The sequence below is a fragment of the Vallitalea sediminicola genome, from assembly GCF_054408565.1.
The window spans coordinates 57,672-173,014 of record NZ_BTPT01000009.1; the positions used below are offsets into that span (position 1 = coordinate 57,672).

The 115,343-nt window shown below is 30.8% G+C and carries 94 protein-coding genes, 1 tRNA gene, 2 pseudogenes, 1 riboswitch and 1 other annotated feature (2 of these 99 cut by a window edge); of the genes and pseudogenes, 10 read left to right on the forward strand and 87 right to left on the reverse strand.

Annotated features, from left to right (window positions below):
- The 9 genes from recO to ACX6CF_RS03930 all read right to left on the reverse strand — a co-directional run.
- Positions 1 to 476, reverse strand: the 5' portion of a protein-coding gene (gene recO, locus ACX6CF_RS03890; protein WP_458783990.1) for a DNA repair protein RecO. Its footprint begins 265 nt before the window's first position; only the first 476 of its 741 coding nucleotides appear in the window; the start codon lies at positions 474 to 476; the stop codon falls past the left edge of the window.
- A gap of 232 nt (positions 477 to 708) precedes the next feature.
- Positions 709 to 2,082 (reverse strand): ABC transporter permease, encoded by a 1,374-nt coding sequence (locus ACX6CF_RS03895; protein WP_458783991.1) that lies wholly within the window; start codon positions 2,080 to 2,082, stop codon positions 709 to 711.
- A complete protein-coding gene (locus tag ACX6CF_RS03900; RefSeq protein ID WP_458783992.1) occupies positions 2,072 to 4,510 on the reverse strand; it encodes a COG1361 S-layer family protein in 2,439 nt (812 codons plus the stop codon). Before ACX6CF_RS03900 ends, ACX6CF_RS03895 begins: the two co-directional genes overlap by 11 nt.
- A 2-nt stretch (positions 4,511 to 4,512) precedes the next feature.
- Positions 4,513 to 5,241 carry an ABC transporter ATP-binding protein gene (locus tag ACX6CF_RS03905; protein ID WP_458783993.1) on the reverse strand — a complete coding sequence of 243 codons (729 nt, stop codon included), beginning with the start codon at positions 5,239 to 5,241 and terminating at the stop codon, positions 4,513 to 4,515.
- Positions 5,242 to 5,396: 155 nt separating this feature from the next.
- Positions 5,397 to 6,731, reverse strand: coding sequence for a HAMP domain-containing sensor histidine kinase (locus ACX6CF_RS03910; protein WP_458783994.1), 1,335 nt, complete (start codon positions 6,729 to 6,731; stop codon positions 5,397 to 5,399).
- Positions 6,721 to 7,413 carry a response regulator transcription factor gene (locus tag ACX6CF_RS03915; protein WP_458783995.1) on the reverse strand — a complete coding sequence of 231 codons (693 nt, stop codon included), beginning with the start codon at positions 7,411 to 7,413 and terminating at the stop codon, positions 6,721 to 6,723. The genes ACX6CF_RS03910 and ACX6CF_RS03915 overlap by 11 nt, the downstream gene beginning before the upstream one ends.
- 192 nt (positions 7,414 to 7,605) lie before the next feature.
- A complete protein-coding gene (locus tag ACX6CF_RS03920) occupies positions 7,606 to 8,106 on the reverse strand; it encodes a gamma carbonic anhydrase family protein (RefSeq protein ID WP_458783996.1) in 501 nt (166 codons plus the stop codon).
- 45 nt (positions 8,107 to 8,151) lie between these two features.
- Positions 8,152 to 10,137 (reverse strand): methyl-accepting chemotaxis protein, encoded by a 1,986-nt coding sequence (locus ACX6CF_RS03925; protein ID WP_458783997.1) that lies wholly within the window; start codon positions 10,135 to 10,137, stop codon positions 8,152 to 8,154.
- Between the two features lie 366 nt (positions 10,138 to 10,503).
- A complete protein-coding gene (locus ACX6CF_RS03930) occupies positions 10,504 to 12,504 on the reverse strand; it encodes a methyl-accepting chemotaxis protein (RefSeq protein ID WP_458783998.1) in 2,001 nt (666 codons plus the stop codon).
- 238 nt (positions 12,505 to 12,742) lie between these two features.
- On the opposite strand from ACX6CF_RS03930, the gene ACX6CF_RS03935 reads away from it, so the two are divergent.
- Positions 12,743 to 13,324 (forward strand): flavin reductase family protein, encoded by a 582-nt coding sequence (locus ACX6CF_RS03935; RefSeq protein WP_458783999.1) that lies wholly within the window; start codon positions 12,743 to 12,745, stop codon positions 13,322 to 13,324.
- 153 nt (positions 13,325 to 13,477) lie between these two features.
- Here the strand turns inward: ACX6CF_RS03935 and ACX6CF_RS03940 are convergent, their stop codons facing one another.
- From ACX6CF_RS03940 to ACX6CF_RS03990, 11 genes are all read right to left on the reverse strand, one after another.
- Positions 13,478 to 14,563: a tail fiber domain-containing protein gene (locus ACX6CF_RS03940; RefSeq protein ID WP_458784000.1), complete on the reverse strand. Its 1,086-nt coding sequence runs from the start codon at positions 14,561 to 14,563 to the stop codon at positions 13,478 to 13,480.
- 298 nt (positions 14,564 to 14,861) lie between these two features.
- Positions 14,862 to 15,353 carry a cupin domain-containing protein gene (locus tag ACX6CF_RS03945; RefSeq protein ID WP_458784001.1) on the reverse strand — a complete coding sequence of 164 codons (492 nt, stop codon included), beginning with the start codon at positions 15,351 to 15,353 and terminating at the stop codon, positions 14,862 to 14,864.
- Between the two features lie 29 nt (positions 15,354 to 15,382).
- On the reverse strand, positions 15,383 to 17,425 hold the full coding sequence (locus ACX6CF_RS03950) for a DUF5050 domain-containing protein (protein WP_458784002.1): 2,043 nt from the start codon (positions 17,423 to 17,425) through the stop codon (positions 15,383 to 15,385).
- A gap of 197 nt (positions 17,426 to 17,622) precedes the next feature.
- On the reverse strand, positions 17,623 to 18,651 hold the full coding sequence (locus tag ACX6CF_RS03955) for a PfkB family carbohydrate kinase (protein ID WP_458784003.1): 1,029 nt from the start codon (positions 18,649 to 18,651) through the stop codon (positions 17,623 to 17,625).
- Positions 18,652 to 18,679: 28 nt separating this feature from the next.
- On the reverse strand, positions 18,680 to 19,333 hold the full coding sequence (locus ACX6CF_RS03960) for a bifunctional 4-hydroxy-2-oxoglutarate aldolase/2-dehydro-3-deoxy-phosphogluconate aldolase (protein WP_458784004.1): 654 nt from the start codon (positions 19,331 to 19,333) through the stop codon (positions 18,680 to 18,682).
- A gap of 100 nt (positions 19,334 to 19,433) precedes the next feature.
- Positions 19,434 to 20,840, reverse strand: coding sequence for a glucuronate isomerase (uxaC, locus tag ACX6CF_RS03965; RefSeq protein ID WP_458784005.1), 1,407 nt, complete (start codon positions 20,838 to 20,840; stop codon positions 19,434 to 19,436).
- Between the two features lie 63 nt (positions 20,841 to 20,903).
- Positions 20,904 to 21,914 carry a LacI family DNA-binding transcriptional regulator gene (locus ACX6CF_RS03970; RefSeq protein ID WP_458784006.1) on the reverse strand — a complete coding sequence of 337 codons (1,011 nt, stop codon included), beginning with the start codon at positions 21,912 to 21,914 and terminating at the stop codon, positions 20,904 to 20,906.
- Positions 21,915 to 22,111: 197 nt separating this feature from the next.
- Positions 22,112 to 22,270, reverse strand: a complete 159-nt coding sequence (locus ACX6CF_RS03975; protein WP_458784007.1) for a YqzL family protein — start codon at positions 22,268 to 22,270, stop codon at positions 22,112 to 22,114.
- 211 nt (positions 22,271 to 22,481) lie between these two features.
- A complete protein-coding gene (gene era / locus ACX6CF_RS03980; RefSeq protein ID WP_458784095.1) occupies positions 22,482 to 23,390 on the reverse strand; it encodes a GTPase Era in 909 nt (302 codons plus the stop codon).
- Between the two features lie 69 nt (positions 23,391 to 23,459).
- Positions 23,460 to 26,387 carry an insulinase family protein gene (locus tag ACX6CF_RS03985; RefSeq protein WP_458784008.1) on the reverse strand — a complete coding sequence of 976 codons (2,928 nt, stop codon included), beginning with the start codon at positions 26,385 to 26,387 and terminating at the stop codon, positions 23,460 to 23,462.
- Between the two features lie 47 nt (positions 26,388 to 26,434).
- Complete coding sequence (locus ACX6CF_RS03990) at positions 26,435 to 26,929, reverse strand: GAF domain-containing protein (protein WP_458784009.1); 495 nt, start codon at positions 26,927 to 26,929, stop codon at positions 26,435 to 26,437.
- Between the two features lie 299 nt (positions 26,930 to 27,228).
- On the opposite strand from ACX6CF_RS03990, the gene ACX6CF_RS03995 reads away from it, so the two are divergent.
- The 3 genes from ACX6CF_RS03995 to ACX6CF_RS04005 are packed head-to-tail and all read left to right on the forward strand — an operon-like array spanning position 27,229 to position 29,803.
- Entirely contained in the window at positions 27,229 to 28,206 is a 978-nt protein-coding gene (locus ACX6CF_RS03995) for an ABC transporter ATP-binding protein (protein WP_458784010.1), read from the forward strand.
- Entirely contained in the window at positions 28,203 to 29,006 is an 804-nt protein-coding gene (locus tag ACX6CF_RS04000) for an ABC transporter permease (RefSeq protein WP_458784011.1), read from the forward strand. Before ACX6CF_RS03995 ends, ACX6CF_RS04000 begins: the two co-directional genes overlap by 4 nt.
- Before the next feature lie 14 nt (positions 29,007 to 29,020).
- Positions 29,021 to 29,803 carry an ABC transporter permease gene (locus ACX6CF_RS04005; protein ID WP_458784012.1) on the forward strand — a complete coding sequence of 261 codons (783 nt, stop codon included), beginning with the start codon at positions 29,021 to 29,023 and terminating at the stop codon, positions 29,801 to 29,803.
- Positions 29,804 to 29,910: 107 nt separating this feature from the next.
- Here ACX6CF_RS04005 and ACX6CF_RS04010 read toward each other — a convergent pair whose 3' ends face one another.
- From ACX6CF_RS04010 to ACX6CF_RS04115, 22 genes and pseudogenes are all read right to left on the reverse strand, one after another.
- Positions 29,911 to 30,111: a cold-shock protein gene (locus ACX6CF_RS04010; RefSeq protein WP_458784013.1), complete on the reverse strand. Its 201-nt coding sequence runs from the start codon at positions 30,109 to 30,111 to the stop codon at positions 29,911 to 29,913.
- Between the two features lie 93 nt (positions 30,112 to 30,204).
- On the reverse strand, positions 30,205 to 30,492 hold the full coding sequence (locus ACX6CF_RS04015) for a hypothetical protein (protein WP_458784014.1): 288 nt from the start codon (positions 30,490 to 30,492) through the stop codon (positions 30,205 to 30,207).
- A 119-nt stretch (positions 30,493 to 30,611) separates the two neighbouring features.
- A complete protein-coding gene (locus ACX6CF_RS04020; RefSeq protein ID WP_458784015.1) occupies positions 30,612 to 30,779 on the reverse strand; it encodes a hypothetical protein in 168 nt (55 codons plus the stop codon).
- A gap of 166 nt (positions 30,780 to 30,945) precedes the next feature.
- Positions 30,946 to 31,110 (reverse strand): ribbon-helix-helix domain-containing protein, encoded by a 165-nt coding sequence (locus tag ACX6CF_RS04025; RefSeq protein WP_458784016.1) that lies wholly within the window; start codon positions 31,108 to 31,110, stop codon positions 30,946 to 30,948.
- 155 nt (positions 31,111 to 31,265) lie between these two features.
- Complete coding sequence (gene purH / locus ACX6CF_RS04030; RefSeq protein WP_458784017.1) at positions 31,266 to 32,819, reverse strand: bifunctional phosphoribosylaminoimidazolecarboxamide formyltransferase/IMP cyclohydrolase; 1,554 nt, start codon at positions 32,817 to 32,819, stop codon at positions 31,266 to 31,268.
- 44 nt (positions 32,820 to 32,863) lie between these two features.
- Positions 32,864 to 35,086 carry a formate C-acetyltransferase gene (gene pflB, locus ACX6CF_RS04035; RefSeq protein ID WP_458784018.1) on the reverse strand — a complete coding sequence of 741 codons (2,223 nt, stop codon included), beginning with the start codon at positions 35,084 to 35,086 and terminating at the stop codon, positions 32,864 to 32,866.
- Positions 35,087 to 35,153: 67 nt separating this feature from the next.
- Positions 35,154 to 35,235: riboswitch (ZMP/ZTP riboswitch) on the reverse strand.
- An 8-nt stretch (positions 35,236 to 35,243) separates the two neighbouring features.
- Positions 35,244 to 36,584 (reverse strand): NCS2 family permease, encoded by a 1,341-nt coding sequence (locus ACX6CF_RS04040; protein ID WP_458784019.1) that lies wholly within the window; start codon positions 36,582 to 36,584, stop codon positions 35,244 to 35,246.
- Between the two features lie 692 nt (positions 36,585 to 37,276).
- Positions 37,277 to 38,293: a hypothetical protein gene (locus tag ACX6CF_RS04045; protein ID WP_458784020.1), complete on the reverse strand. Its 1,017-nt coding sequence runs from the start codon at positions 38,291 to 38,293 to the stop codon at positions 37,277 to 37,279.
- Positions 38,286 to 39,437: an AAA family ATPase gene (locus ACX6CF_RS04050; RefSeq protein ID WP_458784021.1), complete on the reverse strand. Its 1,152-nt coding sequence runs from the start codon at positions 39,435 to 39,437 to the stop codon at positions 38,286 to 38,288. The genes ACX6CF_RS04045 and ACX6CF_RS04050 overlap by 8 nt, the downstream gene beginning before the upstream one ends.
- Positions 39,438 to 40,113: 676 nt before the next feature.
- A complete protein-coding gene (locus ACX6CF_RS04055) occupies positions 40,114 to 40,398 on the reverse strand; it encodes a DUF1016 N-terminal domain-containing protein (RefSeq protein ID WP_458784096.1) in 285 nt (94 codons plus the stop codon).
- 295 nt (positions 40,399 to 40,693) lie between these two features.
- Entirely contained in the window at positions 40,694 to 41,314 is a 621-nt protein-coding gene (locus ACX6CF_RS04060; protein WP_458784022.1) for a TetR/AcrR family transcriptional regulator, read from the reverse strand.
- Between the two features lie 99 nt (positions 41,315 to 41,413).
- Complete coding sequence (locus ACX6CF_RS04065; protein WP_458784023.1) at positions 41,414 to 42,010, reverse strand: hypothetical protein; 597 nt, start codon at positions 42,008 to 42,010, stop codon at positions 41,414 to 41,416.
- Positions 42,011 to 42,531: 521 nt separating this feature from the next.
- A complete protein-coding gene (locus ACX6CF_RS04070) occupies positions 42,532 to 43,062 on the reverse strand; it encodes a hypothetical protein (protein WP_458784024.1) in 531 nt (176 codons plus the stop codon).
- Positions 43,063 to 43,159: 97 nt separating this feature from the next.
- A complete protein-coding gene (locus tag ACX6CF_RS04075; protein WP_458784025.1) occupies positions 43,160 to 44,350 on the reverse strand; it encodes a DNA-processing protein DprA in 1,191 nt (396 codons plus the stop codon).
- Between the two features lie 33 nt (positions 44,351 to 44,383).
- Complete coding sequence (locus ACX6CF_RS04080) at positions 44,384 to 46,462, reverse strand: RecQ family ATP-dependent DNA helicase (protein ID WP_458784026.1); 2,079 nt, start codon at positions 46,460 to 46,462, stop codon at positions 44,384 to 44,386.
- An 18-nt stretch (positions 46,463 to 46,480) separates the two neighbouring features.
- Positions 46,481 to 46,676 (reverse strand): annotated as a pseudogene (locus ACX6CF_RS04085) (YdbC family protein).
- A gap of 30 nt (positions 46,677 to 46,706) precedes the next feature.
- Positions 46,707 to 47,414: a M48 family metallopeptidase gene (locus tag ACX6CF_RS04090; RefSeq protein ID WP_458784027.1), complete on the reverse strand. Its 708-nt coding sequence runs from the start codon at positions 47,412 to 47,414 to the stop codon at positions 46,707 to 46,709.
- 18 nt (positions 47,415 to 47,432) lie between these two features.
- Positions 47,433 to 50,648, reverse strand: coding sequence for a type I restriction endonuclease subunit R (locus ACX6CF_RS04095; RefSeq protein WP_458784028.1), 3,216 nt, complete (start codon positions 50,646 to 50,648; stop codon positions 47,433 to 47,435).
- A gap of 12 nt (positions 50,649 to 50,660) precedes the next feature.
- On the reverse strand, positions 50,661 to 51,761 hold the full coding sequence (locus ACX6CF_RS04100) for a hypothetical protein (protein ID WP_458784029.1): 1,101 nt from the start codon (positions 51,759 to 51,761) through the stop codon (positions 50,661 to 50,663).
- Positions 51,754 to 52,923, reverse strand: a complete 1,170-nt coding sequence (locus ACX6CF_RS04105) for a restriction endonuclease subunit S (protein ID WP_458784030.1) — start codon at positions 52,921 to 52,923, stop codon at positions 51,754 to 51,756. The genes ACX6CF_RS04100 and ACX6CF_RS04105 overlap by 8 nt, the downstream gene beginning before the upstream one ends.
- Before the next feature lie 8 nt (positions 52,924 to 52,931).
- Positions 52,932 to 54,443, reverse strand: coding sequence for a type I restriction-modification system subunit M (locus ACX6CF_RS04110; RefSeq protein ID WP_458784031.1), 1,512 nt, complete (start codon positions 54,441 to 54,443; stop codon positions 52,932 to 52,934).
- Positions 54,444 to 54,456: 13 nt separating this feature from the next.
- Positions 54,457 to 54,654 carry a DNA-binding protein gene (locus ACX6CF_RS04115; protein WP_458784032.1) on the reverse strand — a complete coding sequence of 66 codons (198 nt, stop codon included), beginning with the start codon at positions 54,652 to 54,654 and terminating at the stop codon, positions 54,457 to 54,459.
- A gap of 418 nt (positions 54,655 to 55,072) precedes the next feature.
- Here ACX6CF_RS04115 and ACX6CF_RS04120 point away from each other — a divergent pair, with 418 nt between their 5' ends.
- Positions 55,073 to 55,501: a hypothetical protein gene (locus ACX6CF_RS04120; RefSeq protein ID WP_458784033.1), complete on the forward strand. Its 429-nt coding sequence runs from the start codon at positions 55,073 to 55,075 to the stop codon at positions 55,499 to 55,501.
- Between the two features lie 85 nt (positions 55,502 to 55,586).
- Here the strand turns inward: ACX6CF_RS04120 and tnpA are convergent.
- Positions 55,587 to 56,007 (reverse strand): annotated as a pseudogene (tnpA, locus tag ACX6CF_RS04125) (IS200/IS605 family transposase).
- A gap of 123 nt (positions 56,008 to 56,130) precedes the next feature.
- On the opposite strand from tnpA, the gene ACX6CF_RS04130 reads away from it, so the two are divergent.
- Positions 56,131 to 56,595 carry a tyrosine-type recombinase/integrase gene (locus tag ACX6CF_RS04130; protein WP_458784034.1) on the forward strand — a complete coding sequence of 155 codons (465 nt, stop codon included), beginning with the start codon at positions 56,131 to 56,133 and terminating at the stop codon, positions 56,593 to 56,595.
- A 22-nt stretch (positions 56,596 to 56,617) separates the two neighbouring features.
- On the forward strand, positions 56,618 to 57,031 hold the full coding sequence (locus ACX6CF_RS04135; protein WP_458784097.1) for a tyrosine-type recombinase/integrase: 414 nt from the start codon (positions 56,618 to 56,620) through the stop codon (positions 57,029 to 57,031).
- Between the two features lie 99 nt (positions 57,032 to 57,130).
- Here ACX6CF_RS04135 and guaA read toward each other — a convergent pair whose 3' ends face one another.
- The 4 genes from guaA to ACX6CF_RS04155 all read right to left on the reverse strand — a co-directional run bounded on the left by guaA (position 57,131) and on the right by ACX6CF_RS04155 (position 62,161).
- Positions 57,131 to 58,666 carry a glutamine-hydrolyzing GMP synthase gene (guaA, locus tag ACX6CF_RS04140; RefSeq protein WP_458784035.1) on the reverse strand — a complete coding sequence of 512 codons (1,536 nt, stop codon included), beginning with the start codon at positions 58,664 to 58,666 and terminating at the stop codon, positions 57,131 to 57,133.
- Positions 58,667 to 59,034: 368 nt separating this feature from the next.
- Positions 59,035 to 59,850, reverse strand: coding sequence for a carbohydrate ABC transporter permease (locus ACX6CF_RS04145; protein WP_458784036.1), 816 nt, complete (start codon positions 59,848 to 59,850; stop codon positions 59,035 to 59,037).
- Positions 59,850 to 60,713, reverse strand: coding sequence for a carbohydrate ABC transporter permease (locus ACX6CF_RS04150; RefSeq protein WP_458784037.1), 864 nt, complete (start codon positions 60,711 to 60,713; stop codon positions 59,850 to 59,852). The genes ACX6CF_RS04145 and ACX6CF_RS04150 overlap by 1 nt, the downstream gene beginning before the upstream one ends.
- A 134-nt stretch (positions 60,714 to 60,847) precedes the next feature.
- Positions 60,848 to 62,161: an ABC transporter substrate-binding protein gene (locus ACX6CF_RS04155; protein WP_458784038.1), complete on the reverse strand. Its 1,314-nt coding sequence runs from the start codon at positions 62,159 to 62,161 to the stop codon at positions 60,848 to 60,850.
- Between the two features lie 349 nt (positions 62,162 to 62,510).
- Between ACX6CF_RS04155 and ACX6CF_RS04160 the strand changes: the two genes are divergently transcribed.
- Positions 62,511 to 63,509: a LacI family DNA-binding transcriptional regulator gene (locus ACX6CF_RS04160; RefSeq protein WP_458784039.1), complete on the forward strand. Its 999-nt coding sequence runs from the start codon at positions 62,511 to 62,513 to the stop codon at positions 63,507 to 63,509.
- Positions 63,510 to 63,647: 138 nt separating this feature from the next.
- Here the strand turns inward: ACX6CF_RS04160 and ACX6CF_RS04165 are convergent, their stop codons facing one another.
- From ACX6CF_RS04165 to ACX6CF_RS04230, 14 genes are all read right to left on the reverse strand, one after another.
- The gene (locus tag ACX6CF_RS04165) at positions 63,648 to 65,942 is read right to left on the reverse strand and encodes a family 65 glycosyl hydrolase domain-containing protein (RefSeq protein WP_458784040.1); all 2,295 of its coding nucleotides are present in this window, start codon (positions 65,940 to 65,942) and stop codon (positions 63,648 to 63,650) included.
- Positions 65,943 to 66,117: 175 nt separating this feature from the next.
- Entirely contained in the window at positions 66,118 to 67,866 is a 1,749-nt protein-coding gene (gene pnpS / locus ACX6CF_RS04170; RefSeq protein ID WP_458784041.1) for a two-component system histidine kinase PnpS, read from the reverse strand.
- Between the two features lie 24 nt (positions 67,867 to 67,890).
- Entirely contained in the window at positions 67,891 to 68,592 is a 702-nt protein-coding gene (locus ACX6CF_RS04175) for a response regulator (protein ID WP_458784042.1), read from the reverse strand.
- Positions 68,593 to 68,661: 69 nt separating this feature from the next.
- Positions 68,662 to 69,309 (reverse strand): phosphate signaling complex protein PhoU, encoded by a 648-nt coding sequence (phoU, locus tag ACX6CF_RS04180; protein ID WP_458784043.1) that lies wholly within the window; start codon positions 69,307 to 69,309, stop codon positions 68,662 to 68,664.
- A gap of 30 nt (positions 69,310 to 69,339) precedes the next feature.
- Positions 69,340 to 70,098 (reverse strand): phosphate ABC transporter ATP-binding protein PstB, encoded by a 759-nt coding sequence (gene pstB, locus ACX6CF_RS04185; protein ID WP_458784044.1) that lies wholly within the window; start codon positions 70,096 to 70,098, stop codon positions 69,340 to 69,342.
- 14 nt (positions 70,099 to 70,112) lie between these two features.
- Entirely contained in the window at positions 70,113 to 71,228 is a 1,116-nt protein-coding gene (pstA, locus tag ACX6CF_RS04190; RefSeq protein ID WP_458784045.1) for a phosphate ABC transporter permease PstA, read from the reverse strand.
- Entirely contained in the window at positions 71,228 to 72,199 is a 972-nt protein-coding gene (gene pstC, locus ACX6CF_RS04195) for a phosphate ABC transporter permease subunit PstC (protein ID WP_458784046.1), read from the reverse strand. Before pstC ends, pstA begins: the two co-directional genes overlap by 1 nt.
- Positions 72,200 to 72,309: 110 nt before the next feature.
- Positions 72,310 to 73,245, reverse strand: a complete 936-nt coding sequence (locus tag ACX6CF_RS04200) for a phosphate ABC transporter substrate-binding protein (RefSeq protein WP_458784047.1) — start codon at positions 73,243 to 73,245, stop codon at positions 72,310 to 72,312.
- A 226-nt stretch (positions 73,246 to 73,471) separates the two neighbouring features.
- A complete protein-coding gene (locus tag ACX6CF_RS04205; RefSeq protein WP_458784048.1) occupies positions 73,472 to 75,121 on the reverse strand; it encodes an S-layer homology domain-containing protein in 1,650 nt (549 codons plus the stop codon).
- A 119-nt stretch (positions 75,122 to 75,240) separates the two neighbouring features.
- On the reverse strand, positions 75,241 to 76,692 hold the full coding sequence (guaB, locus tag ACX6CF_RS04210) for an IMP dehydrogenase (RefSeq protein ID WP_458784049.1): 1,452 nt from the start codon (positions 76,690 to 76,692) through the stop codon (positions 75,241 to 75,243).
- 252 nt (positions 76,693 to 76,944) lie between these two features.
- Positions 76,945 to 77,454: a DUF6106 family protein gene (locus ACX6CF_RS04215; RefSeq protein WP_458784050.1), complete on the reverse strand. Its 510-nt coding sequence runs from the start codon at positions 77,452 to 77,454 to the stop codon at positions 76,945 to 76,947.
- A 231-nt stretch (positions 77,455 to 77,685) separates the two neighbouring features.
- Entirely contained in the window at positions 77,686 to 79,314 is a 1,629-nt protein-coding gene (groL, locus tag ACX6CF_RS04220; RefSeq protein WP_458784051.1) for a chaperonin GroEL, read from the reverse strand.
- Between the two features lie 47 nt (positions 79,315 to 79,361).
- Entirely contained in the window at positions 79,362 to 79,646 is a 285-nt protein-coding gene (gene groES / locus ACX6CF_RS04225; RefSeq protein WP_458784052.1) for a co-chaperone GroES, read from the reverse strand.
- A 327-nt stretch (positions 79,647 to 79,973) separates the two neighbouring features.
- Entirely contained in the window at positions 79,974 to 80,852 is an 879-nt protein-coding gene (locus ACX6CF_RS04230; protein WP_458784053.1) for a DNA-3-methyladenine glycosylase family protein, read from the reverse strand.
- A 153-nt stretch (positions 80,853 to 81,005) separates the two neighbouring features.
- Here ACX6CF_RS04230 and ACX6CF_RS04235 point away from each other — a divergent pair, with 153 nt between their 5' ends.
- Positions 81,006 to 81,731: a DUF6062 family protein gene (locus ACX6CF_RS04235; RefSeq protein WP_458784054.1), complete on the forward strand. Its 726-nt coding sequence runs from the start codon at positions 81,006 to 81,008 to the stop codon at positions 81,729 to 81,731.
- 91 nt (positions 81,732 to 81,822) lie between these two features.
- On the opposite strand, the gene ACX6CF_RS04240 is transcribed toward ACX6CF_RS04235, so the two are convergent.
- The 4 genes from ACX6CF_RS04240 to ACX6CF_RS04255 form a co-directional block, all read right to left on the reverse strand.
- Entirely contained in the window at positions 81,823 to 82,692 is an 870-nt protein-coding gene (locus ACX6CF_RS04240) for a DUF2225 domain-containing protein (RefSeq protein ID WP_458784055.1), read from the reverse strand.
- 465 nt (positions 82,693 to 83,157) lie between these two features.
- Positions 83,158 to 84,288 (reverse strand): DHHW family protein, encoded by a 1,131-nt coding sequence (locus ACX6CF_RS04245; protein ID WP_458784056.1) that lies wholly within the window; start codon positions 84,286 to 84,288, stop codon positions 83,158 to 83,160.
- Positions 84,289 to 84,311: 23 nt separating this feature from the next.
- Positions 84,312 to 85,724 (reverse strand): MBOAT family O-acyltransferase, encoded by a 1,413-nt coding sequence (locus tag ACX6CF_RS04250; RefSeq protein WP_458784057.1) that lies wholly within the window; start codon positions 85,722 to 85,724, stop codon positions 84,312 to 84,314.
- A gap of 101 nt (positions 85,725 to 85,825) precedes the next feature.
- Positions 85,826 to 86,434, reverse strand: coding sequence for a DUF4358 domain-containing protein (locus ACX6CF_RS04255; RefSeq protein WP_458784058.1), 609 nt, complete (start codon positions 86,432 to 86,434; stop codon positions 85,826 to 85,828).
- A gap of 247 nt (positions 86,435 to 86,681) precedes the next feature.
- On the opposite strand from ACX6CF_RS04255, the gene ACX6CF_RS04260 reads away from it, so the two are divergent.
- On the forward strand, positions 86,682 to 87,662 hold the full coding sequence (locus tag ACX6CF_RS04260) for a stalk domain-containing protein (protein WP_458784059.1): 981 nt from the start codon (positions 86,682 to 86,684) through the stop codon (positions 87,660 to 87,662).
- A gap of 134 nt (positions 87,663 to 87,796) precedes the next feature.
- Here ACX6CF_RS04260 and ACX6CF_RS04265 read toward each other — a convergent pair.
- From ACX6CF_RS04265 to ACX6CF_RS04370, 22 genes are all read right to left on the reverse strand, one after another.
- Positions 87,797 to 87,870, reverse strand: a tRNA-Thr gene (locus ACX6CF_RS04265).
- A 45-nt stretch (positions 87,871 to 87,915) separates the two neighbouring features.
- The gene (gene sigH, locus ACX6CF_RS04270) at positions 87,916 to 88,557 is read right to left on the reverse strand and encodes an RNA polymerase sporulation sigma factor SigH (protein WP_458784060.1); all 642 of its coding nucleotides are present in this window, start codon (positions 88,555 to 88,557) and stop codon (positions 87,916 to 87,918) included.
- A gap of 17 nt (positions 88,558 to 88,574) precedes the next feature.
- Positions 88,575 to 89,087, reverse strand: a complete 513-nt coding sequence (locus tag ACX6CF_RS04275) for an NYN domain-containing protein (RefSeq protein WP_458784061.1) — start codon at positions 89,085 to 89,087, stop codon at positions 88,575 to 88,577.
- Positions 89,088 to 89,436: 349 nt separating this feature from the next.
- A complete protein-coding gene (gene rlmB, locus ACX6CF_RS04280; RefSeq protein WP_458784062.1) occupies positions 89,437 to 90,180 on the reverse strand; it encodes a 23S rRNA (guanosine(2251)-2'-O)-methyltransferase RlmB in 744 nt (247 codons plus the stop codon).
- Between the two features lie 16 nt (positions 90,181 to 90,196).
- Complete coding sequence (locus ACX6CF_RS04285) at positions 90,197 to 91,798, reverse strand: putative polysaccharide biosynthesis protein (RefSeq protein WP_458784063.1); 1,602 nt, start codon at positions 91,796 to 91,798, stop codon at positions 90,197 to 90,199.
- On the reverse strand, positions 91,795 to 92,211 hold the full coding sequence (locus ACX6CF_RS04290) for a Mini-ribonuclease 3 (RefSeq protein WP_458784064.1): 417 nt from the start codon (positions 92,209 to 92,211) through the stop codon (positions 91,795 to 91,797). The genes ACX6CF_RS04285 and ACX6CF_RS04290 overlap by 4 nt, the downstream gene beginning before the upstream one ends.
- 30 nt (positions 92,212 to 92,241) lie before the next feature.
- On the reverse strand, positions 92,242 to 93,645 hold the full coding sequence (gene cysS, locus ACX6CF_RS04295; protein ID WP_458784065.1) for a cysteine--tRNA ligase: 1,404 nt from the start codon (positions 93,643 to 93,645) through the stop codon (positions 92,242 to 92,244).
- Positions 93,646 to 93,680: 35 nt separating this feature from the next.
- Entirely contained in the window at positions 93,681 to 94,367 is a 687-nt protein-coding gene (gene epsC, locus ACX6CF_RS04300; protein ID WP_458784066.1) for a serine O-acetyltransferase EpsC, read from the reverse strand.
- Between the two features lie 125 nt (positions 94,368 to 94,492).
- Positions 94,493 to 94,711 (reverse strand) — a binding site (T-box leader).
- Positions 94,712 to 94,886: 175 nt separating this feature from the next.
- On the reverse strand, positions 94,887 to 95,627 hold the full coding sequence (locus ACX6CF_RS04305) for an IclR family transcriptional regulator domain-containing protein (protein WP_458784067.1): 741 nt from the start codon (positions 95,625 to 95,627) through the stop codon (positions 94,887 to 94,889).
- A 118-nt stretch (positions 95,628 to 95,745) separates the two neighbouring features.
- Entirely contained in the window at positions 95,746 to 97,101 is a 1,356-nt protein-coding gene (locus ACX6CF_RS04310; RefSeq protein ID WP_458784068.1) for a sulfatase-like hydrolase/transferase, read from the reverse strand.
- Positions 97,102 to 97,267: 166 nt separating this feature from the next.
- Positions 97,268 to 99,508 (reverse strand): acetate--CoA ligase family protein, encoded by a 2,241-nt coding sequence (locus tag ACX6CF_RS04315; RefSeq protein WP_458784069.1) that lies wholly within the window; start codon positions 99,506 to 99,508, stop codon positions 97,268 to 97,270.
- A gap of 389 nt (positions 99,509 to 99,897) precedes the next feature.
- Complete coding sequence (locus ACX6CF_RS04320) at positions 99,898 to 100,326, reverse strand: DUF134 domain-containing protein (RefSeq protein WP_458784070.1); 429 nt, start codon at positions 100,324 to 100,326, stop codon at positions 99,898 to 99,900.
- A 5-nt stretch (positions 100,327 to 100,331) separates the two neighbouring features.
- Positions 100,332 to 101,141 (reverse strand): Mrp/NBP35 family ATP-binding protein, encoded by an 810-nt coding sequence (locus tag ACX6CF_RS04325; protein WP_458784071.1) that lies wholly within the window; start codon positions 101,139 to 101,141, stop codon positions 100,332 to 100,334.
- A gap of 198 nt (positions 101,142 to 101,339) precedes the next feature.
- Complete coding sequence (locus ACX6CF_RS04330) at positions 101,340 to 101,987, reverse strand: TetR/AcrR family transcriptional regulator (RefSeq protein ID WP_458784072.1); 648 nt, start codon at positions 101,985 to 101,987, stop codon at positions 101,340 to 101,342.
- A 27-nt stretch (positions 101,988 to 102,014) separates the two neighbouring features.
- Positions 102,015 to 105,128 (reverse strand): beta-galactosidase, LacZ type, encoded by a 3,114-nt coding sequence (gene lacZ, locus ACX6CF_RS04335; RefSeq protein WP_458784073.1) that lies wholly within the window; start codon positions 105,126 to 105,128, stop codon positions 102,015 to 102,017.
- Between the two features lie 379 nt (positions 105,129 to 105,507).
- Positions 105,508 to 108,564, reverse strand: a complete 3,057-nt coding sequence (locus ACX6CF_RS04340; protein WP_458784074.1) for an immune inhibitor A domain-containing protein — start codon at positions 108,562 to 108,564, stop codon at positions 105,508 to 105,510.
- Positions 108,565 to 109,141: 577 nt separating this feature from the next.
- On the reverse strand, positions 109,142 to 109,618 hold the full coding sequence (gene ispF, locus ACX6CF_RS04345; RefSeq protein ID WP_458784075.1) for a 2-C-methyl-D-erythritol 2,4-cyclodiphosphate synthase: 477 nt from the start codon (positions 109,616 to 109,618) through the stop codon (positions 109,142 to 109,144).
- Between the two features lie 18 nt (positions 109,619 to 109,636).
- Positions 109,637 to 111,607 (reverse strand): fructose-1,6-bisphosphatase, encoded by a 1,971-nt coding sequence (locus ACX6CF_RS04350; protein WP_458784076.1) that lies wholly within the window; start codon positions 111,605 to 111,607, stop codon positions 109,637 to 109,639.
- A gap of 258 nt (positions 111,608 to 111,865) precedes the next feature.
- Positions 111,866 to 112,234 carry a DUF1667 domain-containing protein gene (locus ACX6CF_RS04355; protein WP_458784077.1) on the reverse strand — a complete coding sequence of 123 codons (369 nt, stop codon included), beginning with the start codon at positions 112,232 to 112,234 and terminating at the stop codon, positions 111,866 to 111,868.
- A gap of 29 nt (positions 112,235 to 112,263) precedes the next feature.
- The gene (locus tag ACX6CF_RS04360) at positions 112,264 to 113,529 is read right to left on the reverse strand and encodes an NAD(P)/FAD-dependent oxidoreductase (protein WP_458784078.1); all 1,266 of its coding nucleotides are present in this window, start codon (positions 113,527 to 113,529) and stop codon (positions 112,264 to 112,266) included.
- Positions 113,530 to 113,605: 76 nt separating this feature from the next.
- The gene (locus ACX6CF_RS04365) at positions 113,606 to 115,039 is read right to left on the reverse strand and encodes an FAD-dependent oxidoreductase (RefSeq protein WP_458784079.1); all 1,434 of its coding nucleotides are present in this window, start codon (positions 115,037 to 115,039) and stop codon (positions 113,606 to 113,608) included.
- Positions 115,040 to 115,255: 216 nt separating this feature from the next.
- A protein-coding gene (locus tag ACX6CF_RS04370; protein ID WP_458784080.1) for a glycerol-3-phosphate responsive antiterminator crosses the window boundary here: on the reverse strand, positions 115,256 to 115,343 show its end. Its footprint extends 476 nt past the window's final position; 88 of the gene's 564 nt are visible here — the last part of the coding sequence; the start codon falls outside the window, past its right edge; its stop codon occupies positions 115,256 to 115,258.

The following is a 115,343-nucleotide window of genomic DNA, read 5'->3' on the forward strand; positions in this document are numbered from 1 at the left end:
CCACAGTTTACACAGCTTATTACATTAGGTGTATAGCCTATATAGCTCATAGCTTTTAATTCAAATATTCTTACTGTCAAATCATAATCACTGACTTTTTTTACTAATACTTGTAAAGTCTTTAACATAAGTTTCATCAAGTAATTATTGGGCACATTTTCTTGGGTTATGTACTCACAAAACTCTAACACATATAATCCATATGCTAATTTATCGATGTCGCTTCTTATATTATGAAAAGACTCTATCAACTGAACTTGCTTGATTGTATATGCTGATGACTTACCTTTGTATAATATGTATTCACCATAAGAAAACAGTTGAGAACCTGCAAGAAACATACTATTCATTTTTCTTGCACCCCTTGCAAAAGCAGTAATTTTTCCTTTCTCTTTTGTGATCATTACAATACGTTTATCATTCTCTCCTATAGGCATTTCACTAATAACAATACCTTTTGTCTTTATCTCAGCCATATTAGAACTCCTACAAAACATCCTGTTTTTTCTTTATTATTATAACAAACAAGCTATATTAAGCAATATCTATTTAATAAAGAGTTTGAATGAATATGAATATATTATAATATATTTACCATGATGTTACAACTGTGACACCTATCTAAATCTATTTTTTTCTGTTTATAGAGGATTATTAAATAGTAACTAAAAGGATATCCCCATGCTTGAGATACCCCTTATATTATAACTATTCTGTTTTTATTGCTTCAAGAGCACTTAATTTCATTGCTTTACGAGCAGGTAGATAGCCCGATACTAACCCAATAAAAGCAGTAAATGCTAGAGCTAACAATGAAAGCCAAACAGGTATGATAGAGATAGCTGTCTTGGTTGCTTCTGTACTCGTTTCTTCCATAAATGATCCAGCTCCTCCTGCAATTACATTTACAATGGATGAAATACCCAAACTAAGTATTACACCTAATATACCTCCTAGTAGTCCAATAGAAGCTGATTCAAATAAAAACAATCTTTTTATGTCACGTATGGAAGAACCTATAACTTTCATGACACCAATTTCTTTTCTTCGTTCATAGATTGCCATAACCATAGTATTGGTGATACCTATGGCAGCAACCAATAAAGAGATTCCGCCAATGCCTCCAAAAACCAGATTAATGATTTGTGTCATTTTCTTAGTTTCTCTTAACATATCTGCATCACTATCAGCTCTAAAACCATATTTTTGTATCTCTTTCTGTACTGCTTCTAAATTCTTTCTGTCAGGAACGTGTACCATCACCTCAGTATACCCATTCTTACTAGGTTTCTTACCTCCATACTCACTATAACTTGTCATCTTATCGTACTTATCTCTCAGATTTTTTAGTTGATTCAATTCCATATACATAGATGCTGATTTTTGATAATTAGTAGTAGCTAATATACCTACTGGTTTAATTAAAATTGGTTTAATAGTGTTTTCGTCATCATCTGCATTATCTGAACCAAATGACATATAGATTCTATTGACAAGAGGATTGAATTTTGGTTCTTTCATCTTCCCAGTTTCTTCATCATACATCTCTTCGTAAGGATCATAATAACTTTTAGTGGCATTGGCCTTAGCAAATCCATATAGAGTCATTTTTCCAAATAACACACCTGCGCTATCATCTTTTGTAAGGACATTACCTTTTTTCATCTTTCCTAGCCCATATTTCTCCATGAATTCTAGAGTCATCCCTTTGATTGTTGTTTGGGCTGTCAATCTTTTTGATGTTGTCATAGTAACACTATAATTAATAACTGGTGAAACTGCATCAACACCTTCTATATTATTCAAATATTTAATATCCTTATCTGTAATACTAGTCTTCTTCTTTTTTGTACTAATAGTATTGGTTTTATTTTTATTGGGTGGAGAAACAGTAATAATATTCATATCACCCATTTGATTAAAGGATTCATCCATTTGTTTTTGCATACCAATACCGATAGAAATCATTACTACTATTGAAATAGTCCCTATGATAATACCTAATGTAGTCAAAAATGTTCTAAGTTTTCTGCGGAATAAATTTTTTAGCCCCATGGATATTAAATCAATGCTATTCATCATCTTTCATTTCCTTTTTCTTTTTTATCACTCTTAATATAACTATAAGAACGATAAGTCCGACACTTATTCCACCAACTATCATTATAATATTCATATTACTTTTAGGGGCATTGATTTCATCTATGTTTATAGGTTCTCCATTTTCATCTATAAATTCGCCTTCTTCTACCATTGATTCTGCTGTAGCCATAGTATGTATTTCTTTCTTCACTTCTTCTGTTTTTCCATCTGGTTTTGTATAAGAAAATATAAGATTACCTTTTATTTCTCCCTCTTTGGTAGGCCATAATTCGATATCATGATAAGTTGTTTTACCTGATTGAAGATTTCCTAAGTACCCTTTACTGTTTTTTGAACCAAAGCCTTCAATGGCAACAGTAAAATTATCAAGGGTAGTTTTACCAGTATTACTTATCTCCAAAGATATAGTATGCGGTTGATTCACTGACATAGCTTCAGGTACATTGATATCACTTGTTATGAAACTTGAAGATTGAATGACAGGTACGCTCACTAGTTCAGTAGCCTTGTATTGATTAGCCTTATCATCCTCATATTCTAGATTAACCTTTATTGTATGAGTTTTTGCTGCTGCATATGGTATGGTATACAAAGTCAATTGTTTGTTGACTGATTGCTTAGGTGATATTTCATCGATAAAAAAGGTATTACTGCTGTTAACTGGTGCAAACACACTACCTGATTTATCATTACTATTATTATTACTACTGGTACTGGTATTTTCTTCTGCTGTTAAATATACCTTTACATTTTGCACTTTCTTATTCTTGTGTGTATTATTGAAAGAAATATTTAGCTTGAAATTTTCTCCTGCCTTCACAATAGTAGGTTCTGTAGCATAACTGTCTATGATGATATTGGGCTTACTATTAGTGGTCTTGTCATTTTCTTTAACATAAACACCTACATATTGATTAATAGTTGTCAGGGCTTCATTATTACTCCCTTTTACTTCAATATTTATTAAATGGTTCTTAGTCTTTGCCTCTGATGTTGGTTGAAATTCAAACATAAGTTTTTTGGTCGTTCCACCTTTTAGTAAATCTAATACTTGCACACTTTGAGAAACCGGTACGATACCTTCATTTGGCTTTACAGTTACTGTAAGATCTTTTGTATCAACATCACTGGTATTAACTAGATCAAAGTATACTTTAAACTTATTAGTTCCAGTTATAGTACCAGAAGGTGCCTTGATATTCTCTATTGAAATATTAGACTTCTTTTGTTCTACCTTTAGATAAATCTCCTTTTCTACCGTTTGTTCATTATTAAGTTTATCTTGGTATTTTAGCTTTACCTTGATAGGATAGCTTCCTTTAGTCATTTTATCTGCTGCGTATAGATTAAATGTCACCTTTTTACCTGGGCTATCTGGAGGTAGTATATTAATCTTATTGCTATTAACACCATTTGCTATAGTGAAACCTTCTCCGGATAAACCTTGTAATGAAACCTCTATATCTTTTACACTTGATAATCCTGCATTATTATTTACTAGAAAACTTAACTGTGCTTCTGAACCAGAATATATAATTTCAGGTACAGTTTCAATTTTATTGATTTCTAGATTAACGTCTGGAAAGCCTTTTTTTACCTTAATGTATATGTCCTGTGTCTTTTCCTTAGGATCACCATATAGGTTATAATATGTATACTTCAATTGCCCTGTATAAGTTTTAGCTTTCGAGTCATTTAATATTGTCAATGAATACTCCAGATTTGTTTTTTCTTTTGCCTTTAACTGTTTAATTTTATGGATCATACTCATTTTATTAGTCTCATATAAAAAACCTGCCTCTTTGGATGGAATAAATTCAACAGTAATATCCTTAGCTGTATGACTGCTGATATTTTGTAATTCCAAAGATAGATTCAAAACAGAACCTGCTCTAGCAGTTGGTATGTCTTGATTAGTCACTTGTAATTCAGGATTATATTTTTTTGTATTGGTTGTAGTATTTTCATTAGAATTGGTACTGGCTTTCACCATATCGATAGTAATCTTATTGACAGATCTTTTAGAATCTCCGCCATCTACATAATTGAATATCAATTCAATGACATTATTCGTGCCAGAACATTTTAATGGAAGTGTTATCGTTTCTTTACCACCAGCATTCAGATTAGCTGGATTGATAGATATAACTGACCCTTTATCCTTTAATATGAAACTTCCTGGATTAATACCTAAAGTAGGCGTTCCAGTTATAGTTCCTGAACCTATCTTTTTCAAATTAACTGTTAATGTGAATTCTGTTCCTTCATAAATGGTGCTTTTACTTACAGTATAAGAGTCCACTATAATATCATTTGTTTCTGTTGTAGTTGCAGACACTTTTATCACTACTACATTGATAACCATAACTAGAGCACATAGATAAATTAATACTTTTGTTTTCTTCATAATTAAGCCTCCTGTTTATAATTTATTCCTTTTAAGATGTCATCCTTTGTTTCATCAATTCTTTCAATGAGACCATCCCGTACATGAATTACTCTGTCAGCATATATCGCTGTTTCTGTATCATGAGTTACCATAATCAATGTCTGATTGTTCTCATTCGCCATATTAGTAATGAGTTCCATTACTTCCATAGTTGTTTTTGTATCAAGATTTCCTGTTGCCTCATCTGCGAATACAATCTCTGGTGTTCCAACAAACGCTCTTGCAATACTTACACGTTGCTGTTGTCCTCCACTCATTTGAGAAGGTTTATGATGGAGTCTATCTCCTAATCCAACAGCCTCCAACATATATTTAGCCTCTTTTTCCCTTTTTCTTTTAGATATACCCCCAAAAATCATGGGCATAGCCACATTTTCAAGTGCTGTCAGATTGGGTAATAAGTTATATGATTGAAAAACGAATCCTACATGCTTCTGACGAAACTTGGTGACTTGCTTTTCATTCATTTTTTCAATGGACTGTCCTTTAATGATAATCTGTCCTTTAGTAGGTTTTTCAAGTCCAGCCATCATATTCAGTAACGTTGATTTCCCTGATCCAGATGTTCCTAGAATACAACAACATTCTCCTTTTTTAATGTCAAGACTTATGTCTTTTAATGCTTCAACTTTTTCATTTCCCATTCTATATATTTTTTTCAATTCTTTTATTTTAATAATATCGCTCATATATTCCTCCATTCTTATGATTATTATTTTTAATAGGTTAATGTTACCAATATGTTAAACCATATAACTTTCTATAAAATGATTTTTTTCTTAATTTTTTCTTAATATCTTTTATAACAAAAAAAGCAGTCCATATGACTGCTCTTAGAAAAATACTACAATATGATTTTTATGGTAAATCTGTCTTGGTCAATAACTGCATCAATCTCACCCTTATGCATTGTTATGATTTCTTTACATATTGCTAAACCTATTCCTCCACTTTCCAGAGTTCTATCCGAAGTGAAAAATCTATTGAAGACATCACTTTCAGATAGATTCACCCCTTCTTTTATACCGTTGGATAACTGTATATAATATTTATCCTCTATCCACCTAGCTGTTAACTCAACTTTTTTGTCCTTATCTGCATACTTCAATAAATTCTTGAATAAGTTTTCAATGACTCGGTTGAATTTGTCTATATCGATAGCTATATCTTTATCACTCTCTTCAATATGGAAATATATCTCCATGTTATGTTCTTCTAATAAGGTTTCCCACTCATAGATAGATTGTCTAATATATGTAGCTATGTTAATATTGACTAAGTTAAGTTTCATTTGACCATTTGCCAGCATAACATATTCAAATAGCTGTTCAATCAAGTTAGATAGTGCTGTCGATTTATTTAAACATATGTCCAGATATTTTTGTTTTACATATTCATTCTTTTCATAGTCGTCCTTTAATAAAGTCAAATAACCTGTAATAGAGGTCAATGGAGTTCTTAGATCGTGAGATATATTAGCTATCAATTCATTCTTTGATTGCTCTATGAATTTTTCCTTTTCAATTCTTTTCTTGAGGGCACTACTCATTTGATTAATATGTCTCGCTACATATGTAATCTCATCGTTTCCTTTTATAGAAACTTGATGGTTCAAGTCGCCACCCTCCAATATATCTAAACTATTAGCAACATTTATTAGATATTTTTGTTTTCTTCCTATAAAAAAACTAAGTACCATAATAAAAATGATAATAAAGATTATAGGTATAATTATAGATATTATATTAAAAAAGTCATCCAGTGATTTTAGGTTTCCATTTAGAACAAAAATATTATTATCCGTCTTAACATATTGGGTAAATAGAATTGGCCAAGCATTATCGCTATATTCTTGATCCAAGAAAACCCAGATATCATTTTTATCAAATACTTCTGTATACAGATTATATTTAGGATATTTTTCTAATTCTGCATACAACTCATTTATACTTTTTTCATCTATATTATTATCGATAATATATTTCTCCAGTTCATCAAAAACAATACTCAGTTCATTTCTAGCTTTATCATATTTATTATTGAATGTATTATTTATATATGTATCCTGTAATTCCATAATAATTACTACGCCAAAAGTTGCAATAATAATACTTATAATCAGGGCTATAATAAATTCTACCTTCAACCGATAACGCCTAGGTCTATTTTTATTTTTCAATTTTGTAACCCACTCCCCATACTGTTTTGATATATTCGTTTTGCTCGGTATTTATAATTTTATTTCTTAACTTCTTAATATGTACCATAACCGTATTAGCTGAAACATCTATGTAAGCTTCATTCCATACACTTTCATATATACGTTCAATACTAAAAACTTGTCCTTTATGCTTCGCAAGAAGTAATAAAATATCAAATTCCGTCTTCGTTAAATAAATCTCTTTGTTTTCACGAATAACATTATGAGACTCTATATCAATAATTAAATCTTTTACATATATCTTTTTATAGCCTTTATCTTCATAAGCATCTGCACCTAAAATTCTATATCTTCTCAATACAGCTTTTATTTTTGCAATTAGAACAGGTGGTGTAAAAGGTTTTTTTATGTAATCATCTGCTCCTGCTGATAGACCGAATATCATATCAGAATCCTGTGTTTTTGCAGTAAGAAAAACAATTGGTACACTACTTTTTTTTCTAATTTCAGTACATGCCATTATACCATTCATAATGGGCATCATCACATCCAGAATAATAAGCCCCACACTAGAATCAACAGCTTCAACAGCTTCTTTTCCATTATTAACTGTTACAACTTCGTAACCTTCATTCTCCAAACATACTTTTATTAATTCTCGTATTTCTAATTCATCATCAGCAACTATAATCTTTTCCATGTGTCGACCTCCCAATTTTATACTTAAACAAATTATAACTCATAACAATTTATGTAACCATCAAAAATATTATATTTCATACACCTTATTTTATAATGATTAATACCTTATTTTTTTCTTAATATTATACCAAGTCATCAATGAATAAAGCAAGAGGAACTATTGCTGATATGTAATAGTTCCTCTTGCTTATTATTGATTTTTATATTCATTTGCAGTTTCAACATAATGTTCAGCTGATTTTTTTAGTTTGATTTTTTCTTCTTCAGTAAGTTTTCTGCTGACCTTTGCTGGTGAACCTAATATGAGCACACCAGGTGGAAATATCTTATTACCTGTAACTAGACTTCCTGCTCCAACTATAGAATATTCACTTATAACGGCACCATCTAATATAATACTGCCCATCCCTATAAGTGTGTAGTCACTTATTTTACAGCCATGTATAATACAATTATGACCTATAGTAACATAATCACCAATCTCTGTACTAGTATCTTGTGATACATGTACTGTACTATTGTCTTGTACATTAGAACATTTACCTACAGTTATTTTGTTTATATCTCCTCTGAGTACAGTATTAAACCATATACTTGCATTTTCTTTAACCTTGACCTGTCCTATAACATCAGCACTTGGAGCAATATAAGCACTTTTATCAATTTCTGGTTTATATCCTTTATATGTCATATTTTCAGCACCTCATATATTATTTAATTTTTAACATCAACAACATTATAATTTGAATTGAGATGTGGTTTCATCCAATCCATTTGCTAAATTAGATAATCTTTCACTGGTAGTTGCTATTAATTCCAATGATGCAGATTGTTCTTGGGTTGATGCAGCAACTTCTTCAGTACTAGCTGCATTTTCCTCTGCAATGGTAGATAAATTACCTATAACGTCCAATATACTAGATTTTTTTATTTGAAGTTCTTCTCCTAATAAATTCAGCTTATCAATACTTCTACTAGATTCATTGATTGCATGAGAAATATCTGTATATTTACTTTCTGTTACTTTGACACTTGCAACCTGTTGTTCCACAATATTAGAGACTTCTTTTATCTTAACAACAGCATTTTGAGCATTATTGATTAATTCATTAACTATATTATCGATCTCTTTAGTTGAATGAGTAGATTGTTCCGCAAGTTTTCTAATTTCATCAGCAACTACTGCAAATCCTTTTCCTGCCTCTCCTGCTCTAGCCGCCTCTATAGCTGCATTTAGAGCTAATAAATTAGTCTGTTCTGCGATAGCTGCAATCATTGTACTTGCTTTGCTGATTTTTTGTGTGCTTTTATTTGTATCAGCAATAACACCAAAAATATCTTTTGCAGATTTACCACTTTCTTCAGTCTTATTAATCAACTCATCTATTTCAATTAAACCTGATTTGATTAATTCATCTACTTTGTCTGAATTATCATTCAGTTCCTCCATAACATTTTTTTCGTCTTCAATCAAATTCCCCAACTGATATATTGACTCTGAACCTACTTCTGTATTATGAGCTTGATCAGAAGCACTTTTTGCAATTTCTCCTACAGTTGCAGCTACATTATTAGCCGCATTAGAACATTGTCCAGTAATATCTGTCATAGAAAGTGATGAATCTCTTACCTCTTTAGATGCATCAGTAATTTTTTTGATTAGTTCTACAAAATTGTCTTGCATCTTTGATAAAGCATTAGATATTATTCCTATCTCATCTCTTCTTTTAAAATACTTGCTAATGCTATCATCATTTTTACTTAAGTCATATTGTGATAACTTATTTAATACTATAGCTAATTTTCTTAGAGGTTTAGCAATCATTGCTCCCAATATATAGACTATTATTAAAGTTATTAATAGAGTTATGAGTATAGTTTTGAAACTAGTAGATTTCATCTTATCTAGTTCACTTAATACTTCATTTACTGGTGCCACAACCCCTAGTGACCAATTGGTATTTGATATTGGAGCATATCCCATGATATTATTAGCATTATCGAAACTATATTTTCCACTTCCACTTTGTCCTTCTATCATATTATTGACTATCTTATTGTATTTATTAGAGTTCTTGGATTCTTCTAATAGATTGACATTGTCAACAACTCTTTCAATACTTTTATCTGCCACTAATTGACCTTTTTTATTAACTATGAACGCATATCCACTTTCTCCAATAGTTATATCGGAGATCATATCAATAAATGTATTAATATCTCTAACTCCAATTAGAACTCCAACTACTCCTCCACCTCTCCAAATTGGAGTAGCATATGTTACAATTAAGGAATCTTCACTTACAATAACATCTGAAATTATAGTTTCTCCATCTAAAGCTTTTTTAAAATATTCTCTTTGGGATATATCATAATCTTTGTTATCATTAGAATAAGCTTGTCCATCAATATTAGAAATCAACATCCTAGAATATCCATATTTTCTTATTTCATTATTAAGTGATATAACTTTTTCCCTCTTAGTTACATAATTATCAACTATTTTTTCTTTGGATGCAACAGATTTAAGCACTTCTTTTTCAATATTAATTCTTTCAGAAATTACTTGAGATGACTTTTCAGATATAACAACTAGATTATCTTCTGTCTTATTTAATAATACTCTGCTTCCATATGTGTATGATATTATTGATACTCCAACACATGATATTAATACAATAACTGATATTGCTAAAATCAACTTAGTTTTTATACTCTTCACTGCTGTATCCTCCCCATTTATTATGTGCTAATTCTAACTCGTTCACCAAAAAATGTCAAATTGTACAATCCAAATAATTTGTAAGTAATGTTTTTTTCTTTTTTTATTAAAGATAAAACAAGTTTTTTCTTTAATAAAAACAAGTTGATTATTACACTAATTACTTAAATACAAACATACTTAAAATAAACCTAAATATTATCATTATTTAATTAATGTTGTATAATACTTAACACCTAATGCAATGGAAATATCATCAATAGAATTATCATATGAAGTAACATAGAATTTTAGATTACAATAAAAAAAGGTTATCTCATAATACATATTTAAATTTATGTATCATGAAGATAACCAATTAATATTTTATAGATGGAATTTAGATGCTTCTTGATTTAATTCTGTTGCCAATTCCGCTAGACTTTCACTAGTACTTGCAATTTGTTGTAATGATGCAGATTGTTCTTCAGTTGATGCTGCTGCCTCTTCAGTACTAGCTGCATTTTCTTCAGCTATTGCTGATAGATTCTGAATAACATCTAATATATGCTCTTTTTTCTTCTGTAATTCTACACCTATACCATTTAATTTTTCTATACTATCATCTGTACTAGTGATAGCATCCACGATTTGCTTGTACTTACCTTCTGTTACATCAACACTACTTATTTGATGATTAACAATATTATATACTTCTTCCATTCTTTTAACTGCCTGACCAGCATTAGTTATTAATTCGTTTACTACCAAATCAATTTCTTTAGTAGATTCAGTAGATTGTTCAGCCAAAGTTCTAATTTCATCTGCTACAACTGCGAATCCTTTACCTGCTTCACCTGCTCTTGCAGCTTCTATAGCAGCATTAAGTGCTAATAGATTCGTCTGTTCAGCAATAGATGCTATCATAGTACTTGCTTTTGAAATCTTTTTAGAACTTTCATTGGTCTTTTTTATCACTTCAAAGATTTCTATTGTTGCTTCCTTGCTAAGATCAGTTTTTTCTTTTAGTTCATTTATTTCAACAAGTCCTTCATCTGCTAATTGTATAACCTTATCTGAATTAGTACTTACTTCCTCCATACATTCATGCTCTTTTTCTATAAGATTGCCTAATTCATATACTGTCTCAGAGCCTGTTTCAGTATCTTTTGCTTGGTCCGTAGCTCCTTTAGCAATTTCTCCTATAGTAGTAGCAACTTCCTCAGCAGCTTGTGCAGATTGCTGTGTTGTCAAGCTCATATTAGACGATGATTCTGTTATACTATTAACAGTTTCTGTTATTTTTTTAATTAAGCTTACAAAATTATTCTGCATAACAGAGATAGAATTAAAAATAAATCCGATTTCATCTTTTCTCTTTTTGTGCTTAAGTATTTTGTTGTCATTGTTTTCTCTTAAATCAAATTGAGCCAGAATATTTATATTCTTAGATAGATCTACAAGAGGTCTAGTTATGAATACTCCCACTAGATATATAAAGAATAATGATATTATTAGTATTACTCCTGATAATATTAATGTACTACTTCTTAATCCATCTAATTCTGATAAAACTTCGTCCAAAGGAGCTGTTATTCCTATTGACCAGTTAGTATTATTAATTGGTGAATATCCAATCATATGCTCTGAACCATCATATGTATATGAACCACTACCTATTTCTTTTGCAATCATCTTATTTAGTAGTACTTTTAATTTTTCAGCCTTCTTATCGTTCTCGACTTCTTTTAGCAAATTGACATTATTAACTCTGTTAATGTCTTTGTCTGCGACAATCATACCTTGGTCATTTACTACATATGCATACCCTGATTCTCCAACTGTTATATCTTTTATTACATCACTAAAAGATATAGCTTCTTTTATTGCTATTAATACTCCTGTTATGTCACCATTAGATTTTATTGGAGTAGCATATACAACAATTAGTGAATCATCCTCTGCACTAATTAACATTTCTGAGATAGTAGACTGTCCACTTATAGCTCTAACAAAATAATCTCTATGACTTAAATTATATGTTTTACCCCCTGTGGAAATAGCTTCTCCCTTTTTATCAATCAAATCCATTACTTGATAACCATTTCTATTAACTTCATCCCTCAAAGCATTTAACTTATCTTCTGTAGTATTATCTGGATCTGTTATTCTGGTTCTACCAGCAATGACTTCTAATTTACCTAACTCTTTATTAATTCTTTCTTCTATTACTTGTGATGATTTTTCAGCAATAGTTATAAGATTATGTTCTACAGAATCTATTAACGCCTGCTTACTAAAGTTATAGGAGATCAACCCTAACCCACTACATGAAATCACAATTATTACACACAAAATTAAGATCAATTTTGACTTGATACTCTTCATAATAAATCAGCCCCCTTCTAGTAAATATAATTAATATTACACTTATTTGTAAAATTTGTCAATCATTTCTATTTACATAATCCATATATAACAATTATATAATATAGTTGTTTAAGCTAATAACTATATATAATTCATTATTAGTATTTGATTTTTTTTAATATATATATATAATATTAATAAGTAGTTTATTTTCAAAACTTATATTTCGACAAAATAATGGAAGGAGAGAATAAAAATGGCAAAAATAAATTGGAAACCCGGTAATATGATATATCCTTTACCGGCTGTATTAGTCACTTGTGGAAATAATATTGACAATTATAATGTAATTACCATTGCATGGACTGGAACGATCTGTACTAACCCCCCAATGACATATATATCTGTTCGTCCTAATAGATATTCATATAATATAATCGAAGAAACAAAAGAATTCGTTATTAATCTAAGTTGTGAAAAATTAGTGAGGGCTGTTGACTACTGTGGAGTTAGATCAGGTAGAGATATTAATAAATTCAAAGAAATGAATCTGACAATTGAAGAAGCCAAAGAAGTTAAAGCTCCATTAATTGCAGAGAGCCCCGTTAACATAGAGTGTAAAGTTAAAGAAATAATAAAACTTGGTTCTCATGATATGTTTATGGCTGAAGTAGTTGCAGTTAATGCAGATGAAAAATATCTAGATGATAACAACAAATTTCATCTAGATAAATCTAACCCCATATGTTATTCACATGGCACTTATTTTGGACTAGGTAAAAAGTTAGGTACTTTTGGATATTCTGTAGCAAAAAAATCCACTAAAAACAAAAAATAAAGAATGTGAAGTTATCTCTGTAAATTACTTTCTATGATAAATGACCTTACACTATATAATAAAAGTTGGAATGTCTATCTTGGCATTCCAACTTTTATAACTTTTCAAACAATGATTCTAAACATTAAGGTTATAATTGATCATGTCTATGTTTTACTTATTCTCTAGCATTTCAATCTTCTTCTGTAATTTTAATATACTTTTATGTTGCTGGTGAATAGCCTTAACAAGTGGTGGAATAAATTCTGTATATCCTAGAGTAAGCACATCTTCTCCACCTTTAACTTTGTGATCCTGATATCCTGCAAATTCAACTCCTAAGCTATCCATTAAAGCTTTTACATCTTGTGCTATAAAACCTTGATGTAGTCTTTTTCTTTTTTTGGAGCCATCTTTAGGAATTTCTTTTAAATCAATAGAACCATCTTCATTAGTAGTTTCTTCTACATAATCTTCCCGATAATCCCATTTGAATTCGACAGGTTTTAATCCCATTATAAAATCTAAGCCTAATTTTGTGTCTTGTATATCTGTTTTATCTCTTCTATCGGAACGATTCTGTACACTACCATAAGCATATGTTGTTGTATCACTATTACCTAATTGTATTTGATTATCACCTTTAACTTTTGAGTTATAACCAATTCCAGAACAATTATTATATCTAGTACTGAATAGAGCTCTATGACCTACAGCTGCATTATGAATTCCACTATTTGAATATAATGCTTGACTTCCTATACCTATGTTATAATTTTGCTTGTTATTACTTAATGCACTACGACCTAATGCGATATTTTCTCTACCTTCTTCATTATTTACTAAAGCCAAATGACCTATACCAATATTATTAGTACCAGTAGTGTTTTTGTAACAAGTACGAGTACCTATAGCAGTATTCCAGTTACCACTACTATTCTTTTCGAGGCATTTATATCCTACAGCAATATTATAAATACCATCATAATTGTTAGTTAAAGTTTGATAACCTACAGCAGTATTATAATCACCACCATTATTATTAGTTAAAGCTTGATAACCCACAGCAGTATTACTCTTACCATCAGAATTGTTGGTTAAAGCTTCACAACCAACAGCAGTGTTGTAATTACCTTCACAAGTTTCATATAAAGTTCTATGTCCAAAAGCTGTATTACCACCATCTTCATTTGGACCGCTTACTCCTGAATCTGTTCCTACAAATGTGTTATTACCATAAATAAATCCTTCAATTGACATTTTATTACTTCCTCTCGTATTATAATTTATTTTGTAACCGCGACTACATTTTCATAGAGATAATTTATTATTGCATATATTTCATATATTATCTCTAATACGTACGTTAAGCCTTATTTGCTATTGGCTTGATATAATATTAACACCATATAACACGACATTACCACGACATTTACAAAAAAATTATATTAAATTATATATTCAACAACCATTCTTTCGTTTTACCATAATAAAATAGCCTCCTATGATTTTATTTTTATCATAGAAAGCTTTCTATAAATAGTATTTACAGTTTTAATCATCCATTCAATCTATCTATTATTTCATTATATTCAGGATATTCATTAATCAATTCACATCTAGAATACATTTTAAAATCTTTGAAGTCGAACCCTGGAGAAACCATACAACTAACTAATGTAAAATCTCCGTCTTCTACAACTTCAGCACCAAAAATTGTATTGGCTGGTACAATCAGCTGTGGTAATTCTCCTTCTTCAATATTTAATCCTAATATTGCTTTGCTATATTTTCCTTGTTCATCAATCATATGTATAGCTAGGGATGTACCATAATGATAAAACCATATTTCATCAGATATTAATTTATGAAATTTGGAAACCTGCCCTGATTTCAAGAGATAATAAATAGTTGTTGATAAAGATCTCTTTCCCTCATAATTTTCAATTGCTATATTATTAGATGTATCATTATATATTTCTCTATAATATCCACCTTCTATATGTGGACTTAATTCCAACTTTTCTATGAAATACTCAGCATTAAACACAAACTGATTCTCCTTTAACTATTAAAATTTCAAATTATTGATATTACGTCTTTATCGTTATAATAGATATATAATTTTTCACCATCTGTAAAATAATCCTTAATGTCAAGAGATGGAATTATATCAATCAATTCACTTGAGCTATTATTATTAATTTTGTATAATACATTAATATCTTTATTATTTATATAAAAAACATCGTTTTCTATACTAATTAATACCCTAATAGGTGAATCATTGATTTTCTCTTTGTTAGTTCCATTAATATCAATTCTATATAGATATTTATCTTCATAATAGATTTTATTACCTATTACTTCATATTTTTCTATATTTCCATCAACTATTTTTTTGTGTCTATTATTCTTATAGCAGAATAAAGCTTTATCATCTATTGAATAATAGAATATACTGTTGTCTATAACTCTCAATTTATTAATATTACTAACTTTTAGACTCTTTTTTTCTTTTGTATATCTATTATAATAATGAAGGAGTCCACTTTCATTGACATACACTATAAATTTATCGTTATAATCATACCAATCACTATTACTTAATTTCAGTTCTTCCAATGCCTTCTTATTAGATTGTAGACTAATCAATCTATGTGCACTGCTGGGATAGTAAGTGTTTTCATTCAGGTGAACTGATGCATTATAATTCTCTACTCTAAATATATTAGTATTTTGTTTGTTTTTCACTTGATATATATAAGAATTATCGTATTTTCTGGTAGTTTCAATATTATCTAGTGTCTCTTTATCTACCTTACTTGTAATTCCCTTATCATCTAATAAATAAATAGAGTTGTCACCAATAAAATACTCCGTGAAATAATCCAAATCATAATTCTTAATTTTTTTACCTTTAAAATCACTTTTACATATGTATCCCTTGTCACGATTCATTTCATATATGGAGTCATTATCAATAAATATCTCTTTACTTACGTCTAGAAAGATATTTTTATTCTCTAATCTATCCTTGTCAATATCATAAATCATAAGCTGATTACCATAAAGATATAATTTATTATCTTTTATCTCCAATAAATTATTTTCACTGCTATATGTATCTATTGTCTTTATGGAATAATTATTTGTGTCGATAATATATAATTCATCACTTGAAAAGTATATTTTATCATTGCTATATAATACATCATCCTGATTTGGATATGATGATTCTTCTATTACTAGCTCTTTCAGTTTATTATTTTCATATACTAATATTTTCTTGCTTGAATCATTAAATAAAAAGAATTTATCATTATAATTAATTATATTATTACAGAACTGATTTTCTAATATGGTTTTGTTGTCTTTACTTTTAATACTATAGACATTTACTAGAATCCTATCATTTGTTTTTATTGAATATATTATATTCTCTTTGTTAGAAGCAGCTGATAGTTCTCCTTCTACTACTACTGAATCATTAAAAGTAGTAAGAATACTTTCAGTATTTGTTGTAATATTAAAATAATAGACAGCATTAGAAGCTACATAAACATAACCACTTTCTATTTTTTGATATTGATCTATATATTTATTGATCAGATTAATTTTTTGGTTGCTATGTAATAACTTAATACCTGTTTCATTAGCATAATATAGCTCCTCGATTAAAGGAGTCTTAGTTGTTATTTTTCCTTCACATACCTTTACTTTATTACCTGTCTTTACATTAAAACGGTAGATATAAGGCTTGTTTTCATTTTCGTATTCAGTATATAACCACCAATCATTAAAATCCATTGATTCATCTGATAGATTGGCATATTTCTTAGTAAAAGTATTATAATCTCCAGAGGTAGTATTGTGGTTTTTAATTGTGTCTAATATTTTCTGGGTATTAGATACATCTGTTTTATCTTTACTTTGTTCAATCTCATTTTTAATGTGAGAAGATTTTTTATCCTGTTTATTTTTCTTAATGTTTGTATTCTTCTCAGTGTTTTCAATATTTGATATCTTACTACTTTTATTAGTATTGCCTGTATTATTACAGCCAACCAATAAGACTATTAAACCTAATATAACAGCACCCTTTATGTATCTTAAATTCATTTATCATCCCTCACACATAATTATGTATTAAATACTTTCATGATATACCTTATGTACAATAATTGCAAGTATTTATATTCTTATAGGCATTACATTCCTATATCTTCAATTCAAATGCAATGGGGACAGTCCTTCTAAAGAACTGTCCCCATCACTTGTATATTTAATGTTATATGTTTAGCAATTTTAATAAGAAATTATCTTTGTACTCTACCTGAAGCATCACCATTTATAAGTGTTTCTACTTCATCAACAGTTACTAAGTTAAAATCTCCTTTAATAGTATGTTTCAGTGCAGAAGCACCTACTGCAAATTCTAGAGCATATTTGAAGTCATCATTGCTAGATAATAAACCATATATAAGACCACCAGCGAATGAATCTCCTCCCCCTACTCTATCAACTATTCTTATGTCATATTTTTTAGAACGGTAGAATTCACTACCATCATATATAAGAGCTGACCATCCATTATCTGATGCTGAGTAGCTCTCTCTTAATGTTGTAACAACATATTTGAAACCGAATTTTTCTTTCATTTGTTTAAAGATTGTTTTATATCCATCAAGTTCAAGATTTCCTGAAGTAACATCTGTTTCACCAGGTTTGAATCCTAATACTTTTTCTGCATCTTCTTCATTACCAATACATACATCAACATATTGCATCAGATTAGTCATAACTTCTTTTGCTTCTGCTGGTGTCCATAGTTTCTTTCTATAGTTAAGGTCTACACTAACTGTCACTCCATGTTTTTTAGCAGCTATTAATGCTTTTTCAGTGAGAACCGCTGCTTTTTTACTGATTGCAGGTGTAATACCTGAAAAATGGAACCACTCTGCATCCTTAAATATTTCATCAAAATCAAAGTCTTCAATATCAGCTTCAGCTATAGCAGAATCAGCTCTATCATAAACTACTTTTGAAGGTCTCATTGATGCACCTGTCTCTAAGTAGTATATTCCTACTCGGTCTCCACCTCTAGCAATATAATCAGTATCAACACCAAATCTTCTTAAGTGATTAACAGCACTTTGTCCAATTGGATTTTCTGGAAGCTTAGTTACAAAATGAGCATCAAAACCATAATTAGCAAGTGAAACAGCTACATTAGCTTCTCCGCCACCATATACTACATCAAATGACTCTGCTTGAGTGAATCTTTCATATCCTTTAGTTGAGAGTCTAAGCATAATTTCTCCCATAGTAACTACTTTTTTACTCATCTATATTCAATCCTTTCTAATAATCTAATTATTTGTTTAATCTTTCTCTAGATACTTTTACTTCATTAACAAATTTCTTAGCAGTTTCTGTTACAAGTTCATAATTACCTGTTTTAGCACCTTTAGTAAGAACACTACCTGTTCCAACAGCTACAGCACCAGCTTCAATCCACTCATGAACATTTTCAAGACTTACTCCACCAGTTGGCATATAATTACCTTGTGGCATAGGACCTTTGAATGCCTTAATAATAGAAGGACCAAATGCATTTCCTGGGAATACTTTTAAGATTTCCACACCAGCTTCAAGAGCAGTTAGAGCTTCAGCAGGTGTCATGATACCAGGCATAACAGGTACTCTATAACGATTACATAATTTTACAGTGTCAGCATTAAAACTTGAACTTACAATATATTCTGCTCCAGCAAGGATACAAGCTCTTGCTGTTTCTGGATCAAGAACTGTTCCTGCTCCAATTATTACATCTTCATCTTTGTATAGATCTGTTAATTCTTTTATAATATCAACTGCACCTGGTACTGTCATAGTAATTTCAAGCGCTTTAATTCCACCAGCTTTTACGGCTTCAATAATTTTCATACCATCTTCTTTTGACTCTGCACGGATAACTGCAACTACACCACTATCTACGATTTTTTTAATTGTTTCCATTCTTTTCATATGAACATTCATTCCTCTCTTATAATGTGTTATATAATATCGTCTTTAATAACGTATTAAACTATATATATTGAACTTAAACATCTATACGTATTATTCTCTATAATTCAATATCAAAATATTCTTTGGCATTGTTAAAACTAATGTTCTGGACAATAGTTCCAAGTAGATTCATATCGTATGGGAATTCACCATCTTCAACCCACTTACCTATTAAATTACACAATATTCTTCTAAAATATTCATGTCTTGTATAGGATAAGAAACTTCTTGAATCCGTTAACATACCTACAAAATTACTTAATAAACCAAGATTACCTAAATCAATCATTTGCTTGACCATACCATCTTTGTGGTCATTAAACCACCAACCTGCACCAAATTGTACTTTACCTCTTGCATCAGAATTCTGGAAACATCCTATAAGTGTTCCTAACACATAATTATCAGATGGATTAAGATTATATAAAATAGTTTTTGGTAATTCGTCAGTTTCATCTAATGCATTGAGTAATCCTGCTAATCCCTCGGCAATGCTATAATCACCAACTGCATCAAAACCAGTATCTGGACCTAATAACTTCAACATCCTAGAATTATTATTTCTAATACAGCCCATATGTAATTGCATAGCCCAATTGTACTTTTTATATAATCGTCCAAAAAACACAAGCATGAAACCTTGATATTTTATTGTTTCTTCCTCGTCAATATTACCTTTTGATAATTTCTTAAGTAATATATCATTAATTTCATCTTTACTAGCTTTTATATATTTTATTCCTTCAAGACCATGGTCAGCTATTCTACACCCTGCATTTTGGAAAAATTCTACTCTTTCCTCCATCGCCTTTAATAAGCTATCAATATCATTAACAGGATAACCAACTACTTTTGCTAGCTCTCCAATCCAAGGTAGAAAAGTATCTTTATCAATATTTACACACTTATCAGGTCTAAAGGCTGGTAATACTTTTGTATCAAAATCAATATCTTCTTGTATTATTTTATGGTAATGTAAATCATCTACTGGATCATCCGTAGTACATACAACTTTTACATTAGACCTTTTGATCAAATCTTTTGCACTGAAACCATCTTCTTTTAACTTATCATTACATAATTTCCATATCTCTTGGGCTGTATCTTCATTCAATTGTTTAGTTATATTAAAATATCTTGCTAATTCTAGATGTGTCCAGTGGTAAAGAGGATTACCAATACAATACGAAATTGTTTTAGCCCATTTTAAAAACTTATCTTTATCAGAAGCATCACCTGTTATGTACTTTTCTTCTATTCCTTGGCTTCTCATACCTCTCCATTTGTAGTGGTCTCCACCAAGCCAAAGCTCAGTAATATTTTCATATCGCTTATCTTCTGCGATTTCCTTTGGACTCAAATGACAATGGTAATCATAAATTGGCATATCTGCCGCATATTCATGATATAATTTTTTCCCAACTTCATTATTAAGCATAAAATCTTTGCATAGAAACTCTTTCACAATACCATCCTCCTATTAAATGTACACGTGTGCAAATCTAGCAAAATAATATATTCCATAATATTAATTCAACTGGTACACCGACTGTCTTATTTTCAACTTACAATCAACTTTCGTATGATAAAAATCCTTATTGCTATTGTTATCAAGCATATCAAATAGAATTTCTGTTCCACTATATGCTATTCTTGAGATTTCTCTTCTTACTGTTGTGAGCTCTGGTGTAATATACTTACACATTTCTATATCATCAAAACCAACAACTGATATATCTTCAGGGACTCTAAGTCCTTTTTCTATTATGGCTTTTATGGCACCAAATGCCATTTCATCATTAGAACAGAACATAGCTGTAGGTAACTCAGTATTATTATCAAGTATTTTATTCATACCTTTGTACCCACTAATTACGTCAAACTTTCCGCTTGCTATTAATTTCTTATCAATTGTAAGGGAAGCTTCACTCATAGCTAATTTATATCCTTCTAATCTCTCACTACTATTCAAAAATCCTTCTTTACCTTTGATTAGTCCAATCTTCTTATGCCCTTGATTGGTCAAATATTTTACTGCTTGGTATGCACCATCTCTATCTTCAGAATAAACACAAGTTGTACCCTTTATGTTTATTTTTCTATTAAGAACTACTACAGGTATATTCAATGCACCTATGTATTTTATAAATCCATCATCTTGTTTCTTTTGACTAACAACCAAGATTCCATCGTAATGTTTACTATTCACAATACTGTAATCGCCATTTAAATCATCAATTGCTTTAACTACCAAGTTGTAATTTCTTTCTTTCATCAATCTATTAACGCCTTTGATTGAACTATAGAAGAAAGATGGGCTAGTACCTTCAAGTGCGGATAAAAACACTCCAATATTATATGACTTATCAAGTTTTAGACTCTTAGCACTATAATTAGGAATATAATTATTATCTTTAGCAATTATCTTAATTCTGTCCTTGGTTTTATCGCTTATCAGTGGACTATCATTAAGAGCTCTTGAAACCGTAGCATGAGAAACGCCTGCTAACTTAGCAATATCTTTAATAGTAATACTCATTACAATCTCCCTTTCAAAAACATTCTATCATATTATGTACACGTGTGCAACCATTTTCTCATAAAATATGTTTTTATTAAATTATGACTTAGCACATTCACTAAAAAAAGCTATTATCAGATTTATTTTTCTATAGTTATATAGTAAAAGTAATCTTAATAACAGCTCTTAATGATTAGTAATATAAAAATGTATCATTATACTATATTACTGTTAACACATTTTTTGCTTTCATATGTTCCAGTTAATTCTTGCCTTGAATAAGTATTACCCCTGGGTTCATATTGTTTATAAATTAAATAAACATCAATTCTGCCAGTATTTTCAAACAGATTCCATAATATATTCTTAAACATTTTTGTTACCCCCTAAAAATATACTTTATTATATCTATAGGTTTACCTGTTAAGATTTTTATATACTGCTCAAATATTCCCATGGCTAAACTGATTTTATACCCTTGACAAAAAATCCACAACACTCAATATAGCATAAAAGCAGGACTTCCACTCACACCATTCTAGTACTTTAGTCCTATGTATAGTGTAATTTTATAATCCAAAAGATTTAATCCATATCTCTTTTATTGAATCCATAATTCTTCAATAAGAAATCACTATCTCGCCAATTCTTTTTAATTTTCACCCATACTTTTAAATTAACTTTTGAACCTAGTAGATTTTCTATATCTATTCTCGCTCTGGTACCTATTTTTTTAAGCATTGCACCTTGTTTCCCAATAATGATACCTTTATGAGAATCTCTTTCGCAAATTATTGTCGCATCAATATCAACAATATCCTTATTATCTCTATCCTTCATTCTATCAATAACAACAGCTATACCATGTGGTATTTCTTGTTGTAATAGATGTAGGGCTTTTTCTCTAATTAATTCTGCGACAATCTGACGTTCAGGTTGGTCAGTTATCATATCACTATCAAAAAACTGTGGTCCTTCTTCCAAATACTTGAATAATATATTTGGAATATCATCTGTATTATCACCTTTTAGTGCTGATATAGGAATAATTTCAGCGAATTTATAAGCATCCTTATAAGTATTTATAACTTCCAATACATTGTCTTTTGATATTTTATCTATTTTGTTGATTACTAGAATAACTGGCGTTTTAACTTTGCCTAATTGTTCAATTATATATTCATCACCTCTACCAATTTCCATGTTAGGTTCTACTAGCCATAAGATTACATCAACACCTCTAAAAGTATCGATGGCAGTCTTATTCATATATTCACCTAATTTATGCTTTGGCTTATGAATTCCAGGTGTGTCAATAAAAATTATTTGCCCTTCCTCACTTGTAATAATTGTTTGAATTTTATTCCTTGTTGTCTGAGGTTTGTCCGACATAATAGCAATTTTTTGACCTATTATTTGATTCATCAATGTAGATTTCCCTACATTAGGTCTACCAATTATTGTAACAAATCCTGATTTAAAATTATTCAAAATTTTCCTCCTGTCAATAGACATGCTTAACGGTCAACAAGTGACCGTCAGCATATTATATATTAAATTTTGTTAATTAAATAGATGAACTAATTCACTAAATATCTCTTTGTTTTTCTCTAATTTATTCTCATTACCCAGTACACAGATATTATCTTGTTTCAATACCGATTTAACTAGATCAGCTGTTTTTCTAATATCTTCTTTGGTGGTATTAAGAACTTCTTTTCTTTCATTAAATACATCTTCATAAGAAACATTACTAATATAAGAACTAACTGCTCTATCACCTTTCAGTGCTGGAGTTAATGGTCTATCAAGATTACTGATAGTACCAATAATATATTTAGTCATTTCCCTGTCGTCAGTATCAAAAGTAGAAATAAAGCCATCTATATTATCATAAGTCTCTAAAGTTTTTTTAAGGTTAGGGTCTCTGTAAGATGTAAAATATACATTACCATTTCTTGAAAATGCATTCATACATCCATAAGCTCCACCTTTTACTCTTACATTGTTCCATAAATAGTCCAAACTAGTTATAGTCTGTAATACCTTAAGAGTACCAGTATAATTATAGCCTTTTTTGATAAAATTACCTGCTTTTGCTACATATTGGATTTTATCTGATGTCAATAATCCTTCATTTGCTTTATTAAAGTCAAATTTCACATCGTCCAATTCCAGTAATGTATCATCTAATTTCTCAATAAAATGTTTAACCTCCCCATTAAATAATCCATATGCATCTCTTTCAGAAGTCATACTAATTACTATATTCTCAGGTTTAAACATATATTTAATAGTCTTTTCCATATTACTTATTATTTCTTCGGACATTTCTTCAAAATTATTTTCTAGTTTATCCAAGAAATGATAGAATGATATTCCACTTGTCAATTCTTTATATAATGCTGTATTCGCAAAATAGCTTTCTGCTCTAGTTGCAGCAGCTATGTGTCCACTGCTTGTGAGACCCATCTGTATACGTGATTTTACTTCAGATATTACTTGTAATAATCTATTTTTATCAGTTAAATCTGTATTGAACATAATTTCACTGAACAACTCAAATAACTGAGGTATCTTATCATAAAAACACTTTCCATAGACTTCTAGCTTAGGCAAGAATACTTCTGGTTCATTATTTTGTCCATATATATTAATATTAAAGGAAATACCACCAGTATTAATATTTATGACATTAGATAATTCTCCATAACTATAATTCTCAGTATCCATATTACCAAGTGCTTTTGTAACCAAACCTATATATGGAATAAGATGTACAGGTATTTTTTTAGTATCAAACAGTAACTTGATATAAGCAATATTGTTAGTGAATGTAGGATGCAACAATACTTTGATATTATCTATTTCACATTCTTCTAACGGAAGCATTTCAGGTTCTTTACTAATATCATCCAAACTTAATAATGGTATTTTCAATAGAGTTTCCTTAGCTTCTGGCTCGCTTTGATATTCTTCAAGATGAATAGTATCTTTTACTAATTTGTTAAGTTCATCATTTGATAATGAATCTTTGTAAGCTTGAAGTTTATCTTCTAATTCTTTTTCTCGTTCAGCCAATATACCCTTTTTAGGTTCTACTATTAGTAAACTACCATGAGTATTGTTTAGAAGATTTTCTTCTATTAGCTTTTCAAAAAAATCAGTTTTAATTCCTTCTTTTAGAACTTCAAATGTTTCATCATATGCTAAATGCATGAAAGGGTCATTATCATATAGCCAGCTGTCCATACACATCATGCCATATATGATTCCTTTTGGATATCTTCCATAATCAGCTTCTCTTACTTTGAATTCAAAATAATTTATCGCTGCTTCTATGGTTCTTTTATCTATACCTTTTTCAACTATTTCTTGTAATGTATTTCTAATTATCGAAATGAATTCTTCCTTCTTGCTTGTATCTGAATTCTTAGCTACAATACTTAGTGTTGGCTGTAACAAAGTATTATCAAATGAACCAAATACATCTTTACCTATTCCCGCATCAATCAATGCTTTTTTAAGAGGTGCTCCAGGAGCTTCAAGAAGTACGTATTCCAATATTTCGAATGACCTATAATCAATCTTGTTAGTAGCATTCCCTACAACAACATTGTAACTTAAATAAGTCTTCCCTTCTTCACTTTCATTAGAAGAAATAGGATAGTATTCAACTTTTTGGGCAAATTCATTGAATGGTTTTTGTAAATTGATGCTTGAATCTATATCTATAGTATCAAACTCTTTTAGATAATTATCGTCTAACCATTCTAACATATTATCAACATCACTGTCTCCATATAAATATAGATAACTATTAGATGGATGATAATATTTCTTGTGAAAATCTAAAAATTGTTCATTTGTTAAATCGGGTATATAGTCTGGATCTCCACCAGATTCATAAGCATATGGAGTATCTGGTAATAGTGATTGTTGTATTTTTCTAAACAATACTTGTTCAGGTGAAGAAAAAGCACCCTTCATCTCATTATAAACTACACCTTTAATAGTAATATCTTCTTCTACATTGGCTAAATCATAATGCCATCCTTCTTGCCTTAGAATCTCAGGTCTTTTATAAATATTAGGATAAAAAACTGCATCCATATAAACATCCATGAGGTTAATGAAATCTTTGTCATTAAGACTTGCTACAGGATACATTGTTTTATCTGAAAATGTCATAGCATTAAGAAATGTGTTCAAAGAACCTTTGACTAATTCAACAAACGGATCCTTTAAAGGAAATTTCCTAGAACCACATAGAACTGAATGTTCTAGTATATGAGGCAACCCTGTATCATCAACAGGTGGTGTTCTAAAATTCACTGAAAATACTTTGTTATTATCATCATTATATATGGATACTAGTCTTGCACCACTTTTTTCATGATAAAATAATCTTCCAATCGAATTGATTTCTTCAATATTTTGTTCATCAACTAATTTAAAACCATGGTATATCTTACCTACTTCAAAAACCACTTATTAACATCTCCTTATCAAAAAAAAATTATCATAACTATGTTTTATTATTCATTCCAATTACAACCATCTGTAATAAGACCAACTAATTTATTTAAGTATTCACTATCAGTAACATCAAACCTATCAATAATTGGGCTATCAATATCAAGAACACCTATAAGCTTATTATCTACTACTATTGGAATTACTATTTCTGAATTAGTATCACCATCACAAGGTATATGTCCCCTGAATTCATGTACATTAGGTATTATTTGTGTTTCAATCAACTTTGCAGCAGTACCACAAACACCTTTTCCCATTTTTATTCTTATACAAGCAGGTTTCCCTTGAAAAGGTCCAAGAACTAGCTCATTATTTTTATACAAATAAAATCCTACCCAGTTTATTTTCTCCATTGTATGAAATAATAATGCACATATATTAGCTAAATTTGCAATTTTGTCTCTTTCTTCATACATAAGTCCTTTTGCATTACAAATTATATTTTCGTAAAATTCCTCTTTTGTATTAAATGAAAAATTGTCAACCTGAAACATTTCATTGATCCTTTCCTTATTTTGCCTTAATACTAATAATATATACTTTCTAACACCATATTACAAGCTTTTTTCCTAATTTTGCTAACAACTCATATCTTATATAATTATCATTTTCTTATATCTCTAATATTATTTATTAATATTAAAATAATATATCATCCATTAACTATTACATATTGTAACAATAACATAATATTAATTTAATTAAATACATCTTGACTTGATAAAGTTCTAGTAGTATACTATTTTTCCTTGCAAAAAAATTAAATATATTAGATTACGTTAGGAGGTTCATTATGATTGAAGTAAATGGATTATGCAAATCTTTCAAAGTAGCCAAACGTTCAGCAGGTGTAAAAGCATCTATCAAATCTCTTTTTCATCGGGAATATGACATGGTTAACGCTGTAAAAGATGTTTCTTTTACAATAGACACTGGTGAGATTGTTGGGTACATCGGACCTAATGGAGCTGGCAAATCTACCACAATCAAAATCATGAGCGGCATACTGGTTCCTGATTCGGGTACTTGTAGTATTTTAGGTCATATCCCTTGGCAAGAAAGAGTTAATCATGTAAAAAATATTGGCGTAGTTTTTGGTCAACGTTCCCAGCTGTGGTGGGATGTTCCTGTTATTGACTCTTTTGAATTATTGAAAGACATATATAAAATACCACCAAAAGAATATACCAACAATCTAGATATGCTGACAGAAACCTTACAACTAGGTGATTTCATCAATATTCCCGTTAGACAGTTAAGTCTTGGACAACGTATGCGTTGTGAGATAGCCGCATCATTATTACATTCACCCGAAATCTTATTTTTAGATGAACCTACTATTGGTCTTGATGCTATTTCCAAAATTGCAGTTCGAAATTTCATTAAAGAAATAAACAAAGAAAAAAATGTAACCATCATATTAACAACCCATGATATGAGTGATATAGAAGCTCTGGCTGATAGAATTTTATTGATAGGAAAAGGAACTATTCTATACGACGGAAACCTTTCAGCACTGAGAAATAAATATTCTAATGATAAAATCATTACCATAGAATACGCTAAATCAAGTAGAGCAATCAATATACCCGGTGTAACTGTTTTATCCTATATGGAAGAACGTGCTGTACTTTCCATAAACACCAAAATAATCTCCGTATCAGAAGTCATATCATCTTTAGTAAGTTTATACGAAATTACTGATGTTACAGTAGAATCACAACCAGTGGATGAAATCATTGTAAAATTATATAAGGAGTATGCAATATGAGAGCCTATCTATCCGTTTTTAGATTGAGATTGATAAATGGTATGCAATATAGAATTGCAGCTTTTGCAGGTGTAGCTACACAATTTTTCTGGGGATTCATGTACATAATGATTTTTGAAGCTTTTTTCTCAAGTAGTACTAGTATTCAGCCAATATCCTTTAACCAAACAGTTTCTTATATTTGGCTACAACAATCTTTTTTAGTTTTTATAATGCTTTGGTATAGGGATGGTGAATTATTTGAGTTAATCACTAGTGGTAACATAGCTTATGAATTATGCAGACCCATTAATCTGTATGGCTTTTGGTTTTCAAAGCTTATAGCCCAAAGAGTATCAGGGGCAATTCTTAGAAGTGTACCAATACTAATTATTTCTTTCATTCTTCCAAAACCTTATAAAATTTCGTTACCACCAGATATAACAACATTTTTTATATTTATAATTTCCCTTATACTAGGATTGTTTGTTGTTGTATCTATATCCATGTTTATATATATTTCCGTTTTCGTTACTATGTCACCTGTAGGGTCAACTTTGATATTTGCAGTTCTTGGAGAATTTTTTGCTGGTATGGTTATTCCTATACCATTTATGCCAGTATGGATGCAGAGAATCGTATACATCCTTCCCTTTCATTTAACCTGCGATATGCCTTTTAGAATATATTCTGGACATATACCTCAAAATGATGCTCTTATAGGAATTCTAGTACAAATGATATGGCTGGTAATCCTTATAATATTAGGGCAAGTTAGCATGAAAAAAGTATTAAAAAAAGCAATAGTACAAGGTGGTTAAGATTGGAGGTTATTATGAAATTATTCTTGAAATACCTAAAAATATTATTGAAGTCTCAACTGCAATATCGGACTTCATTTATACTGTTATGCCTTGGTCAATTTTTTGTGCCCTTCTCCATGTTTGCTGGCATATATTTTATGTTTCAAAGATTTAATAATATTGCTGGATGGAACTTCTACGAAGTTATGTTATGCTTTGGAATAATACATATATCCTTTTCGTTAAGTGAATGTTTTGCTAGAGGATTTGATAGTTTCTCTAATCTTATTAGAACTGGAAACTTTGATAGAATACTTGTAAGACCTCGTGGAACTATTGTCCAAGTAATAGGTTCCAGATTTGAATTTACTAGGATAGGACGTCTATCCCAAAGTATCATAGTTCTAACATGGGCATTGACCAATGTTTCTATCGACTTTAATTTACCGAAGATTATAATTCTCTTATTAATGATTATCAGTGGGGTTTTTATTTTTTCTGGTATATTCATTTTGGCAGCGACCTTATGTTTTTGGACTATACAAAGCCTTGAGATTGCAAATATCCTAACAGATGGTGGTAGAGAAATGTTCCAATATCCTCTGGGGATCTATAAAAAATGGATAAGGAATTTCTTTACATTTGTTGTACCTTTCGGCTGTGTCAACTATTATCCACTTATGTACTTATTGGACAAAAATCACTCAAATAATATATTATATATTATTTCACCCATATTTGGAATTTTATTTATTATACCTTGTCTATTAGTATGGAAAATAGGCGTTAAACATTACAAATCAACAGGATCATGATTCTTTATGTATAAATACTTCAAAAGGGTTATCTTAATGGATAAGATAACCCCTCTTGTTTTTAATCATAATTAAAACAGCTTATTTACGTTCTATTATATATAAAATTATAATTTACTCACGTTAGCTGCTTGAGGTCCTTTTGCACCGTCGACAATTTCAAATTCAACGCGATCACCCTCTTCTAGATTTTTGAACCCCTCGTCTTTAATAGATGAAAAATGCACAAAAATATCTTCGCCATTTTCAACTGTAATAAATCCAAAACCTTTTTTACTATCAAACCATTTTACTGTACCTTGATTCATTTTTAAATCCTCCTAAATATATAAAATTACATTTTTACACTAGCACAATCATTGAAAATTGTCAACTTATAAATCTTTATAGGTTAAATTTAATCAAATTACCCCTAATTTATCAAGTAGTTTAACACAATCCTTATATCCCTGAAGATATAAACAATCATTCGCACAAGATACTTTATATACTTGATTTGTAATATATTCTTTTACGAATTTCTTATCATCTTCATTAAGAGAATCTAATATTGAATTAAATCTATCCTCGTGCTTATGTAGATAACACTCTATTTCTTGATATTCAAAATTAGTTAACTGAAACTCCTTAGTTGCATGTTTTACCATCTGTGCCGTAAAATTCTCAAAATGCCATCCAATATCGTTCATTAATTATACCTCCTGTATTGAATTACTATCAAAAATTGGGTATAATAGATTTACCACTATTTTTGATAGTTGGTGTTTTGAAGTGGTGTTGTTACTTGTTGGGTAGAACGCCACTTCTCTTATTTGTCTTCTAGGGCATTAATACCATCTCTAACCCCTTGAGCCCTTGTCTTATTATTTTTCTCACAATACTTATCAAGAGTTTCAAGTTCTTTCTCATTAACTCTCACATGTAAACTATGAGGTTTTGGGTCTGTAGTAGGTCTGCCCATCTTTTTATTAGACATTCCACACCTCCTTTTTGTGTCCAATACAAGTAGTATATGACTTTTGGTTACGAAAGTCAAGAATATAATCTTTATAATTCGACACATTTTGTAAACTAAGTCCTTATTTTTACTCTAATTATAATAAGTGTTGATTATGCTATTTTTTCAAATTAAAATACTTCTATTATTTATTTTTCAGGTAATTTAGTGCATCTCTAATACCCTGAGCTTGGGTTATACTATTCTTTTCACAATAATCTTTTAGAATTCCTAGTGTCTCCTCATTAATACGAGCTGTAATTTTAATAGGTTTTGGATCGTTAGTAGGTCTGCCGATTTTTTTATTCATATCTTTCCTCCTTAAAAATTATGTCATTACATATATCCTAATTATATTGTATATTTTTGTCAACCAAAAGTTTTCAGCCAATTCTATATATATAAAAAGCATCTAAGATATACTACCTCTCTTAAATGCTTTCATATAATTTTTATTATATTATATTAATGTCTAAAATGTCTCATTCCAGTAAATACCATAGCAATACCATATTTATCACAAGCTTCAATAGATAGTTTATCCCTTATTGAACCACCTGGCTGTATAATACAAGTAATTCCAGCTTTTACAGCTTCTTCAACACAGTCTGGGAATGGAAAAAAAGCATCTGATGCAAGGCTTGCACCTTTTAACGAATCTACTCCTAGATGTTCTATAGCGTGTCTAATAGCTTGCTTACAAGCCCATATACGATTAACTTGTCCAGGTCCAACGCCAAGAGACATCTTGTCTTTTCCAATAGCTATACCATTAGATTTTGCAAACTTAACAACTTTCCAAGCAAATTTCAAATCTTCCATTTGTTCTTTAGAAGGTTTAGCTTTTGTTACAACTTCAAGATCATTTGGTAATAACTCATTATCTATTGTTTGTATAAGCAATCCACCACTTACTTTTTTAAGGTCATATGCTGTATCAGGTTGTTTTTGTAATATATTCTCTAATATAAGTACTCTAATATTCTTTTTCTGAGCAAGTACTTCAATTGCTTCTTCACTATAACTTGGCGCAACTACAATCTCAACAAATATCTTATTAATTTCCTCTGCTGTATTTTTATCAATTTCTCTATTCGCTACAATAATTCCGCCATATATTGAAACCGGGTCAGCTTTGTAGGCTTTTATATATGCATCACAGATATTATCTGCACTACCTACTCCACATGGATTAGCATGTTTACAAGCTACAACAGTAGGTTCATCAAATTCTTTTAATAATTCAAGTGCTCCATTAGTATCATTGATATTGTTAAAAGATAATGCTTTACCATGTAATTGCTTAGCATTAGTAAGACATCCTTTTGTATTACCTACTTCTTTATAGAATGCCGCTTTTTGATGTGGATTCTCACCATATCTCATATCTTGAACTTTCTCGAAGGTCATACTTATTGTTTCTGGATAATCATTAGCATTTCTTTGTTTTCTCATATAGTTAGCTATTAATGTATCATAATGTGAAGTATGCTCAAATACTTTAGAACATAAATAGAATTTTGTCTCATATGATACTTCGCCTTTTTCTTCAACATCTTTTAATACTGTATCATAATCCTCTGGGTCTACTACTACAGCAACATCTTGGAAATTCTTAGCTGCTGAACGAAGCATTGTTGGCCCACCTATATCAATATTTTCAATAGCTTCTTCTCTACTTACTCCATCTTTTAAGATAGTTTGTTTAAAAGGATAAAGATTAACAACTACTAAATCAATAGGAGTAACATTCAATTCTTCTAATTGTTTCATATGTTCTTCGTTACTTCTCATTGCAAGTAATCCAGCATGAATACTCGGATGAAGTGTCTTAACTCTTCCATCTAGACATTCTGGAAATCCTGTTACATCTGAAATACCGATTACTTTCACACCGTTTTCAATAAGTTTTTTTGCAGTTCCACCAGTTGAGATAATCTCAACTCCAAGCTCTACTAACTTTTTAGCAAATTCTACTATACCTGCTTTATCTGAAACACTGATTAACGCTCTTTTCATATTTCTAATCTCCTTTTAATTTTATATTTTACGGAAGCTAAGTTTTAATATTTGCCATGAAAAGTTCTATTAATAACTTCTTCCTGTTGTTCTCTACTTAATCTATTAAAATTAACTGCATACCCTGATACCCTTATAGTCAAGTTAGGGTATTTTTCTGGATGTTCCATTGCATCAATTAATTTTTCTCTATCTAATACATTAACATTAATATGATGCCCGCTTTGATAGAAATAACCATCCAAGATGCTGACAAGATTTTTTATTTGTTCATTGTCCTTTTTACCTAATGTCTTAGGCTGAATAGAGAAAGTACATGATATACCGTCTAGACAGCTATCATATGGAATCTTGGCCACAGAGTTAAGTGAAGCTAATGCACCTTTGTGGTCACGATTATGCATTGGATTAGCTCCTGGTGCAAAAGGTTGCCCCTGCTTTCTTCCATCAGGTGTAGAACCTGTTTTCTTACCATAAACAACATTGGAGGTAATAGTTAGGATAGATAATGATGGCGTAGAATTTCTATAAGTCTTATGTTTTTTTATTTCATCAATAAAACCTGTTGTTAATTCACTTGCAATGCTATCTACCGTATCATCATCATTACCGTATTTTGGATAGTCCCCTACAATGTTAAAATCTACAATCAATCCGTCATCATTACGTATAGGTATTACTTTAGCATATTTAATAGCACTAAGAGAATCCGCCATTACAGATAGCCCAGCCATACCAAAAGCCATAGTACGTTCAACCTGTGTATCGTGAAGAGCCATTTGAAGTTTCTCATAAGCATATTTATCATGCATATAATGTATTACATTCATAGTACCTACATATAGATTACATAACCATTGTTGGTATTTTTCAAAACGTTCCATTACTTCTTCATAAACCAGAACTTCTCCCTCTATTGGTTTCAGTTTTGGTCCTACCTGAATGCCTTTTATTTCATCTTTACCACCATTCAATGCCATTAACAAGACTTTTGGCATATTACATCTTGCTCCAAAAAACTGCATCTGTTTTCCGATCTTCATAGCTGATACACAACATGCTATACCATAATCATCACCATATCGTGAACGCATCAAATCATCATTTTCATATTGTATGGAATCAGTGTCTATTGATACTTTCGCACAGAATTCTTTAAAATCATTAGGTAATTCTTTGGACCATAGAATTGTTATATTAGGTTCAGGAGCTGAGCCTAAAGTGTACAAAGTATTGATAAATCTGTATGAGCTCTTGGTAACTAATGTTCTACCATCTTCACCCATACCACCAATCACTTCTGTAATCCACATTGGGTCCCCTGCAAAAAGCTCATTATATTCAGGTGTTCTCAGCTGTCTTGCCATACGTAATTTCAACACTAGATCATCAATTAATTCTTGTGCTTCCACTTCTGTAATTATACCATTATCTAAATCTCTTTCAATATAGATATCTATAAATGTGCTGATACGACCTAAAGACATTGCCGCACCATTTTGCTCTTTTATAGCTCCAAGATATGCATAATATATCCATTGTATTGCTTCTCTAGAATTTTTAGCAGGGAGTGAGATATCATCCCCATACATTTCTGCCATTTCTTTTAGCTTATTCAAGAAATCTATTTGTCTATATAGTTCTTCAAGCAACTTAATATTTTCATCTGACATTATTTCATTGCTATATTTTATTTTATCCAATTGTTTCTGCTGTATTAAATAATCGATACCATATAGAGCGACTCTACGATAGTCTCCTATTATTCTACCTCTACCATATGCATCAGGTAACCCTGTAATAACACCTGTCTTTCTTACTAATTTCATTTCATCTGAGTAAACACGATAAACACCGTCATTATGGGTTGTTCTATATTTGAATTCTTCTTCTACTTTTTCGTCTACTTCATAACCATATGCCTGACAAGCATTTCTAGTCATACGAATTCCACCAAAAGGATTGATTGCTCTCTTCAAAGGTTTGTCAGTTTGTAACCCTTTTATGATTTCTTTATCTTCATCAATATACCCTGGTTCAAAAGTCAACAAGGATGATACCGTTTTTGTATCAATATCTAGAACGCCTCTGTCCAATTCTTCTTTTTTTAGTCCCTTGAAGTATTCATTGAGTTCATTAGTCCTCTTAGTAGGTCCTTCTAGAAAATTATTATCGCCCTCATAAGGATTATAGTTCTTTTGAATAAAATCTCTTACATTAATTTCTTGTTTCCATATACCCTCTTTAAAATTATGCCATTGTTTCATTTTATCTAATCCTCTCTATAATTAGTAATATAATAAAAGACCGCCTGAGCATATAGACGTCTTAACGGTCTATTGCCCAGGCGGTCGGCATAATTATAATTCTGTACTCCCTGTGGGTACTCCCACTTCCGCCAGTCATACAGAGGTATTATTTAATTTATAATAATATGTATTTTAACACAAATAGTATTGAAAGTATATACATGATTGGGTGAACTTTTTTACCCTTCTTCACACATAAGTTAATAACTGTATATGAAACTACTCCAAATACAATACCTTCTGAAATACTATATGATAAAGGCATAACTAAAATTGTTAAGAATGCTGGTATAGATTCTGTTAAATCAGTGAAATCTACTTTAGCAATAGATTCTATCATATAGAATCCAACAATTATTAATGCTGGTGCAGTTGCAAATGCTGGAACTGAAAGTAATATTGGTGAGAAGAATAATGCAAGTGCAAAAAATACTGCTGTTGTTAAAGATGTTAATCCAGTTCTACCACCATCAGCTACTCCTGATGCACTTTCAACATATGTTGTTGTTGTTGAAGTTCCTAAACATGCTCCAGCTACTGTAGCAACTGAGTCTGCAAATAATGCATGTTTGATTTTTGGTAATTTACCATCTTTATCAAGATATCCTGCTTTACTAGAAACACCTATCAAAGTTCCTAATGTATCAAATAAATCAACGAATAGGAATGAGAAAACAACAACCCAGAAGTTAGCTAATGCTAATGCGCTAAAATCAAATTTGAAGGCTATTGGGGATATACTAGGAGGTGCTGAGAAAATATCTGTTGGAATTACACTAAATACTGGTTCAAAAATTCCTACAGCTTCTGCTATCATTCCAAGTACCCAAGTAATCAAGATACCTACTAATATTGATCCTTTAACTTTTAATACAACTAATATTGCAGTGACTAAAACACCGATAACAGCAAGTATTACTGCTCCTGAAGTCATATCACCAAGTGTAACCAATGTTGCAGGGTCAGTAACTACTATACCTGCATTTTGTAATCCTATAAAAGCGATAAATAAACCGATACCTGCACTAACTGCATATTTGAGGTTCATCGGTATCGCATTAAATAGTGCTTCTCTAACATTAACGAATGTTAAAACTATGAAAATGATACCTTCTACAAATACTGCTGTTAAAGCTACTTGCCAACTGTATCCCATCTTAAGAACTACAGTAAAAGCAAAGAATGCGTTAAGTCCCATACCTGGAGCAAGTGCAAATGGATAATTAGCTACTAATGCCATTATTAAAGTACCAATAATTGCTGCTAATGCAGTTGCAGTAAATACAGCACCTTTATCCATTCCAGTAGGTATGAATCCGTCAGCTGTTTGTAATCCAGATAATATACTTGGATTAACAATTAATATGTATGCCATTGTCATGAAAGTAGTAATACCAGCAAATATTTCAGTCTTTACATTGGTATTGTTTTGTTTAAGTTTAAAGAATCTTTCCATCTTTAACCCTCCATCCGATATTCTATTACAAACTTTATTTTATCAGAGAAAATTTTCCATGTCAATATAAATCCGAATATTTTTTGTTATTTCGGGATAAATATTCGGGTTTTTTGTAGGTTGGGAAGTTATTTTCTTGGTATTTGTCTGATTGGGTAGAAATAGAGGGGGTATGGAGGGGTGCAGTTATGTGGGGGATGATTGAATGTGTTGTGAGGGATTAGTTGTGAAAGTGGTTAGACTATCCGTTGTTTTGGGTTAGGTCATAACCACTTTTGATGGTTTTAGGAAAATGATTTATTTTCACTCAATAGATTGCATCTTTGACTAAACTTATTCATTTAGTCTTTTATTACTTTTTATATTATTTCTAGCTATTTTACTTATATTATTTGGGGCAATCAATTCTTTTAAATAATATCAGTGAACTCAACCAATTATTTAACTACACTTTTTCAGAAGACATTATAGTCCACAAAATATTCTTAGAGTCAAAACAAACACTAAATCTCACTAAACAACTAAAACCATGGTTTTACTGATTTTGATTATCTATTCTTACTTCAACAATTGTATTTTAACTTAAACTTTTTTAACCACTCTAGCAAAATCCATTTTCGTAGGTATAATTCAAATAGTTAGATTTCGTATAATAGATATTATATGTCCAAGGAAAATAAAAACTCCGTTAATTAATTCATTAATTCAATATTATATTCTGGCACAAATAACATACTAGTATTTAACACCCATATATATCCAGTTAATATATCATTGCTGAGTTCATTTTGCTTACTTAGAATCACATTAAAATCAATATTATAATAAATTTCACTAGCATAATTCGGCTCTAACTCACTTGTCCCCATCTGAATTCTATAAGACTTCAAAATATTTTGCTTTACTATATACTGAAATATTTTTCTCATAGACATAAAATACGACTCATTTTCTTTAATCAAGCAAACTTCATTCAATTTATGTGCAATCTGGTACTTTGCTGTAACCAAATTACTTGAAACTAAGTCTTCTAAAAGTATATCTCCTATATCTTCTCTCAAATTAATAGAATTTTTTGTGGATAAAATCCTTCTAACACAGCTTTCACATCTATCAACATCTTTAAAAGAAAATCTATCTAATAAAATCTCTTTGATTTTTTTTGGCATAGCAATCATTTTTTCAACATATTTGCCTGTTATGGAATTCTTATAAATTGCTCCTGTCTGCATGGTAACAGATACTTTCTTATTCATGAAGGTGCTATCAGGTATACAATCAAAATCCTGATATGATTCAATCATAGGATAATTCAAGTAAAGCTGTCCTACATCAGTTACTTCATGAAAATAGCGCTGCATTTTAGTTATTTTATCTTCTGAAAAATTTGGATCATGATGCTCATAGTCAAATATGATTAATACATTGGTAAAATCATTTTTATAAAAAGTTTCATAGTTCTTCTTCCGACTTACAATCATAGGTAAATCAACATCTTGTTCCCACCAATTACCAGGATAATTGATTTCAATATCTTGATAGAGCTGATAAATATTGGTGCCATATATTATAACATTATCTATGCTTATATCAATCTCTGGAAAACATATTAACAATTGTCGTATAAATTCATTTTTCTCATGATTTCCTTCAACTATAAATAAATGACGATTTCGATGTCGTTGTGATAACCAATCATAATTATTCATACTTATCAAACTCTCCACTAATATACATTTTTTCCAAATTATGCCCTTCTCTCAGCTCGCGATTTGTAGCGTTGTTTAGGGAAGTTAGATTACCTTTTTGCGATAGAATAAACAAACAATCTGGGCGCATTATCCTGTTATTCATCAAATTAGTGTTATGTGTAGTTAAAATTACTTGACAACGTGGATATTTCTTCTTAAAGTACTCTATAACTCTTTCTGACATCTCATAATGATAGTATGCATCAAATTCATCCAGATACATAATTGATGCTGTCTTCCTCACTTCAAACCTACGGTATAGTTCAGTTACCGCTAATGTTCCACTAGATGCATTCTCAAAAAAAGGAACCAACTTATTATGTTTAAAATATAATTGATGCTCACCTTCAGGTAATTTCTTAATTACTAGCTTACATTCAATTCCCATAATGTTTAGAAAATCCTCAAAATCTTTCAAAGCATCCTTATTAGCTAGTGAATCATAAAATGACTCATTCATTCTTCTTGGAACTCGGCTAATTGAAGAATTAAGACTTATCATAGACATACTCTTAATAAATCCATCTAGTTTTAATAGCACCGAATCCACTGCTAATGCAGAATTATTAATCAACCATCTTAAAAATGAGATAGTTTGATTGTTATCATCCTCAACGTCAGAAGAATTCATTGCCTTGGTAAATCTCTCTATATTTATAGTATCTGCATCTAGATATTTCAAGTTATCAAAATTCGATTCTTTAGTTTCAAAATTATAGTAAAAAGTTTTTTTCCCATTAAGAATAAGTTCTTCATCATATAGCTTCATTTCAGAATTCTTTTTATACTTGTATACGATCTCATCAACACCAAATTTAAACGTATAAATGTACTCTGCAAATTCGTTATGTGTATCAGCATTTAAGTAAACACCATCAGACCTCCTAAAAAAAGCACGTGGATAAAGATTATTCTTAATATCAAATATCGCCTTACCTAAATTAGTTTTACCTGTTGCATTCCTACCATATATTATCATTTTACTAATAAGTTGATTAGTCAAACAGTCTTCATTGTATTTGTAGCCACCAATGTTACTAAAATCAATCTTAATCCACTCTTTGAAATTTTTATAGTTCTTCAGTTTAAAAGTTTTTAACATACCTTTACACCTTCTTTCACTATATATTATATACAATAAAATAAAATTGCACAAGGGTTTGCCGTAATTTTTTTACGGTTGTACATATCAACATTAAAATGCTTCTTTCCAAAGTTAGTTAGTTTATTTTTGGAATATATTATATAATGTCACTAATTAAATAAGCAAAGGATTTTTAAGTATAGATGAAATTATAAAATTACTACATAAAAACTTAGAGTATGTTAATCATAAGATAGAAGGAGATACAATAAAAATAAGATTTAAATCAAATAGTTTAAACCTGAATACTTCCTTATTGTGGAGAAAAATCAAAAATCTACATACATATTATTATCGTAGTTTTCATATTTGCCACTACAATCTAAAATGGCTATCATAATTATTCATAATAGAAAAATGTATTGCAATAATCGTGATTGTAAATATAAAATATTTGCTTTTGAATTCCTAGCTTCAAAGGCAAAAAAATCTTCAAGATTAATTCAAGAAATAATTAATATCTCAACTAACTAAGCTCAATATCTGCATTTAAGATACTTACTAATAGTGTTTCTAACATAGGTAAAAGTTCTATATGGATTATTGCAACTCATATTTAAAGGCAAAACTTAAATCAAATGTAATTATAGAAGAAATAAACACAACTTACGTTAACGAAATTAAATACTTTTCGCTAGGAACAAAAGCGGATTACTGAGCTTTCAATTCGTCTCTTTAATTCCCTTTTAGAATAATGTTCCTTTATAGATAATTTAATGTAGAACTCTTTTCCTTCTATTGTTTTAACTTTAGATAAAATTAGTAAATTATTTGTCCAGCTTAATTGTCTCACCAGTGGTGCGACAGTTTCATTATCTTTATATATTTCATAAAATTGTTTCATTCTGTATAAATTACTTCTAGTAAAACCTTTAATTTCAGGGTAATTATTTTTTATTAAGAAGGCTAAGTCATCTATAACTTTCTTGCCCTATTCTGAAATTTCTAGTTTCAAACTAATCATATGACCAATATAGTGAAATTAGTTCTTCATTTACTTTTAAAAAAGCACGATTTCTGGCGGCTTTAATTCTTATAATTACTTCATTAAATTTGTTTTACTAATATTACTCATATTCGCCTCCTAGATTCTTTATTTTTATCTTTTTAGAAAGAATTTCTTGTATAAATTATACCATTACTAACTTAACCCATCTTAATTGTCTCATCAGCGGTGCAACAATTTTATTATCCATAAATAACTCAATGAATAATTAACATTTGAGTATATTGCCATGTAAAATTAGAGACACTAGCCTTTGTATTTTAGTGATCATATGTTCATAAGTATAACTTTCATCATAAACATAAAAAGTAAACTGAGTTATTATGCAACCCATAACACATAATGATATATTTTCATTATCAATATCTATATTAAACCACTCTAAAGTCTTAAATGAATCTAATAATTTATTTAATAGTGTTAAAAAAAATTCATCAATAAATTGCATAACACATTCATTAGATTTAACACGATTACTAACATCATATAAAACGGATATATACTCTTTTAACAAAGAGCTATCTAACTTTTTAAAAGAATTTAAATAAGCTTCTATAAAATTCACTACTTCTTTTACGATATCTTCTTCATTCATTATTGTAATTGAATTAAAGTTATAGTTTTCCATTTTAACTGTTTCTACTAAACATTCTATAAATAATTGTCCTTTTGAATTAAAATAATTAAATATAGTACCTTCACCTATTTCTAATGCACTAGCAATTTCTGCTGTTGTTACCTTCTTATACCCATCCTCTATAAATCTTTGTTTTGAATAATCTAGTATTGCTTTTCTAGTTCTTTGTTTCTTCTTTTCTCTTAATCCCATCTTGTCTTCCTCCAAATAGATAATCCACTTTCATTTTCATTTATACATGTTAAAAAGAATACAAAATTTATTGTTCTAACTGTCTACATCAATCACTCTCTACTTATCATAAGGCTCTTCTGGGATCATATGACCAGTAATAATTTTCATGAACAAAACAGGAATAAACCATTCAAATCCTGGAACTGGTGTAAATAAGTATATACTAGCGACAATAGCAATCATAGTAAGTAATTTCCCTACTGCTCTTTTTAAATATAAGGGTGTTTTATATACTATAAAGACTGAAATTAGAAATGCAGCATACCAAGTAAAAGCATATGTCCAATTCATATCATTAAATAATAATCCTACAACCAAAGGATGAACATGCATTGCTATAAATACTGGCAATTTCTTCACAGCACCAACAAATCCTTTCTCTTCAGGCTTTATAGGTGTGTCATAATACCTCTTACAAGAATTTAGAGCGTTACTCACTAAACCTCCTCCAAGATCTAGTGCAAAGTAAAGTCCAATTACAATCTGAATAATATTCCACTGTATATATCCTGTTATTAACTGAAAAATCATTATTGCTGGCAACAAAGCTCCACCAATATAACCTAATACTTTTTCTTCAGTATACGAACCAGTTCCATTAATACAATCTGGTTTTCCTTCATATTCCCATCTAATCTTTTTATTATGATCCATATATCCTCCTTAAATTATGAGTAAACTCATATTTGATTACACTCATAATATATTCCTGTTTTTTTCTTTTATGCATAATAATTATCACTAATAACATCCATCATTAAGTGATGCAATACCAAAGCAGATAATTTAATGCTGGATGAGAAAATCCGTATTTTATTAAAAAGAAGAAATGTTACGCTAGTAGAATTAAGTAATCATTTAGGGATGACTAACCAAAGATGGAATTTATGAATAGTGCAAACTAAGTCTACATATTAAGATTTCTCATAACTTTTAACTAAAAAAGAGAGCTTCTAATAAAGACTCTCTTTTCAAAGGCTGTCACCACACTATCTCAGATGTAGTAAATCTAGTATTTTCAACACTTATAACATTTTTGTTTACTACTCCCACTCTTTGATGGAAGAGTTTCTATGGTGCTTTCTCGTTGTTTTCAATAACCTCTTGTACACTGATTTCATGTATTTTATGAGGTTACTCCCAGTTAGATGAATTTATAGTATCACGTCCACTTTTTATAAACTCAATGTTAGCTGCTCTGTTTTTTTAAGAAACTTCTCATAAAGATTTTTTACATCATTATCTAATTGATCCACTAAAAAATTCAATCCATTAATATTGCTAATTTTATACAGTTTACCATCTGGAATGAAATATAACATTACCATCTTATCAAACTTCAATAGATTAATCATGTTGTTCAAAGTGCCTTTACTCCTACCATTCCATATCATAAAGCCATAATCTGCATCAATTGCCATTTGATAATCTTTGGCAGCGTAATATTCAAAACCTTTTAACTTCTTAGGTACATCTACGCATTCAACATTCCATTTACCTATGTTGTTTCTCACTGAACCATTTGTTGCATATATCTTAACTAATTTATACCCTCTATTAAAGCACTCTTTTTGAATTGCTGAATCAATACCATTTGCATCGCCAACTAGTATTTCAAAATCTTGTTTTATTATATTATCTATTCGACTGATTATAGTCCCACTTAGCTCTGTTACAGCTCTCGGACCAGCAACAAATATCTTCATCAATTCACCTTCTTTTATTCGTATTATTACTAATTCATATATCTTACCTTAATTATAACACAGAACAACCTTAACTACTTCTAATATCTAATGGTATCTACTTGTTAAACATATACCTAACAGGCTTAACCATTTTAGTTATTAACTCCTCATCTAACGCTCTGTTTAACCAAATCACTGTCTGAGACTTATTTGTTTTATAATAACCCATTATATCTTCTAAAGATCTTGGATTTGAAAGCAATCCCTCTAACTTATCGATAAAACTGTAATAAAGATCAAATGGACTTGTTGAATCACTCTCTTCAACCTTCCCTGCTATTTTCTGTGAATAAGCTCCGTTCTCTTCTTGTATTTCAGAAGAAACCTCAAAGACATTCACTTGCTTATAGATATCTTTTTCAGAGTTGATAAGATCAACAAGGGTAAAATCATTCAAATCCGATATAGGCCTAACACCCTTTCTAATAAGCTCAATATTTCCATTATGTTTATCTGACTCAAGTACAAATGACTTAACCCAATCATTTTTTAAATTCTCAACTGCTCCAGACCACGTTCCACCTTTATTAAAGTCTGATGCGATAATAAATGCAGACATCGATAGAGCATAAACATACTTATTGCGACTCATAGCACTTCCCGCTGAAAAGGGTGCATCAGGATTAATAGCACTCATAACTAGCAATCTTCCTTCTATTACTGCATCACGAATACTTTTCTTCTTTATCTTCCTTGTTAGTGAATCAGCTATGACCGAAACTGCAACTCCATTATTCTGAAGTGCCGCCTCCTCTGAAATACTATCAACTCCCTTTGCTCCTCCTGAAACAACAACAATCCTTTCATCAGATGCCTTCTTCGCTAAGGAATAAGCAAAATTCTCATCCTCTTTGTCAATATTCCTTGAGCCAACTATTGCAATACTTTTATAGTTTAGTAGATCCAAGTTTCCTGCATAATAGAATAGAGGAGGTGCTTGTTTCTTTAGCAACGATTTTAATCTACTTGGATAATTCCCATCACTTCTTGTTACAACCTTAATGCCTTTTCTTTCTAAATCTTCAAGAATAAATGCCATGTTAGCACCTCTTGATAGCAGTTTAAGAATTCTTTCTGCCTCCCCTGAATCTATTTGTAATTGTTCTTCAATCTCTTCTTTTGATAGCCTTAGCAAAGTAGATGGTTCTTTAAGGTCAGTACCTATTATCTTTATAACAAGCTTACTCCACTCTAAAGCAGTAAATGGTTGAAACCCACCTTTCTTTGCATCTATATGACTACACATCAATATTGTAACTAACGCATTTTCACTATACATCTAATCACTTCCTTTTGATCCGGCTGAATTTGATAATGCAAATGGATATACTTCTCCAGATCCTTGTTCTAATAATTTATATGCACATACAGTTAATGTCCACCTTGAATCAACCATATCATCAACTAGCAATACATTTCCTTCATAAACTTCTGTTATAGCAAAACTATCGTATGCATTACTGTACTGACTATGGCTATTTTGAAGTTCTTTCTGTTGTCTCGAATTATTCAACTTTTCAATTGAATCAAAATAGGGTAAGTTAAGCTTCTCTGAAAGTCGATATGCAAAACTTCTAACCAGCTCTGGATGTCTCAATGAAGAAACTGATGTAACCCATGTAATCCCCCACTTGTTTATTTGACCCTTAAGCAATTCAGCAGATGCCTCAACTAATTGGTCATCAAAATGCTTGTCAGTATACTTGTTCTTTTTAACAATCTTTCCCCAACCTACATCACCATAATTACTTAAAACAATTCCTTTTTCATATCTATGCTCCTCTGCTATTCTATTAGAACCACATTGACGAACACCCGATGGCCATTTCTTTCTAGGCTCTATTGAATAGAACTGACTTTTTACAAACCTACTCGCATGTGTAACTTCACTTTCAGTCAAATCACAACTAAACAGTTCTTCCCATAGACAGTTACTGCATTTCATACACTCCTCTGCACTATCATCATTGAGTTCTTTCGCAATAAACTTCATATAGCATTCTTCTGTACCAATAAGTTCATCCATTTTCTTAAGCTCATCATATCTCATGGCTGTAATAGCTTCTGCTTGACTCATATCAGGATTCCATGATGTAGCCGACTTATAGTAAAGACCTCCATCCTTATATATATCTCCATTTATCAAAAGAATCTTAAGGCACTTATCGAGTCTACCTTTTTGAAAGTCCAATTTATTCATTATTTCATAAAGCCTCAAATGATCGTGACTCTCAAGCAAACGCACCACTTTATCCATCTCTTTAAAAGTAGGGAAAGCTGAATCAATAAAGTACTTGTTTATTTCATTATCTTCCTGACCAACAAGCATGATTGCATAAGCCTTGTCGATTGCTCTTCCCGCACGTCCAATTTGCTGGTAATATGATACAATATTAGCTGGCCTTTGAAAATGAACCACAAAACCTATATCTGGTTTATCAACCCCCATACCAAAAGCAGTTGTTGCAACCAGAACTTGCATTTTGTTGTCAATAAACATTGACTCTAATTCATGCCTCCTATCAATATCTATTTTGGAATGATACGCATAAGCTTCAATTCCAACTTCTTGTAACCAATCACTTACCATTTTACAATCATTAATAGTTAAGCAATATACTATCCCTGTACCACTCATGTCTGGTATATTCTTAGCCAACCATGCAAGCCTTTCTTCCTTAGACTTTAACGAAATCATCTGAATAGCTATTGATTCCCTAACTAAACCACCTCTTTGGATTAATATATCATCACCAATTTGTTCAGCTACATCCTCAATAACCCTATTATTTGCTGTTGCTGTTGTTGCCAATAAAGGTACATTAGGAGGTAGGAAACGTATAATCTTTATAATCCTTCGGTAATCCGGTCTAAAATCATGTCCCCAGTCGGATATACAATGTGCTTCATCAATTACCAAAAGACCAATGGAACTAGTAATTTTAGGCAAAATCTTTTCATTAAAACTTTCATTTGCTAATCTTTCAGGTGAGATAAATAAGATATCAACCATGTCATTTTCGATATCCTCTTCTATCTCATCCCATTCATCAATATTTGCTGAATTAATCGTAGCCGCACTTAGTCCAAATCTTTCAGCTGAGTCAATTTGGTTCCTCATCAGAGCTAGAAGTGGACTTATAACTATTGTAGGTCCTGATCCATTTATCCTTAGTATCCTTGTACTAAGAAAGTAAATCAAACTTTTTCCCCATCCAGTTTTTTGAACTACTAAAGCTCTTTTCTTTGTTAAAACCGCAGCTATAGCTTCTTCCTGTCCCTCACGAAACTCTGCTGAAGGTCCATATGCTTCAATAAGTTCCTCTTTCATATTCTCAAGTAAATTTTTTGATATCATTTGACACTCCCCTTGTATTTATATTAGACTCTTTAGTTTGCTTAACTCATCCTTACTCAACGTAACACCCTTACTCATCTTCTCATGTTCCTCATCCCACTCCCTAATATCATACTTAGGTTCGCGTTCATTCCAGCTGATCAGATTGAGTTCTCTTCCATCCTTTACCATTCTCTGATAGAACGCCTATGTGTTCCACTATCTCATATTTAATACTGCCATAATACCCTTTATCTTTATTTACTTATAACTCTAACTTAACACCATGTACCTTTAACCAATCACGCTTCTTCTCATAATCAGGCATGATACGTTCCAACAAGTCCCAAAACTCTTTAGAGTGATTCATGTAAACCATATGGCACATCTCATGTACCACGATGTAATCAAACACCCATGATGGGGCCATTGAACATCTCCAGTTAAACATCAGTTCACGTTTTGCTGTACAACTTGCCCAACGTTTCTTTTGTTCTTTTACCTTTATGTCTTTTGGTTCTATATCAAAGTACTTTTGAAAATATGTTACCTTATCCAATACTTTATCTAGTGTCTTTATGCGATACCATTTTTCCATAGCATTCTTTAATATATCTTGATCTTTAGTCGAAGTTGTTATAATGAACTTCCCTTGATAGAGCTTTGCTAATGGTTTCTTTATTGATTCAACTAATTCAAGTTGCAATGAATAGTTCCTGCCTAAGTAGAGGAAGGCTTCTCCATTAACATATTCCTTCGGTGCTCTAAGGTATTGTACTTCTCTTATCTCAAATAACTTTGTTACAATCCACTTGGCTTTCTTCCTGACATTATCTAGTATCATATCATCAGCTAAACCTTTAGGAGCTACTACCTTCACTACAGCTGGAGCTTCTACACCAATCTCAATAGTCTTTCTATCACTATACTTAACATCAAACTCAATGGTTTGTGTTCCATATTCAAATTTCATCTTATCACGCTCCATGACTTATTCTTTAGCACTTGCAAAATGTCTCTTAGCAAGATCCATCAATGGCGTTAACAACTTCTTGATCTTCGCATAACCAACTGTATTATGGTTCTTTACCAATACTTGTTGAATAGCTCTTTCAACTTCAGCTGCTTTAGCAACATTAACTTCAAAGCCATCTAAACGGTTATCCTGTATTGTCTTCACGACATCTAACGTCATGTTCTTATATTGATCAACATCTGAATCTGATAGATACTCGCCAGAAGTTTCTGCTACTTTGTTAGAGGTAGGTTCTTCTTCATTAAGTATTTCTTTTATCTTCAGATAGAAAGCATATTCTTTCTTAGATGTGAATCCTAACTTCTGTGCTTCATCTTCTTCACCTAGTTCTATTTCACGGTTAATGAACTCTTGTAACTGGGCTCTACGTTCTTCCCAACTAAGTTTCGTTTCATCTAGAAGCTGTTGTAACTTCTCTAACAGTGATGTGTAATGCACTGGGTTATCTTCCATATTAACTGTGATGATATGCCTTATAGCATGTTCCATACTAGATGCTACTGCTTCATCTGACTTAAAGGTATCCATCTTATCTTGGAAGTCTTTATCAACTAATGATATTGGTCTAATCCATTGGATAACACCTTGTGCTTTAAGATGTTCCGATATAATCGCTCTAGCCTTTTCACCACAGTCAGCTATATCTATAACTGTTCCTGGTTCAAACCTTGCTTTTGCTCCTGCTCTTACATAAGCCATCCACTTAAGATCGTTGATATCATCTTTAGTTACATGGTTTGGCATTAGAGCTTCTAAAGTAGATGCAAACCGCTTATAAGCCATCTCAAACTCTGCTCGTTTGTTCTCTGGTTCTATGACTCTCATGACAGCATCTAGATCTCTTCTATTAACACCAACAAACATTCTAAGTACTGCTTGCTTGTAATCCTGCATTTTATTATAGATAGCATCTAGATCTTCCATCTGACCATCTACATCTGTCTTATCAAACACTTTTAGTGCTTCTTCAAGATGATGTGTAATGCCATAGTAATCTACAATGAATCCGTACTTCTTAGCAAAAGACTGGGATTCCATGACACCTTCTTCATTCAACACTTCTCGTTCTTGAACATAGGTACGATTGGTTCTTGCTATTGCCTGAAGTAAAGTATGTTCTCTAAGAGGTCTATCTAAATACTGAACCTGTTCTATAGGTGCATCAAACCCTGTTAATAGCATATCTTTAACAATAAGCATACATAACCTATCGTCTTTAATAGGCTTCTTAAATCGATCAATTAGAGCATCTTGTTCGGGCTTAGTTGTACGGTGGTCTTTTAACATTGGCTCTTCATTGTTATCACAACTATAAATAACTTTAGTCTCTATAGGATCTTCAAAGAACTCACTCATATGCTCCTTGAAGGCGTTGTAATACTTCACACAAGCTCTTCGACTTACACATACAATCTGTGCCTTAAAACCATTTGGATAAATGTTTTCTTTATAGTGTTTCAATATATCTTTAGCTATCTCATCAATACGTTCATCGGCTTCTGCTATAGCTTGTTTGTTCGCATACTTATCTTTAATGGCTTCACGTTCTTCTTCTGATCTATCTGCAAAGGAAGTCCTGAACATATCCTCTAATGTGTCTACTTTGATCTGAAGTTCAGGTTTTCTACCTTCATATAGAATACCAACTGTGGCACCATCATTAACTGCTTCTGACAATGTATACTGGTCTATCTTAGATCCAAAGGTTCTATAGGTATCCTTATCATCTTTTTCAATAGGTGTTCCTGTAAAACCTATAAAAGCAGCATTAGGTAATGAATGTCTCATGTTCATGGCCAAGGATGAATATTGGGAACGATGTGCTTCATCTGTCATAACGATAATATTGCTCTTATTTGATAGGACTTCTACTTCTTCTTCAAAAAACAAAGTCTCCTTAGTCACTTCATCATCAAATACCGCTTTATCAGAATTTTTACTCTGGAATTTGTGTATTGTAGTCATGATGATTTTAGACTGTGCTTTAGATAGAAGAGACTTCATCTCTGTAACTGATGTTGCCCTCACCAATAACTTATCTTCGTTCTTAGCTGCTGAAGTTAATTCAGGGAAGATACGACTAAAAGTATCATATATCTGCTTATCAAGATCTACTCTATCTGTTATAACTACAATAGTAGAATCCTTAATACTTTCTGTTCTTCTAATTAATCTAGCTAACATAACCATAGATAATGACTTACCACTACCTTGTGTTGCCCAGATAACACCTCCACGATCTAATGGTGTTTTACCCATAGCAATTCGGTCTAAAGCTTTATTAACTGCTCTAAACTGTTGATACCTAGCTACCTTCTTAATCTTCTTTCCACCTTCAACTTCAAATAAGATGAAGTGTTCCATGATCTTCAAAAGGTTCTCTTTTTCTAAGATTCCTTGAATAAATAAGTTCTGTCCGTTGTTCTCTATATCTTCAAGATCACTTTTCTTAACTGGATAAGGATCTTTCCATTCTAAGTAGTGGTTATATTTAGAACTGATAGTTCCTACGTAACCATGGTACTTATTAAAGATACCTGTAATGAAGTTGGTATGAAATAACTTATCAACGCCTTCGTCTTCTATTGAACCACGTAGGTTCATGTAACGTCTAAGTTGTTCATAGGCATCTTTCTTACCTAGTCGTACTTTAGATTCTAATTCTTTGAAAGGAGATTTACACTCTATAACGACTATTGGGATTCCGTTAATATAAATGATTAAGTCAGGGATACAGTTCTGATTAACACCTTTTATCTTCATTTGGGAAACAACATGGAAATCATTGTTTACAATATCTTCAAAATCTATGAATTTCACTGTATTGAATTGCTTCTTACCTAAACCATCAACATCTTGTTCCAATGAATACTCTAGGTTTACAATCATGTTATAAATCTTTTCATTAATTTCTATTAAGGATGTTCCGAGTTGATCTGCTTTGGTTATTGTAAAGATAGCTTTATGCAACTGGGTATTGTTTATCCATGGATTCAGACGTTTAATAGCTGATTCAAGCTGCTTTACTAAGATGACATCACGATTAGTTTCTCGTTGTCCTATTTCAGCTGTAAGTTGTCTGCCATCTAAATATTGATAACCAAGCTTTTTAACTAAGTAATCTATTGCAGGTTGTTCAACTAAAGTTAATTCATTACCAAGATACGACATAATGTCCCCTTCCTACATTTTTATTTCACAGATGATAACTCGATTATTTTGATCTATATAAAACATATCATGACTCTTTGTTATGTCATATTTAGAAGCAGTCAGTTCTTTTCCCGTCGCATTAAATGCCAATACAACACCGTAGTCTAATGGTCTTTTTAAAACTTCAGCTTTGCCATTCTCTAAGTACCCTATTGTTTGTTCAATTGCTTCGTTCACTGAACAACTACCATCTCTAAATACCTTTAACTCAATTACTACACTCAATTCATCTCTACTTGAAATAAAAAGGTCATACCTAAAATTTGTAGTTGCAAGCTCCGAAAACACATAACTTGAATTAAATTCTTGAATAAAATATTGATAGACAAAATTATGAATGAAGTCTTCAATTCTTCCAGTAACATTTTTTATAGCATTAGTCTTACCGCTACCCTGGATTTGATTCTTATATTTCCGAATAATCTTTTCAACATTCAACTTATTGTTAGTATTTCTAACATCGTCTAAGATACTCTCAGTAATAACACCTTCTGCATTTTCATATAACTCATTCAATGTCTTAAACGCTAAAATATCTTTCATACTCTCTTCATATTGTTCTTCAATTACATAATTATTCTTCGAAATCTCAAATTTAACACTGTACAATTCATATATCAAGTTATATACATCTGGCAAATACAGTCGATTATTAAACTCATAACCACTTACATCAAATCTAATAACTCGATCATAAGCTCCTGTTGTAACCATTTTTACGTATGAAAGTAACAATGAATTAAATCTAGTCAAATCTTCATGAAACATAATATCTGCATCTTTATGTCCGAGTCCCTGAAAATAAAGATCAACCGCAATAAAATGCATAACAAATTCAAAGCTTTCATACATTCTAAATTTCTCGACTAGTCTAAACACTAGTTCATAATGATATAATATTGAATCCTCATCCAAATCATGTGGATTATCTATCTCCAAAATTGCTACTGCATACAATTGCTTCGATAATATTGAAAAACACTCCCCCAGTTCTCCTCTTTTCATTAACTCAAGAGAACTACGAATTCTAGCATCAAAATTTTCTTTTAGTGGTCCTTGTAATCTACTCATTGACTTCCACTCTCAACTCTCCTGTTAGAAGTTTCTGCATTAAACCCTTTTTCACTTTTTTCAGGTCCTCATGCTTATTTTCTTGAATTTCAATTCTCTCTTCAAAAGAATCTATCACTCTTACTATAGCTATCTGTTCCTCCATAGTAGGCACTGAAAATTTTATATTATTCAAATTACCAATACTTAAACTTGGTACACCAGTTGCTTCATTGTAACGATTAAGATCAACATTTGAAATTGCATAGTATAACCATTTCGCTAAATAATCATCTTTTACAATCGTGTAAAACAAAGTATCAACTGTCCAAAATGGTTCATCAATATACCTTGGTTTATCAATTGTCCCTTTCCGTCCTATCAATACAGATGGTTTGTCATGTAACCATGAATTCGTTCTACCAATAACCCCACCAGTACCAAATATTGAGTATTTTCCATTATAATCTATAACCTTCTTTTGATCTTTTCCATAACATATTTTAACGATTTCCCGGAGCTTCTTAACCTTCCATTCTACAGGAATCTTCCCAACAGGGCTATCTTTAAACTCTTTATGTCCTATACCTTCAGTCAAAAGCTTTTGCATAAGACCTTTCTTAAGTTCTTTTAGATCTTCTATCATGCCATCCACTTCATCAATATGATTATCCACTGTGGATAGAATTTTTGCTATTTTCTTTTGTTCTGCGAGTGGAGGTTGAAGCACTTTCAGTTCTTTAAAAAAACCGACTCCAATTGTTACTATTGTACTACCAACAGCAATTCTTTTGAATAGATTCCTTTTACTTAACAATAAGTAATACAAAAATATATTGTTATACTTTTCACCACATATGTAATTTATAAAATGTTGACTTGTAGCCATTGGTAGAGTTGTAATAGCAACTTTACCAACATTAGCATCCCTTGAAACCACTACAGTTCCTTCTGGCAATAGAACTGCCGAAGAATTATTTATTCCTTCATCTGTCGTATAATCAACTGTATTGCTTATATAGAGTTTGTCTAACTTGTTCAAATCCTTTAGCGAAATCCATGGAATACTCCCACCCCAATACTCATCAATTTTCTTATCTGGAGTATGGCCTGATTTCCTCTCACATACATCATCAATTTTTACAAAGCTCCAATTTAGTGGAGTATTTGATATTTCTCTCATAACGCCACCTATATATTTTCAAATCCAAGTTCACACATGAACTCGTTGATTTGATTTCTTGATTTTTCTAGTTTAGTTTCTCGTTCAGAAATTCTCTTGGCTACAGCATTGATGTCTATTTCTGGATCTGGTTCAGTTGTATCTACATAACGACTGATATTAAGATTATATTCATTCTTTTTAATAGTATCTATATCAATAACTTCTGCATACTTATCTACAAATTCATAACCATCATAGGTATCAATAATCGCTTTAATATCACCATCACTAAGTTCATTCATATTACCATTTTTAACAAAGCTATTACTGGCATCTATAAACAGTACCTTATTCTTTTTCTCTATTGGTTTGTCCTTATTCAGTACTAATATAGCCGCTGGTATACCCGTTCCATAAAATAAGTTTGTTGGTAAACCTATAATAGCTTCAAACAAATCATCTTCTAAAATTGCTTTACGAATCTTACCTTCCGAACCACCTCTAAATAGAATACCATGAGGTACAACTGTCGCCATCTTACCTTTGCTATTTAGTGATGCAATCATATGTTCAACAAAAGCAAAATCACCATATGACTTCGGAGCTACTCCATAGTTAAAACGATGATAAGAATTGTTCTGTGCAAACTCAATACCCCAGTTCTTCAATGAAAACGGGGGATTTGCAATAACTTTATCAAATGTCTTTAATATCGCACCTTCCGTATTCTTAGGTTCACGAATGGTATCACCTTTCCAGATAGTAGATCCTTTAGCATCATGAAGTAATACGTTTAGCTTTGCTATAGCCCATGTAGACAAGTTAATCTCTTGACCAAATACCTGAACATTCTTATAATTTCCACCATTAGCTTTAACATATTCAATAGCACTAATCAAAAATCCTGCACTACCACAAGTCGGATCATAAATAGTATCTGTTTCTTCAGGTTGAAGCACTTTAACCATAACTTCTTTGATGCCTTCAGGTGTATAAAACTCTCCACCTTTCTTACCACCATCATCAGCAAATTGCTTAAGCAAGTACATATAAGCATCACCAAGGATATCTGGCTTTTCTAATCCTTCATTAGATAGATTCATACTATCAAATATCTGTAGTAGTTGATTCAACTTAGCATCAGGGACACGCTCTTTATCATTGTAATTAGCCGTTGTAAGTACACCTACTAACTCAACATTCTTAGGTTCATCTTCAATGGCTTTAAAAGCTTTATCAAGCTCTGGTCCAATATTCAAATTAAGATTCTTAAGTTTTTCCCATCGTGATTGTTCTGGTACAAAGAATGTTTCATATGAAGTTGCATCTTCCAACATTTCTTTTAAGAATTCCTCTGGTAGATCTGGGTTGTTCTTCTTAATCGATGTCTGTTCTACATCAAATTGATCATTCATTCTCTTAAGAAACATCATCCCAAAGATATAATCCATGTATTGAGCTGAACTAAGTGTTCCTCTTAGGACATTAGCACAGTCCCATAGCTTTGTTTCTAATTGTTGAAGGTTTAACTTTTGCATGATTAGATTCTCCCTATTTCTTATTATCTATACTCTCATTTGATTTTGGACCTGTCTTAAGCTTATTAGGTTGTTTGGCATCCTTAGGTATCAGCCAGTTAACACCAAGCTTAGTTGCTCCATCAATCCTATCTTCATTACAAAGGATTTGCACCCGTCTTGAAGTGATACACCATTCATCAGCAGCTTGTTTATTTGTTTTGAATTCCATATCTTATCACTCCTTGTTAATATTTTGACTCTATTAATTATTATATTCTTTAATGCGAACAAAATCAAACTATATTGAAATTATATAATTTTTCTAGAGGTAATAATGTATATGAAAAAAACATCATAATCGTTTCATGCCCGTGCCCTTCTATATGGTTCACTCTCCAAAGTATTTTGAAGTCTTCTTGAAGCTAATAGGTCAACCTATAAATCAACTGATAATTCTCATGTATTAGATGGTATATAGGCATGTTTTGTTCCAATTCTTCTAAGTTAAATAAGTATAATCACTTGATTAAAATGTCATGTATATATACTCACCTTAACCATCAATATCATTACTAAAGTAATTCGAACCCTCATGTACAAAACGTATATGAAGGTTCTTTTTATACGCCTAGAAAGGAGGTAATCTAATGCAAACTCTATGCTATTACATTCATCAGTCTATCACAATGCCATATTGTGCCAACTGTCCGTCTTATCTAACTATATGTTGCCCAACAGTTGGAAATGAAGGATATGTCCATTCAGAAAGCTGTGACACTTATTATTGCTATTACTGCAATATAAGCACATGTGAATTAAACGAAACAACACAACCAAACATTAAGGAGGAATACCAAATGAATGAACTCAGAGAAAGAATAACTACCTATGGACTCAACCATGTAAACATTATCGAATTAGCCAGTTTCATTTGCAATATAGATCCTGAACATCTAAGTGATATTAAATCTTCTCATGATCTCTATAGCAAACTTCCACAAACTACAATAACATCACTTCAAAGGAAAAAGCTTGAAGGATTAAGTCGGCAGCCACCACTTCAAGTGGTGGTTTGATATTAGCCCTATAAGGGCTTTGTTACTTGCACGCCTAAAGGCGGGTATCGCAAGCATTACTACCATCTACCTCTTAAAGAAGCCCTTAATTTCTTAGTTCTTCTTTTCTTGCTTCTTCTTGTTGTTCTTGTATATATTTCTTTATTGCATCTTCTGTGATATTTCCTATAGTTGTTACATAGTATCCTCTTGCCCAAAATGTTCTATTCCACTTACTTCCCTAATTCGGATGTTTATCAAATATCATCAATGCACTCTTCCCTTTTAAATATCCTACAAATTCCGAAACACTGTACTTTGGAGGAATACTAACACATAAATGCACATGATCTTTGCACACTGCACCCTCTATTATTTCAACTTTTTTTATACTCGCACAGTTTTTTCAAGATTTCTCTCATATCATTTTTCACTTGACCACACAGAACCTTGCGCCTATATTTGGGTATAAATACTATATGGTAATGGCATTTCCATCTAGTATGTGATAAGCTTGAATTGTCCATTAGGACCGCCTCCTATTCTGATATTGGGTTACGACACCTTTATCATTTTATCCTAGGAGGCTTTTTGCTATCCTACGTAACAATTCCTTTTACTCTATTCGCCCCAGCATAGCTGGGGGATTAATGTTTTCATTCAAAGATCTATATGTTGTATACATGAAGGACTGTGAGACCAGATTAAAATCAACGACCATTGATAATAAAATGAATGTTATTGAACATCAACTTCTCCCTTACTTTGGTGAAACTCAAATAGATAAGATTGATTCTGCAATGGTTAGAAGATGGCAAAATGAAATCATCAGCAAGGGTTATAAGTCCACTTATCAAAAGACAATCCATAATCAACTGTCAGCGATGTTTAACTATGCCGTTGACTTCCATAAGCTAAAGAGCAATCCTGCACGTAAGGCAAAGAGTATCGGTTCAAAGAAATCTGATTCTGAAATGAAGATATGGACACCAAATCAGTTCAGGACATTCGTCTATTACTTTGTTGAAGATTTTCAAATGAGAGCAGCCTTTAATATTCTATTCTGGACTGGTATTCGATCAGGTGAACTCCTTGCCTATCTGTTAAAGATATGATTTTAATAACAAGAAGATAACTATTAACAAAACCTATGCACGACTTCATAAGAAAGATATTATACAAAAACCAAAGACTCCTAAAAGTAATCGAATCATAGACATTCCTGATTTCCTTTGTAAAACGATTAGAATATATATGGACCACCTTTATAAACCTAATTCTACAGATCGTCTCTTCTTAATGGCAAAGCATAAACTTACACATCAAATGAAACGTGCCTGTATGATAACAGGAATTCCTAAAATCAGAGTGCATGATCTTTGCCATTCCCACGCCTCAATGCTCATTGAACTTAGAGAAAACGCTCTGCTTGTCTCTGAACGTCTAGGACATGAAAATATCCAAACAACTCTAGAGACTTATTCACACCTCTATCCCAACAAGCAAAAAGAGGCTGCTGATAAGCTTCAAAACTTATACAACAACCTCTAAATCACATCTTTTCTTCTATTTTAGTATCATAGTAGTATCACGAGAAATAAATAAACCCTACAAACCCAGTATTTACTATGCTTGTAGGGTATCTCACTACTACTCCCACTCAATAGTAGCCGGTGGCTTACTAGTTATATCATACACAATTCTATTAACATTATCTACTTCATTAACAATACGAACAGACATTTTTTCTAGTACATCATAAGGTATTCTAGCCCAGTCGGCTGTCATTCCATCTAAACTAGTTACACCTCTTAGTGCTATAGTGTAATGATAAGTTCTTTCATCACCCATTACTCCAACACTTTTTGAGTTAGTAAGAACTGCGAAATACTGCCATATCTCTTTATCAAGACCAGCATTTCTAACTTCTTCTCTAAAGATATAATCAGCATCTTGTAATATTGCAATCTTATCTTTAGTGATATCACCTATGATTCTTATAGCAAGTCCAGGACCAGGAAATGGTTGACGGCTTACTAAGAATTCAGGGATATCTATTGCACGTCCTACATCTCTAACTTCATCTTTAAATAAATCTCTTAGTGGTTCAATAATCTCTTTGAAATCAACATAATCAGGAAGTCCTCCAACATTATGGTGACTCTTGATGACTGCTGCATTTTTAGTTCCACTTTCAATTACATCTGGATAGATTGTTCCTTGAACCAAGAAATCAACAGTTCCAATTTTTTTAGCTTCAACTTCAAAGACTCTGATGAATTCTTCACCGATAATCTTACGTTTTCTCTCTGGATCACTTACTCCTTGTAATGCATTTAAGAATTGATCTTCAGCATTAACTCGGATAATGTTCATGTCAAATTCTTTCCTGAATATTCGTTCTACATCATCACCTTCATTTTTACGAAGAAGACCATGGTCAACAAATATACAAGTTAATTGTTTTCCAACTGCTTTATGAATAAGTAAGGCTGCTACTGATGAATCAACTCCACCTGAAAGAGCACACAATACTTTTTTATCGCCTATTTTTTCTTTTAATAATCTAATTTGATCTTGAGCAAAATCGTTCATTACCCAATCGCCTTTACAACCACATACATTATATAGGAAGTTTCTTAACATCTTAGTTCCTTCTGGTGTATGAACTACTTCTGGGTGAAATTGAACAGCATATAATTTTTTATCTACATCTGCCATAGCTGCAACTGGACATGTTTTTGTAGATGCAATAACTTCAAAACCTACTGGTGGTTTACTTATATAATAAGTATGACTCATCCAACATATTGAATTTTCTTCTACATCTTTAAACATTAAATTATCAGTTTTAACAGTTAAATCAGTTTTACCATACTCTCTATGCTCAGCTTTTTCAACTTCTCCGCCAAGAACATATCCCATTAACTGAGAACCATAACATATTCCAAGAATAGGAATACCAAGTTCAAATAGTTCTTTTTCTAACATAGGTGCATTTTCTTCATAGACAACACTTGGTCCACCAGTGAATATGATACCAACAGGATTCATTTCCTTTATTTTACTAAGTGGAGTATCAAAAGGCATAACTTCACAATATACGCTAGCTTCTCTAATACGTCTAGCAATCAATTGCTTGTACTGTCCACCAAAATCTAAAACAATGACTAATTCATGCTTCATCAATTATATCCTCCTAAAGATCGTTATTTATAGTAATGTAATGAGTTAATAAATGATAATACTTTTTGTTACAGTCACAAATTAACTATTATAATCTATTATTTAATATTAAAATAATACCTTAGACACATATACACTGTCAACTCATTTTATTTATTTATTCAACATTTATATTATTATTCTAGTATTTTAGCAATAATTATCCATTTTCTGTAGCAAAAAGAAAAGCGACCACCTATAGTCGCGTTAAAAATATATGTACAATTAACATATATCTTTTCTATATAATAAAACAAGGACTACCTCTTAATACATCAATCGTCAATGTATTGGTGAGATAGTTCCTATAGAATTCGATAATATAATATTTAACTTTTTACACTACCAGCTGTTACACTCTCAATAATTTGCTTCTGTGCAAAGAAATAGAAGATAATAACTGGGATTATACTAAGAGTTAATCCTGCGAGTGCTAAATGCCACTGTTTAGTATATTGACCGAAGAAGTAAAATATTCTAAGGGGTATCGTATGAGTTTTTTCATTATTAATTGTTAATGATGGTAGTAAGTAATCATTCCATATCCAAACCATGTTCAACAGTGCTACTGTTATTGATATAGGCTTTAATATGGGGAATATTATATATATATAAGTTTGTAAGCTATTACATCCATCTATTGTCGCCGCCTCATCTAAACTACGAGGTATGCTTTTTATAAAACCATGGTAAAGGAATATAGATAAACTCGATCCAAATCCAAGGTACATAAATATTATTCCTGGTATATTCAACAGATGCAAATTACCCATTAGACGAACTAATGGAAGCATAACAGATTGAAAAGGAATCAGCATAGCAGCTATAAACATATATAGAATAAGGTTAGCTATCTTATTATTAGTTCTCTGAATCATCCATGCAGCCATTGAAGCAAATATAATGATTAAAACAATACTTATGAACGTTATCAAAAATGAATTTAAAAATACCTTAATGAAGTCTAACTCTTTCCAAGCTTTAATATAGTTATCAAAATTCAGACCCTTTGGTAAGCTTAACGTATTCAAGAAAAGTTCTTTCTTTGTCTTGAATGAGTTAGTGAGTATGATATAAAATGGTGCGATGAACAATAATCCTATTAAAGTACCTATAACTCCTGTAACAATTTTATTGGTTTTCATTACAGCTCCACCTCCCCTTTCTTAGAAAAATATACTTGAATAAGGGAAATTAAAGCTATAACTACGAAGAAAATAATTGCTTTTGCCTGTGCCTGCCCCATTTTATTGAACTTGAATGCTGTATTATATATGTTAAGGGAAAGCATTTGTGTTGAATTTCTTGGAGCTCCACCAGTTAATGATAAGTTCTGGTCATATAACTTGAAAGCATTTGATAATGTTAAGAACAAACAAACTGTAAACCCTGGTCTTATTAAAGGGAATATTATATGTTTCATTCTATTTCTAAAGCTAGCACCATCAATTTTAGATGCCTCTATTAATTCCGTAGGTATATTTTGTAATGCTGCAATATAAATGATCATTATATATCCTGACATCTGCCAACACATTAGTATTACCAATCCCCAAAAACCTGTTTTTGTGGTGGATAACCATCCGAGCATCCATGTTGCACCTGTTGCTTCACCTATCATAGCAAATACTTTAACAAATATAAATTGCCATATAAATCCTAGAATTAATCCACCTATAAGATTAGGCATGAAAAATACAGTTCTAAGTACATTCTGGATTTTTAATTTTCTGGTTACTATGATTGCTAAAGTAAATCCTATAATGTTAATTAGTAATACTGATACTACTGCAAACAATATTGTAAATGTAAATGAAGTTCCAAAACTTTTATCACTGAAAATTTTAACGTAATTATCAAATCCGATAAAGCTGACGTCACTTTTAATACCATTCCAGTCAGTAAAGGAATAGTATATCCCAAATAAAAACGGAATAATTACCGTTATAGTAAATGCTATAAAACATGGTGCAATAAATCCATAAAAAGCTACTTTACTTCGTCTCATATGCAAACCTCCTAAACTGTTTTGTTTTAAAATTATTATGCTATTCTTTATATCAATATATAAAGCAGGAAACAGTTTATATTGTTTCTAATAACCGTTTACTGCTTTATATTGTATGTTACAATGTTTCTCTATTATTTTCTACTTTCAGCCCATGTATCTTTAGCATTTTTAATTAAGTCTTCCCATGTTAAGTCACCTAGTAAATATCCTTGAATATCAGCACCTAATACATCCATGCCCCAACCTGTTGGATATCCCATGAATACCCATGGCATTGTTTTACCTTCATTACTGTATCTAAGAATATCTTGTGCAAGTGGATCATTTGGTTGAAGTTCGTCTCCCTCATATCCAGTAAAAGCAGGAATGAATTTGAAATCATTTATAATTCTTTTCTTACCTTCATCTGAAGTATATAACCAGTTCAAGAAATCTTTTGCTGCTGCTATTTCATTTTCATTTTTAGCACTATTTACAGCCCAATAGTTAGGTATTCCAACTGGAATAGAATCTTCTTTTACGCCTTCAAGTGGTAATGGTAATAATCCGATATTTGAAGCAAGTTCTTCATCGATACCAGCAATACTTCCATATGCCCAGTTACCTTGTTGAATGATTGCTACTCTACCGATAGAGAACATTTCTTCAACTTGTGTAGAGTAATCCACACTGTTTAATGAACCTTTTGTTCCATCTGGTTGATAAGCATAATCTGTTTGAAGGTCAAGTAGTTTTTTCCATGCATCAGCATGTGGCATTTCAATTGACTTAGCTTCATATGCTTCATTTACAGATTTGAACTCATTAGCGAATTGGATATTTGCAAGATGTAATCCTGTTACCCAAGTCTCTTTTGCAGGGAATGCAAATACTGCTTTTAGTTCTAATTCTTCTTTCATTGAATCTAATTTCTTAACAGCCTCTTCTAAAGCTTTGAATGATGTAATTGTTGCAGGATCTATCTCAGCTTTTTCGAAGATTGCTTTGTTGTATATTAATCCGTAACCTTCTTGATTAAATGGTAATCCGTATACTTTACCATCAACTGTAACTGAATCCAGTGTTCCTGAATAAGCTAATTCAACCCATGATTCATCTGATAAATCAGCTAAATTATCTGACCAATCATAAACATCTTGTAAGCCACCAACATTGAATATTGCAGGTTCTTTTCCCGATGCAAATCTAGACTTCAAAGCAGCACCGTAATCATCTCCGCCACCTACAGTTTCAATATTTATAGTTATATTTTCATTTTCCTTCATATATTCTGCTGCTGCTGATTCTAATGCCTCTTTTGCTTCTACTTTAAATTGAAATATATCAACAGTTGCTTTTGGCTTATCTTTAGAATCATTATTTGAGTCAGTATTGGATTTACATCCTGCTATTGCAAATACTACTACTAGTAAAATAGATAAAGTTTTAAAAATCTTATTTTTCATTTTCATTTCCCCTTTTCTCTGATTTTCTTGCAATGGATTGCATTTATTAGTAATAATTCCTATCTAATATTAACTATAAGTAAATACATGTTTTAACATAATATTTAAATAAATTCTTTCCTTATTATGTTATTATAACCATTATTTACTTAGTTATTAATAATGCAACCGTTTGCCTTACATAGGAAGTATATCATGAGGTCTATAAATTGTCAACAAAAAAAAGATTTTTTCATAGGTATTGTTTATTAATACTCCACAAATCGGCTAATTATACACGCTCTAGTTGATTTCACTCATTAATTGTTATATAATGATTTTATAATAATTCAAAAAAGGAAGTGTATTAATGTCCGTAACAATAAAAGATGTAGCCCATCGTGCAAACGTTTCCCCTTCAACTGTATCAAGAGTTATATCAAACAATTCTAGAATAAGTGATGCAACTAAAGAACGTGTAAGAGCTGCTATGGCAGAATTGAATTATCAACCTAACTTAATAGCAAGAAGTCTAACTAATAAATCAACTAAGACATTAGGACTTCTATTACCAGGTTCAAAATCTGATTTGTTGCTAAATCCATTCTTTGTTCAAGCTATGCGTGGTATCAGCTCTTATGCAAAAGAAAAAGGATATTATATACTCTTTACACATGCTGATAATAATGAAGACGAAGTCGAAGTTCTCTCTAACTTAGTAGGTAGTCAATGGGTTGACGGAATTATTCTAACAACTGTTAAAGATAATGATAAAAGCATTGCCTTTTTACAATCTAAAAAACATCCTTTTGTAGTTATTGGAAAACCTGATGATGAAAATCATACTTACTGGGTAGATAATGACAATATTAAAGCAATGTATACTGTTGTTGATCTATTAATCAAGAAAGGTAAAACGAATATTGGATTTATTGGAGGTTCTCACGAATTCAAAGTAACTAAATATAGATTACTCGGTTATTTGAAAGCTTTAAAAGTTAATAATATAAAAGCAGACCTGAATCTTATATATGAAAAAGATTATACTGAAGAAGCAGCTTATGAAGCCACTAAGGAAATGATAGAATACTGTACACCAGATGCAGTTGTCACAACAGATGATTTAATTGCTTTTGGAGTCCAAAGAGCACTCTTAGAACAGGATATCAACAATGTATCTCTAGTAGGTTTTAATAATACTATTATATCCCAGTATAAAAAGCCAAGTATTTCGTCAGTTGATATCAACGCAGAAAAATTAGGTATGTTTGCTGCAAAACTCCTTATAAATCAAATAGAAAAAACTCCAATGGAAACAAATAATTATATTATTGATACTAGATTAATAGAAAGAGATTCTACAAAATAAAAGATATACTATATTATTAAAAGCATATTATGAATACCAATATAAGGTATACGAACTAATATCTCCGATAATATAGTATATCTTTTTTATTACTTCTATATATTATTTATAAAATATTTTACTGTACATAATTCTATTCTATATCTCTATTTTATTATTCTTAGTTACATTGTATTTTTTCTTGAATACATTAATAGTCACATCATCACCTGATAATAATTCAATAAATATAGAATTACCTACTTCTACATTAAGAAGGCTATCTCTGAATAGAATTCTGAATGAATATTCTTGCCATGATTTTGGTAAAAATGGTGATAGATACAATTCATTATCTTTAACTTTCAAACCACCAAAACCATGTACCACTGACATCCATGTACCTGCCATACTTGTTATATGAAGTCCGTCATCACTATCACAGTTGTAATTATCAAGATCAAGCCTAGCAGTTCTTAGATATAGTTCGTAAGCTTTCTTTTCATATCCTAATTGACTAGCTAAGATTGAGTAGATACATGGTGATAAGGATGATTCATGAACTGTTCTTGGTTCATAGAAATCAAAATTTCTTTTAATAGTATCAAGGTCATATCTTTCATTAAAGAAATAGATACCCTGCATAACATCTGCCTGTTTTATAAAGCATGAACGTAATATCCTATCCCAAGACCAATTCTTATTAATTGGCAAATTACCTTCTGGTAATTCTTTTACTAATATCTGTTCTTTATCCATATAACCGTCTTGTTGGGAAAAAACTTTTTCATCTTCAATATATGGATAATACATTTTATTAATTATATCTTTCCATCTATCTACTTCTTGTTCTTTTAATTCCAGCTTATTCATTAACTCGTCATAGATATTGCTAGAATCAGTTTTTACATAGTCTAAAGCTTCTAATGTATAACCTAATGTCCAACTGGCTATTGTATTAGTATACCAGTTGTTATTTACATTGTTCTCGTATTCATTAGGACCAGTAACTCCCAAAATCATATAATTATCTTTAGATTTATTGTAGTTTACTCTATCAGCCCAAAAACGGCTTATTTCAACTAGAACTTCTATTCCATAATCAGCTAGGTGTTTCTTATCACCTGTGTAATTAATATAATTATATATAGCATATGCGATAGCACCATTTCTATGAATTTCTTCGAATGTTATCTCCCATTCGTTATGGCACTCTTCTCCATTCATAGTGACCATTGGATATAATGCACCCTTAAAACCTAGCTTTCTAGCATTTTCTTTCGCTTTTTCTAGATGATTATATCGATATATCAATAGGTTTTTAGATATTTTACTTGGGGAAGTACTTAAATAAAAAGGTATACAATAAGCTTCTGTATCCCAATATGTGCTACCTCCATATTTTTCACCAGTAAAACCTTTTGGACCTATATTCAGTCTTTGATCTTCACCAGTATATGTTTGATTAAGGTGGAATATGTTGAACCTGATTCCTTGTTGAGCCTTTTTATCACCTTTTATAGTAATATCATTTTCTTCCCATTTACTTTCCCATGTTTCTTTATGAGCTATGAACAAATCTTCAAAACCTGTTTCAAAAGCTTTGGTTACCTCATTGACAGATTTGTCATTCAGCTTTTCATTTTTGTAATCTCTGTTAGTAACCGCTGCAATATATTTTGTTAGAGTAATTTCGTCTCCTGCATTAACAGATACGTTAATCACATTAGCTACATAATCTTCCTTACAAATTAATGAAGTTTCTTTTGGTTCTACTTTTTCGCCTTTATTGGTTAATTCGTATTTCATAGCACAAGCTACACGAAAATCCAATTTTTTAGTTCTCATGTTAAGATTACATAATGTTTCTTCTGCCTTTTTATCTATTTCTTCCCAGAAATATTCATCATAGTTAGAATCTTCATTAACTACTTTTCCATCTAGATATGGAGTCAATGTTATCTCTCCGTCATAATTCAACGGCATAACAGTATACTTGATTGCAGCTATTGCTGAATCAGCCATACTCAAAAATCTTTTGCTTATTATTTTCGTTTTGTTATTATTCTTATCAATAGCAACAAAACTTCTTTCTAAATAACCATGTTTCATGTTGAGTATACGTTGAAAATCGATTACAGTACATTTTGCAATATCTAATTCCAATTCATTAATTTTAACATCAATTCCAATAAAATTAATACCATTAAGTACTTTTGCAAACCACTCTGGATAACCGTTTTTCCACCATCCTACTTTGGTTTTATCAGGATAATAAATACCTGCATAATAAGAACCTGAAAGACTGTCACCTGAATATTTCTCTTCAAAATTACCACGAATACCCATATGACCATTTCCTAAACTCATTACACTTTCAGAAACCCTATTATAATCAGGTTCAAACCCTTCTTCTATAATAAGCCAATCATCACTATTAAAATATTCTCTCACGAATATTTACACCTACCTTTTCAGATTATTTTAAGTGCAAACGGTTGCGTTGATGATTAAAATTATATTATAGTTTAATAAATAAATCAAGTATAAAATAAATTATTTTATTAAAGGCAGATACAATCATTCCTCATCCATTATCAATAGTAATAACAATATTTTATAATAAACCTCATTTAGGAAGTATAATTTTGAAAGTTGTTCCTTTTCCAATCTTACTTTCAACCTCTATTTTTCCTTTATAAAGTCCTACAATATGTTTAACTATAGATAGGCCTAGTCCTGTACCTCCCATATTTCTTGAACGCCCCTTATCCACTCTATAAAATCTCTCGAATAATCTAGGTATATGCTGTTTTTCAATTCCTATACCTGTGTCAGTCACTTCTATAATTATTTCTTCCTCTGTTTCATCACATATAATCTGAATTTGACCCTTTTCAGTGTATTTTATTGCATTATCCATAAGATTAATAATTAGTTGTTTAATCCTATTTCTATTACAGTTATAGGTTATATGATCTTTTATTCTAATATCTATGCTGAGATCTTTATTTTCTAGCTTGGGACTTAGAATTTCAATTACTTCATTGATAATGTATCCCATATTGTTTTCACTACTGTTTTTTTCATCTTCCATGTTTTCTATTGCAGAAAGTGATAGAATATCCTGAATCAATAGAGATAATCGTTCTGTTTCAATGTCTATGATATCTAAAAATCTAGTAGCTACTTTTTCGTCTTTTATAGCTCCATTTTTAAGAGTATCAACAAAACCCCTAATTGATGTTAAAGGAGTGTTTAACTCATGAGTTACATTAGATACAAAATCACTTCTCATTGTCTCTAACTTCTTTATTTCCGTTATGTCTCTAATTACAAGTAGTGTTCCCATTGTTTTAATACTGGCACGTTTTGGTGCAAATATAGGATTAGCATATACCCTAATAGTTTTATCATTTTTACCAATTTTTATTACTGTTTCATCAACGATATACTCATTTTGTTCTATGGACCTTTCTAAGACATTGAAAATGGTTGTGTTACGTATTACTTCATATATTGACTTACCAACAAGATCCTCATCTATGCCCAATATCTTATTTAACTTACTATTATATAAAAATACTTTATATTCCTCATCAACTGCTACTACACCATTGATCATACTACTCAGAACGGACTCAAATTCCAAGTTCCTTTTTTCCAATTTCCACATATTAAGACTAAGTTTAACTGTCATATCATTAAATGCTTCAGCTAACTTTCCTGTTTCATCATTATTGCGTATATATATTTTATCGTCATAATTACCTTCTGATATCTTCATTGCTGCCCGTGTTAATTGTTTAAGGGGTTCCATGAACCTTTTTGTTACTATATAAGCGATAATAACCGAAACAATTGCACCAATCAAAATACCATATACAACATATTTAATCATATCTATAGCTATATTCTGTATATCTAACAACGGTACAGATAATCTTAAAACACCACTAAACCCTTTTACATCAATAGGTAAAGCAGTATATAAATAATAAGCTCCTATTGTATCACTATATCTAATTTTGGATGCAATTTCACCTTTAATAGCACTGGATACTTCATTTCTATAAGCATGATTATCCATTATAAGGTAGTCTTCATCTGAATCAGCAACTACTGTTCCTTCCATATCAATAATGGTAATCCTAACTTCTGATTTACTAGAATATTCATCAGCGAAAGCTTGAAAATCCAAGCTGTCTTTTTCAGTTTCATTAGATAAAATATCTTCTAATAATTGCCCTTTAGTTTCTGTATCTTTTCTAATAGTATCTCTAAAATATTTATTACCTTTATTCCATGAAAATAAAATTGCGATAATAATAGTTAATGAAATTATTAGTATATAAGTTGCCATTAATTTTTTTTGCATCCTATCACCCCATTACAAAAGTTATTATTTATACTTATATCCTACTCCCCTCACTGTTTTTATGAGTTCTGGGTTTTTATCATCTCTTTCAATCTTTTTCCTTAAACTCCTTATATGAACATCGACTGTTCTAGTTTCACCATAATAATCATATCCCCATATTTTATCCAATAAGTATTGTCTATCAAAAACACGTCCTTTATTTTTTGCTAGGATATATAATAACTCGAATTCTTTTAGAGGTAATTCTAATTGATTATCCCTAATAGTAACCTCATGAGTCAACTTATTGATAGTTAGTTCTCCAATATATAGTATTTCTTCTTTTTCATCATGTTTAATATTTTTATTATCTTTTGTTCTTCTAAATATTGCTTTCATTCGTGCAAGTAATTCGTGAATGCCAAATGGCTTTCCTATATAATCATCTGCTCCCATCTCTAGACCAAGAACAGTATCAAATTCTTCATTTTTAGCTGTTAACATGATTACAGGAATTTCTTTATATTCTTCTGTACTTCTTATTTCCCTTAATACTTCTAGACCATCTATTCCTGGTAACATTAAATCTAGTAGAATTATATCTATGTTGTTATCTCTTAGTCTCTTAAGTGCTTCTTCTCCGGTTTCTGATTGTATAACGCTATACCCATTGCTTTCTAGGTTATAACGCAACAACTCTAATATATGCATTTCATCATCTACTATAAGAACATTTGTAGCCACTATCACACCTCCTATAATATATAAAAATGGTTATTCTTTATATATTATATCATAAAAAAGCACTGCCTTTTATATATGTTCTCCTGTCACAGTAAATATTATCCATTCAGCGATATTAGTAGCATGGTCTCCCATTCTTTCAAGATATTTAACTATAAAAAGAAAATCTGTACATTGCTTAACTACACTACTATTATCTATCATCAAAAACATCAACTCATTCACTATCTTGTCAAAATAATTATCTATTATATCATCTCTGCTACAAACATTTTTCGCTAACTCTAAATCTTTATTAATACAGCTGTCAATAGTATCTTTTATCATTTTTTTGACTTCTTCTGCCATTTGAGGTATATGAATAAGAGGTTTGATATATTTCTCATCAGCAAGTCTAATTGTATATTCCGATATATCTGTACAATGATCGCCGATTCTTTCTAGATCTGTAATTATTTTAAGCACAGATGCAATATCACGTAAATCAGCTGCTATAGGCTGTTGAGTTGCAATCAATAATAAGCACTCTTTTTCAATTCTTAATTCCATATTATCTATTTCGTCGTCTTTACCGATAACCTTTTTAGCTAAAGATACATCCTGCTTCTTAAGAGCCGATATAGCATCATCCAATGACTGCTCTATAAGTGTACCCATTTTAATTAAATCTTTGTGAAGTTCATTTATTTTCTTTTCAAAATTATATCTTATTGGCATAATTTTTCAATCCTTTCATTATATGATTAATCAACCGAATCTTCCAGTTATATATTCTTCTGTTTTACTGATTTCAGGATTACTGAATATCATTTCGGTCTTATTATATTCAATTAACTCCCCTAACAAAAAAAATGCTGTCTTATCAGAGATTCTAGCAGCTTGCTGCATATTATGTGTAACCATTATAATCGAATAATCTTTTTTTAATTCAGTTGCCAAGTCCTCAATTTTCATAGTTGAAATAGGATCAAGTGCTGAAGTAGGCTCATCCATCAATAATACTTCTGGTTCTATGGCTAATGCTCTAGCGATACATATTCTTTGCTGTTGTCCTCCAGATAAACTAATGGCATTCCTTTTGAGTCTATCTTTTACTTCATCCCATATTGCAGCTCTACGTAGACTCTTTTCAACAATTTCATTGAGCTGGCTCTTCTTTTTGATACCATGTGCTCTTGGTCCGTATGCAATATTATCGTAAATACTCATTGGAAATGGATTAGGTTTTTGAAATACCATCCCAACTCTCGTTCTTAATTTTATTACATCTATATCTCCATATATGTCCTCTCCATCAATTTTAATGGATCCATCAACTTTTACTCCTTCAATTAGATCATTCATTCTATTTAATGTTCTAAGAAATGTTGATTTACCACAACCTGATGGTCCAATCAATGCTGTTATTTCATTGGTATTTATATTCATATTTATTTTGTTTAATGCCTTGAAATCTCCATAAAACAAATCAAGATCTTCTACAGTAAATTTTATATTGTTATCCATCTCATCACCTCTATTTATATGTTTGACTTATTTAGCTTCCTAGATATTAATTTTGATAGTGTATTCAATACTAAGATAAGAATTATTACAACTGACCCTATAGCACAAGCCATACCAATATCCCCTTGTTCTTCTGCAACAGCATAGGCTTTTACTGTTAATGTTGCCCCAGATGAAAATAGGTTTTTAGGTACTCTAGCTACTGTACCCGCAGTAAGTAACAATGCTGCAGATTCTCCTACAATTCTTCCTATACTAAGTATAATTGCCACGACTATACCTGATACCGCATTAGGCAATACTACCTTTCTGATAGTTTGTAATTTGGTAGCTCCTAATCCCAGAGAACCTTCTCTATACGAATTGGGTATAGCTCTAAGGGACTCTTCAGTTTGTCTGATAATAACTGGTAATAATATTATACTAAGAGTTAAGGAACCAGCTAAAATAGAATAATTGAATTTTAAGAATACTACAAAGAAGATCATACCAAATAGTCCAAATATAATTGATGGAATACCTGCCAAACTCTCTGTAGCAAATCGTATTAATCGCACTAATCTACCAGGTTTAGCATACTCTGTTAAATATATAGCCGCAAAAATACCAATAGGACATGCTACTATCAATGACAATGATATTGTCAATAATGTAGTGATCAACATAGGGAATATACCTTCCCCTTTATTAGTTACTTTAACCAAGATAGTATCGGTTTCAACGCTATTTATAATATTGATCAATTCTTCATTTGTAATATCACCTGTTGATTTACTTGCAACTTTTTTAATTATATCTCCTTTTCTAAGCTTGAATGATTCACCTTTTTTATCCACTGCTTCTTTTACTTTTGATGACTTATCCAAGGATGTTATAACAGGATATTTAGTGTCTTCATATTCTTTTATTTCAAAATTGATTCCTAATTTATTATTAGTATTGTTATCAGAAACTGGTATCGTTACATAAGTTGTTCGTGAATCATAATTTGAAGTAATAAAATCAAGATTGACATATTTTAATCCGTTAACAAAAACAAATCCTATTATCCATAATAAAATCCCTACAGTAAAAGCTGTTGCTAAACCAATGAATGCGTACATTATTTTATCTTTTATACTTCTATTCATTATTTATCTCCTGCCTTTGCTGTAATTTTATTTAATATAAGATTAAGTATAATAATAAATATAAATAGTACTACTCCCGTTGAAAATAGTATTTCTTGATGCAATCCAAATGCATATCCCATTTCCATAGCAATGTTAGTAGTCAATGGTCTTATAGGGTCCCATATACTAGTTGGAATACCTGCAATTGGATTTCCAGCCACAAGCATAACCGCCATGGTTTCTCCAATAGCCCTACCTATTCCAAGTACTACTCCTGCTAGAATACCTGATTTTGCAGCAGGTAATATAACATTGAAAATAGTTTGTATCTTGGATGCTCCTAATCCGTAAGATCCTTCTATAAATGCTTTTGGTACAGCATTTATAGCACTTTCTGATATGGTTATAACAGTTGGCAATATCATGATTGTCAATACTAATATAACCGCTAATAATGATTGACCTTGAGCTCTAGGAGATATATCCATAATCTTAGGTACAATTATCCCTAATCCAAATACCCCATAGATAACTGAAGGTATACCAGCCAATAATTCTACCGCAGGCTTAATTATCTTTTTAATATTTTTTGGTGCTATCTGTGATATAAAAACAGCTGTTAGTATTCCTATAGGTACTCCGATGATTATGGCTCCAACAGTAGCCATTAGTGAACCACATATCATATATAGAATGCCGTACATAGCACTATTGATATCATCATTTGGTCGCCACTGGGTGCCTGTTAAGAAATCTACTAAACTATAAGTTCCTTCTGCATTACTAGAAAAAAATGGTTGTAACCCTTTGTAAAACACAAAAAAAGTTATAGCTGCTACACTAATAACTGCTATACAAGCATTAAGCAAAAACATTTTTCTAGCTACTGACTCAAGAACTTCACGTCTTTTATCAATTTTCATATCAAATGTTTTTTTATCATCCATTATTTTATTTTTATCTTTTATCATGTTCAAGTTTATATCCATGTATCTTTCTCCTAACCTAAACGATATATAAATTCAAAAAGACCTAGTTAATCATTAATATCAATATAAGGAGTTGTCTAATCTCCAACAACCCCTTATATGATATTTTATTAATTTACTTTTATACCGCCTTTTTCTTCTACGATATTTTGTCCTTCACTACTTAGTATAAAATCTACGAATGCCTTACTCTCTTTTGTCATATTTTCTTCTTTGTATATTAGTAAGAATGGTCTTGATATACTATAATCTCCACTGACTACGTTTTCTGAAGTAGGTTCGATACCATCAATATTGAATGGTTTTATAGTATCATTAATATAGGTGAAAGATACATATCCTATGGCTTTATCATTTTTAGCAACAGTAGTCTGAACATTTCCATTTCCTTTGGCTATGATAGCTTTTTCTGTTAATGCATCTTCAAAATCAACTATTTCTTCAAAAGCTCCTCTTGTTCCAGAACCATCTTCTCTTGAAACAACTACTATTTCTTCATCTTTTCCGCCAACATCTTTCCAATTAGTGATTTCACCTTTGTAAATTGCTTGAACTTGTTCTTTAGTTAATTCATTTACTTCATTATTTGGATGAGTTATAACTGCAACACCATCATATGCGATTGCTACTTCTGTTAAACCCCAATTTTTTTCTTCTGTCTTAAGATTTCTAGAAGCTGTACCAAGAATTGTTACACCATCTTTTGCATTCTTAACACCGTTTGATGATCCAATACCTTCATAAGTAACTTCAACATCTGGATTTAACGCCATGAATTCTTCTGCTGTTGCAATTCCTATTTTTTCAACAGAAGTTGAACCTGAAACTGAAACCAAACCACTTAATTTATCATCTTGGGCAGCATCTTTACTGTCATCTGTATCATTATTAGAGTCTTTGCTATCATCTTTATTATTGTCTACACTACTATTTACTTCTTTGTTATCAGCTGCCGTTTTACTATCTGTATCACTTTTACATCCTACAAAAGCTAACATAGATACAACAATAAGTGCTACCATCAATACGTTTTTGAATTTTTTCATTTACTTAGTCCTCCCAATTATTATTAATATAATAATTCACTTTTTTTATTTTTTGTTTAATACATATATAATGTAACACCTATGTGTTAAAGGAATATAATGCTTATGTTAAATCTATGTAAAGTAATTAATAGATAAAAAACAAATATAAAAACAGGGCTATTGTATTAGCAAATAAAATTCACTAGTGCAACAGCCCTATAAAATGAATATTAATTAAATATGTTTAATATGGTAGTGGTTCAACAGTATAATTCTTGAATTTTGCACTCTTTCCCCATGTTCTTAGCCCAAACATTTTAAGATCATCCTTAAAATTATCATCCGAAGCTGTTATATATAAAATGTCATTAAGATAAACAGAAATAGAAGAACCGTTTTTAACAACTTTTAATGTATAATATTGATTTGTTTTTATATCAAATCCAACTTTTTCGTTACTTATATTTTTCCAATCACCATTATTTAGGCCTTCACCTCTTCTTAGCATTACTTTGTCACCTTCTGCATCTATACCTGCATAGAATCCTAAGAAATTATTATATCCATCAGCAATTCTATCCACATTAAACACTATACCAGCATTACTGTCATCGTCACTAGATAAGCAAACATCTACCTGATATATTCCTCCATAAGCGTTAAAGCCCCATGCCGCGGTATCATTTCTCAAAACAGCAATAGGTGTTATATCATTGTCTTCGCTGCTACGAGGTTTTATTGATAAATAATCATCTACAAAAGAATAATCTGGATTACTATAAAACTTAAAATATGTTTTTGTAAAATTTACGTTATCCCAGCTTTGAGAAGGGTCTGTAACTTTAATATTAAACTCCTCAGTACCAGTTGTTTCTCTGTTATACTCATTCAAAAGCTTTTCAATCTTTAGATTAAGCTCCTCTTTACTATTCCAATTCGATATGTTGCCTAATTCAGTTAGATCATTATTTAGAACTAAATTTTTATAACAATCCATCATAGTATATATCCTCAATACAATATATCCATCATACTTACCACCGTTAATTAGTGTATAATCAGTTAGAGATGCATGTTCGTATTTCCAATCAACTTCATTCTTTTCAAAGTTATATCTATATACAACGTCTGTCTTTTGGCAATATAATTTACTAGTATCTGATTCAAGTATCTGATAATAATTGCCTTCACCTATCTTAATTTTCTGATCATTATTATGAAATATTACGTAAATATTATTATTTTCAGTAGATACATCATATCCCCTAGAATAATCGTTAGGCTCTATAGGCTTAGTATAATACTTATTATATACTCTGTTTACTATAATAACAGCTTGCTCAATAGGTGTATTAGCAAGTGGTTTAAAGTGAGTACCATTACCTTTCATAAAATCATTTTCAAAAGCAAAATCAACACCAGATACTGCCCAACCAGCTACGCTATCTTTATCAACTACAGATAAAATTCCATCTCCTTTATAATAGTCTATATTCATACTATCAATTGAACGACTCATCATAATAGCCATCTCTTGTCTTGTAATTGGAGCGTTTGGAGCAAAAATACCTTTTCCTTTACCTTTAATTATACCTACTGCATTTGCCATAAGAACATTTTTATCAGTAGTATCAGAAAATGTATTACTAGGAACAGGATTTGGATATTTACCTGTCATTTGATTATACATATTCATTATAAGTTCAGCAAATTGTACTCTGTTAATATTACAATTGTAGTCACTATACCCATTATTTATCCCGTTTTGAGATGCGTTATCCAATTCTTCAGTAGCCCAATCACTGGCACCAGGATACCATCCACCAGCATACACATTACTAGTAATAGTAAATACCAATGCTAAAGCAATTATTAAACCAAATTTATTCTTCATAAAATACCTCCTATATAATTTGTAATAGCATACCATATTTTACCTAATAATGCAAAAAAATTTTCTTTACCTTTAACTAAAAATATCTCCAACCATTATGATTGGAGATATAAAAACTATTAGCTAACACTATAGTTTGGAGCTTCTTTAGTTATTTGAATATCATGAGGATGACTTTCTTTTAATGATGCACTGGAGATCTTAGTAAATCTTCCATCTTCTCTAAGAGCATTGATTGTTGCAGTACCGCAGTATCCCATTCCAGCTCTTAATCCTCCAAGCATCTGATAAATTGTATCTTCTACAGGACCTTTGTAAGCTACTCTTCCTTCTACTCCTTCAGGGACTAGTTTCTTAGCATCTTCTTGGAAATATCTATCCTTACTTCCTTTTTCCATTGCTCCCAGTGAACCCATACCTCTATATACCTTATATTTTCTTCCTTGATATAGTTCAGTATCTCCAGGGCTTTCTTCACAACCTGCAAATAAACTACCCATCATACATACATTACCACCGGCTGCAATAGCTTTAACAACATCACCTGAGTATTTAATACCACCATCAGCAATAATAGGTACTCCTGATTCTTTTGCAGCTTCTGCACAATCATAGATAGCTGTAACCTGAGGTACACCTACTCCTGATACTACACGTGTTGTACATATTGAACCAGGACCAATACCAACTTTTACTGCATCTACACCAACTGCGATTAAGGCTTTTGTTGCTTCTGCTGTAGCTACATTTCCTGCTATTAGTTGAAGTTCTGGATATTTTTCTTTTATTCCTCTAACTGTATTGATTACACCTTCTGAATGACCATGAGCTGTATCAACAACTATTACATCTACACTAGCATTTACTAGAGCATCTATTCTTTCCATGTAATCTTTTGTAACACCCACAGCAGCGCCTACTAATAATCTACCTTGACTATCTTTCGCTGATTGTGGATATTTAATAGCCTTTTCAATATCTTTTATAGTAATAAGACCTGAAAGATTTCCTTCAGTATCTATTATAGGAAGTTTTTCGATTCTATGAGTACCCATTATTTCTTTCGCTTCGTTAAGAGTTGTTCCAACAGCACCTGTAATCAAATTTTCACTAGTCATGACTTCTTTTATTTTCTTATTAAAATCAGTTTCAAATCTAAGGTCTCTATTTGTTAATATTCCTACAAGTTTTTTGCCTTCAGTAATAGGAACTCCTGATATTCTATATTTTGCCATTAATGCATTCGCTTCATATACATAATGATCCGGGGATAAAAAGAAAGGATCTGTTATTACACCATTTTCAGATCTTTTTACTTTATCTACTTCTTCTGCTTGTCTGCTTATAGACATATTTTTGTGAATTACTCCTATTCCACCTTGTCTAGCCATAGCTATGGCCATTCTTGATTGAGTTACAGTATCCATACCCGCACTCATAAATGGAATATTTAATTTAATTTTTTTAGTTAAATTCGTAGAAACATCTACTTGGTTAGGAAGCACCTTAGAATGTGCTGGTATTAATAAAACATCATCAAAAGTTATTCCTTCGCTCACAATCTTATGCATTGTAATCCTCTCTTTCTTTCTTTTCATATTTTTATAGTATTAGTGAAAAATATTCTTTTATATTTGTTTAATAGAAATATAATTATTTATTATTAAAGATTAGGAATACATTATCCCTAACCTCTTTATTTATAGTAGGAAATGATACAGATAACTACTAATAGCTCCCACTATTTAATAATATATATTTTGTGAGTTTAACAAAAATACTCTTATTTGTCAACATTAATTATTAATTTAATTAAATATTTTTTAATACTGCATTATTTTTCTTGGAATATATTTCTTAATTGCTTTCATCATCTTTTCATTAGGCTCAAGAATAATTTTTTCTCTTTTACCATTTCTTACTATCATTGCAGCATAGACATTCTTGTTTTGAGTACCGCTACTACAATCAATGACTTTTTCGCAATTAGATAATTCACTAGCATGGTCTTTACTATTAACAGGTGCCATGATCTCTATTTTTCTGATATCGAAAGAAATAAATTTCTTTCTTTTATTTTTATTGAATATCTTATCAATATCCAATTCTCCACTTGTAAATATATACTCAAATTCTACATTAAGTCTTCTCATCAAGAAAACTACCCCAATTATAATAACCATTGCTATAGGTATAAGGAAACCTACTAAAACAGGTATTATTGAACAGATCATAATTAATACTAGTGCACCAACAATTATTGCCCCTCTAAGAAGATTGTCTTTTAGAGAATTGCTTTTTTCAACTATTTGTTCATTAAATATATCACCCATACTTTTCCTCCTATGTTTATTATTGCATTCTGTGCTGTAAAATAATAATTAATGAATACATTGTACAATTACATCCATTATATAACAATACTCTTCACTATACAACCATAAAAACCGAATACCTTTAATTCCTAATATAGAATTTTTCATCAAATATAATACATACATTGTATAAAATCACAAAAGCCATCAGCTTTAACTGATGGCTTTGTATCATACTTATATATTAAATTACATCATGCCCATTCCTGGAGCTCCGCCGCCCATTGGCATAGCAGGTTCATCTTCTTTTATGTCTGCAACTACTGACTCTGTAGTAAGTAATGTAGAAGCTACTGAAGTAGCATTTTGAAGTGCACTTCTAGTTACCTTAGTTGGATCAATGATACCAGTTGCAACCATATCAACATATTCTTCTGTAAGAGCATCAAATCCTATGTTAACATCTACTTCTTTCACTTTATTAACAATTACAGAACCTTCAAGTCCTGCATTAGTAACTATTTGACGAAGTGGAGATTCTAATGATTTAAGGATAATCTTAATACCTGTTTTTTCATCACCCTCAGCACTATCTAATAACTTAGCAACTTCTTTTGAAGCGTGGATATAAGATGTTCCACCACCAGCAACAATACCTTCTTCTACTGCTGCTCTAGTAGCTGCTAAAGCATCTTCCATACGAAGTTTCTTTTCTTGCATTTCTGTTTCTGTAGCTGCTCCAACTTTTATTACAGCAACTCCACCAGCCATCTTAGCTAATCTTTCTTGTAATTTTTCTTTATCAAATTCAGAAGTTGTTTCTTCTATTTGAGCTCTTATTTGATTAACTCTAGCATCAATATCTTCTTTAGCGCCAGAACCATCTACTATAATAGTATTTTCTTTTTGAACTTTAACAGATTTTGCTTTACCAAGCATTTCCATAGTAGCTTCTTTTAAATCAATACCTACTTCTTCAGAAATTACAGTACCACCTGTTAAGATTGCTATATCTTGTAACATTGCTTTTCTTCTATCACCGAAACCAGGAGCTTTAACAGCTACAACGCTGAATGTTCCTCTTAAACGGTTAAGAACCAATGTTGCTAAAGCTTCGCCTTCTACATCTTCAGCAATGATTAACAACTTAGATCCTGATTGGATTATTTGCTCAAGAATAGGTAATATTTCTTGAATATTACTGATTTTCTTATCTGTAATCAATATATATGGATTATCTAGGTCAGCAACCATTTTATCCATGTCTGTTGCCATATATGGTGATAAATAACCTCTATCAAATTGCATTCCTTCAACTAATTCAAGTTCAGTTTCCATAGTTTTTGATTCTTCAATAGTGATAACACCATCATTAGATACTTTTTCCATTGCATCAGCAATTAATTGTCCTACTTCATCATCACCAGCTGAAATTGCTGCAACTTTAGCGATTTGATCTTTACCAGTTAATGCACTGCTCATTTCTTTGATAGCTTCTACAGTTTTCTTAGTAGCTTCTTTCATACCTCTTCTAAGAATAATTGGATTAGCTCCTGCAGCTATATTTTTAATTCCTTCTTGAATCATTGATTGTGCAAGTACTGTAGCTGTAGTAGTTCCATCACCTGCAACATCATTTGTCTTAGTTGCAACTTCTTTAACAAGTTGTGCTCCCATGTTTTCAAAAGCATCTTCTAATTCAATTTCTTTTGCAATAGTAACACCATCATTAGTGATAAGTGGTGTACCGAATTTTTTATCTAGAACAACATTTCTTCCTTTTGGTCCTAATGTTACTTTTACTGTATCTGCTAATTGGTTAACTCCTGCTTCTAAAGCACTTCTTGCACTTGCACCAAATTTAATTTCTTTAGCCATTATGTAGCCTCCTTGTTTTCTTCGTTTTTATTCTTTCAATTCAATGATTATTCAACAATTGCTAATATATCACTTTGTTTTACAATAATATAGTCATTCTCATCTAGTTTAACTTCTGTACCGGCATATTTAGAATAAATAATTTTATCTCCTACTTTAACTTCCATCTTCACTTCTTTTCCTTCAACCATTCCACCTGGTCCTACAGCAACTACTTCTGCTTCTTGTGGCTTTTCCTTTGCTCCAGTAGGTAATACGATACCTGATTTAGTTACTTGTTCAGCCTCTAATTGTTTAATAACTACTCTGTCTCCTAAAGGTACTAGTTTCATTTTTATTTACCTCCTTATAATTATCTCTTATATTTTCTTTTTTCTGTTGTTAGCACTCTCTTCAATCGAGTGCTAATCTCAAGGTATATATTATTAAAATAGGCAATTAATTGCAAATGTTTATTTCAACCATTTTCACGCATTACACCAGACCATCTCATTGGTTCTTTAATATACTCTTGTTTTCTTCAATTTACTCCTGATTACATCAAAGCATTATCCAATCTTTTATATCTACTGCTTGCAATGGCATCTTGGACATTATAATATATATCAGAACTAATATATATTTTCACCATTACTACTATAGTTTATACAATTTGATTATCATTTTTTACCAATCTTGAAATCCCTAGCATAATAAAACAGGAATTGTTGTGCAAATCCAGCTAGTGTTCCATAATACTCCACTGCAAATTCATGTATAGCTTTTATTTTAGTATCCTTATTAAAGTAGTAATGCTCCATTATTCTTTTAACCCAAACATCAGTTGGGAATACTTCATATCTCTTCGCTCCAAAAAGCAATACACAATCTGCTACTTTTGGACCAACTCCTTTAATTTTCATTAATTCATTCTTTGCGTCTTCTATTTTCATGGAGCTCAAGCTATCTAAGTCTACTTCGTTGCTTATGACCTTTCTACACGCATCAACCATATATGGTGCTCTAAAACCAACTTTAAGATTTCTTAGATCTTGTTCGCTTGCAGCAGATAACTGTTCTATAGTAGGAAAGGAATAATATTTAATATTATCTTCTTCACCAATATAAGTACCATATTTTTTTGATAGTTCTTCGATTAATATTTTTATATGTGTTATATTTTTGTTTTGAGATATAATAAATGAAATAAGAGCTTCCCATGTATCTTGTTGTAAAATTCTTATACCACCTTTTTCTGTAACAGCTTTATGTAAATGTTCATCTTTATCACTAAGTACTTTCTTAATATCTCCATAATCTCTTTCTAAATCAAAATAATTGGTCCATATTGTATCAAAATCATTTTTATTAGTATTATGAAATATGACATTATTCTCATCTTGGGTAACTCTTAATACTTTGTCATAAGCTATTAACAAGTAATCTTTATCAGATTTTTTATAGAATCTAAAACATTGACCACATTCTAAGATATGTTCAATATCAAAATCAACGTAATTATTAACTAGTATATTATTATTCTCTACAGTATATTCCATTATTTAACCTCCTAAATAATCTATAAATTTCGAACTTATGTATCTAATAAACTCTATCACTGAACCTGTATTTATGCTATACTCAATATATTCCATATGCTTAAAAGCAAAAATATGAATATACAATATATTATAAAACAAGTGGGTGTAAAAATGAAAGAAAAAATATATACAATTCCAGTAATAGATTCTTTTAAAGAAAACGGTGAATGTCCTTTTTGTAATATGTATAATACTCTTGAAGAAAATACAATCCAATTTGTATTAGGTCCATCTTATATGGAAACAGATGTAAGAGAAAAAACTAATAATCTTGGATTTTGTAATGAGCATTTAACCAAAATGTATTCCAATAAAAACAGATTAGGCCTCGCTCTTATGCTTAATAGTCATCTTGATAATTTGCAAAAAGAAATTGAAAATCTTATTTCATCTAATAATCCAAAATCCAAGAAAAAATTATTCTCCAAAAATGATAATAATGATACAAAAGTATTTACATATCTAAAAGAAAAGGAATCCAGTTGTTACATCTGCGATAGAATAAACTCTACATTCCAAAAATATACAGATACATTTTTTTATCTTATCAAAAAAGATAAATCTTTCATAGATGTAGTTAAATCAAGTAACGGGTTTTGCTTAAACCATTTTGCATTGCTCTATAATGAAGCGCCAAAGTATCTTAATGATTCATCGCTTGAATCATTCCTTGACATTATTATATCTCTTGAGACTAAAAACCTTAATCGCATAAAAGAAGACCTTGATTGGTTCATCCAGAAGAATGATTATAGATTTGCAGATGAACCTTGGAAAAATTCTAAGGATGCTTTAATAAGAACAATATTAAAAATTAATAGCCTAAAAGTCAATTAATTGACGTCAAAAGGGTTGTACATATAATACTAGCAATGTATTATTAGACAACCCTTTTTATTATTAACTTCATTCTAAGCAAGTTGTAATTTCATTGATTTTGCTCATCGTCATTTTTAGCATTAATCTTTTTCTGTTCTTTTACTAGATTCTTAATGGTTCTAGCTTTGTCTTTTAATCTTTCATTAGCTGTTCTTGATACTATTACTTTTGATACCCATTTAGTCGATTCATCTAATTTCCCTAATTTTCTAGCTAAATCTCCAATTAAATACATCACTGTCATTTCCTGCATACCACATACTGGAAAAGCTTCACTCTGATATGTATTTACAAATCCTTCATAAGCTTTTGCAATAAAAATCATTTCATTTTTATAGTTATCTTCTATCAGTTCATCAGAAGGATTCTCATTTTGCACCAATTCTTCTGTGTAACATCTATATAACCAAGCGATTTTAAGACAAATATAAGCTTTTTCACTTGCTTTAACTTTTTTTACTACAGCATTCAGCAAAGCTAATTTATATCTTTCAATAGCTATTTCATATGTATACTCCTCTGGATACTTTCTTCCTCTATAGCTGTTAGAAATCTGTGTTTTAATCCAATCTGCTTGAGTTACGGTTATCTTTTTGAAAAATTTACTCAGAGCAGCATACCCACAACAATTACAAAGGATGACATCATATGCATATGGAGTTATAATATCGTATTTGGGTCTCAAATCAGTGTCAATAGACAGTAATTTAGCTTTACCTGCTCTTACAGTTCTTGTAATAAATTTTTCACCACAAACAGGACATAATACTTTCCTATCATAAAGTAGATCTTTTGCAGAAATTTTAGATGTTTTCTTTATTTTCATTTTAGCTCTCTTCTTTTTTTCATCTTCGAATATATCCATTGCTTCAATATTGTTAAATCCTAATTTCTCTAGTCCAGAAAATATATCACTCATAAAATGCACCTTTTCTATTGTGGTATATTAGAATCAATCAAGTATTACTTATGTATATCTTTCATACGACAAATTTTCTACCTATTTTTTCCTATTATTAGTATATAATATCATAATATGTAAAAATTTCATAGACCTAGACTTAATAATTTAATAGTATTTTAGAAAAAGGATAAAAATAAATCAAATATTGTCTATTTATAAGGACTATCAATTAATCTGATACTAGGTTTTTCTATACACCATCCCCATATATAATCCTCTACAAGAGTTGCTTTATATAAGAAATTATACACCTTGTTATTATCGTAATGTTCTGTGCATTGACCCAAAGTTTCTTTTACTAACCAAATTTTAGTTTTCTTACTTTAATCATAAGAAAACCTCCTATAAAATTGATTAGAACGATGCTATCATTTTATAAGAGGTTATAGTATTGTAAAATATTTATCTTAACAAAATATATTATTTTACATTCAATATATTCAAGCTACTGTCTTTAGAAAAATTCAATATATCATATAAAAATAAGGTTTCAGTTATATTATTTTCACTGATGTAATCATATACATTCAATTTATAAAACCTCAGGTCCAAAATATGAATTTCTTCATAATGATTGACCAAAAAAGGTATTAAACAATGTGCATATGAATTCTTGTATATAATAAGCTTTCTACCATTAGTTCCATCTGATTTTATAGTAACTATAGGATGATTACCATCTAGAAAATACGAATATTTATCTTTAGTATCTAAATGTTCTTCTTCATATAAAGAATTAGAAGATTTGTTCTCACTTACATAATCAACTTTAACATTAGTATTCTTAATAGGTGTAAAAACTTCTATATAATCTGGTTTAACACGATAGTTGTTAGCCTTTGAATATAATGTTCCAAAGAATTCTTTAGATACGATTTTTGTATCAAACTGATTTATAGGAATAGGTGTTATACCCATCTCTTTTGCTAATAAGACATAAGCATAATAAGCACCTCTCATTGTCCAATGATGGTCAGTTCTAAAATATAAATACTCATCATTTTTATCTTCTAGAGATGCATATACATCTACAAAATTCACATTCATCAAATTGTTTTTGAATATATCAATAGTCAATAATTCATCATACGGTGTTGCAAAAAGTGGTAATTTATTTTCATTTACCTTAACTGAAGTAGGAGGCAATAAAACATATGTTTTCATGTCCTGTATTTTGCTTTGATAATAATTTATATTTGCAATATTTTTATCTATAACCTCTTTTTTAGGTTTTGGAAAATTTTCTAATAGATAACCATCGTTACCAAAAAAAACGTCGTTATTATCTTGTTTTAGGAGCAACCTTTCACTATCTGATTTTAAACCAACCCAAAAATCCCTAAATATGAATTGATCCGTTACATAATCCTCAAATTTTTGAGTAAATCGTCCATTTTTAATTGATTTCCATGTTAAAGAAGGTTTTTTAGCTAGTATTCTATTTTCTGATTCTGAGAAATGTCTATCTTCTGTAACAACATTCAATAAATTGATTGCCACCACAAATATGACAAACATCACAATAATAATTATACTTGATTTTTTATTCATCAATGTCACCTCCTTGAAGTCTGTTAGAATCTAAAGTATAAAAATGGATTGTAGGTTGAATCCACTAAGTAAGCAGTTGATATGAAGAGTATTATAAACAATATTGTAGGAACTGCTATAGTTTGTAATTTTGAATCATTCTCTCTCTTAACTTGCATTTCATATATATTCTTAATGATTGGCGTTGATAGTAATATTAAAATGACAATTAGTATCACATTAGTATATAGATAATAAACAAATTGATTATTTATTAAAGGAGCATGAGTAAAACCAAACATTATCTTCAGATATTCAATACCCTCACTGAAGTTATCAAAAGAGAATAAGACCCATCCAATTAATATTAATAGTAATGCATATAAATGCCTTATAGGTTTCCATAATCTATTTATATATTTCAATAAAAATGCTTTTTCTATAGCAATTATTAATCCAAAATATAATCCCCATAATACAAAATTCCAACTTGCACCATGCCATAACCCTGTTAAAAACCATACAATAAATAAATTTCTATATACTTTAAATTTACTTACTCTATTACCACCCATAGGTATATATACGTAATCTCTAAACCAACTACCTAGAGATATATGCCATCTTCTCCAAAACTCTGTAATACTGGTTGATATATATGGATAATTAAAGTTCTCTAAAAAATCAAAACCAAACATCTTACCTAAACCTATGGCCATATCTGAATACCCACTAAAATCAAAATATATTTGAAATCCAAAAGCAATAATTCCTAGCCACGCTGTCAAAACAGTTAAATCATTAAAACTAGTATTTTGAATTTGACTCCACAATAAGCCAATATTATTTGCTAATAAAACTTTTTTTCCAAGACCTAATATAAAACGTTCTAAACCTGTTGCAAACTTGTCTATAGTTTCTCGACGATTATTAATCTGGTCCGCTATTGTTTGATACCTGACTATAGGTCCTGCTATCAGTTGAGGGAATAGTGTCACATAGGTTGCTAGTGCTATAGGATTTTTCTGTACAGGAGCTTGTCTACGATAAACATCTATCGTATATGACATAGTTTGAAATGTGTAAAAAGAAATACCTATAGGAAGAGGTAGATTGAATTCCCCAAAAGTGGTACCAAATATATTATTTATATTCAGTATCATAAAATCTGCATATTTAAAAAAACCTAATAAGCTCAAATTAATAATTACAGATGATAGAACTATCAATTTGGCTTTCTTATCCTGATTTCTATACTTTTCAATTAACATACCATGGGTATAATCAACTATAGACGAAAATATCATAAGTAAAATATATATGGGTTCACCCCAAGCATAGAAAATCAAACTCACTACTAGCAAAATTATATTTCTTATTTTTCTAGGAGCCAAAAAATACAATAATAAAGTTATTGGTAAAAATATAAATAAAAATACTAAACTGCTGAATACCATATGTTCTCTCCTATTAGCCGATTTAATAAAATGCAAACAACCTTTATTGTAAAATTAAGGAGCTACCCCTAATTCAAAAGCAGCCCCTTCCATTTAATAAATTATTTTAACAAGTCATCAAATATTTCTTCTATTTTTTCTGGATTATCATAAGTTACATATAATAAGTATTTACCATTAGTTTTGATAATATTATTTTTAACTTTTTCATATTGATCTGGTAAGTATTGTTCCCATACACCAACTTGAGATTCTTTTACTGACTCTAGTACTGCTTGTAAGTCACTGACTTTTGATTCTTCTGATGCCTTCAAAATGATTATCTGATTAGAATTAAGGTTAATCATTGGTGCAATTAATCTGCCCTCTTCTATATCTTCCTTATTGATTTCAATTGTTATCATAGGATTTTCTTCTTCTGACTTTAAATCTCCATCAATATATCCAGGTATTACTCCCTCTTCAGTAAAATCTTCTTCTGACATACCTTGTTCAATCATATCTTGTTTTATCTGTTCTCTTATCGCAGCTGCTATATCATCTACAGAAACATTAACTTCTTCCTCTTTATCTCCATCGTCATCCTTATCTCCTGAATCAGGATTCTCAATATTGCTTCCGCTATCCTTATCGTTATCTTCCTTACTACATCCTACAAATACTACTGACATTGCCATTATTATTGTTATTATTGCTATTATTTTTTTCATTTCATTTACCTCCGTATAGTATAATTGTTTGTGTCTATTATATAGTTAACAAGTAATATTTTTTTGTTTCATCAATTCCTCCCTTATTTATTATTCCTTAATTAAACGAAATAACTAAATAAAAAGTTCCATGATAATATAAAATAATTTTTATTATATATTTTATTACAAATATGGAACTTTTTAGAATCTAGTCCGTCTAATATAATGTAAAATAATTATTTAAAAAAGAAAGGAAGATTATAATATGAAATACAAGAAAAATTATGTAGCATTAGCTTTGGCAGGAGTTTTGACACTAGGAACAGGAATAACTTCACAAGCTATGGCAGATCAAAAAATCATTTGTTATAATAATGAAGTAACAATGGAAAAACCTGTTCTAGTTAATACAAATATAGGAGTAGAAGGTTTAGCACATCAAAAAGATGGTTATTTAATGTTACCACTCAGACTTACATGTGAAAGATTAGGCTATGAAGTAAAATGGAATGGTAAAACACGTTCTGTAGATGTTTCAAAGGGTAACATATGGACATCTATATCAATTGGTAAAGATTCATATTTCAAAGGTAAAGTAGCTCCATTCCCACTAGGTATGGCACCTGAAATAGTTAATGAATCAACTTATGTACCTGTAGAATTCTTCGAAGAGATTTTTAATCAGGACGCTTTTGATATTTTTGAGAGAAATAAGGTTGATGGTAATGTGAGCAATATCTTAGAAACAAAAAATGGACATATGATTACTGTAAAATATGGAGAAAACAGTATAATATTCCTTGTTAACAATGATACTAAAATCGTTGATCCATCAACTAAAAAAGAATTAAATGTTGAAGATATAAAAGAAGGGGACAGATTAGTAGTTCTACATGACTCTAAAATGACTAGGTCTTTACCTCCTCAAACTTATGCTTATAGAATCAATGTCGTAAATACTGATCAAGTAGAAGAAAATAAAATAGAAGGTGAAGTATCAGAAGTTAAAGAAACTAAAAATGGACATATGATTACTGTAGGATATGGAGAAGAACAGACAATAATATTCCATATAAATGCAGAAACTAAGATTACTTATCAAGCTACAGATAAAAAGGCTGATATTACAGATATTGACAAAGGAGATAAATTACTTGTAAAACATAATAATATTATGACTGCTTCAATACCTCCTCAAACACTTGCCTTAGAAATTGAAATATGCTCTTCAGATAATACTAAATAATAAAAACATATAGAATTAAAGGGACTTTCTCTAATATATAAAAATAGACTCAGTTTAGATAATACAATTTCTAAACTGAGTCTATTTTACTTATACACACCTTTTACGTTTAACCCTTAATTTTGGGCAAATAAAGCTGAAGAGCAGACTTGAACTGCCGACTTCTTGCTTACCATGCAAGTACTCTACCGAACTGAGTTACTTCAGCATACCGACTAATTTTATAATAAGTTATAATATTTGTCAAGTATTATTATACTCCCTTTTCTATCAAGATAAGTTCAACTTTTTTCTTAATTCTCTGCAATGCATTATCTATGGATTTCACAGGTCTGTTTAGATTACCAGCAATTTCAACATAACTTTTACCATATATATAACTTTGTAAAACTTCTTTTTCCAGTTTACTAAGTCTCTCATTGAGTTCATGCTCAATAATACTTAGATTCTCTTGTCCAATCAATAAATCTTCCGGATTAATTATTTTTCTAGAAGGCATCTTATCTATTAAAGTCGTTTTATCATTTTCTTCTTCATAAGAAGGTTTATTTAATGAAATATATGAATTTAACGGAAGATGCTTTTGTCTAGTTGATGCCTTTACAGCAGATATTATCTGTCTAGTAACACATAAATCTGCAAAAGAATAAAAGGACGCAGTTTTTTCTTCTTTAAAATCACGAATTGCTTTAAAGAGTCCAATCATACCTTCTTGAATAATATCATCTCTACTAGCCCCAATTAAGAAATATGACTTTGCTTTCTTTTCAACTAAAATTTTATACTTGTTCATTAAATAATCAAGAGCTTCATTATCTCCTTCTCGCACTAATTCCACAAGTTGTTCATCTGAATACGTAACATATGAATCGTCGTACCAAGTAGCATAATCCAACTACATCAACCCCTCTATCATTTTCTACGCATCTTTTCCATCCACTCTAAAACTTTAGGGTCTAGGTGACCTTCTAAACGATTATTATCAATTTGAACTTTTTCAATGTAATTCTTTCTAATATCATTTTCTATCTTATTAACTTCATTATGTAATTCTCTAGCTGATATACGACTTGCACCTTTTCCTAGTATTATAGTTTGTTCTAAACCATCTGATGTAGCAACTCTTACTCTATAATCTCTGCCTATTGAATGGGCAACTTTTTCAATATAATGATCTGCTGTTTCAACTTCTTTTGTAAATACTACATCTATATTATTATATTTTCCTATATTTCTAGTTCCTTTTACTCTATGTGCGTCAAATACAACTATGACTTTGATTTTTTTATAACCTTGATAATTAGACATTGTGTCCAATAACTTTTTTCTGGCTATTTCCAAACTTTCTTCTTCCACTGCTTTTCTTAGCTTGTCCCAAGCATAAATAATATTGTATCCATCTACTAATAGAAATTCTCGTGTCAAAACATATCCGCCTTCCAAGTTAATTTGAAAGCATATTTAAGTATACTATATAATTTCTAGTTTGTAAATGTAATTACAGCATTCTTTAATGGTAATCTCTCTTATGCCATTACCATTATCTGATATGGGTACCGTTTACATAGATTTGAGCTACTGTTGATATAAATCTTGATTCATCACAAGTAATAGATTTATAATTTTCATCATCTTGATTAGAATACAACCAACTCGTGTTGAAATTAAGAATAGTTCTATTAGAATTTTCGTTAGGTTTTATTATAGTATCTCTACCACTATATAAACATATAGTGGTTAGATGATAATTCAAAAGCTATATTATAGCATTATTTTAGTTATATTCTCTTTGTCTAAGAGCTTCATAAGTTAGTATACCTGCTGCAACTGAAGCATTGAGAGAAGTTATCTCACCCTTCATTGGTACTTTGACTATAAAGTCACATTTGTCTTTTACATTTCTTGAAACTCCTTCTCCTTCATTACCAATCACTATAGCAAGGGAACCCTTTAAATCAACATTATACATAAGTTCTCCTTCCGTATCAGCACAGGCTATCCAAAAACCTTGTTTCTTGAGTTCATCAATAGTCCTAGCGACATTAATTACTCTTGCCACTCTAGTATGTTCTATAGCACCAGCTGAAGTTTTGGCTACTGTAGCTGTTAATCCAACCGCTCTTCTCTTAGGTATTATTACACCATGTACACCAGCAATATTAGCTGTTCTAAGAATTGCACCTAGGTTATGAGGATCTTCAATACTATCTAAGATTATTATGAAAGGTGCTTCACCTTTATCATTAGCATACTTAATAATATCTTCTACCTCGACATAATCATATGCTGCTGCATAAGCTATCACGCCTTGATGTTTTTTAGTTACTGAGATATCATTTAATTTATCTTTACTCACAAAATTAACAACTATATTCTTTTTTCTAGCTTCGGAAACAATCTTTTTTACTGGTCCATCATGTTTACCATCTAAAATAAAAAGTTTATCTATACTTCTATCAGCTTTTAAAGCTTCTGTTATAGCATTTCTTCCTTCTAAAATCAATTCTGTATTATCCATTACTTTTCCTCTCTTGTCATTTAATAAGTTTCATACCTTTTAGTTTACTAACAATCTTTTCATTATTAGGGATGAATGCAAAATCTTCTTCTTGTAGCGATTTTGTTAATATCAGCATAACCACATATATAATCATGCCAGATATAATAGCTAGAAGAGTTGATAATGTATTACTATTAATCAGCTTATACATACCATGATAAATTGCATAAACTCCTAATCCCATAATTCCTGCTGATAATATGGGTTTAATTATTATCTTACTAACATCAAGTTTTAGTTTAGTTTCTTTTTTGATCATTAAATAATTTAATGAGACATATACCACATAATAACATATTGAGCCAATAATTGCTCCCTTTAATTGTAAATCACTTGCTACTAAATAATAATTTATTATGATTTTTATAACTACACTTATAGCAAGAGATGCCAATGGGAAAAAATATTTACCCATTCCTTGTAAAATACCTGCTAATGCCTGTCCTAGTATTATAAATACTAAGCAAATACCATATAACATTAAATACTCATAACCTGCTGACGTAGGATACAGTAATTCCATAATCGGTTCAGCAAGCAAAAAGAGCCCTACTGCTGCTGGTAAAGCAAGTAAAAGTGCAAATCTGATGGCTAATTTTATCTTAGCTACTAAATCAGCAGTATTTTTCTTAGCAACTGCGACTGATACAGCAGGAACAATACTAATCATAAGCGCCAAACTTATTGTTAAGGGTACATTGATTATTGTAAAAGCATTACCCATTTGTCCATACATATCAACCGCTTGTTGTTTATCAATAAAGATAGCTCCTAATCTTTTATATATAGTACTAGAATCTATCAAATTCATGATAGAGTATGCCGCAGAAACAATCGTTATAGGAATAGCAATCACTACAAGTTTTTTTGCAACTTCTCCAAATTTAATATGATTTTTACTTAAAGTAGCATAAACCTGTTTATTAATTTGTTTTCTTTTTCTAATATAATATAAAATAATAAATATTGTAGAAACTAAAAATCCTAAGGATGTTCCAAGTGCTGCTCCACCTACAGAATATGGTACACTATGATTCATTTGTATGAGCATATAAGTAATACCAATACCTAGCACTACTTTTGTAATGTTTTCAATTATTTGAGTCAAAGCAGTAGGCACCATTATCTGCATACCTTGAAAATATCCTTTAAAAGCTCCTGTGATAGATATAAATACAGGGGACACAGCTAGTCCATATATTACATATCTGGATTCATCAGGCCAGTCACCCATATTAATAATTTGATCTACACCAAGTACCATAAACAATGATATGAATGCACCGAATATACTAATTATAATCATCGAATATTTATAAATATAGTGTGCGTTATAATAATCTTCCTTAGCTATTTTCTCAGATGTAAGCTTGGATAGAGCGTTTGGTATTCCTACTAGTGATGCAGAAACCAACAATGAATATAATGGATATACTGTAGTGTAATATCCAATTCCTTCTGTTCCAACTAAATAAGCCAAAGGTATTCTATATAGAGCACTAAATATTTTTGCAATTAAACCTGCAAGCGAAAGAATCATTGCCCCTTTAACAAATGTTTTCGTTTGTGTAGTCATTCTTTTACTCCTCTTACAATTAATTCAACGATTCTTTTAAACCTATTATCCAGATATAGAAAACCTATTAGTGCCTCAAAACCAGTTGCAATTCTGTAGTCAATTAAATCCGCATTTTTAGGTACTGTCCCTGATTTAGCGTTTCTTCCTCTTTTATATATACTTAATTCTTCATCAGTCAATATATCTTCAATCTTTCTAAATATCTTAGCTTGTGCTGATGCCTTTACATAATTACTTGTTTTTTTATGCAATCTATTAACAGGTGAATTACCCTCTGCTATTACTTTCGATTTTATTATTAAATCAAATACACTATCTCCAATATATGCAAGAACTAAGGGAGAATATTGCTTCGGATTTATGTCTTTTATATCAAGACTATCTTTAAAGTAGTCAATAAAATCTTGCATTAATTCCATTCCTTTCTCATAAGTAACCTATTATCCTCTATGCCAGCGTACACCTTCACGTGTATCTTCAAGAATAATATCTTTGTCTTTTAAATCATCTCTTATTTCATCTGCCAATGCAAAATCTCTGTCTTTACGAGCTTGTTGTCTTTTCTCAATTAAATCATTAATTTCCTCATCTAACAGAATTTCCTTTTTCTTACTTACTATTCCTAGTATACCACATAGTTCATCTATTAGTATAATAATATCTTCAATAAATCTTTCAGAAGATTCTGTGTCTGTATTTTTATTAGCGAATTTAACTAATTCGAATATGGAGGATATTGCATCTGCAGTATTGAAATCGTCTTCCATAGCAGTCTCAAATTTAGTTTTATATTTTGCTAATTCATTTTCTTTAATCAATACGGATTCTTTTTCATTATAGTTATCATTTTGTACACTCTTTAGTAAATACTCTAAATTATCTCTGCTTGTTTGTATTCTTTCAAGCCCATTAGCTGCTGCTTGAATTAGCTCTCTACTGAAATTGATAGGACTTCTATAATGTACATTCAGCATAAAGAATCTTATCACATCATAAGAGAATTCATCAACTATTTCTCTTACTGTAAAGAAATTACCTAGAGATTTTGACATTTTCTTATTATCTACATTAACAAATCTATTGTGCATCCAGTATTTAGAGAATTGTTTATCATTAACTGCTTCACTTTGTGCTATTTCATTCTCATGATGTGGGAAAACAAGATCTTCTCCACCAGCATGTATATCTATACTATCTCCAAGGTATTTCTTTGCCATTACTGAACACTCTATATGCCATCCCGGTCTACCTTCACCCCAAGGTGATTTCCATGCAGGTTCTCCATCTTTTTTTGGTTTCCATAATACAAAATCCATTGGATTTCTTTTTTCTTCATCAACAGCAATTCTAGCTCCAGCTTCCAAATCCTCTTGTTTCTTATTAGATAATTTACCATATGATTTGAACTTTTTAGTTGCAAAATAAACACTACCATTAACTTCATAAGCATATTCTTTTTCAATAAGCTTCTCAATCATCTTAATCATTCCATCTATCTCTTCTGTGGCTTTTGGATAAATAGTAGCAGGTTTAACATTCAATCCTTCTGAATCAATCAAGAATTCTTTCATATATCTTCTTGAAATCTCGCTATAATCTACCCCTTCTTCATTTGCTTTTTTTATTATCTTGTCATCTATATCAGTGAAGTTAGATACATATACAACATCATAATTTTTGTACTCGAAATATTTTCTGACAGTATCAAACACTATTAAAGGTCTAGCATTACCTATATGAATATAGTTGTATACTGTTGGACCACAAACATACATCCTTACTTTTCCTTCTTCGATTGATTCAAATGTCTCTTTTTTGTTAGATAAAGTATTATATATTTTCATTTTATCCTTTCCTTTCTTATATCTGATTTATCTTCTTATCTACTTATTTTTTCACGATTAAATAATTTAAAGTAATCTTCAGGTGGTATTGATGCTACCTTTTGTTCTAATCGTTCTATTCTTGATAATAATTTGCACATTTCCATTCTAACTGGGTCTGGTAGATGGGTTTGGTCAAGAGTATCGCAGGGAGATACTTTTTCATTGTTTCTACGGACCACCCTTGCAGGTATACCAACAACAGTACAATTAGGCGGTATTTCATTAAGTACAACTGAACCTGCCCCTATTCTACAGTTGTCACCAATATTAAATGAACCCAATACTTTCGCTCCTGCACTTATCATAACATTATTTCCTATAGTAGGATGTCTCTTCCCATGTTCTTTTCCTGTTCCACCAAGGGTAACTCCTTGATAAATAGTTACATTATCACCAATCTCACATGTTTCACCAATAACTACTCCATGCCCATGGTCTATAAATAGATTTTTGCCAATGGTAGCTCCAGGATGAATTTCTATTCCTGTTTTTCTTGCTGCTCTTTGAGAAACCCATCTAGCTAAAAAATAGTGCTTTTTCTTAAAAAGCATGTGAGCTACTCTATAACTCATTATAGCTTTATAACTACCGTAAAGGAATACTTCTGAAGACGATTTTATAGCTGGATCTCTATCTTTGATTACATTTATCTCTTCTTTGATATATTTGATTAGTCCCATATTATCACACTCCTTGTTGTACACATTAAGTCAATTAAAAAGCGACTCAGTAACATAGCGAAATCAAAGAACTTCTTAATTAGATCTTTCCATTTTTGTAATAAAAAAACTCCATCTCTTAATAGATAAGAGACGAAGTTATTCCGCGGTTCCACTCTTCTTGAATAAATATACTTATTCCAACTTCAAACTGTATAACGGTCAGCCCCGTATCCAGCTACTGTATTTCACTGAATAAGCTCAAGGATGCACTTCATTCAACTTCACTTAAGGAATGCTCTCAGCCGGTGACACTCCATCTCTTTTAAGATCTATAAAACTACTCTTCCTATCAAAGCTTCTAGATATAATATAGTTGTATATATTCTCAATTACTATAATCAACAAAAACCTAGGTTGTCTAATTATTAGTATTAATTACTATTATTATATGTCATTTTTTAATTTTTGTTAACTTAATAATATATTACCTTTATTAATTAGTCAAGATTAAATTTATTATCTTTCAAGATGAGATAGCTATAGATCTAATCCTTTTACTGCTTCTTTCATCTCCTTAATTAAATCATCAATAGAAATATTCTTAAGATTTTCCTTATTAGACCCTGAACATAGTGCACCTATTAACTTACCATTGGATAAGAAGATAGGAACAGCAAATCTTCTACCATTGAAAAATAATCCTTTATCATCCACATATTTCTTTTTATTGGCCTCAATAATTAATGTATCAATCTCTTTTCTATCAACGACATTCATATTACGTGATGGGTCATTATATGACTTTTCTATTAATTCTTCTCGTTTATTCTCACTCTGCTCAGCTATATATATAATACCCCAAGGAAAATTCATTAAATCATAATGAGTATTTCCAACTTCTAACATACCTAGATTTGATGACTCAATGATTTTATAAATTACAGTAGCTTTATCTTTATCCAATGCTGTTAACAATACAGTAATACCATACTTATCATTAATCTGTTCCATACTATTATTTAATTTTTGTATAATTTTATTCCAAAAAGTTTCTTGATTCGACAGATTCAAAAGTTTTATCCCAAGTGTATATTTGCTATTTTGATTTTTAGTAAGATATTCTTCATCCATCAGAACTTTTATGAGTCGGTTAACTGTCGTTGCATGTAAATCCATCTTTTCTTTTAGCTCATTAAATCCTATGACTCCTTCTTTTGCCACTATTTCAAGTATGGTTAACCCTCTTGTTAATGCTGGAGCTACACTCTTTTGTTCCATTATATAGTCACCTCTGATTAATTTATTCAATAGTACTACTAGTACATTCAGGACTATTATATCACATTGAACTTAATCATTTACCAATTTCCACAAGTTCAATATATTTCACTTGATTTTATATTTTTGCTGGTAAAATTGTAGGTTCCAATTCATTTGCTTCTTTCATTCTATTAATGAGTCGAACAGCTAGTTCTTTTCTTATTTCTGTATAAGCTGGGTCTTTAACAAGATTAATCAATTCACATGGATCTTTTTCCAAGTCATACAAAAAAGTTTCAACATATGTATCACTATGAGAATCTGCTCCCCCTGATTTATCTGGTGCAGTAATACAATATTTCCATTTATCTGTTCTTATCGCTCTCCCCAATTGACTCTCGCTAATTTGTAAAAACACTTCTTGTTGCCACCTAACATCTTCATCATTCACTACTTGTTGAATTGGATATCCTTGCATATCTTGTGGTTGTTCAATACCTGCGCTGTTCAGTATAGTAGCTGGTAAATCAATTAAGCTTACTAGTTCTTTAATAACTTTGCCCCCTCTGAACCCTGGACCATTAAGAATCATAGGAATCCTGATTGCACTTTCATGACAAGTTCGTTTATATTCCTTGTTTCTTGTTCTAAAATGTGAACCGTGATCACTTGTATATATAATAAGTGTATCATCTTCTAATCCTAACTCTCTTAATTTCTTTCGTATTCTTCCTACGTTCTCATCAAGACTTGCACAGCACCCTAGATAATCCGGATAATTTTCTTCCCAATCACCTTTTTCAGTATTGCAAGTTAAGTCTTTTGGTGGTACATAATCTTTAAATCTTTCTCTAGATCCATCAGGACCTTCGTATCGGTTACGATCATTTTGATGATGTGGTTCAATATATGATGTAAATAAGAAAAATGGTTTTTCTCCAGTATAACCTTCCAGATAATCAATTACAAAATCTGTTGTAGCATCTACTCTGTAGCCTTTGAATTCTACTTTTTCCATATCTCTGAACATATAACCATCATACCCATGAGAAGTAAATTCTAGTACATCAGCTGCTACCCAATAATCCTTATATCCCCCTCTTCTTTCAGGAGGGATAGCTGTTGTTTCATAATTACAGACTTCACCAATATCCTCATTGGAATCATATCCTGTGGAAGCTAAATGCCACTTACCTACATATCCCACTTCGTAACCAGCTTGTGATAAGTATCTAGGAACTGTTTTTGCATCTAATGGTAAAGCTATGGCATTACGATAACATCCAGTCTCTGTAGCATATTTACCAGTTTGTAAACATGCTCTTGCAGGACCGCAAACCGGTTGACACGTGAAAGCATTTTCTATTCTAACTCCATCTTTAGCTAAACTATCTAGATTAGGGGTTATATCTAACGGTTGCCCATAACATCCAACTGTATCCCATCTCTGTTGGTCTGAAAAAATAAATAAGATATTTGGTTTTTTCTTCATAATATACATCTCCTTAGTATCATATATGTAACTATTAATAATTTATTTGTAACTTAATTATACTATAATATTATTTCATGTCAATATACATATGGCTTTTATTTTAGAATTAAGCATAAAAATAAGAGGTATAATTTATACCCCTTATTTCGTTTCTAGTCAATAACTATTTATTGATTCTTGTATTGTATGATACATATGTATCTAATGCTTTTACTGATGATCTTATATCATCGTATACAGCTACTTTACCTTCTTCCATTATTGATACGAATTCACGATAAAACTTGCCAGCATTAACAGAAACTGTAATAGGTTTATTATATTTTTTCACCAATCTTACAAGTGAATTAGCTAAACTATCATCATCATAACATGAGTTTGGTAAAGCTCTTAGATCATTAGCATGTGGTACAATACTTACAAACATAGCATCTACAGCATCATCCTGAATTATAGCTTCAATATATTTAGCATATAAAACATCTTCTGTCATAGGAGTTACATCAATTATTGAAGAAGATGTATCTATAAGTCCATGGTAGTTAAGCTGTTTTAATCTTTCATTAGTTTCTTCACTGAGAGTTGCTAACTCAAGATTACCTAATTCATCTGCTGCTATAGTAGCTTCAAATCCAGCATTAACTACACCAGCAACTTTTCTTCCTTTTACCTTTTTATTAGCCAGTAACGAGAATGCTTTTATACAATCATAATATGTTTTTATATCATCAATCAAGATGACTCCTGCTTGCTCACATACAGCTTTAAACACATCATAATCACCTGTCATAGCCGCAGTATGAGAAGCTGCCGCCTTAGCACCTGCATCTGTTTTACCAGATTTATATATAATAATTGGTTTGTCAATTCCTTTTGCCAACTCATAGAATTTTCTTCCTTCCCCTTCGTCAAAACCTTCAACGTAGAGGGCTATATTGCTAATATCTTCTTTTGGGGCAAAATACTTGATTAGATCTACGATCTTAACATCATATTTATTACCGAAACTGACTACTGATTTAAATATTTTTAGATGACTAAATTTATCAATCAAAGTAAGGGCCATACCACCGCTTTGAGTTAAAAATACAGTATTACTATCTTCACATGTATTTAATTCTAATCTTTCTTCGTCAATAAATAATGTATTGATTCCTAGGTTATTCTCATCATCTCCATAGAAAACGCCCATGCAGTTTGGTCCAATGACTCTAACATCTTCAGGTATCACTTTTGACAGATTTCCTTTGAATTCATCATACTTCATATCAGAAGGAATCCCAGGAATAAGCACTACTGATTTTGGAATATTGGTCTTCATTTCATCAAAAAATGAAAATACATATTTTGCTTTAGCTACATAAACTGCTAATTCAGTTTCTACTGGTATTTCATCAATACTTTTATATAGTGTATATTCTTTATCACCAATAACTGTTTTTCCACCTTTTATATTGACAAAATATATATCTTCTCTACCCAGATCATGTAATAGTTTAGCTATTTCTCTACCCATACTATGTTTATCTAGATTTGCTGAAACACCAATTACAGCTATTCCTTTTGGATTAAAAAATGGTTCTATATTTCTAACATTAACTTCTCTCATTATTTCCTTATTCTCTTCAACTTTTTCAAATTGTGCAAATCCATCTACAGCGATAAATCTATTATCTTTTGTTATTACAAACGGATTTATGTCAAGAGCTTTTACAATATACCTAGTCTTTTCTTTACATGCAGTTGAATAGTGGAAGGCAAAAGAACTAATCAAACTTGCTGCTTTTGCCATTAGTTCAAGATATTCTTCATGACCTATATCTTTGAATTTATGACAAATGTTCATATCATTAACCAGCTCCAACGCTTTATCATACCTAAAAGGAGGAAGAAACAGATTAGCAGGATCATAATACTTAGCAAAAAATTCTGCATCATCTCCACCTTTTGTAAATGTTATTACAGGACCAAATGACGAATCATCTTTAGAACCAATAAGTACTTCATATCCTATACTTTGTGTATGTGGAATAAATTCAACTATCAAAAAACCTTCAATCTTAGGCTCATCTTCAAAATGAGAAAGTACTTCTTTACGCATTTTATCTAATACGTATCCCACATATAATGTTTCATGATTTTTTACAACTTTTACTCCACCTAATTTCTGTTTATGGGAAATATCCGATGAAACAATTTTCACAACAATATCACGACCGAATTTTTCTAACATTTTTTCTGTTAAATCATTTGCATCTTTTATAAATACAAATTTCGGAACATCAAGTCCTATACTCTTAAGTACCATATATACTTCATGTTCATATAGAGTTTTTCGTCCATCTTCATACGCATTATCAAATATGTTATTGATTATGCTCATTGATTCTACTGAAATATTCATTTGACCACCCCGCATAGTATTTATGAGGTTGTCTTAAAACACAGATATCATAATATATTTTAAGACAGCACCATATTCAATTTTTTACTATATTTTCTAGTAAGCATCATTTATATATGATAAATATCTATAAAAAGTGTATCCATCATATATATCTAGTTTCTTTTTAGTTTATGTAAAAGTAAAATATTACATAGCTATTATATCAAAAAGCAATTTATAATAAAAGTCAAAGGAAAATTAATTTTATTTTATTAAGATTATTTTACAATCAGTGAATTTTTTTAAGCAACAAGCTACAATATCACGTTATTCTCATAGACAAAAACACAATATGCATATTATACATATTGTGTTCAATATATTTGCGTGGTTGAATTAACCAGCTACTATTTAATTATTCTATTACATATCTGTTGTTTTTTCTTACAATAGATTTTAGTTGATTTACATATAGGACATTCTATTGAATTTGAAAAATCAAAATCATATTCATGATTACAATCTTGACAAACTACTTTACATTTTTTTGAGCAATAAATACCTCCTGTAATATTTATTGCCATACCACCAGTCAAAGCTTTAGTAACTTTTTGCCTAGCACTATCAATGATGTTTTGGAAAGTTTGTCTAGAAATATGCATTTTTTCTGCACACTTCTCTTGATTTAATTTCTCAATATCCTTCAGTCTCATAGCTTCTAATTCTTCTAGATTAAGAATAACTTCTTCTAACTGGTCATCAGATTTATCAATAGGCTTAAAATAGGTATACTCAGGGAAAAAGTCCACTTTCCTACACTTTTTTGGTCTTGGCATAATAATTATTCTTCAATTATTCCATCTGTTATTTTTTCAAACATCTTAGCTATTTCATCTGACTTATTGATTCCATCTCTTGCAATTTCCTTAGTCATTGGTAATTCACCTAATAATTTAATACCCATTTTATCTAAGAATTCCTCAGTATTTCCTTCAAACATTTTAATGGTTTTACCACAATCTGGACATTTGATGTAACTCATATTTTCAACGACACCAATAACATCTACATCCATTTTTTTAGTCATATTGATTGCTTTTTCTACAATCATAGATACCATATCATGAGGTACTGAAACCATTACTACACCTGTAATAGGCATTACTTGCATAACTGTAAGTGCTACATCACCAGTTCCTGGTGGCAAGTCCACTACTAAATAATCCAAATCTTCCCAGAGTACATCTGTCCAAAATTGTTTTACTGTTCCTGAAATAATAGGACCTCTCCAAATAACAGGTGTATTTTCTTCATCGATCAAGAAGTTGAGAGACATCACTTTCAATCCGTTTTCAGCTAAAACTGGTAATATACCTGTCTCTAGAACAGTCGCTCTTTTATCTTGCAAACCTAATAATCTAGGTATACTTGGTCCAGTTATATCTGCATCCAACAATCCTACTTTATATCCTCTTCTTACTAAATCATTAGCAAGCATAACAGATATTGTAGATTTCCCTACTCCACCTTTTCCACTCATAACTCCTATAATATTTTTCACATTATTAATAGGATTATTTTCTACCATACAATTTTCTTTCTTGCTATCACTGCAATTACCGTTTGATGCACATGTATCACATGATGCCAATTTAATCACTCCTATCATTTTATTTACTACTTTTTTATATAAAAAAATTAACAAACATTCTGTTTATGAACTCTTTATGCAATAAATACTATAAATATCTGTTTATTTATTAGCATATGCCAATAAAAATATACACCTTTTTTTATCTCTTGTCAATTAAATTCTATAAGAATATATGTACATATTCATATAATAATTTTAGGCTTTTAAACCTTCCAAGAATAATGATAATTGGAGGGTAATCATTTCTCTGCATTCTACTTCAGACATACCTAGACTTTTTTGTCTTCTGAATACTCTTTGTGCTAAGCATAACCATGAATCCCCTATAGTATTAGCTGTCAAATAAGGGTCTATACAACCTTTTATTGATCCATCTTCAATACCTTGTTTCAATATTTCAGTTAAATACCCTGTAGATTGTTTAATAATATCGTAGAACTCATTTTTTAAGGATGAATTTAATTCATTAGTTTTTACGTTGTAATCATACATTCCTGTAAACATTATTCTGTCTCTAAATTTATCTATGTTACTATCTATAAGACCAAAATATTGTTTTAACTTATTATAACCATTACCACATAGTCTGGGCATTGATTCTTCCATTATCCTATTATACTCTCTGAATAGACACATATCAATAATAGTTGTGATTTCTTCTTTAGTTTTAAAATATTCGTATAATGTTTTTCTGCTAATGCCTGATTCTTTAGCGATACTAGCCATAGTTGTATCTCTAAAACCTTCTTTTAAAAATAATTCTAGTGATGTATTTACAATTCTATTTCTTGTCATATCTCTTCTATCTAGTTTTTCAACGCTATCTAACTCATCAATATTCATTACATTTCTCCTCTCTATCTAAAAACTCTAAGTAATATAGTTTTCTATAGGAGCTATAATAAAACCATAGTAGTATTTTTTATATCGTAGTAATTTATAAGGTTTTTTTAGATATGCCATAGCTGGTATATCTCCTCCAACTCCTCGCTGACCATAATCAATATTTATTGTATTATAATCTCTTCTAGGTAATTTATAGCTATGTGTTACATCTTCTAGATCCTTCATGGTATAAGGCCACATACTCATATTTATGAACTCTCCTGTTATATCCATAACGTTGAAGCCCTCTTCTTGTTTGTTAGTTATCTTAGCCCATCTTATATCAGAACGATTACCATTCTCTTGTGGTACCAAGTAGTCGTGAACCAAAGCCTCACAGGATGCACTATATATACCAACCAATGCACTTTCCTTTCTATCCACGTAAGATTCATGAAACCCTCTGCCATACCAAGTCATGGTATTATAATCCTTTTTGACAGCCATTTGCATACCGAATCTTACCATATCCTTAAGAGGTATAATATGATTTTCAACTTTGACTGCTCCATTAGGATAGAATGTATATGTAGTTGTTAACCCATCCTCAGTATTTATTACTCTTGACTTGATAATGACTTTCACATTCTCATCTTCCTCATTAATGATAATATCTGTTACCTTCCTTTTGTCTGTTGCCTTTTTCCACATATGACCTATATTCATTTTCTTTAGAATAGGGAATATATCTTTTAATGTATAGAGCCTGTCATTATCTATTGGCGCTCTCCAAAAATTAGGTTTTAATTCCTTACATAATAATTCTTTATTATTATACTTGAGTGAATTGATTCCTCCACTTTTCTTATTTATGCCTGCGTGGAATTTATCATTGTATATAATTATGTCATCACTATTATTCTTGGTAATTATACTTTTACTACTATTATTTACCTGATAGTTTTTAATAAGGGTTACATTATTGAATCTTAATTGAGACCATGCAATTACTTCTTTTGCATCTAACCAATCTGTTTTATTTTTCAAGATGAACCTTACATTCAGATGATATTCCTTATGTTTTTTGAACTCATAGTTATTGTAGTTCAATTTAATCTGACTCACCTTATTAGGATGAATATTATCTACATTAACCTCTCCTTTTAATATTATTAAACCGTCTTCTATAACTTCCCATATTAATTTTACAAATGACAGATCAATAAACGTATACTTGTTTTTTATATTCACTATACCTTTTTGTACATTAACATCTTCTACATCAATATTTTGATATACTTTCTTCACTTCATAAAGTGCAGGATGGGGAGTTCTATCGGCTGCTACAATACCATTACCACAGAAATTATAATCATTTGGATAATCTCCAAAATCTCCTCCATATGTCCATATATCTTGACCATCCTTAGTTTTTTTACGTATACTTTGATCCGAAAAATCCCATATAAAACCGCCTATACATCTTTCATGTTTTTCAAATGCTTCCATATAATCCTTGAAATTGCCAAGACTATTTCCCATACAATGGGCATATTCACAAAGTATGAATGGTTTATTTTTATACATATCTGCTGTTACTTTATGACCTAATAGACCTGTATTTTCTCCTAATCCTATCCTAACTGACTTATTTTGCCCAATTTTATTTACCTGTTGAGTAGTTGCATACATCATACTAAACACATCAGAATAATTTAATTCGTAATCCCCTTCATAATGAATAGGTCTAGTATTGTCAATATTTAATGCAGCTTCTTTCATTTTCTTAAAAACTGCTCCAGTTCCTGCTTCATTACCAAGTGACCAGAATATGATGCAAGGATGATTCTTATCTCTTTCAACCATCCTTTCCATTCTATCAACGCAGGGTTTGATCCATTCATTTTTACTCCTAGGAATTTTATTACGAATCCCATGGGTTTCTAAGTTGCATTCGTCCATAACATACATACCATAAATATCACATAACTCATAGAACCATTGACTATTAGGATAATGAGAAGTACGGATGGCATTAACATTATTGGCTTTCAAGAGTTGAATATCTTTTTCTGTCCTAGCATATGGCACTGCGTGACCGTAATCAGTATGAAATTCATGACGGTTAACACCTTTAATAAGTACTGATTTTCCATTAATATAAAGTTGATTATTTTTTATCTGAATAACACGAAATCCAAATCGACAATAGCGAATATCCATCCTATTATGCTTATTATCCAATAATGTTAAAATAACCTTATATAAATATGGTGTTTCTGCCGTCCATTTATGAGGACAGTTTACCCTCCCTGTAAATCTCAGCGTTTCACTACTAACATATTTTGTATCACAATAAACTTCATGATGGTCATTATCAAAAACTTTAACTTCGACCATTGGTTGCTGACTATAACTCTCACATTCTACCTTAGTATCTACAATTAATGTAGCCTCTCCATAATCATTATCCAAATCACAATGAACATAAAAATCCTTTATTTCCTCTTTGGGTCTACTAATCAAATCTACATCTCTAAATATACCTGATAGCCGCCACATATCTTGATCTTCCAAATAGCTGCCGTCACACCACCGATAAACTTCTACAGCTAGATCATTTTCACCAAGTTCTACATATGAGGTAATATTGAATTCAGCTGGAGTGAAAGACCCCTGTGAATAACCTACCTTCTGTCCATTGACCCACAGATAAAATGCTGAGTTAACGCCTGAAAAGTTAATAAAAATATTTCTTTCTAACCATTCTTCATTAATGTTAAACTTTCTTTTATAAGACCCTACTGGGTTATAATCAGTACTTACATTAGGAATATTTTTTAGTCTAATACTGCTAGGGTATCTAGTATTTAGATACATAGGCTTTCCATACCCTTTTAATTGCCAATTGGAAGGAACTTCAATCTGTTCCCAATTATGTATATCATAGTCCCTTTTGTAAAAATCGACCTCACGATAAGACGGTTTGGCAACCCATTTAAAATACCACCTCCCATTTAGATTCTGTTTCCATCTGGATACTTTCTCATCCATAATTTGCTCAATATTATCGTAAGGCAAGGCGACAATATGAGGCGATTCTTTGTTAACCCCAATTATTTCTACATTGTTCCATTCAACCTCCGTTTTCCCTTTCATAAATACCTCCTGGTTTGAATTAATCTATGTTATTATAGCCTCCATATTAAAGAAAGGCTTAGATTTTAATAATTCCATAAAACCATCATCAGGATAAGGTAACACGTGTTACCTTTCTTATAATAAATGTATAACTATTTAGGAAACTAGTCAAGGAAATTCGTATATTTTTAGATGAATCATAAAAGCCTTTTTTAACCATCCATTTAATATATTTCACATAAAAAAACATCTTTGTGTAGCAATATTACTACAGAAAGATGTTTTTTATTAACTCAATAACCCTAATATTCTAAGGTACTATAACTCTAATAGTTAACCTATACCATTAAAACACTATAACCAGCTTTTGCTGGTTATAGTATTTTCCTTTATATTATTATAATACTCCATCAATATTTACTGTATATGTTCCACTGTTACCAGTATGTTTATATACTTTCAAATAATATTTACCAGGTTCGGCTTCGTAAGAACCTTCTAATATATTTCCTTCTGTATCAGGATAGTCTACGTAATTGCTTTGATCAGATTCTTTATAAAGAAGCCAATTGAATCCCATATTACCATCCCCTGTTACGGTTATGTTGATTGTTCCATTGGATATGACGTCAAAATAGTAGTAATCTGTATTGTCTCCTTCTGTGTATGATGCTGATACCATTTGATTATTCCCAATTGGTCCATTTGCATGAGAAAAAGTATTATTTGGTTCAGTTTCATTAGTTATATGGACATTGCTACTATCTGAAACTACCATTATTTTAAAACTGGAAGTTACTCCCCCTAATTTTGCTGTAATTGTTGCGTTACCTTCTGTTATTCCCGTTACTACACCTTGGCTGTCTACGTTTGCAACAGACTCATCTGAACTTGACCATTCCACCTTATTCAAATCACTATCTGTAGCATTATTCCCATTATCAAGAATACCTTTCAATCCAAAATCTAAACTTGTATTCTCTTTAACTACAGCTATCATTTCTAAGCTTTTAACATATGATGTTGAGCCTGATATGTTTCCAGAGCTTAAATCAACTCCATAGTCATGTACTTCTGAATTATAGATTGCCTTCATACCACCTTGAGAATCTTCAAGAGCAATAAAGTTAACCCTCCAATCAAGATTATCAGCAAATATTTCATCGCTAAGTGTTCCTACATACTTACCATCTTGAAGTTCCAACTTAACAACTTTTTCATCTTCATTCTCGCCAATGTATCCTATATATCCTTTAGTACCTAAATCTCCACTAGCTTCTATGATAACTAAATCATTTAATATCTCAATATCTGTTACTTGTTTTTCTGCAATACGTATATTTTGTATTATTATGTCTTTAGGTTCAGCTCTTTGTGGAACTATATTATTAACATTCATAATATGGATCTTTGCTTCACTTCTATCAGCGTTTTCTTCTGTTACTAGAATCTTGATGCCATGTTGTGGTAAAATCAAACCACCTGCTGGACTACCTGGACTAGAATAATCTCTACTATCTTTAAATATAGGATATATTGTATTAATATGTTCATCAACGGTTTGAACTTCATTCCATTGAATAAAATACTCTGCTCCACTTCTTAAACTAAATGCTGCATCATGCATCTGATATTCTACCTTGTCAATATTTTTTTCTGGCTTATTTGGATATTTCCATATGACAGGATCTTGATCTGCATCAACGATACCTACTGAAACATGCCCTGGGTTAGCTTCTCCATCTTGAGAAAGCCTATCTAAGGTACCATAAGTTCTATCTATATACCAAATGAGAAGTCCTGGATCGTATGGGGTCGTATCAGAATAATAATAAGATTGTTTTAATCCTTCATCTGAACCTTCTTGGTTACGCCATTCAATCAAGTAATAATTTTCAGCTGTAAAAACACCGTTACTCTCTTCAAATCCATCAAGCACAAATCTTAAATCGCCTTCAGCATCATCATAGAATACTTCTTCATCATTTACTGTTATTCTAATATCATCTACAAAAAATCCAGTTCCTTGAGTATTTCCATCTGTACCATAGCCTATTCTTAGATCTAATTTCTTTCCTGCATATTCACTAATATCAAATATCGCATCTACCCAATTAAAGCTAGAACTTCCAGTAATTCCATGACCAGGATTTCTTAAAAAATCACCCTCGTCTATATTTGGATTTTCAGTAGTTGTTATATTTCCTTCAATGGCTATCCATTCTTCACTACCTTCTTCTCTAACCTGTACATAGGCATAATCCCAATCTTCTTCAATATCATATTGTGTTTTGAATTCTAATTGTATATTGTTAGATGCTTCAGTAAAATCCAAATTAGTTGTCATGTAGTGGTAAGCATCATCTTCTTTTCCACCATAATAGGTGTTTTCTCCACTATATGGATCCACTATAGTCGTCACTTTATCTGGTAAGTCTATTCTTACAGCATCTGTACCGGAATTCTGTGAACTGGCTGCAATCAATGTTACATCCATACCTTCGGGACCAATATCTCCTAGTTCAATTCTATTTTGTCTTTGCCATTCTCCTCCATGATCTTTTTGAAGCTGTTCTCTACAATATGCACCATAGCCCACTGTCATAGAACCTATTGGATAACCTGCATATGACCCTCCAGCCATAATTGACCAGTTTTGAACAGGCTCTGAATTACCATATAAATCTGGAAGTCCTAATGAATGCCCATACTCATGACTTATAAGTCCAACTGGTGCATCCTGTTCAATCATTACAAAGTCTTCGAATTTATATGTATTCCCATTGGTATCAACTACCTCGTAAGGTGATTTATCTTCTCTATAACCGGATAAACTGGATTGAAAAGGCCAAATTGCAGCTTCTGCTCCAATTGATCCACCACTAAACCATTCTTCTCCTTTTCCCGCATGAACAAGAATAACTGTATCTATTAAACCATCTGGCTCATAGTAATTCCCATCGTTATCACAATCATCTTTATCAATAACGTCATAATCAGCTAAATTTATATTAGTATCCTTGGAAACAGCATCAGCTCCTTCTTCCACTAGCCAACTTGCTTCTTTTTGGCTATTTCCATAGTAGAGTGCATTGTTCTTAGCTGTATACCATCCTGCTACGCCTCCATTAACAGAGTACTGCTCTCTTGATTCAAGCTTAAAATACTTATTCATTGTCTTGAAATATTGATTATCTTTACCCTTATATGTATCTGGTCCAAATAACATTTCCTGATAATATGCTGCCTCATAATTATCACTATAAGATAAAATATCTCCTTCTACTTCCTTGTCTAAAAAATCTGAATATCTGTAATCAGGAAAGTCTATAAGAATTACCAAAGGCTTAGCTTCAAGTGGTCCTTGATCCAAAAGTGCAGCATCAACATGAGATACAAATAATCCCATTAATAAAACAGTTGTAAACATAAAACAAAATAATTTTTTAATCATAAATTTCTCCTTTAACTTTGATTTTCTATTTTTTTTGTAGATTGATTATGTCTAAACTGTTAAGCCTATATGAAAGCCAGATAAATCAATTCCCCCCTTTCTTTTCAAAAAGTAACAAAATTACTTGCCCTACTCAAATATTAGAAAATGCATCAATATAAAAGCCATTTGAGACAATATCTATACAAGAGTCGTTCCCTCAAACAGAGTAATTTATCAATATTGAAAATAAGCATTACAATAATATATTCACTATCGTTTTGATTCTTATCTATATTTTCATATTATTAAGTTAAACTTTATAAGAATTAATTTTTGTTATATTTAAATTATATATGCAAATTTTTATAATTTTTTATATATTTTTAATTGCATTATAATAAAATTATTATTATATTAATATGACTAATTTATACACTTTTGGTATACATTTCTACTATATTATTTAACCATTAAATTATTAATTTTTTTTTAAATTTTCACTATATTAATTATATACAAAATAAAAGGGTCCAAAGGACCCTGTTGAGCAACTACCTGTCGCACAAAAAGCTAATACATATTATCTAATAGATTATCATAATTTTTTTTCCAACAAACAAATAGCTTGTGAAGATATCCCAAGCCCTTCACCAGTAAATCCCATTCCTTCTTCTGTAGTTGCTTTTATATTAATATTTTCTATTTCAATATTTAGAACACCAGCTATATTAATTCTCATTTCTTGTATATAATCAGCCATCTTAGGACGTTGAGCAATAATGGTTGAATCTATGTTTATTATACTATAACCTTCACTAATAAGTAGTTCATTTACTTGCACCATCAATTTGAGACTGGATATTGATTTGTATTTATCATCTGTATCTGGAAAATGCTTACCTATGTCTCCTTTTCCCATGGCACCTAGCAAAGCGTCCATAATTGCATGAACTAGAACATCTGCATCAGAATGTCCAAGCAAACCTTTCTCATATGGTATATCAACACCTCCGAGAATTAATCTTCTATCTTTAACTAATTTGTGTACATCATAGCCCATGCCTATTTTCATTAGTATCACTCCTTTTGTCTATTTTTCTTTTATTATACCTTTGTGATATGCTTGAAGTAGCATCTTCAATCCGATAATTTCTTTTTTTAATTCTTTACCTATATCAGTATTTTTTACTCTTAATCTTTTACTATTCTTTTCTAATATCTGATATGAAGATACTATATCTTTCTCATTATCAATTGCTTTCTTCTTAGATTCAAATTTTTCATGAGCAACCATAAGAAGTCCATATGAATTGTAAATAAGCGTGTATCCTGCTATTCCTGTTATATGCTGATAAGCTTCTGATAAACCTCCATCAATAACTAATAATTTACCATTTGCTTTTATTGGACTTTCACCTTTTTTGACTTCTACCGGAACATGACCATTAATAATATGAGAATTATCTTCACTAATACCAAATTCCTGTAATATCTCTCTACATTTTTCCTCACTATCCCTATATCTATAATAACTATTTTTATCTTCTTTTTTGATAGCCTTGTCATTTAGGAAATACCTTTCAAAAGTAGCCATCTTATTTTTACCGAACAATGGTGAATCAGGTCCAGTCCATAGATACCAGAAATAATCTATATTGTTAAGGTCATTATTATCATTAAAATAATAATCCCTGATTAGTATTTCTATTTTATCAATAAGTTCTTTACCACTATAGCTTTTACTATTTATATTAACTTTATTGAATACTCCTTTTTTATCCATAGGCATACATCCATGAAATAGTAAATTAGAGTTATATGTTAGATACATACTACCCTTGGAGAATAAGAATCTCGTATGTTTCTGTAACTTTTCATTGTTTTTATATGTTAATCTTAGTTTCTCCATTACATCTTTTTCTTCTATTGTTAATTCATATGGATTTTTAGGATTTATAGTTGGGAAATAATAATCTGAGAGTTTATAAGTTTTTTCAGCAATTTTTATTATACCTTTTTCATAATCTACCATATTAAGTAATAGCCTATCATCCATCATGAAACTAGGATTTCTTTGTATTATCATACCTTCTAATTTGAATTGTATTATAGATATTGCTTTATGTATTTTTTTAATAATGTTAATCTCTTTACAAGTGTATGCACTTTTATCGGATACGACCAAATCAAAATTTTCACATGGATCATCTTTATAGTATTCCATTGCAAAAGTAGCTAGCGGTAATAGATTAATACCATATCCTTCTTCTATAGTATTTAGATTACCATATCTAGCAGATATTCTAATGGTACTAGCAATACAAGCTAAAGACCCAGCCGCTGCTCCCATCCAAAGAATATCATGATTACCCCACTGGATATCAATAGAATGATGCTGCATTAATTTATCAAGAATAATATGAGCACCTGGTCCTCTATCATATATGTCACCAATTATATGAAGTCTATCAATAGCTAACCTTTGAATAACTCTGCAAATAGCTATCATAAAATTATCTGCCCTATTAATTTCAATGATTGTATTTATAATTCCATCATAATACTCTTGTTTATTGACTTCTCTCTGTTGTTCATGTAGTAATTCCTCAATGATATACTCAAAATCTTTTGGAAGAGCTTTCCTTACCTTTGACCTAGTATATTTAGAAGATATTTCTCTACATACTAAAACCAACCTATGGAGTGTTATCTCATACCATTCCAATAAATTCTCTTCTTCATTCTTAACTTTTTCGAGAATCTGTTCTGGATAGTAGATCAACATTGCTAATCGTCTTTTTTCATGCTCTCTAATAGTATTATCGAATATATAATCAATTTTTCTTCTTATAACGCCTGATGCATTATTAAGTACATGTATAAATGCCTCGTATTCTCCATGTATATCAGAAAGATAATGTTCTGTTCCTTTAGGTAGATTAAGTATAGCTTCTAGATTAATAACTTCTGTACATGCTGAATTAATTGTGGGGTACTGTTTAGACAACTGTTTTATATACTGTATATTGTTGTTAATTTCTTGATCCCAATAATTATTCATAATACACCCTTCTTTTATATTTCATATATTTTTTGCACATAATTTAATTTTGTATCTACTGTCTTTTCTAATCATATACTTGATTATACAATAAAACTATTATTCAATCTATAACTATAATAAAAGTATTGAAAAAAGAACAAAAAATACATATCAATTAATTAAAATAAAAAAATAAAACATATCCTATACGTTTTTAAAGTATAAAATATGTTTTAACACTTTTATTTATTCAGTTTATTTATATATTAGACTTATTTAGATTGCTTCATCTACATCTCTAGTAAGTACTATATTAATGCCTTCTACTATATCTTTTATAGCGATATCGCCTATTTTCATAGGGGCCTCTAACACAACACCATTTATTGCTTTCATACAGTCAAATAGTGATTCTTTTGGTAAGGGTTTATCTGACTTTACTGATACAAGAGGAATCTTGCCATTACGTACTCTCATAGTAGTCGTTAATATTCTAGTAGGGTGAGTACATTCTGCTATAGCATATGCTTCTCCTCTTTTACAAGTATTTCCTTCAACATTTATAACCTTACCCTCTTCAAGTGTAACTGTAAGATTACATCCAATTGGACAGGCAATACACACCAATTTTCTTTCTTCTATCATGATAATACCTCCATTTCAATAATAAAGAATTACTGTTTTTCTAACATTACTACTAAATCTTCGCCTTCAGCCATGGCGTCTAATATTTTATCGGTTAATTTTATACTTTCCATTTCTCCAGGAGCTACCTTAGGTCGTTTCTTAGAATAGATTACTTCACCTTTTGATTTTAGCACTATTTTAACCTTTTTCTTAACATCTACTACCCTAAAATAAAGTTTATTTTCATCTTGAACCAATTCTTTATTAATCAAATGTGGAACTACATATCTAATACCATCTCCAGCTATTGTCTTAACTGTATCTACATTGCTCATTTCTTTGTTGTCAGTAATATATCTAGCAGCACATCTTCCAGCTAATCTACTTTCGGCTGTAACGAAATCAACTAAATCATGAACATGAACAACATTCCCACAAGCAAATACTCCTGCTACAGAAGTCTCCATGGATTCTGTCACAACAGGACCCGATGTCACTCTATCCATTTTAATACCCAAATCATGTGAAAGTTCATTTTCTGGAATAAGTCCAACTGATAATAATAGAGTATCACATGATACATATTCGTATGTTTCCTTAATCGGCTTTCTATTTTCATCAACCTGCGCTATGGTTATCCCCTCTAGACGTTCTTTTCCATGTATATTAACTACTGTATAACTTAATTTGAGCGGGATATCATAATCATCAAGGCATTGTACTATATTTCTTGTCAAGCCACCTGAATAAGGTAGTAATTCACAGACCATCTTGACTTTAGCACCTTCTAAAGTCATCCTTCTAGCCATAATAAGCCCTATATCTCCTGAACCTAATATTACAACTTCTTTTCCTGGAAGGTACCCTTCCATATTAACAAAACGTTGGGCAGCACCTGCTGTATATATACCAGCTGGTCGTAAACCTGGTATATTAAGTGCTCCTCTTGTCCTTTCTCTACATCCCATAGCAAGTACAATTGCTTTCGCTTTTATATTAAGTAATCCATCTGAAGAATTAACTACTGTAACAACTTTATCTTTACTAATATTCAATACCATGGTCTTTAATTTGAAGCTGATACCTAGCTTACCTACTTCTTTTGCAAATCTATCCGCATATTCTGGTCCAGTCAACTCTTCTCCAAATATATGAAGACCAAATCCATTATGAATACATTGTTGTAAAATTCCACCTAATTCATTATCTCTTTCGATTATCAAAATACTTTTTATACCGTTCTTATATGCCTCAACTGCCGCAGCCATTCCTGCTGGTCCTCCACCAATTACAACTAAATCAACTGTGTTCATATGTTATTCACCTCATTATTAGTTTTTTTACTTTATTACCATATCTATATACATTGAACTTAAACATCTATACTATCTATTTTGTCTTCCCAACAAGCACTTTAGATTTTCCACCCATTTTTGTTACTTGTTCTTTTGGAATATTAAGTTCTCTTGCAATAATGTCTACAACTCTTGGAGTACAAAAACCACCTTGACATCTACCCATACCTGCTCTTGTTCTTCTTTTTACAGCATCTAGGTTTCTCGCACCAATAGAACGATGGATACAATCAACTATCTCCCCTTCAGTAATAGTTTCACAACGGCAGATAATATTACCATATAGAGGATTTTCCTTAATCAATTCATTTCTTTCTCTTTCATCCATTTCACGAAATCTATATACAGGTTTTCTAGTACTAATGTAATCCTCTTTCTCTTTTAACTCAATATTCATAGACTTAAGAATTTCTATAACATATTCACTGATAGCTGGAGCAGCTGACAATCCTGGAGATTCGATACCAGCAACATTTACAAGTCCCTCTATTTCCTTTGACTTCTCAATAACAAAATCTCCTACAGATGATGATGCTCTAAGACCTGCAAAAGATGTTATTACGTCCCTAGTATTAACTGATGGTATAGACTTAATTGCTCCTTCAATAACTTTATCTAAACCTATACTAGTAGTAGCAATATCTTCTTTATCTAAAATATTTTCAGCTGTTGGTCCAAGCAAGAGATTTCCATCAACAGTTGGTGTAACTAAGATACCTTTACCCATTACAGTCGGAGGCTGAAAAACTACTTTGTTAATTATGTCTCCCTGTCTCTTATCAAGTAACAGATATTCCCCTTTTCTAGGATTAATCTTAAAACTATTGTCTCCAACCATAGCAGAAATATTATCACAGTAAAGACCTGCTGCATTAATTACATATTTACTTACTATTTTACCCTTTGTTGTTTCAAGTTCAAATTTATCATCTACTTTATTAATATCTTTTATGGCACAGTCCAAAATCAACTCAACTCCGTTATCAACAGCATTTTCTGCTGCTGCAAGTGTTAATTCATAAGGACAGACAATACCAGCAGTAGGAGCATGTAATGCACCAATTACTTCCTCCGACATATTAGGTTCCATTTCCCTAATTTCTTTTTTATTTAAAATTTTCATATCAGGTACATTATTTTTAACACCAAAATCATATAGCATTTTAATTTGTTCCATGTCATCATCATCAAAAGCAATTACAAAAGAACCAATTCTTTTAAAAGGTACATATAATTCTTTAGCAATCTCACCCATAATTTCATTTCCTCTTACATTGAGTTTTGCTTTTAAACTACCAGGTTTTGCATCATAACCCGCATGAACAATTGCACTATTTGCTTTACTGGTACCCATAGCGACATCTGATTCTTTATCCAGTAGACATACCTTTAAATCATACTTAGATAAATTTCGTGCTATTAGTGAACCAGTAACTCCTGCACCTATAATACTAATATCATAAATCATATCAAGACCTCCATTATACTATTAATGTAATTATATAATAAGAAACACAAAAAAAGCCACGCATAAATAGAGCTAAACTCTATTTAAATGTGACTCCTATTCTCCTACATTTAAACTTAACTAATTGTATGGAACTTATTTAATTAATTAAATATCTACATTTATTATACTACAAACGCCAAAGAAATGAAAGAGTAAAATAATAAATTATAGGACTTATAGATCCCATAAATCAGTTTTACCTACTGATACCCCTAACGCTCCTACTTTTAGAACAGATATTATGTCGTCTTTTGTATCTATT

What these genes read in the sequence shown, in the direction of transcription:
- ACX6CF_RS04075 (WP_458784025.1), bottom strand. Translation starts at nt 44,350, where the DNA reads ATGTGTAGTCATATAGATGCAAAGAAAGGTGGGTTTCAACCATTTACT.
- ACX6CF_RS04215 (WP_458784050.1), bottom strand. Translation starts at nt 77,454, where the DNA reads ATGGGTGATATATTTAATGAACAAATAGTTGAAAAAAGCAATTCTCTA.
- ACX6CF_RS04310 (WP_458784068.1), bottom strand. Translation starts at nt 97,101, where the DNA reads ATGAAGAAAAAACCAAATATCTTATTTATTTTTTCAGACCAACAGAGA.
- ACX6CF_RS03895 (WP_458783991.1), bottom strand. Translation starts at nt 2,082, where the DNA reads ATGATGAATAGCATTGATTTAATATCCATGGGGCTAAAAAATTTATTC.
- ACX6CF_RS04285 (WP_458784063.1), bottom strand. Translation starts at nt 91,798, where the DNA reads ATGACTACACAAACGAAAACATTTGTTAAAGGGGCAATGATTCTTTCG.
- ACX6CF_RS04070 (WP_458784024.1), bottom strand. Translation starts at nt 43,062, where the DNA reads ATGAAGATATTTGTTGCTGGTCCGAGAGCTGTAACAGAGCTAAGTGGG.
- ACX6CF_RS04005 (WP_458784012.1), top strand. Translation starts at nt 29,021, where the DNA reads ATGAAATTATTCTTGAAATACCTAAAAATATTATTGAAGTCTCAACTG.
- ACX6CF_RS03975 (WP_458784007.1), bottom strand. Translation starts at nt 22,270, where the DNA reads ATGTTTAAGAATATATTATGGAATCTGTTTGAAAATACTGGCAGAATT.
- ACX6CF_RS04315 (WP_458784069.1), bottom strand. Translation starts at nt 99,508, where the DNA reads ATGAATATTTCAGTAGAATCAATGAGCATAATCAATAACATATTTGAT.
- ACX6CF_RS04015 (WP_458784014.1), bottom strand. Translation starts at nt 30,492, where the DNA reads ATGAACGATATTGGATGGCATTTTGAGAATTTTACGGCACAGATGGTA.
- groES (WP_458784052.1), bottom strand. Translation starts at nt 79,646, where the DNA reads ATGAAACTAGTACCTTTAGGAGACAGAGTAGTTATTAAACAATTAGAG.
- pstC (WP_458784046.1), bottom strand. Translation starts at nt 72,199, where the DNA reads ATGGATATAAACTTGAACATGATAAAAGATAAAAATAAAATAATGGAT.
- lacZ (WP_458784073.1), bottom strand. Translation starts at nt 105,128, where the DNA reads ATGAAAGGGAAAACGGAGGTTGAATGGAACAATGTAGAAATAATTGGG.
- ACX6CF_RS04000 (WP_458784011.1), top strand. Translation starts at nt 28,203, where the DNA reads ATGAGAGCCTATCTATCCGTTTTTAGATTGAGATTGATAAATGGTATG.
- ACX6CF_RS04340 (WP_458784074.1), bottom strand. Translation starts at nt 108,564, where the DNA reads ATGATTAAAAAATTATTTTGTTTTATGTTTACAACTGTTTTATTAATG.
- groL (WP_458784051.1), bottom strand. Translation starts at nt 79,314, where the DNA reads ATGGCTAAAGAAATTAAATTTGGTGCAAGTGCAAGAAGTGCTTTAGAA.
- ACX6CF_RS04155 (WP_458784038.1), bottom strand. Translation starts at nt 62,161, where the DNA reads ATGAAAAATAAGATTTTTAAAACTTTATCTATTTTACTAGTAGTAGTA.
- ACX6CF_RS04060 (WP_458784022.1), bottom strand. Translation starts at nt 41,314, where the DNA reads ATGGGATTAAGAGAAAAGAAGAAACAAAGAACTAGAAAAGCAATACTA.
- ACX6CF_RS04200 (WP_458784047.1), bottom strand. Translation starts at nt 73,245, where the DNA reads ATGAAAAAATTCAAAAACGTATTGATGGTAGCACTTATTGTTGTATCT.
- ACX6CF_RS03900 (WP_458783992.1), bottom strand. Translation starts at nt 4,510, where the DNA reads ATGAAGAAAACAAAAGTATTAATTTATCTATGTGCTCTAGTTATGGTT.
- pstA (WP_458784045.1), bottom strand. Translation starts at nt 71,228, where the DNA reads ATGAATAGAAGTATAAAAGATAAAATAATGTACGCATTCATTGGTTTA.
- ACX6CF_RS04255 (WP_458784058.1), bottom strand. Translation starts at nt 86,434, where the DNA reads ATGAAAAAAATAATAGCAATAATAACAATAATAATGGCAATGTCAGTA.
- ACX6CF_RS04090 (WP_458784027.1), bottom strand. Translation starts at nt 47,414, where the DNA reads ATGAAATTTGAATATGGAACACAAACCATTGAGTTTGATGTTAAGTAT.
- ACX6CF_RS03960 (WP_458784004.1), bottom strand. Translation starts at nt 19,333, where the DNA reads ATGAAAAGAATGGAAACAATTAAAAAAATCGTAGATAGTGGTGTAGTT.
- ACX6CF_RS04010 (WP_458784013.1), bottom strand. Translation starts at nt 30,111, where the DNA reads ATGAATCAAGGTACAGTAAAATGGTTTGATAGTAAAAAAGGTTTTGGA.
- ACX6CF_RS04050 (WP_458784021.1), bottom strand. Translation starts at nt 39,437, where the DNA reads ATGTTAAAAACTTTTAAACTGAAGAACTATAAAAATTTCAAAGAGTGG.
- ACX6CF_RS04080 (WP_458784026.1), bottom strand. Translation starts at nt 46,462, where the DNA reads ATGATATCAAAAAATTTACTTGAGAATATGAAAGAGGAACTTATTGAA.
- ACX6CF_RS04045 (WP_458784020.1), bottom strand. Translation starts at nt 38,293, where the DNA reads ATGAATAATTATGATTGGTTATCACAACGACATCGAAATCGTCATTTA.
- ACX6CF_RS04245 (WP_458784056.1), bottom strand. Translation starts at nt 84,288, where the DNA reads ATGAATAAAAAATCAAGTATAATTATTATTGTGATGTTTGTCATATTT.
- ACX6CF_RS03950 (WP_458784002.1), bottom strand. Translation starts at nt 17,425, where the DNA reads ATGAATTTAAGATACATAAAGGGTGCTGTTATATTAGGTTTAATAGTC.
- cysS (WP_458784065.1), bottom strand. Translation starts at nt 93,645, where the DNA reads ATGAAAATATATAATACTTTATCTAACAAAAAAGAGACATTTGAATCA.
- ACX6CF_RS03935 (WP_458783999.1), top strand. Translation starts at nt 12,743, where the DNA reads ATGGCAAAAATAAATTGGAAACCCGGTAATATGATATATCCTTTACCG.
- rlmB (WP_458784062.1), bottom strand. Translation starts at nt 90,180, where the DNA reads ATGGATAATACAGAATTGATTTTAGAAGGAAGAAATGCTATAACAGAA.
- guaB (WP_458784049.1), bottom strand. Translation starts at nt 76,692, where the DNA reads ATGCATAAGATTGTGAGCGAAGGAATAACTTTTGATGATGTTTTATTA.
- ACX6CF_RS04130 (WP_458784034.1), top strand. Translation starts at nt 56,131, where the DNA reads ATGTTTTCATTCAAAGATCTATATGTTGTATACATGAAGGACTGTGAG.
- ispF (WP_458784075.1), bottom strand. Translation starts at nt 109,618, where the DNA reads ATGAAAATAGGCATGGGCTATGATGTACACAAATTAGTTAAAGATAGA.
- ACX6CF_RS03930 (WP_458783998.1), bottom strand. Translation starts at nt 12,504, where the DNA reads ATGAAGAGTATCAAGTCAAAATTGATCTTAATTTTGTGTGTAATAATT.
- ACX6CF_RS04160 (WP_458784039.1), top strand. Translation starts at nt 62,511, where the DNA reads ATGTCCGTAACAATAAAAGATGTAGCCCATCGTGCAAACGTTTCCCCT.
- ACX6CF_RS04040 (WP_458784019.1), bottom strand. Translation starts at nt 36,584, where the DNA reads ATGGAAAGATTCTTTAAACTTAAACAAAACAATACCAATGTAAAGACT.
- ACX6CF_RS04120 (WP_458784033.1), top strand. Translation starts at nt 55,073, where the DNA reads ATGCAAACTCTATGCTATTACATTCATCAGTCTATCACAATGCCATAT.
- ACX6CF_RS04025 (WP_458784016.1), bottom strand. Translation starts at nt 31,110, where the DNA reads ATGAATAAAAAAATCGGCAGACCTACTAACGATCCAAAACCTATTAAA.
- ACX6CF_RS04290 (WP_458784064.1), bottom strand. Translation starts at nt 92,211, where the DNA reads ATGCAAGATTTTATTGACTACTTTAAAGATAGTCTTGATATAAAAGAC.
- ACX6CF_RS03915 (WP_458783995.1), bottom strand. Translation starts at nt 7,413, where the DNA reads ATGGAAAAGATTATAGTTGCTGATGATGAATTAGAAATACGAGAATTA.
- ACX6CF_RS04305 (WP_458784067.1), bottom strand. Translation starts at nt 95,627, where the DNA reads ATGGAACAAAAGAGTGTAGCTCCAGCATTAACAAGAGGGTTAACCATA.
- ACX6CF_RS04350 (WP_458784076.1), bottom strand. Translation starts at nt 111,607, where the DNA reads ATGAATAATTATTGGGATCAAGAAATTAACAACAATATACAGTATATA.
- ACX6CF_RS04150 (WP_458784037.1), bottom strand. Translation starts at nt 60,713, where the DNA reads ATGAGACGAAGTAAAGTAGCTTTTTATGGATTTATTGCACCATGTTTT.
- ACX6CF_RS04230 (WP_458784053.1), bottom strand. Translation starts at nt 80,852, where the DNA reads ATGGAATATACTGTAGAGAATAATAATATACTAGTTAATAATTACGTT.
- ACX6CF_RS04330 (WP_458784072.1), bottom strand. Translation starts at nt 101,987, where the DNA reads ATGAATATTGATGAGTTAGATAGCGTTGAAAAACTAGATAGAAGAGAT.
- pstB (WP_458784044.1), bottom strand. Translation starts at nt 70,098, where the DNA reads ATGGATAACAATATAAAATTTACTGTAGAAGATCTTGATTTGTTTTAT.
- pnpS (WP_458784041.1), bottom strand. Translation starts at nt 67,866, where the DNA reads ATGCAAAAAAAATTAATGGCAACTTATATACTAATAATTTCATTAACT.
- ACX6CF_RS04115 (WP_458784032.1), bottom strand. Translation starts at nt 54,654, where the DNA reads ATGGAATTCAAAACAAATAAACAAGCTGCTGATGAATGGTGTATCACT.
- ACX6CF_RS04020 (WP_458784015.1), bottom strand. Translation starts at nt 30,779, where the DNA reads ATGTCTAATAAAAAGATGGGCAGACCTACTACAGACCCAAAACCTCAT.
- ACX6CF_RS03920 (WP_458783996.1), bottom strand. Translation starts at nt 8,106, where the DNA reads ATGACATATAAAGGATATAAACCAGAAATTGATAAAAGTGCTTATATT.
- ACX6CF_RS03955 (WP_458784003.1), bottom strand. Translation starts at nt 18,651, where the DNA reads ATGAGTAAAAAAGTAGTTACTATGGGAGAAATTATGCTTAGACTCTCA.
- ACX6CF_RS03990 (WP_458784009.1), bottom strand. Translation starts at nt 26,929, where the DNA reads ATGTTTCAGGTTGACAATTTTTCATTTAATACAAAAGAGGAATTTTAC.
- ACX6CF_RS04110 (WP_458784031.1), bottom strand. Translation starts at nt 54,443, where the DNA reads ATGCAAAAGTTAAACCTTCAACAATTAGAAACAAAGCTATGGGACTGT.
- ACX6CF_RS04205 (WP_458784048.1), bottom strand. Translation starts at nt 75,121, where the DNA reads ATGAAGAATAAATTTGGTTTAATAATTGCTTTAGCATTGGTATTTACT.
- phoU (WP_458784043.1), bottom strand. Translation starts at nt 69,309, where the DNA reads ATGCCAATAAGATATAATTTTGAAAAGAAAATAAATGAACTTCACAAA.
- ACX6CF_RS03905 (WP_458783993.1), bottom strand. Translation starts at nt 5,241, where the DNA reads ATGAGCGATATTATTAAAATAAAAGAATTGAAAAAAATATATAGAATG.
- ACX6CF_RS04320 (WP_458784070.1), bottom strand. Translation starts at nt 100,326, where the DNA reads ATGCCAAGACCAAAAAAGTGTAGGAAAGTGGACTTTTTCCCTGAGTAT.
- ACX6CF_RS04095 (WP_458784028.1), bottom strand. Translation starts at nt 50,648, where the DNA reads ATGTCGTATCTTGGTAATGAATTAACTTTAGTTGAACAACCTGCAATA.
- guaA (WP_458784035.1), bottom strand. Translation starts at nt 58,666, where the DNA reads ATGAAGCATGAATTAGTCATTGTTTTAGATTTTGGTGGACAGTACAAG.
- ACX6CF_RS04100 (WP_458784029.1), bottom strand. Translation starts at nt 51,761, where the DNA reads ATGAGTAGATTACAAGGACCACTAAAAGAAAATTTTGATGCTAGAATT.
- ACX6CF_RS04235 (WP_458784054.1), top strand. Translation starts at nt 81,006, where the DNA reads ATGAAAGAAAAAATATATACAATTCCAGTAATAGATTCTTTTAAAGAA.
- ACX6CF_RS04145 (WP_458784036.1), bottom strand. Translation starts at nt 59,850, where the DNA reads ATGAAAACCAATAAAATTGTTACAGGAGTTATAGGTACTTTAATAGGA.
- ACX6CF_RS04360 (WP_458784078.1), bottom strand. Translation starts at nt 113,529, where the DNA reads ATGAACACAGTTGATTTAGTTGTAATTGGTGGAGGACCAGCAGGAATG.
- ACX6CF_RS04105 (WP_458784030.1), bottom strand. Translation starts at nt 52,923, where the DNA reads ATGAGAGAAATATCAAATACTCCACTAAATTGGAGCTTTGTAAAAATT.
- ACX6CF_RS04240 (WP_458784055.1), bottom strand. Translation starts at nt 82,692, where the DNA reads ATGAGTGATATATTTTCTGGACTAGAGAAATTAGGATTTAACAATATT.
- ACX6CF_RS03970 (WP_458784006.1), bottom strand. Translation starts at nt 21,914, where the DNA reads ATGAGTATTACTATTAAAGATATTGCTAAGTTAGCAGGCGTTTCTCAT.
- ACX6CF_RS04250 (WP_458784057.1), bottom strand. Translation starts at nt 85,724, where the DNA reads ATGGTATTCAGCAGTTTAGTATTTTTATTTATATTTTTACCAATAACT.
- ACX6CF_RS04365 (WP_458784079.1), bottom strand. Translation starts at nt 115,039, where the DNA reads ATGATTTATGATATTAGTATTATAGGTGCAGGAGTTACTGGTTCACTA.
- purH (WP_458784017.1), bottom strand. Translation starts at nt 32,819, where the DNA reads ATGAAAAGAGCGTTAATCAGTGTTTCAGATAAAGCAGGTATAGTAGAA.
- ACX6CF_RS03940 (WP_458784000.1), bottom strand. Translation starts at nt 14,563, where the DNA reads ATGTCAATTGAAGGATTTATTTATGGTAATAACACATTTGTAGGAACA.
- ACX6CF_RS03995 (WP_458784010.1), top strand. Translation starts at nt 27,229, where the DNA reads ATGATTGAAGTAAATGGATTATGCAAATCTTTCAAAGTAGCCAAACGT.
- epsC (WP_458784066.1), bottom strand. Translation starts at nt 94,367, where the DNA reads ATGGGACTAATCAAATATATCAAAGAAGAGATAAATGTAATCAAAGAT.
- ACX6CF_RS04355 (WP_458784077.1), bottom strand. Translation starts at nt 112,234, where the DNA reads ATGATAGAAGAAAGAAAATTGGTGTGTATTGCCTGTCCAATTGGATGT.
- pflB (WP_458784018.1), bottom strand. Translation starts at nt 35,086, where the DNA reads ATGAAACAATGGCATAATTTTAAAGAGGGTATATGGAAACAAGAAATT.
- ACX6CF_RS04260 (WP_458784059.1), top strand. Translation starts at nt 86,682, where the DNA reads ATGAAATACAAGAAAAATTATGTAGCATTAGCTTTGGCAGGAGTTTTG.
- ACX6CF_RS04065 (WP_458784023.1), bottom strand. Translation starts at nt 42,010, where the DNA reads ATGGATCATAATAAAAAGATTAGATGGGAATATGAAGGAAAACCAGAT.